This window comes from Mycobacterium sp. Root265, from assembly GCF_001428895.1.
Classification (GTDB): Bacteria; Actinomycetota; Actinomycetes; order Mycobacteriales; family Mycobacteriaceae; genus Mycobacterium.
In genome coordinates, this window is record NZ_LMJA01000028.1 from 272491 (window position 1) to 372637 (window position 100147).

The 100147-nt window shown below is 67.2% G+C and carries 106 protein-coding genes, 4 tRNA genes and 2 riboswitches (1 of these 112 cut by a window edge); of the genes, 53 read left to right on the forward strand and 57 right to left on the reverse strand.

From position 1 onward, the window contains the following. Positions 1–1302, forward strand: partial view of a putative bifunctional diguanylate cyclase/phosphodiesterase gene (locus ASE48_RS20115; RefSeq protein ID WP_082614303.1) — the 3' portion only. The gene continues 1032 nt to the left of window position 1, outside the view; the window shows 1302 of its 2334 coding nt (coding positions 1033–2334); the start codon falls outside the window, past its left edge; the stop codon is at positions 1300–1302. Here ASE48_RS20115 and msrB read toward each other — a convergent pair. From msrB to ASE48_RS20135, 4 genes are read right to left on the reverse strand one after another with little or no spacing between them, the layout of a single operon-like run. Continuing rightward, entirely contained in the window at positions 1250–1672 is a 423-nt protein-coding gene (msrB, locus tag ASE48_RS20120) for a peptide-methionine (R)-S-oxide reductase MsrB (RefSeq protein WP_162264254.1), read from the reverse strand. The two genes, ASE48_RS20115 and msrB, sit on opposite strands and share 53 nt — an antisense overlap. A 2-nt stretch (positions 1673–1674) precedes the next feature. Continuing rightward, complete coding sequence (gene aftC, locus ASE48_RS20125; RefSeq protein WP_057168895.1) at positions 1675–2964, reverse strand: arabinofuranan 3-O-arabinosyltransferase; 1290 nt, start codon at positions 2962–2964, stop codon at positions 1675–1677. A 20-nt stretch (positions 2965–2984) separates the two neighbouring features. After that, a complete protein-coding gene (locus tag ASE48_RS20130; RefSeq protein ID WP_057169020.1) occupies positions 2985–4544 on the reverse strand; it encodes an alpha/beta hydrolase in 1560 nt (519 codons plus the stop codon). 31 nt (positions 4545–4575) lie between these two features. Then, positions 4576–5346: a pyrimidine reductase family protein gene (locus ASE48_RS20135; RefSeq protein WP_057168896.1), complete on the reverse strand. Its 771-nt coding sequence runs from the start codon at positions 5344–5346 to the stop codon at positions 4576–4578. A 35-nt stretch (positions 5347–5381) separates the two neighbouring features. Between ASE48_RS20135 and zapE the strand changes: the two genes are divergently transcribed. Together zapE and ASE48_RS20145 are read left to right on the forward strand one after the other, a co-directional pair. Beyond that, entirely contained in the window at positions 5382–6422 is a 1041-nt protein-coding gene (zapE, locus tag ASE48_RS20140) for a cell division protein ZapE (protein WP_057168897.1), read from the forward strand. Then, the gene (locus ASE48_RS20145) at positions 6423–7178 is read left to right on the forward strand and encodes an alpha/beta fold hydrolase (RefSeq protein WP_057168898.1); all 756 of its coding nucleotides are present in this window, start codon (positions 6423–6425) and stop codon (positions 7176–7178) included. Here the strand turns inward: ASE48_RS20145 and ASE48_RS33490 are convergent. From ASE48_RS33490 to ASE48_RS20175, 6 genes are read right to left on the reverse strand one after another with little or no spacing between them, the layout of a single operon-like run. Then, on the reverse strand, positions 7154–7684 hold the full coding sequence (locus ASE48_RS33490; RefSeq protein WP_057169021.1) for a GNAT family N-acetyltransferase: 531 nt from the start codon (positions 7682–7684) through the stop codon (positions 7154–7156). The genes ASE48_RS20145 and ASE48_RS33490 overlap by 25 nt on opposite strands. After that, positions 7684–8226, reverse strand: a complete 543-nt coding sequence (locus ASE48_RS33495; protein WP_057168899.1) for a hypothetical protein — start codon at positions 8224–8226, stop codon at positions 7684–7686. The genes ASE48_RS33490 and ASE48_RS33495 overlap by 1 nt, the downstream gene beginning before the upstream one ends. A 48-nt stretch (positions 8227–8274) precedes the next feature. After that, positions 8275–8700: a PPOX class F420-dependent oxidoreductase gene (locus tag ASE48_RS20160; RefSeq protein ID WP_057168900.1), complete on the reverse strand. Its 426-nt coding sequence runs from the start codon at positions 8698–8700 to the stop codon at positions 8275–8277. 8 nt (positions 8701–8708) lie between these two features. Further along, a complete protein-coding gene (locus ASE48_RS20165; protein ID WP_057168901.1) occupies positions 8709–9425 on the reverse strand; it encodes a Clp protease N-terminal domain-containing protein in 717 nt (238 codons plus the stop codon). 48 nt (positions 9426–9473) lie between these two features. Beyond that, positions 9474–9950 carry an SRPBCC family protein gene (locus ASE48_RS20170; protein WP_057168902.1) on the reverse strand — a complete coding sequence of 159 codons (477 nt, stop codon included), beginning with the start codon at positions 9948–9950 and terminating at the stop codon, positions 9474–9476. 12 nt (positions 9951–9962) lie between these two features. Further along, positions 9963–10619, reverse strand: a complete 657-nt coding sequence (locus ASE48_RS20175) for a class I SAM-dependent DNA methyltransferase (RefSeq protein ID WP_057168903.1) — start codon at positions 10617–10619, stop codon at positions 9963–9965. Positions 10620–10644: 25 nt separating this feature from the next. Here ASE48_RS20175 and ASE48_RS20180 point away from each other — a divergent pair, with 25 nt between their 5' ends. From ASE48_RS20180 to ASE48_RS20185, 3 genes are all read left to right on the forward strand, one after another. After that, on the forward strand, positions 10645–10830 hold the full coding sequence (locus tag ASE48_RS20180) for a hypothetical protein (protein WP_057168904.1): 186 nt from the start codon (positions 10645–10647) through the stop codon (positions 10828–10830). A 67-nt stretch (positions 10831–10897) separates the two neighbouring features. Continuing rightward, positions 10898–11272, forward strand: a complete 375-nt coding sequence (locus ASE48_RS33005) for a hypothetical protein (protein ID WP_162264248.1) — start codon at positions 10898–10900, stop codon at positions 11270–11272. Between the two features lie 431 nt (positions 11273–11703). Continuing rightward, complete coding sequence (locus tag ASE48_RS20185) at positions 11704–12756, forward strand: 3-deoxy-7-phosphoheptulonate synthase (protein WP_057169022.1); 1053 nt, start codon at positions 11704–11706, stop codon at positions 12754–12756. Between the two features lie 12 nt (positions 12757–12768). On the opposite strand, the gene ASE48_RS20190 is transcribed toward ASE48_RS20185, so the two are convergent. The 3 genes from ASE48_RS20190 to ASE48_RS20200 are packed head-to-tail and all read right to left on the reverse strand — an operon-like array spanning position 12769 to position 15079. Beyond that, positions 12769–13686: an SDR family oxidoreductase gene (locus ASE48_RS20190; RefSeq protein WP_057168905.1), complete on the reverse strand. Its 918-nt coding sequence runs from the start codon at positions 13684–13686 to the stop codon at positions 12769–12771. Then, a complete protein-coding gene (locus tag ASE48_RS20195) occupies positions 13683–14162 on the reverse strand; it encodes a MarR family winged helix-turn-helix transcriptional regulator (protein ID WP_057168906.1) in 480 nt (159 codons plus the stop codon). Before ASE48_RS20195 ends, ASE48_RS20190 begins: the two co-directional genes overlap by 4 nt. An 11-nt stretch (positions 14163–14173) precedes the next feature. Beyond that, positions 14174–15079: an NADP-dependent oxidoreductase gene (locus ASE48_RS20200; RefSeq protein ID WP_057168907.1), complete on the reverse strand. Its 906-nt coding sequence runs from the start codon at positions 15077–15079 to the stop codon at positions 14174–14176. A gap of 150 nt (positions 15080–15229) precedes the next feature. On the opposite strand from ASE48_RS20200, the gene ASE48_RS20205 reads away from it, so the two are divergent. Then, positions 15230–16153: an AEC family transporter gene (locus ASE48_RS20205; RefSeq protein WP_057168908.1), complete on the forward strand. Its 924-nt coding sequence runs from the start codon at positions 15230–15232 to the stop codon at positions 16151–16153. Here the strand turns inward: ASE48_RS20205 and ASE48_RS20210 are convergent. Both ASE48_RS20210 and ASE48_RS20215 read right to left on the reverse strand, forming a co-directional pair. Then, positions 16135–16695, reverse strand: coding sequence for a DUF1697 domain-containing protein (locus ASE48_RS20210; protein ID WP_057168909.1), 561 nt, complete (start codon positions 16693–16695; stop codon positions 16135–16137). The two genes, ASE48_RS20205 and ASE48_RS20210, sit on opposite strands and share 19 nt — an antisense overlap. Continuing rightward, positions 16695–17525, reverse strand: coding sequence for a class I SAM-dependent methyltransferase (locus ASE48_RS20215; protein ID WP_057168910.1), 831 nt, complete (start codon positions 17523–17525; stop codon positions 16695–16697). The genes ASE48_RS20210 and ASE48_RS20215 overlap by 1 nt, the downstream gene beginning before the upstream one ends. A gap of 27 nt (positions 17526–17552) precedes the next feature. Here ASE48_RS20215 and ASE48_RS20220 point away from each other — a divergent pair, with 27 nt between their 5' ends. From ASE48_RS20220 to ASE48_RS20235, 4 genes are read left to right on the forward strand one after another with little or no spacing between them, the layout of a single operon-like run. After that, positions 17553–17984, forward strand: a complete 432-nt coding sequence (locus ASE48_RS20220; RefSeq protein ID WP_057168911.1) for a type II toxin-antitoxin system Rv0910 family toxin — start codon at positions 17553–17555, stop codon at positions 17982–17984. 19 nt (positions 17985–18003) lie between these two features. After that, entirely contained in the window at positions 18004–18903 is a 900-nt protein-coding gene (locus ASE48_RS20225) for an extracellular catalytic domain type 1 short-chain-length polyhydroxyalkanoate depolymerase (protein WP_057168912.1), read from the forward strand. A gap of 57 nt (positions 18904–18960) precedes the next feature. Next, complete coding sequence (locus ASE48_RS20230) at positions 18961–19260, forward strand: hypothetical protein (protein WP_442928741.1); 300 nt, start codon at positions 18961–18963, stop codon at positions 19258–19260. Between the two features lie 18 nt (positions 19261–19278). Continuing rightward, positions 19279–20007, forward strand: a complete 729-nt coding sequence (locus tag ASE48_RS20235) for a hypothetical protein (protein ID WP_057168914.1) — start codon at positions 19279–19281, stop codon at positions 20005–20007. Positions 20008–20228: 221 nt separating this feature from the next. Here the strand turns inward: ASE48_RS20235 and ASE48_RS20240 are convergent. The 5 genes from ASE48_RS20240 to ASE48_RS20260 form a co-directional block, all read right to left on the reverse strand. Next, positions 20229–20303 (reverse strand) — tRNA-Val (locus ASE48_RS20240). Positions 20304–20316: 13 nt separating this feature from the next. After that, positions 20317–20390: transfer RNA gene (locus ASE48_RS20245), tRNA-Cys, on the reverse strand. A gap of 27 nt (positions 20391–20417) precedes the next feature. Next, positions 20418–20490, reverse strand: a tRNA-Gly gene (locus ASE48_RS20250). Between the two features lie 95 nt (positions 20491–20585). Next, a complete protein-coding gene (locus tag ASE48_RS20255) occupies positions 20586–20996 on the reverse strand; it encodes a DUF6636 domain-containing protein (protein WP_057168915.1) in 411 nt (136 codons plus the stop codon). A gap of 44 nt (positions 20997–21040) precedes the next feature. Then, positions 21041–22054 carry an alcohol dehydrogenase catalytic domain-containing protein gene (locus ASE48_RS20260; RefSeq protein WP_057168916.1) on the reverse strand — a complete coding sequence of 338 codons (1014 nt, stop codon included), beginning with the start codon at positions 22052–22054 and terminating at the stop codon, positions 21041–21043. 146 nt (positions 22055–22200) lie between these two features. On the opposite strand from ASE48_RS20260, the gene ASE48_RS20265 reads away from it, so the two are divergent. Together ASE48_RS20265 and ASE48_RS20270 are read left to right on the forward strand one after the other, a co-directional pair. Further along, positions 22201–22272: transfer RNA gene (locus ASE48_RS20265), tRNA-Val, on the forward strand. 61 nt (positions 22273–22333) lie between these two features. Next, entirely contained in the window at positions 22334–22960 is a 627-nt protein-coding gene (locus tag ASE48_RS20270) for a flavin reductase family protein (protein WP_057168917.1), read from the forward strand. Between the two features lie 17 nt (positions 22961–22977). Here the strand turns inward: ASE48_RS20270 and ASE48_RS20275 are convergent, their stop codons facing one another. The 6 genes from ASE48_RS20275 to ASE48_RS20300 all read right to left on the reverse strand — a co-directional run bounded on the left by ASE48_RS20275 (position 22978) and on the right by ASE48_RS20300 (position 28253). Next, positions 22978–23784: an ABC transporter ATP-binding protein gene (locus ASE48_RS20275; RefSeq protein WP_057168918.1), complete on the reverse strand. Its 807-nt coding sequence runs from the start codon at positions 23782–23784 to the stop codon at positions 22978–22980. Then, positions 23781–24830 carry a FecCD family ABC transporter permease gene (locus ASE48_RS20280; RefSeq protein ID WP_235571363.1) on the reverse strand — a complete coding sequence of 350 codons (1050 nt, stop codon included), beginning with the start codon at positions 24828–24830 and terminating at the stop codon, positions 23781–23783. Before ASE48_RS20280 ends, ASE48_RS20275 begins: the two co-directional genes overlap by 4 nt. Beyond that, a complete protein-coding gene (locus tag ASE48_RS20285; RefSeq protein ID WP_235571366.1) occupies positions 24827–25762 on the reverse strand; it encodes a FecCD family ABC transporter permease in 936 nt (311 codons plus the stop codon). The genes ASE48_RS20280 and ASE48_RS20285 overlap by 4 nt, the downstream gene beginning before the upstream one ends. Positions 25763–25844: 82 nt before the next feature. Next, the gene (locus ASE48_RS20290; RefSeq protein WP_200962215.1) at positions 25845–26879 is read right to left on the reverse strand and encodes an ABC transporter substrate-binding protein; all 1035 of its coding nucleotides are present in this window, start codon (positions 26877–26879) and stop codon (positions 25845–25847) included. A 33-nt stretch (positions 26880–26912) separates the two neighbouring features. After that, positions 26913–27107, reverse strand: a riboswitch (cobalamin riboswitch). A 6-nt stretch (positions 27108–27113) separates the two neighbouring features. Further along, complete coding sequence (locus ASE48_RS20295) at positions 27114–27830, reverse strand: superoxide dismutase (RefSeq protein WP_057168920.1); 717 nt, start codon at positions 27828–27830, stop codon at positions 27114–27116. Between the two features lie 54 nt (positions 27831–27884). Continuing rightward, positions 27885–28253, reverse strand: coding sequence for an STAS/SEC14 domain-containing protein (locus ASE48_RS20300; RefSeq protein WP_057168921.1), 369 nt, complete (start codon positions 28251–28253; stop codon positions 27885–27887). Positions 28254–28305: 52 nt separating this feature from the next. Here ASE48_RS20300 and ASE48_RS20305 point away from each other — a divergent pair, with 52 nt between their 5' ends. The 5 genes from ASE48_RS20305 to ASE48_RS20325 all read left to right on the forward strand — a co-directional run bounded on the left by ASE48_RS20305 (position 28306) and on the right by ASE48_RS20325 (position 33165). Then, positions 28306–29256 (forward strand): LLM class flavin-dependent oxidoreductase, encoded by a 951-nt coding sequence (locus ASE48_RS20305; RefSeq protein ID WP_057168922.1) that lies wholly within the window; start codon positions 28306–28308, stop codon positions 29254–29256. 13 nt (positions 29257–29269) lie between these two features. After that, entirely contained in the window at positions 29270–29947 is a 678-nt protein-coding gene (locus tag ASE48_RS20310) for a GAP family protein (protein WP_057168923.1), read from the forward strand. Between the two features lie 76 nt (positions 29948–30023). Further along, positions 30024–30620, forward strand: coding sequence for a GntR family transcriptional regulator (locus tag ASE48_RS20315; protein WP_162264251.1), 597 nt, complete (start codon positions 30024–30026; stop codon positions 30618–30620). A 136-nt stretch (positions 30621–30756) separates the two neighbouring features. Next, positions 30757–32211 carry an MFS transporter gene (locus ASE48_RS20320; RefSeq protein WP_200962217.1) on the forward strand — a complete coding sequence of 485 codons (1455 nt, stop codon included), beginning with the start codon at positions 30757–30759 and terminating at the stop codon, positions 32209–32211. A 33-nt stretch (positions 32212–32244) separates the two neighbouring features. Next, the gene (locus ASE48_RS20325) at positions 32245–33165 is read left to right on the forward strand and encodes an ABC transporter substrate-binding protein (protein ID WP_057168925.1); all 921 of its coding nucleotides are present in this window, start codon (positions 32245–32247) and stop codon (positions 33163–33165) included. On the opposite strand, the gene ASE48_RS20330 is transcribed toward ASE48_RS20325, so the two are convergent. Then, positions 33137–33823, reverse strand: coding sequence for a GntR family transcriptional regulator (locus ASE48_RS20330; protein WP_235571369.1), 687 nt, complete (start codon positions 33821–33823; stop codon positions 33137–33139). The genes ASE48_RS20325 and ASE48_RS20330 overlap by 29 nt on opposite strands. Before the next feature lie 22 nt (positions 33824–33845). Here ASE48_RS20330 and ASE48_RS20335 point away from each other — a divergent pair, with 22 nt between their 5' ends. Further along, the gene (locus ASE48_RS20335; protein WP_057168926.1) at positions 33846–34277 is read left to right on the forward strand and encodes a VOC family protein; all 432 of its coding nucleotides are present in this window, start codon (positions 33846–33848) and stop codon (positions 34275–34277) included. Here the strand turns inward: ASE48_RS20335 and fdxA are convergent. Continuing rightward, a complete protein-coding gene (gene fdxA / locus ASE48_RS20340; RefSeq protein WP_057168927.1) occupies positions 34259–34624 on the reverse strand; it encodes a ferredoxin in 366 nt (121 codons plus the stop codon). The genes ASE48_RS20335 and fdxA overlap by 19 nt on opposite strands. 76 nt (positions 34625–34700) lie before the next feature. Further along, complete coding sequence (locus ASE48_RS20345; RefSeq protein WP_057168928.1) at positions 34701–35945, reverse strand: sulfotransferase family protein; 1245 nt, start codon at positions 35943–35945, stop codon at positions 34701–34703. A 28-nt stretch (positions 35946–35973) separates the two neighbouring features. Here ASE48_RS20345 and ASE48_RS20350 point away from each other — a divergent pair, with 28 nt between their 5' ends. Further along, positions 35974–36549, forward strand: a complete 576-nt coding sequence (locus tag ASE48_RS20350) for a TetR/AcrR family transcriptional regulator (RefSeq protein WP_057168929.1) — start codon at positions 35974–35976, stop codon at positions 36547–36549. After that, positions 36546–37649: a DUF1214 domain-containing protein gene (locus ASE48_RS20355; RefSeq protein ID WP_057168930.1), complete on the forward strand. Its 1104-nt coding sequence runs from the start codon at positions 36546–36548 to the stop codon at positions 37647–37649. Before ASE48_RS20350 ends, ASE48_RS20355 begins: the two co-directional genes overlap by 4 nt. Here ASE48_RS20355 and ASE48_RS20360 read toward each other — a convergent pair. The 3 genes from ASE48_RS20360 to ASE48_RS20370 form a co-directional block, all read right to left on the reverse strand. Further along, on the reverse strand, positions 37621–38997 hold the full coding sequence (locus ASE48_RS20360) for an NtaA/DmoA family FMN-dependent monooxygenase (protein WP_057168931.1): 1377 nt from the start codon (positions 38995–38997) through the stop codon (positions 37621–37623). The genes ASE48_RS20355 and ASE48_RS20360 overlap by 29 nt on opposite strands. Positions 38998–39006: 9 nt before the next feature. Continuing rightward, positions 39007–40140 (reverse strand): LLM class flavin-dependent oxidoreductase, encoded by a 1134-nt coding sequence (locus tag ASE48_RS20365; protein WP_057168932.1) that lies wholly within the window; start codon positions 40138–40140, stop codon positions 39007–39009. Positions 40141–40246: 106 nt separating this feature from the next. Beyond that, complete coding sequence (locus ASE48_RS20370) at positions 40247–40627, reverse strand: MerR family transcriptional regulator (RefSeq protein WP_057168933.1); 381 nt, start codon at positions 40625–40627, stop codon at positions 40247–40249. Positions 40628–40686: 59 nt separating this feature from the next. Between ASE48_RS20370 and ASE48_RS20375 the strand changes: the two genes are divergently transcribed. Continuing rightward, on the forward strand, positions 40687–41553 hold the full coding sequence (locus ASE48_RS20375) for a polysaccharide deacetylase family protein (RefSeq protein ID WP_057168934.1): 867 nt from the start codon (positions 40687–40689) through the stop codon (positions 41551–41553). Continuing rightward, positions 41547–41626: riboswitch (ZMP/ZTP riboswitch) on the forward strand. (Overlaps the previous gene by 7 nt.) A gap of 20 nt (positions 41627–41646) precedes the next feature. Then, positions 41647–42501, forward strand: coding sequence for a bifunctional 5,10-methylenetetrahydrofolate dehydrogenase/5,10-methenyltetrahydrofolate cyclohydrolase (locus ASE48_RS20380; RefSeq protein WP_057168935.1), 855 nt, complete (start codon positions 41647–41649; stop codon positions 42499–42501). Here the strand turns inward: ASE48_RS20380 and ASE48_RS20385 are convergent. The 5 genes from ASE48_RS20385 to ASE48_RS20405 form a co-directional block, all read right to left on the reverse strand. Next, positions 42473–43864 carry an NtaA/DmoA family FMN-dependent monooxygenase gene (locus ASE48_RS20385; RefSeq protein WP_057168936.1) on the reverse strand — a complete coding sequence of 464 codons (1392 nt, stop codon included), beginning with the start codon at positions 43862–43864 and terminating at the stop codon, positions 42473–42475. The genes ASE48_RS20380 and ASE48_RS20385 overlap by 29 nt on opposite strands. Beyond that, a complete protein-coding gene (locus ASE48_RS20390; RefSeq protein WP_057168937.1) occupies positions 43864–44613 on the reverse strand; it encodes an SDR family NAD(P)-dependent oxidoreductase in 750 nt (249 codons plus the stop codon). The genes ASE48_RS20385 and ASE48_RS20390 overlap by 1 nt, the downstream gene beginning before the upstream one ends. Beyond that, the gene (locus ASE48_RS20395; protein ID WP_057168938.1) at positions 44598–45692 is read right to left on the reverse strand and encodes an LLM class flavin-dependent oxidoreductase; all 1095 of its coding nucleotides are present in this window, start codon (positions 45690–45692) and stop codon (positions 44598–44600) included. Before ASE48_RS20395 ends, ASE48_RS20390 begins: the two co-directional genes overlap by 16 nt. Beyond that, a complete protein-coding gene (locus tag ASE48_RS20400; protein WP_268766320.1) occupies positions 45689–47026 on the reverse strand; it encodes an LLM class flavin-dependent oxidoreductase in 1338 nt (445 codons plus the stop codon). Before ASE48_RS20400 ends, ASE48_RS20395 begins: the two co-directional genes overlap by 4 nt. A 118-nt stretch (positions 47027–47144) precedes the next feature. Next, the gene (locus tag ASE48_RS20405; protein WP_057168939.1) at positions 47145–48068 is read right to left on the reverse strand and encodes a LysR family transcriptional regulator; all 924 of its coding nucleotides are present in this window, start codon (positions 48066–48068) and stop codon (positions 47145–47147) included. Positions 48069–48345: 277 nt separating this feature from the next. Between ASE48_RS20405 and ASE48_RS20410 the strand changes: the two genes are divergently transcribed. Together ASE48_RS20410 and ASE48_RS20415 are read left to right on the forward strand one after the other, a co-directional pair. Then, on the forward strand, positions 48346–49287 hold the full coding sequence (locus ASE48_RS20410) for a TauD/TfdA dioxygenase family protein (RefSeq protein WP_057168940.1): 942 nt from the start codon (positions 48346–48348) through the stop codon (positions 49285–49287). Positions 49288–49312: 25 nt separating this feature from the next. After that, positions 49313–50326, forward strand: coding sequence for an aldo/keto reductase (locus ASE48_RS20415; protein ID WP_057168941.1), 1014 nt, complete (start codon positions 49313–49315; stop codon positions 50324–50326). A 72-nt stretch (positions 50327–50398) separates the two neighbouring features. Here the strand turns inward: ASE48_RS20415 and ASE48_RS20420 are convergent, their stop codons facing one another. From ASE48_RS20420 to ASE48_RS20440, 5 genes are read right to left on the reverse strand one after another with little or no spacing between them, the layout of a single operon-like run. Next, entirely contained in the window at positions 50399–51613 is a 1215-nt protein-coding gene (locus ASE48_RS20420; RefSeq protein ID WP_057168942.1) for an acyl-CoA dehydrogenase, read from the reverse strand. 4 nt (positions 51614–51617) lie between these two features. Then, positions 51618–53249 (reverse strand): ABC transporter substrate-binding protein, encoded by a 1632-nt coding sequence (locus ASE48_RS20425; RefSeq protein ID WP_057168943.1) that lies wholly within the window; start codon positions 53247–53249, stop codon positions 51618–51620. Beyond that, a complete protein-coding gene (locus ASE48_RS20430) occupies positions 53246–54850 on the reverse strand; it encodes a dipeptide ABC transporter ATP-binding protein (protein ID WP_057168944.1) in 1605 nt (534 codons plus the stop codon). Before ASE48_RS20430 ends, ASE48_RS20425 begins: the two co-directional genes overlap by 4 nt. 1 nt (position 54851) lies before the next feature. Beyond that, positions 54852–55700: an ABC transporter permease gene (locus ASE48_RS20435; protein ID WP_057168945.1), complete on the reverse strand. Its 849-nt coding sequence runs from the start codon at positions 55698–55700 to the stop codon at positions 54852–54854. After that, entirely contained in the window at positions 55697–56650 is a 954-nt protein-coding gene (locus ASE48_RS20440) for an ABC transporter permease (RefSeq protein ID WP_235571371.1), read from the reverse strand. Before ASE48_RS20440 ends, ASE48_RS20435 begins: the two co-directional genes overlap by 4 nt. 177 nt (positions 56651–56827) lie before the next feature. Between ASE48_RS20440 and ASE48_RS20445 the strand changes: the two genes are divergently transcribed. Together ASE48_RS20445 and ASE48_RS20450 are read left to right on the forward strand one after the other, a co-directional pair. Next, positions 56828–57799 (forward strand): LLM class flavin-dependent oxidoreductase, encoded by a 972-nt coding sequence (locus ASE48_RS20445; protein WP_057168946.1) that lies wholly within the window; start codon positions 56828–56830, stop codon positions 57797–57799. Next, entirely contained in the window at positions 57799–59124 is a 1326-nt protein-coding gene (locus ASE48_RS20450; RefSeq protein ID WP_082614306.1) for an NtaA/DmoA family FMN-dependent monooxygenase, read from the forward strand. The genes ASE48_RS20445 and ASE48_RS20450 overlap by 1 nt, the downstream gene beginning before the upstream one ends. Positions 59125–59130: 6 nt before the next feature. On the opposite strand, the gene ASE48_RS20455 is transcribed toward ASE48_RS20450, so the two are convergent. The 5 genes from ASE48_RS20455 to ASE48_RS20475 form a co-directional block, all read right to left on the reverse strand. Further along, entirely contained in the window at positions 59131–60366 is a 1236-nt protein-coding gene (locus ASE48_RS20455; protein ID WP_057168947.1) for a hypothetical protein, read from the reverse strand. After that, positions 60363–61025, reverse strand: a complete 663-nt coding sequence (locus ASE48_RS20460) for an Abi-alpha family protein (RefSeq protein WP_057168948.1) — start codon at positions 61023–61025, stop codon at positions 60363–60365. Before ASE48_RS20460 ends, ASE48_RS20455 begins: the two co-directional genes overlap by 4 nt. A 141-nt stretch (positions 61026–61166) precedes the next feature. Next, positions 61167–61484: a hypothetical protein gene (locus ASE48_RS20465; RefSeq protein WP_057168949.1), complete on the reverse strand. Its 318-nt coding sequence runs from the start codon at positions 61482–61484 to the stop codon at positions 61167–61169. Positions 61485–61515: 31 nt separating this feature from the next. Next, on the reverse strand, positions 61516–63894 hold the full coding sequence (locus ASE48_RS20470; protein WP_057168950.1) for a phosphoketolase family protein: 2379 nt from the start codon (positions 63892–63894) through the stop codon (positions 61516–61518). A 10-nt stretch (positions 63895–63904) separates the two neighbouring features. Further along, positions 63905–66403 carry a glycogen/starch/alpha-glucan phosphorylase gene (locus ASE48_RS20475; RefSeq protein ID WP_057168951.1) on the reverse strand — a complete coding sequence of 833 codons (2499 nt, stop codon included), beginning with the start codon at positions 66401–66403 and terminating at the stop codon, positions 63905–63907. An 82-nt stretch (positions 66404–66485) separates the two neighbouring features. On the opposite strand from ASE48_RS20475, the gene ASE48_RS20480 reads away from it, so the two are divergent. The 4 genes from ASE48_RS20480 to ASE48_RS20495 all read left to right on the forward strand — a co-directional run bounded on the left by ASE48_RS20480 (position 66486) and on the right by ASE48_RS20495 (position 70341). Further along, positions 66486–67538 (forward strand): phosphotransferase family protein, encoded by a 1053-nt coding sequence (locus tag ASE48_RS20480; protein ID WP_057168952.1) that lies wholly within the window; start codon positions 66486–66488, stop codon positions 67536–67538. Between the two features lie 71 nt (positions 67539–67609). Then, positions 67610–68497, forward strand: coding sequence for an acyl-CoA dehydrogenase family protein (locus ASE48_RS20485; protein ID WP_057168953.1), 888 nt, complete (start codon positions 67610–67612; stop codon positions 68495–68497). Next, positions 68484–69572 (forward strand): acyl-CoA dehydrogenase family protein, encoded by a 1089-nt coding sequence (locus tag ASE48_RS20490; protein ID WP_057168954.1) that lies wholly within the window; start codon positions 68484–68486, stop codon positions 69570–69572. The genes ASE48_RS20485 and ASE48_RS20490 overlap by 14 nt, the downstream gene beginning before the upstream one ends. Position 69573: 1 nt before the next feature. Further along, positions 69574–70341 (forward strand): enoyl-CoA hydratase/isomerase family protein, encoded by a 768-nt coding sequence (locus ASE48_RS20495; RefSeq protein WP_057168955.1) that lies wholly within the window; start codon positions 69574–69576, stop codon positions 70339–70341. 473 nt (positions 70342–70814) lie between these two features. Here the strand turns inward: ASE48_RS20495 and ASE48_RS33705 are convergent, their stop codons facing one another. Beyond that, complete coding sequence (locus ASE48_RS33705) at positions 70815–70940, reverse strand: hypothetical protein (RefSeq protein WP_268766321.1); 126 nt, start codon at positions 70938–70940, stop codon at positions 70815–70817. A gap of 11 nt (positions 70941–70951) precedes the next feature. Here ASE48_RS33705 and ASE48_RS20500 point away from each other — a divergent pair, with 11 nt between their 5' ends. Further along, positions 70952–72469, forward strand: a complete 1518-nt coding sequence (locus ASE48_RS20500) for a sensor domain-containing protein (RefSeq protein WP_057168956.1) — start codon at positions 70952–70954, stop codon at positions 72467–72469. 21 nt (positions 72470–72490) lie between these two features. On the opposite strand, the gene ASE48_RS20505 is transcribed toward ASE48_RS20500, so the two are convergent. Together ASE48_RS20505 and ASE48_RS20510 are read right to left on the reverse strand one after the other, a co-directional pair. Further along, a complete protein-coding gene (locus ASE48_RS20505; RefSeq protein ID WP_082614307.1) occupies positions 72491–72964 on the reverse strand; it encodes a DUF1990 domain-containing protein in 474 nt (157 codons plus the stop codon). Between the two features lie 28 nt (positions 72965–72992). After that, on the reverse strand, positions 72993–73961 hold the full coding sequence (locus ASE48_RS20510; protein ID WP_268766322.1) for a GlxA family transcriptional regulator: 969 nt from the start codon (positions 73959–73961) through the stop codon (positions 72993–72995). A gap of 119 nt (positions 73962–74080) precedes the next feature. Between ASE48_RS20510 and ASE48_RS20515 the strand changes: the two genes are divergently transcribed. From ASE48_RS20515 to pdxT, 12 genes are all read left to right on the forward strand, one after another. Further along, entirely contained in the window at positions 74081–74731 is a 651-nt protein-coding gene (locus ASE48_RS20515; RefSeq protein ID WP_057168958.1) for an HD domain-containing protein, read from the forward strand. Positions 74732–74761: 30 nt separating this feature from the next. Then, a complete protein-coding gene (locus tag ASE48_RS20520; RefSeq protein WP_057168959.1) occupies positions 74762–75382 on the forward strand; it encodes a PaaI family thioesterase in 621 nt (206 codons plus the stop codon). Further along, a complete protein-coding gene (locus ASE48_RS20525; RefSeq protein ID WP_057168960.1) occupies positions 75379–75822 on the forward strand; it encodes a TIGR02611 family protein in 444 nt (147 codons plus the stop codon). Before ASE48_RS20520 ends, ASE48_RS20525 begins: the two co-directional genes overlap by 4 nt. Before the next feature lie 69 nt (positions 75823–75891). After that, positions 75892–77940 (forward strand): threonine--tRNA ligase, encoded by a 2049-nt coding sequence (thrS, locus tag ASE48_RS20530; RefSeq protein ID WP_057168961.1) that lies wholly within the window; start codon positions 75892–75894, stop codon positions 77938–77940. Beyond that, positions 77937–78509 (forward strand): HIT family protein, encoded by a 573-nt coding sequence (locus ASE48_RS20535; RefSeq protein WP_057168962.1) that lies wholly within the window; start codon positions 77937–77939, stop codon positions 78507–78509. The genes thrS and ASE48_RS20535 overlap by 4 nt, the downstream gene beginning before the upstream one ends. Then, entirely contained in the window at positions 78506–79171 is a 666-nt protein-coding gene (gene pgsA, locus ASE48_RS20540) for a phosphatidylinositol phosphate synthase (protein WP_057168963.1), read from the forward strand. The genes ASE48_RS20535 and pgsA overlap by 4 nt, the downstream gene beginning before the upstream one ends. Next, positions 79168–80118 carry a phosphatidylinositol mannoside acyltransferase gene (locus tag ASE48_RS20545; protein WP_057168964.1) on the forward strand — a complete coding sequence of 317 codons (951 nt, stop codon included), beginning with the start codon at positions 79168–79170 and terminating at the stop codon, positions 80116–80118. The genes pgsA and ASE48_RS20545 overlap by 4 nt, the downstream gene beginning before the upstream one ends. A gap of 8 nt (positions 80119–80126) precedes the next feature. After that, complete coding sequence (locus tag ASE48_RS20550; protein ID WP_057168965.1) at positions 80127–81257, forward strand: glycosyltransferase family 4 protein; 1131 nt, start codon at positions 80127–80129, stop codon at positions 81255–81257. After that, positions 81254–82288, forward strand: a complete 1035-nt coding sequence (locus ASE48_RS20555; RefSeq protein WP_057168966.1) for an NUDIX hydrolase — start codon at positions 81254–81256, stop codon at positions 82286–82288. Before ASE48_RS20550 ends, ASE48_RS20555 begins: the two co-directional genes overlap by 4 nt. Positions 82289–82355: 67 nt before the next feature. Further along, on the forward strand, positions 82356–83261 hold the full coding sequence (gene pdxS / locus ASE48_RS20560; protein WP_057169031.1) for a pyridoxal 5'-phosphate synthase lyase subunit PdxS: 906 nt from the start codon (positions 82356–82358) through the stop codon (positions 83259–83261). Positions 83262–83267: 6 nt separating this feature from the next. Then, entirely contained in the window at positions 83268–84116 is an 849-nt protein-coding gene (gene tesB, locus ASE48_RS33500) for an acyl-CoA thioesterase II (protein WP_057168967.1), read from the forward strand. Next, positions 84113–84700: a pyridoxal 5'-phosphate synthase glutaminase subunit PdxT gene (gene pdxT, locus ASE48_RS20570; RefSeq protein ID WP_057168968.1), complete on the forward strand. Its 588-nt coding sequence runs from the start codon at positions 84113–84115 to the stop codon at positions 84698–84700. The genes tesB and pdxT overlap by 4 nt, the downstream gene beginning before the upstream one ends. Here pdxT and ASE48_RS20575 read toward each other — a convergent pair. From ASE48_RS20575 to ASE48_RS20585, 3 genes are all read right to left on the reverse strand, one after another. Continuing rightward, on the reverse strand, positions 84697–86361 hold the full coding sequence (locus tag ASE48_RS20575) for a purine-cytosine permease family protein (RefSeq protein ID WP_057168969.1): 1665 nt from the start codon (positions 86359–86361) through the stop codon (positions 84697–84699). The genes pdxT and ASE48_RS20575 overlap by 4 nt on opposite strands. A 98-nt stretch (positions 86362–86459) precedes the next feature. Next, a complete protein-coding gene (locus ASE48_RS20580) occupies positions 86460–87671 on the reverse strand; it encodes an acyl-CoA dehydrogenase family protein (RefSeq protein WP_057168970.1) in 1212 nt (403 codons plus the stop codon). Between the two features lie 47 nt (positions 87672–87718). Next, on the reverse strand, positions 87719–88273 hold the full coding sequence (locus ASE48_RS20585; protein WP_235571373.1) for a TetR/AcrR family transcriptional regulator: 555 nt from the start codon (positions 88271–88273) through the stop codon (positions 87719–87721). Between the two features lie 151 nt (positions 88274–88424). Between ASE48_RS20585 and ASE48_RS20590 the strand changes: the two genes are divergently transcribed. Both ASE48_RS20590 and ASE48_RS20595 read left to right on the forward strand, forming a co-directional pair. Next, positions 88425–89711: a cytochrome P450 gene (locus tag ASE48_RS20590; protein WP_235571375.1), complete on the forward strand. Its 1287-nt coding sequence runs from the start codon at positions 88425–88427 to the stop codon at positions 89709–89711. 64 nt (positions 89712–89775) lie between these two features. Next, positions 89776–90630: an SDR family NAD(P)-dependent oxidoreductase gene (locus ASE48_RS20595; RefSeq protein WP_057168972.1), complete on the forward strand. Its 855-nt coding sequence runs from the start codon at positions 89776–89778 to the stop codon at positions 90628–90630. A gap of 4 nt (positions 90631–90634) precedes the next feature. Here ASE48_RS20595 and ASE48_RS20600 read toward each other — a convergent pair whose 3' ends face one another. Beyond that, a complete protein-coding gene (locus ASE48_RS20600) occupies positions 90635–91843 on the reverse strand; it encodes an NAD(P)/FAD-dependent oxidoreductase (RefSeq protein ID WP_057168973.1) in 1209 nt (402 codons plus the stop codon). Positions 91844–91918: 75 nt separating this feature from the next. Between ASE48_RS20600 and ASE48_RS20605 the strand changes: the two genes are divergently transcribed. After that, positions 91919–92674, forward strand: a complete 756-nt coding sequence (locus ASE48_RS20605) for a YebC/PmpR family DNA-binding transcriptional regulator (protein WP_057168974.1) — start codon at positions 91919–91921, stop codon at positions 92672–92674. Here the strand turns inward: ASE48_RS20605 and ASE48_RS20610 are convergent, their stop codons facing one another. After that, positions 92675–93322 (reverse strand): SDR family oxidoreductase, encoded by a 648-nt coding sequence (locus tag ASE48_RS20610; RefSeq protein ID WP_057168975.1) that lies wholly within the window; start codon positions 93320–93322, stop codon positions 92675–92677. A 104-nt stretch (positions 93323–93426) separates the two neighbouring features. On the opposite strand from ASE48_RS20610, the gene ruvC reads away from it, so the two are divergent. Genes ruvC through ASE48_RS20635 form a run of 5 tightly spaced genes read left to right on the forward strand, consistent with a single transcriptional unit; the run spans position 93427 to position 96729 of the window. Further along, positions 93427–93984 carry a crossover junction endodeoxyribonuclease RuvC gene (ruvC, locus tag ASE48_RS20615; protein WP_057168976.1) on the forward strand — a complete coding sequence of 186 codons (558 nt, stop codon included), beginning with the start codon at positions 93427–93429 and terminating at the stop codon, positions 93982–93984. Further along, complete coding sequence (gene ruvA, locus ASE48_RS20620) at positions 93981–94571, forward strand: Holliday junction branch migration protein RuvA (protein ID WP_057168977.1); 591 nt, start codon at positions 93981–93983, stop codon at positions 94569–94571. The genes ruvC and ruvA overlap by 4 nt, the downstream gene beginning before the upstream one ends. Further along, entirely contained in the window at positions 94568–95632 is a 1065-nt protein-coding gene (ruvB, locus tag ASE48_RS20625) for a Holliday junction branch migration DNA helicase RuvB (protein WP_057168978.1), read from the forward strand. The genes ruvA and ruvB overlap by 4 nt, the downstream gene beginning before the upstream one ends. A 6-nt stretch (positions 95633–95638) precedes the next feature. Beyond that, positions 95639–96028 carry a DUF1304 domain-containing protein gene (locus ASE48_RS20630; protein WP_057168979.1) on the forward strand — a complete coding sequence of 130 codons (390 nt, stop codon included), beginning with the start codon at positions 95639–95641 and terminating at the stop codon, positions 96026–96028. A 41-nt stretch (positions 96029–96069) separates the two neighbouring features. After that, positions 96070–96729 carry a hypothetical protein gene (locus ASE48_RS20635; RefSeq protein WP_057169033.1) on the forward strand — a complete coding sequence of 220 codons (660 nt, stop codon included), beginning with the start codon at positions 96070–96072 and terminating at the stop codon, positions 96727–96729. 2 nt (positions 96730–96731) lie between these two features. Here ASE48_RS20635 and ASE48_RS20640 read toward each other — a convergent pair whose 3' ends face one another. After that, positions 96732–97802: a GGDEF domain-containing protein gene (locus tag ASE48_RS20640; RefSeq protein WP_057168980.1), complete on the reverse strand. Its 1071-nt coding sequence runs from the start codon at positions 97800–97802 to the stop codon at positions 96732–96734. Between the two features lie 281 nt (positions 97803–98083). Here ASE48_RS20640 and ASE48_RS20645 point away from each other — a divergent pair, with 281 nt between their 5' ends. Next, positions 98084–98908, forward strand: coding sequence for an alpha/beta fold hydrolase (locus ASE48_RS20645; protein ID WP_057168981.1), 825 nt, complete (start codon positions 98084–98086; stop codon positions 98906–98908). Here the strand turns inward: ASE48_RS20645 and ASE48_RS20650 are convergent. Further along, positions 98905–100005 carry a GGDEF domain-containing protein gene (locus ASE48_RS20650; protein ID WP_057168982.1) on the reverse strand — a complete coding sequence of 367 codons (1101 nt, stop codon included), beginning with the start codon at positions 100003–100005 and terminating at the stop codon, positions 98905–98907. The two genes, ASE48_RS20645 and ASE48_RS20650, sit on opposite strands and share 4 nt — an antisense overlap. Between the last annotated feature and the right edge of the window lie 142 nt (positions 100006–100147).

A 100147-nucleotide genomic window follows, 5' to 3' on the forward strand; every position in this document is an offset into this window, starting at 1 on the left:
CATGCGATGGCGCTGCACCGTCGCGACGAGCAGTCGGTGGCGGTGCTGTCCCTGGACCTCGACGACTTCAAGCTCGTCAACGACGGCCTCGGCCATCCCGCAGGTGATCTGCTGCTGGTGCAGGCCGCCGAACGCATCCTGGGCGCCGCCCGGTCCAGCGATACGGTCGCCCGCATCGGCGGCGACGAGTTCGTGGTCCTGATGGAGGGGGACACCGAGGACTCGCATCGCGTTGCCCTGCAGGTGCTGCGCGCCTTCGACGAGCCGTTCGTCATCGACGGTCACGCCCTGTTGTTGTGCCCCAGCGCCGGCCTGGCCGGTGCCTCCGCGGGTGAGCCGGAGATCTCGGCCGACACCCTGCTGAAGCAGGCCGATGTCGCGATGTACACGGCCAAGCGGTCGCGCATCCGCGGGGTGCACGTCTACTCCGCCAGTGACATGCCCGACGATGCCCATCCCGAGGCCGACGATCGCGGGGCCGCGGCGGCCGCGGCACGGAAGAGCACGGTGGCCTTCCAGCTTCTCGGCCAACTCCGGCACGCCATCGCCAATCAGGAACTCACCCTGGCGTATCAGCCCAAGTTCGACCTGCGTGACGAGTCGATCGTCGGGGTGGAGGCGCTGGTGCGCTGGCCGCACCCCGAACGGGGGTTGTTGGGGCCAGACCAGTTCCTGCAACTGGTCCGCGATCACGGGCTGATGCGGCCGATCACCGAACTGGTTCTGTCCCAAGCGCTCAACCAGACCGCGGAATGGCGGGACATGGGTCTGCTGGTGCCGGTGGCGGTCAATGTGTTCGCGCCGTCACTGAGCGATCTGGCCCTACCGGAGACGGTGGAGCGGGCGCTGGAGGAGCGTGGCCTGCCTCATGAGGTGCTGACCGTCGAGATCACCGAGGACCTGCTGCTGGACAACCACGAACGTGCCCGTGCGGTGATCGAGCGTCTGCGCCAGGGCGGGGTGCGCGTCGCGATCGACGATTTCGGCAGCGGCTATTCGGCGCTGTCGTATCTGCGGGAACTGTACGTCGACGAACTCAAACTGGACCGTGGCTTCGTCACCGCAGTCCTCGACGACCGGCGCGCCGCCGCCATCGTGCGCGCCGTCATCGATCTGGCGAACGAACTCGGCCTGACCACGGTGGCCGAGGGCGTGGAAGATCCCGAAACTGCCACGCTGTTACGTGATTACGGCTGCCAGGTGGCGCAGGGCTATCTCTACAGTGCGCCGCTGACGCCGCCGGACATGCTCAGTCTGCTGAAGTTGCGCCGGCCGGTACCAGACGCAGCGATATGGAGTTGATGCAGTAGCGCTGGTCGGTCGGCGTCGGGTAGCCCTCGCCTTCGAACACGTGCCCGAGGTGGCTGTGGCAGTTGGCGCAGATCACCTCGATGCGGGTCATTCCCAGCGAGTCGTCGCGTTTGAGGATCACCGCATCGGAGTTGGCGGGATCGAAGAAAGAGGGCCAGCCGCAGTGGGATTCGAACTTCTCGGTGCTGCGGAACAGCTCGGTGCCGCAGGCCCGGCATTCGTAGACCCCGGCGGTCTTGGTGTCGGTGTACTCGCCGGTGAAGGGCCGTTCGGTGCCGGCGCGGCGCAGCACCGCGTACTCGGCGGGGTTGAGCTTCTCGCGCCACTGGTCGTCGGTCAGCTCGAGCTTGGGACCCGGGATTGTCATGATTCAACGCTAGCGCGCCGACGCTCATCCGTCATCCACGGCGGATCGATACCGGAATCCAGCCGGCCTTCGGCCTTGGCGTCCAGGTAGCGGAAGTACAGCACGCAGAACACCACCACCAGCAGCAGCGACCAGCCGTAGGTGATCTTCATGTATTCCAGGAAGCGTCCGGTGGTCGGCCAGTGCCCGAGCAACCAGCGGTCCATCGTCATGAACCCGTACACCGCCAGCCAGGCCGGCCAGTTGTGCAGCACGGAGTTGCGCAGCACCACCGTCATCAGGAACGGGAACAGCATCGTCGAGTAGTAACCCTGGCCCAGTGAGAGCACCAGGAACGACGCGGTCAGCAGTACCCCCGAGGAGGTCAGCAGCCAGAACAGCGGATCGCGCTCGCGGTAGTACTTGTAGAGCAGGTAGAGGCTGCCGGCGGCCAGCAAGGTGAATCCGATACGCAGCGCCAGGATCAGCCACATCGGCAGGCCGTAATAGATGCCGTTGCCCAGGATCGAGGAGTTGAAGTAGTCGCGGGTCTCCAGGATGTAAGGCACGGTGCGGTGCACGAAGTTCATCGGGTCCGACACCAGCGGCCACGCAGCCGCGTTGAAGATCAGCGGCACGCCGAAAGCGGTGATCAGGGTGTAGAACTGGCGATTCAGTACCGGTAGCAGCAGCAGCGGTAGCAGCGACGGTTTGACCACCAAGGTGAGGCCGATGGCGGCGCCGGCCAGCAGTTCCGCGCGGACTCCGCCCTTGAGCAGTAACTGGAAGAACAGCACCGCGCCCAGCAGCATGCAGCCGTTGATGTTGGTGAACACCAAAGTGTTGGTGACGGATTCGGTGCAGAACATCGCCAGCAGCAGCGCCGGTGCCGCGACCGAACTCAGCGTGTAGTTGAACATCCGCAGCAGCAGATAGGCCGCGAGCAGGAAGGCCACCACGTTGAAGGTGATGTACCAGTAGCGGGCGGCGTCGACGGGCAGGTAGCCGAACGGCGCCAGCAGCAGCGTCCCACCCGGCGGGTACAGGTAGTGCGGGTCCACCTGATGGAAGTTCTCGTTGTAGATGTCCCAGCCCATTTTGAAATTGATCACCGCGCGGTAGACCGGGCCGAAATCATCGGTGATGTAGCCGTTGGTGCCCAGCACGTAGCTGCGGTGGATCACCGACAGGATGGCGATGGGCCACAAGATCGACCGCAGAATCGTTGCGGTGCTGGGCGGTGTGGTGCTGGGGCGAAAGGCGTTCAGCACACCGGAGGGCAGGAACGACACCAGCGCACCGTACACCGCAGTTCGTCGGGGCTTGATCAGGCGGGGCAGAACGTGTCGGTCTCGGGCAGTTTGCCGCTCTCCAGGTATCCGATGACCGGCGGCAGCGCGCACGCCGTGTAGATGCCGGCGCCGTGCCCGATGCCCTGCCAGATCACCCGCTTGCTGGTGGAACCGGCGTTGATGACGGTGGCGGCGACCGCGGCCACCCCTTCGTTGCCGACGATCGGATCGTTCTGGACACCGAGCAGCATGACCGGGATCTTGAGGTCCTTGGGATCCTGCGGTGCGGAGCCGCTGGGCCAGCTCAGGCAGTTGACCATCCGCAGTGCGCCGACGCTGCCGAACTGCGGGTAGAGCCGGTCCCAGGCGACGACGAGCTCGCGGACCCGGTCCGGGGTGGGCCGGTTGAGCGCGTCGCTGCAACCGTTGACGAACTGACCGTCGGTCTGGCGGAGGGTGTCGGCCTGGGTGATCAGGTTGGTCATCGCGTTGGTGTCACCGCCGCGGGCGGAGGCGATCGCACCGGCCAGCGCGTTGGTGGCGCTGACCCGGTCCCCGCGCGGGAAGGCCAGCGCCGTCGTGATGGCGTCCGCCACGGCAGCCTCGGAGGCGCCGTTGGGTCCGTCGCCGTTGCGGGCGGCCGTCAGCAGGGCGTCGACGGCGCCGCGGGGGTCCGGGCCCAGTGGGCAGTTCGTGGCGGCACACTGCGCGGCGAATGCGTCGAGGGCGGCCTGCTGGCCCTTGACCATCTGCTCGGTGGCGGCCTCGGCGCCGATGCCCAGCGGCAGCGGCGAATCCAGCACCAGCCGCGCCACCTTGTCGGGGTGCGACCCGGCGTAGGCCAACGCGACCTGCGCACCGTTACCGATGCCCATCAGCGCGATCGTCGGGACATCCCAGGTGCTGCGCAGCCGTTCGATGTCCTCGGCGGCGTGGGCGTTGTCATAGGCCGAATCGCCGGGGGCGATGGTGTCGGTGCAGGTGGTGGTGGCGGTCTGCACGATGGCGCTCAGGTTGGCCACCGGGTCGTCACCGGGCTCGAACTGGGTCTGGTCGATCATCTCCTGACGGTCGAACAGGTCGCGGCAGTCGATGGCCTTGGACAGTCCCATCCCGCGCCGGTCGACGGCGACGATGGGGTTCTTCTTGAGGATGTCGGAGCCGGCGCGGGATAGCCATACGGGCAGTTGCGATGACGAGGGCAGGTCCGTGCCGGTGGTCATCACCAGCGGGCCGGCGTCGGCGGGGGTGTCCACGGAGGTGGCCCGCACCACGCCGATAGTGATCTTGCCGTTGGCGCCCTTGATCGAATCGAGGTCGGCATCGTAGGTGGCGCAGTCCAGTGTGATGCCCGGCAGCGCGGGCACGGCAGCGTCACTGAACACTCTGGAGGTGCAGTCCTGCCAGGACAGGTCGTTCTTGGGTGCCTCCAGCGCCGGTGGCCCGTCGGCCTCGGCGGTGGTCGTGGGCGCGCCCTGAGGTCCGGCGCCGTCGTCGGTGGCGTAGCGCGGGTTGGCGGCCAGCAGCGGGGCACACGAGGTCAGCAGCACTGCGACCGACGACACGGCGATCGTCGACAGAATCCCCACACGCATGCCGACCACAGTAGCGATCGTCGACGCCGGATCAGTCGCGGCTGTAGCGCGTGTACAGATAGCCCTCGTCGTCGGTCAGCACGTGGCGGCGCTGCAGCCGGGTGATCAGCTCGCGGTGCCCATCGGCGATCCGCTTCGACCCGCCGCCCACCACCGTCGGCGCGATGGTCAGGCACAGCTCGTCGAGCAGGCCGTCGGCGATGAAGGTGCCGAGCAGGCTGGGGCCGCCCTCGGCGAGCACCCGGGTCAACCCGAGGCCGGCCAGGGTGCGCAGTGCGGCGCCGAGGTCGACGCCGGCGGGATCGGCGCCCGAGCAGTCGTACACCTCGGCCAGGCCGGCGAACCGGGCGCGCGCGTCGGCGGCGGTGTCGCGGGAGGTCAACAGCAGTGGGGGCACTTCGGTCTGGGTGAACACCGCCAGGTCGTGGTCGAGGTCAGCGGAGCGGGTGACCATGGCGATGGGCGGCACCTCGCGTTGCCCGCGGGCGTGCCGGCGCTGTCGTTCGGCCACCCCGAGTTGGGCGCCGGAGTAGTTCTCGACGCGCACCGTGCCTGCCCCGACCACCACCACGTCGGCCAGCTCACGCATCAGCCGGAACACGGCCCGGTCCCCGGCGCCCCCGAGCGCACCGGAGCGGCCGTCGGCCGTCGCGGCACCGTCGAGGCTGCTGATGAAATTGGCCCGTACCCAGCAGGAGCTCAGGTTCTCGGGGTAGGCGTAGTACTGCGCCAGCCCGCCGTCCTCGGTGGTGGAAACCGGTCCAAGGGCTGTGAGATCCGTCCCAGCGGTGCTATCCGACATGGGCAACATTGCAGCACGTCGATAGGGTGCCTGACATGCAAAGCACGGGCGGGGTCGCGGGTCTGGTCGAGCGACGGCCGAGCGTCACCCCGGAGCGGCTGGTCGCGCAGCTGGTCCCGCCGCCCACGTTCGCCGATGTCAGCTTCGACACCTACCGGCCCGATCCCAATGAACCGTCGCAGGCCGAGGCGGTCGGGCACTGCCGCAAGTTCTGCGAGCTGGCCAAGGAACGCCGGGCCGGCAAGAAGAAGCTGTTCGGCAAGCGTGAGGTGCTGCCCGGCGTCGGCGTGTACCTCGACGGCGGGTTCGGTGTCGGCAAGACCCACCTGCTGGCCTCCACGTATTACACGATGTCCGAGGGCGACGCCCCGGTGGCGTTCGCGACCTTCGGTGAACTGACCCAGCTGGCCGGCGTGTTCGGCTTCACCGAGTGCATCGACCTGCTCGCCGACTACGCGGTGGTCTGCATCGACGAGTTCGAACTCGATGATCCGGGCAACACCACGCTGATCTCCCGGCTGCTCTCCGCCCTGGTGGAGCGCGGCGTATCGATCGCGGCCACGTCGAACACGCTGCCCGAGCAGCTCGGGGAGGGTCGCTTCGCCGCGCAGGACTTCCTGCGTGAGATCAACACGCTGTCGGCGATCTTCACCACCATCCGCATCGAGGGCCCCGACTATCGGCACCGCGGGCTGCCGCCGGCACCCGAGCCGTTGACCGATGACCAGGTGCGCACCGCGGCAGCGGCGAAACCCGGTGCGACACTGGATGATTTCGACGCGCTGTGTGCGCACCTGGCGACCATGCACCCGTCGCGCTATCACGCGTTGATCGACGATGTCACCGAGGTGTTCATCACCGGGGTGCACCCGATCAACGACCAGAGTGTGGCACTGCGGTTGGTGGCGCTGACGGACCGGTTGTATGACGCCGGTATCCCGATTCTGGCCTCGGGCACCAAGCTGGACACGATTTTCAGCGATGAGATGGTGGCCGGCGGGTTCCGCAAGAAGTATCTGCGCGCCACCTCGCGCATGCTGGCGCTGACTGCCGCCGCGCAGTCTCAATCGAACTGAATGACCGGGCCTGCGGTACTGCTGCTTCCGGGGGCCGGTGCGCGCTGCGACGGGTTCTTCCCCGGTCTGGTGGATTCGCTTGCGGCCGAACCCGGTTGCCGGGTCATCGTGCACGACGTTCCCGAGACACTGGCGCAGGTGCCCGCGCACCTGCATGACCTGATCGCGCGGGAGGGCGCCGGGCCGGTGGTCGTGGTGGGCCAGAGCCTGGGTGGTGCGATGGCGCTGCTGCTCGCGCGTGACCATCCCGACGACGTGGCCGGTCTGGTGCTGCTGGATGTCACGCCGATCAACGATGCCGCGATCTGCCGCCGTGTCGAACGCGCGTTCCGCGCCGTGGCCGTCATCTGCCGAATCCCGGTGATCCACCGCTGGTTTCGGTCGCGGATGATGAAGGGAGCCGCGCGCGAGGCCCACAGGCTGCGGTTGCGGCCGGATTGCGCGGCGGTCCACTCACGGGTCGCCGCCGAAGCCGATCTGATCCGGCTCGGACGGGTGGTGAGCGGGCTGTCGGGACTGTCCGCGCAGTTCGACGAAACCGGGCTGCCGCGTGTGCCCGCCGCCGTCATCACCGCGGATCGCGCGCCCACCGGTGCGACACATGTTGCCCATCAGCGCATCGCGGATGCCCTCGGCGAACCACTGCTCTGCTGGCCGGGTTCCACGCACTCGGTGCACCTCACCCATCCCGACGAGGTGCTCGACGCCGTGCGTGACGTCCTCGGGCGCACTCAGGCCGAGCGGACCATCACGTAATCGCTCTCGACGCTGTCGCCGAGGCGGAAGGTCTTGGTGCCGCTGACCCGGAAATCGGATTTGGCGTAGAAGCGTTGGGCGCGCTGGTTTTCCTGATTGACGCCCAGCCACACGCTGGCCGCGCCCAGTTGTGCGCAGCGCCGCAACGATTCGGCCATCAGCGCCGCGGACACCCCGGCGCCGTGTACGTCGGGCAGCGTGTACATCTTGGAGATTTCCACGGCCGGGAGCAGCGGCACGGCCTGCTGCACGTCGGCGTCTTCGGGCACACCGCGGATCAGCATGGCATAGCCGAGGATTCGGGTGTCGTCGCGGGCGATCAGCACCACGCGGTCCGGGTTGTTCAGGTAATCGGCGAACGCCTCGACCGACAGGTTCGCCGCGATGAACGCGTTGACGTTGTCTTCGGTGACGCCCGGCGGGCAGGCCAACGGAAAGGTGGTGGCGGCGACGGCGGCAAGCTCGGTCAGATCTGCCGGTCCGGGTACCTCGACGTGCACGGCGATCAGGGCAGCGGAGCGCCGGGCTGCCAGATGTTCCACTGGGCCAGGTGCGTTCCGGTCTGCGGGTTGATCATCACCACGTTGGTGACCAGCGCGCGGTAGACGTCCCAGTAGACGCCACCGTTGACGGTGGACCCGGGGGGCGCGTTCAGCAGTGCCTTCTCCAGCGCGTCCGGGGCGTCGGTGTGCTTGGCGGCGTAGGCGTCGGCGTAGGGGGTGACGCCGCTGAACGTGGTGGCGATGGACAACTTGTACGGGTTGGGCGCGGAGATGACGTGCACCGTCACACCGGCCCGCCACGGGCCGCCCTGGGCGCGCCAGCGCGGGGAGCCGTTCCAGCCCCATCCCGGTGGCACCGGCACGGCCAGCACGTCGTGCACCGTCACGTCGGCGACGAAGTCGTCGAACTGCACGCGCAACGTCTCACCCAGGTTGCCGATGGGAGTGACTGCAGCCGCGGCGGGCGGCGCGATGCCGACTGCCACCGCGGCGGTCAGGCTCGTCAGGAGAACCGCGAACCAGGTGCGGACCTTTGCCAATCGCATGCTTGGCATGATGGCACATGCCCGACCGACACTGCGGTGTTCGGCGGTTTAGGCGATCCAGGGTCCCTGACCGCCGATGGATTCGATGCGGATCCGGGTCAGGAAGCCGTCCGGTGCGTCGGCCGGCGGGAAGTACTGGTCGGAGCCGAGCAGGGCGATGGCCAGCTCCTTGAGCAGTTCGGGCGCACCGCCCTCGACGATGCGTGCGGTGCCGGTCACCGACAGGTACTGCCGCTGCTGACCTGGCTGGCTGGGGCCCAGGATGGTCGCGGTGACCCGCGGATCGCGCCGGATGTTGCGCACTTTCTGGTACTTGTCCGACAGGTGCGCGGACACCAGTTCGTCACCGTCGGGAGTGGACTGCAGCGCTACCCAGACCAGTGAGACCTGCGGGCTGCCGTCGGCGTTGAGGGTGACCAGGGTGGTGTCGACCCCTGCACCGATGAGCTCGCGTGCTGCTGCGTTCAGTTCCATGAGCTGTTCTACAGCGACGGGTCCGCTTTCATTCCCGTGATGGAGGCCAGCAGCTCGATGAGCTTGGCGGTCGTGCGGTCCTTGTCGACGCCGAGACCGTGCAGCGGACCTTCGCCGTCCTCGGATTCCAGCAGTGCCAACAGGATGTGCTCGGTGCCGATGTAGTTGTGGCCCAAGCGAAGTGCTTCGCGGAACGTCAATTCCAGCACCTTCTTGGCCGGGCCGCTGAAGGGCACCAGGTCCAGTGTCTGGCCCGTCGCGGGCGGCAGTGTGATCGCCGCGCGGATCTGATCGGGTTCGGCGCCCTGGGCCTGCAGGATCGCGATGGCCAAGGATTCGGTGTCGCCGAGCAGCCCCAGGATCAGGTGTTCGGGGCCGATCTCGATGTTCTCCGCGTCGCGGGCGACGCGTTGGGCGGTGACGACGGCGGTGCGTGCACGCGGGGTGAACCGCGCGAAGCCCTCGTTGGGGTCGATGCCGGCGGCATCGGCCTTGGGGACGAAGCGTTTCTGGGCGGCCTGTTTGGTGACACCCATGCTGGTGCCGATATCGGTCCAGGAGGCGCCGGAGCGGCGGGCCTGGTCGACGAAGTGGCCGATGAGGTGATCGGCGACCTCGCCGAGGTGCTCGGCGGCCAGTACCGCATCGGTGAGTTGCTCGAGGGCGTCGGTGTGAACGGACTTGATGGCGCGGATGAGGGTGTCGAGGCTGACGGAATCGGTCATGCGTCAACCGTAGGTTGACTCTGTGGTTTCGTCAACTACGAGTTGACGTCAGGGTTGCGGGTAGCCGCGCCGCACCGTCCGGTCCAGAATGCCCAGGGTGGCGCGCAGCGCGCTCTCTGGGATGACCGGAAAGATGCCTGCCTCGCGCCACTTGTCGGTGATGTTGGACCAGTCGTAGAACGAGGTGACCAGCGTCCCGTCGCCGGTCGGTTCCAGGCGGTAGCCGTAGACGTGGCCGATCTGCGGTTTGATCTGACCCAGGATCGTCCAGGCGATCAACCGGTCCTGCTCGAACTCGGTGATGTCGACGGTGACGTCATACTTGCCCATCGGAAAGTCGTTGAGCGCTTCACGATCCATGTGCACGACGAACTGATCGCCCACCTGCCGCGCCGGCGCCCCGGTGGCGTCCTGCAACATCCCGGAAGCATCGATGGCGACGTGTCCCTGCGGGTCGGCCAGCACCGCGAAGATGTCGGCGGCCGGTGCCGCGATGGTGCGCTGCACTTCGAAGCGTTCGGTCATGCGGTGTGCTCCTCAACTGGTGGGTGCGGGTTTGCGGGCGATCAGATACCCCTGCGGTGTCGATTCAACACCGTCGCCCTCGGGTTCTCGGACGAGTCGGGCGTGCACGGGCAGGCCGGCGTCGTTCAGCAGCTCTGCGACGGCCTCGGGACGGCGGCGGTGAAAGAGCAGGTCGACGCGTTCGCCGAACGCCTCGGTCAGGTGGCGCGGCCGATCGCCGATCTGGAAGGCCAGCAGCGCCACGCCGCCCGGGATGAGCACCCGGTGGAACTCGGCGAACACCGCGGGCAGTTGATCGTCGGGGATGTGGATCACCGAGTACCAGGCGCACACGCCGCCGGCGCACGCATCGGGCAGGTCGAGGTCGGTCATCGATCCCACGCTGAAGCCGATGTCCGGATGAAGCCTGCGGGCTTGGGCAATCATGTTGGGCGACAGATCGATTCCCGATACCTGTGCACCATTGTCGCGCAGGATCGTGGTGGCCGCGCCGGTGCCGCAGCCGATGTCGATGACCTGCTGGTTCGGCGGCACCATGTCGGTGAAGGCCTTCAGCACGGCGAGGTCCAGGGGTTTGTCGTCCAGGTGGTACTGGAATGCCGCGACGTATCCGGCGGCGGTGCGGTCATAACCGTCGCGGGTGCGGTCCAGGAACGGGGTTTCAGCCATCGACGCTGAGGTTACTGTCGACGGTATGCGTATCGCGGTGTTGGTCATCGGAATAGTCGTCGCCATGTTCGGAACGCTCTTCGCGTTCCAGGGATTCGGGGTGGTCGGCGGCAGTCCGATGAGCGGTACCACCACGTGGTCGGTGCTCGGGCCGATCATCGCGCTGATCGGAGTGGGCATCGCGGGCTACGCCTGGCGTCTCAAGCCCTGACTCATCCCACGGGCTGTCCCACGCTCGGGGGATAGGAGAGCCGGTTCGGCGAGCGTAATCTTCGCGCATGAGTGGGGAATTGGGCGTCGCGATCGGTGTCGTGATGATCGCCGCGGTGACTGTCACGGTGGTTGTCGCGCGCCGGCGGCGACGGGCCCGGCTGCTGGCTGCCGAGACTCCCGAGGTTAAGTACCGGCGTGAGGTTGCCGCATTGCGGCCCAAGCAGACTCGGGAGGACCGCGCACCCGGCGGCCCGGCGGTCGAGCGTTACCACGAGCGCAAGCGCAAGGACGTGCGCAACCGGCGGTCCAAGCGGATGTGGGCTGCTGGATCCGCTGGAGCGGTGGGGATCGGGCCGGACGGTTTTCCCGGCAGCGGCGGTGACGGTGGTGCGGGCTGCGGTGGGGGTTGCGGCGGCGGTTGCGGTGGGGGTGGGAGCTGATGAACGTAGTGCTGGCCCTCCTTGCGCTGGCCGCGTTCGTCGGCGGGGCGGGGGCTTACCTGTGGTGTGAGAGCTCGGCCCGCAAAGATCGTGAACGCCGGGGGCAGGTGTGGCGGCAAGACGGCAGCGGTGGAGGTGGTTTCGGCGACGGAGGTGGTGGATGCGGCGGTGGCGGCTGTGGTGGAGGCGGTGGCTGATGATCCGGGCCCACTTTTGACGTTCGTCGACCGCGGTGTAATCTCACCCTCGTGAACATCCGCGTGCGCGCCGGCTATTGGCGCTTTATCGAGGCTCCGGGCGGAGCCGATAAAGCGCAGCACTAAGCACGCATCCACCCGGAGCCCAGGCAGTGACCACTTTTGGTCGCTGCCTTTCGTCATTCAAGGGCGCCCGGGATGTCACTCAGGTGCCCATACCAGAAAGGCACCATCGTGAACCTGGCGCAGACCGCCACCGCACCCGCAACGTCGGACCGGCGGATACGCAGTTTCAGCGAAATCCCCAGCCCGCATGAGGTGCTCTCCGAGTTCCCGCTGGGCGCCCGCCGTGCCGAACGCGTCGCGCGCGACCGCGACGAGATCGCCGACATCCTGGCCGGCCGCGACGATCGCCTGCTCGTGGTCGTGGGTCCCTGCTCGGTACACGACCCGGAGGCGGCCCTCGACTACGCCAGCCGACTGGTCAAGGTCGCCGACGAACTCGGTGACCGGCTCAAGATCGTGATGCGGGTCTACTTCGAGAAGCCCCGCACCACGATCGGCTGGAAGGGCCTGATCAACGATCCCGGCATGGACAACACCTTCGATGTCACCCGAGGCCTGCGCACCGCACGGCAATTGCTGCTCGACATCATCGACATCGGCCTGCCGGTGGGGTGCGAATTCCTGGAACCCACCAGCCCGCAGTACATCGCGGACGCTGTCGCCTGGGGTGCGATCGGGGCCCGCACCACCGAATCCCAGGTGCACCGCCAGCTGGCGTCGGGACTTTCGATGCCGGTCGGTTTCAAGAACGGCACCGACGGCAACATCCAGGTCGCCGTCGACGGCGTGAAAGCCGCTGCCGCCCAGCATGTCTTCTTCGGCATGGACGATATGGGTCGCGGCGCGCTGGTGAACACCGAGGGCAATGAGGACTGCCACGTCATCCTGCGCGGCGGCACCGCCGGACCCAACTACGACGCGGACTCGGTACGCGACACGGCGGCCAAGCTGACCGCCGCCGGCCTTCCGGGCCGGGTCGTGATCGACTGCAGCCACGCCAATTCCGGTAAGGACCACGTGCGGCAGGCCGGGGTGGCCGCCGAGGTGGCTCAGCTGGTGCGCGACGGATTGCCGGTCAGCGGCGTCATGCTGGAGAGCTTCCTGGTCGCCGGCGCCCAGGCCCCCGAAGCGCGTCCGCTGACCTACGGACAGTCCGTCACCGACAAGTGCATGGACTGGAGCGCAACCGATCTCGTGTTGCGGGAGCTCGCGGCACGTTGACCCCGGGTGCTGTCATCGGTCGGTCGCTGCGGTGAGCCGGCGTCCCAGTCGCTTGGTGGCGTCTTCGGCGGTCGGTGCGGGGCCGAACAATTCGGCCTGTCGGGTGGTGTCGGCGACGTAGTTGCCGGTATCGAACCAGCTGAACATGGCGGCCATGTCCTTGACGATCGGCAGGAAGGGGCTCAGCACCGTGCCGGCGAATCGGGCGACCGGTGCCGGGATCGCACGCACCGCGATGTGGTGATCGGTGGCCTCACCGATCAGTCGGGCGGCCTCCTTGACGGCGACCGGCCGGTCCCAACCGATATCGATCCGATCGCCGTCGACGGTATCGGCGTCGACGGCCGCGGCGAGGTAGTGCGCGAGGTCGGAGATCAGGACAAAGGTCAGCGGTGAATCGGGCTTACCGATCCAGAGGATGCGGCGTTTCTTGATCGGATCTCCGCCCATGGTCGCGATCTGGTCCAGGAAAGCGCCCGGCCGCAGCGCGACGAACGGGACGCCGAGTTCCTCGAGCTTGTCCTCGGCGAGTTTCTTGTGCCAGAAGTGCGGTACGCCGGGGGTCTGGTCGCTGGTGAGGATGCTGGTCAGGACGAAGCGCCGGATTCCGGCGCGGTGTGCGGCCTGGGCGAGGTTGGCGTTGCCGACGGTGTCGATATCGGTGGCACTGTTGCCGCCGCGGGTATAGCCGGCTGCAGTGGTGATGACCGCATCCGCACCTGTCATCGCCGTGACGAGTGACTCGATGTCGAGCATGTCACCGCGGGCGATCTGAACGCCGCGGCTCTCCAGTGCGCTCGCGTCGGTGGTCGGCCGGACGAGAGCTCGTACGCGTTTGCCGCGCTTGAGCAGTTCGTCGACGACCTGGCCGCCGAGGTTGCCGGTGGCGCCGACAACGAGGACAGGCAGTGGTGAAGCATTGGCGGTCATGTGTTTTCGCTTTCCGGAGGGCCCACTGTCGGGGGCCGAGTGTTGATCGAATCGATGATGGTGCGCGCCGCGGCGAGCAGTGTGTTGGTCTGTTCGGGTGTCAGGTTCTGGGTGGTGACGTCTTCGAGCTCGCGCCACATCGCCGCGATGGGCGCGCGCATCGCCTCACCCTTGGCGGTGAGACTATTGATCGACACGCGCCGATCGTCTTTGTCGGGGGTGCGGACGATGAGCCCGCTTTCCTGCATGCGGCGCAGCGCCTTGGACATCGTCGAGTGGTCGACGCCGACGCTGGCGACCAGCTCCGATTGCGTCTGGCCATCCCGGTGATGCAGATGCATGAGGATCAGCTCCTGACCGGGGTGAAGATCCATCCGGCGCAGCAGTGCCGCGGCGTAACCGCGGTGGGCGCGCGCGAGTTCGAAGATTGCGTAACTGACCTGACCCTCGTCGAAGGGCGCGGTGGAGTCGGGCATGAAAGGTCCTCTCAGTCGACGGTGAGCGCCAGTTTGCCCCGGGTGTGGCCGGCGTCGCTGGCGTCCTGGGCGGCCGCGGCCCGCTCGAGCGGGTAGGCCGTGACGGTTGTGATCAGCGTTCCGGCGGCGGCGTCCCGGGCGAGCTGGGACAGGCGTGCCGAAGAACGTTCGGTGGGCCCGCTGGCGAACGTGATACCGAGCTCGTGGGCCCGGAAATCGGCGATGGTGACGATGCGGTCGGTGCTGTCACGCAGTGTGATCGAATCCTCGAGGGAGCCTTTGCCTGCCACGTCGAACACGGCGTCGACCCCTCCCGGTGCCAGTGCCCGCACCCGTTCGACCAGGCCCTCGCCGTAGACGGTGGCGGTGGCGCCGAGCGAGGCGAGATAGTGCTGGTTCGCCGCTCCGGCGGTGGCAATCACGCGTGCACCGCGGGCCAGCGCGAGTTGCACCGCGACCGTCCCGACTGCGCCGGCGGCACCGTGCATCAGCAGAACCTCGCCGTGCTTGATGTCGAGCAGGTCGAGGACGCCGTCGGCGGTGGCGCCCGCGATGGGCAGGGCAACGGCGCGCTCCCAACTGAGGTCGGCCGGTTTGATCGTGACGGTGCTCGCCAGTGCGTACTCGGCGTAGGCGCCGGTATCGGACCAGCCCAGCACGTGGTCACCCACCGACACCTCGTGCACGTCGTCGCCGACGGCGTCGACGACCCCGGCCAACTCAAAGCCGGGAATGGCGGGTAGCGGGGTGGGGAAGGCCGCGCTCATCGCGCCCGAGCGGATCTTTCCGTCCAGCGCGTTCACGCCGGCGGCACGGACCCGTACCCGCAGCTGTCCCGGACCGGGTTGCGGTGCCTTGATGTCGACGAGGTGTAGTTCGGCGGTGGTGCCGAAACGGTCGAACTGGATGGCTTTCATGGTGGCTCCCCTTCGTGTGTGAACCAATTGGTTGGCTAGCCACATAACTTACACCGAAATATGTGGCTAGCCAACTAATGGGCTAGCGACGCGCCGTCGACGGCGTGGCGGATAATTGCCTGATCAAATTCGCGCGGGAAGGGGTGTGCAGTGCTGGCGGTGTTGGAAGCCTTCGCCGTCATCGCCATCATCATTGTCGTCGGTGCCATCGTGGGCCGCCGCAACGTCCTCGGGGACAACGCGCGGATGGTGCTCAACCGGGTGGCCTTCCACGTCGGGGTGCCCGCGCTGCTGCTGCTCTCGCTCGCCGATTCGACACCATCGCAGGTCTTTTCACTGCCGCTGCTGGTCTCGGCGCTCACCACGATGATCATGTTCGGCATCTATTTCGCGATCGCGGTGACGGTGCGGCGCAGCGACCGTGCCGATGCCACCATCGGCGCGTGGGCCGCATCGTGGGTCAACTCCGGCAATCTCGGTATCCCGCTGAGTGCCTACGTCCTGGGTAGCACCACCGAGGTTTCCGCGCTGATCGTGTTCCAGACGGTGTTCCTGGTGCCGTTCGGTGTCGCCATCATCAATTCCGCGGGCCGGGATTCGGGTTCGGTGAAATCTCAGATCAAGGACCTGGTGACGAATCCCATCATCGTCGCCAGTGCCATCGGCACGGTACTCGCGTTCACCGGGATAGAACTGCCGCGGGCCATCCACCAACCGCTGGAACTGCTGGCCGATCTCGCGATCCCCACCGTGCTGCTGGCCTTCGGTATCGCCCTGGTCACCCAGACCGGAGGCAAGGGCAAGGAAGGCCGGGTCGATCTCTGGCTGGCCATCGTGTTCAAGGTCCTGCTGATGCCTGCCCTGGCCTATGTGCTGGCCCGCTGGGCGTTCGGGCTCTCGCCGGAACAGACCGCCATCGCCACCGTGCTGGCCGCCCTGCCCGCCGCGCAGAACCTCAACACCTATGCCTCAGTGTTCGAACGCGGCGAGAAACTGGCGCGCGACGCCACGCTGATCACCACGATCGCGTCCGTGCCGGTGATCGCCTGCATTGCTTACCTGCTGGGGCTCTGAGCGTCCAGCAGCCCGAGCAGTTTCACGGTCGTGGTCCAGCTGCGGATCGTCATCTGCTTGTATTCCGGTGTGCCGACGATCTTGCTCATCTTGCTCTTGGTGCGCTGCGCCCCGAGCCGCGCGAAATAGACCACGCCGGTGCCCGGCCAGGCCTGGTCGACGCCGTCGCGCAGCGCCACGATGCCCATCACCTGCTTGGCGGTCAGCGGAGCCTTGAGGAACACGGCATCGGAGTAGTAAGTGTCCGGGTCGGTGCCGAACCCGTTGGGTGCCTTGTCGATCACGCTCTTGAGTTGGCGATGTGACCGCAGCACCACCACCAGCGGGACCTTGAACGCCTTCTCCAGCGCGGCCTCGATCTCGCTCTCCAGCGTCTTGGCGGGGCGGTCGGTCTCGAACAGCACATTGCCGGACTGGATGTAGGTGCTGACGTTCTCCAGGCCGTGCGCCTCCAGTGCCGCCCGCAGGTCCGTCATCGCGATGATGTTCTTGCCACCGACATTGATGCCGCGCAGCAGGGCGACGTAGCGGGTACGGGCCATCAGCCGAACTCCAGCAGGGTGTAGGCGCCCCGGTACTGCTTGCTCCAATTCCACTGCCAGTAGGCGGGAAACAGCTTGCCGAACAGGAATCCGCGGCCCTTGGGGATGGGCAGATCGTGTACGGCACGGATACCGGGAACCGTGTTGACCAGGTCGGCCAGCTCGGCGGGGGAGAGGCTGAACGGCATCGGCGGCACCCGGTACCGGCGCGAGGAGCGCATACCGTTTTTGCGGGTCAGTTTCTTCACGATCACCGGTGGCAGGTCGAAGATCATCTGGCCACCGGGAAAGCGTTTGGCGCACTCGGCGATCAGGGCCATCGCCTCCTCGGGCTGCAGGTACATCAGCAGTCCCTCGGCGGTGATGAACACACCCTTGTCAGTGTCCACCTGATCCATCCAGCTGTAATCCAGGGCCGACTGTGCCAGGTTGGTGATCCGCTCCGATGCCGGGAGCAGCCGCTGACGCAGCTCGACGATGGGTGCGAAATCAACGGTGATCCAACGGAAGTCGGCCTCGGGCAGGGCGGCGCTCAGACGCCAGAAACTGGTCTGCAGGCCCTCGGCGAGCGCGACGACGGTGGCCGAAGGGTGCGTCGACAGATACGCGGTGGCCGCCCGGTCGATGCCGACGGCGCGCAACGCCATCTCCTGGCCCTTGCGGCCGAACTTGTCGAAGTCGAACTCGATCGCATCAACCAGCTGGATCGCCATCGGATCCTCGATGACGGGCTTGGGGTGGCGGGCCTGGTGCGCGCGGGCGTTGAGCGTCAGCAGAGCGGTCTCGGACACTCCGGTGAGATTGCTGGCGTCGGCTTTGCTGCTGTCCACGACACCGAAGCTACTAGCATTCGGCGCATGGCAAAGCTCGAACTATCCCGCGAACTGTCGCTCGATCCACAGACGGCGTGGGATCACGCGTCGAATCTGAACGAGCTGGGGGACTGGCTGGTGATGCACGAAGGCTGGCGTAGCGAGATTCCCGACGAGCTCACCGTCGGCACCACCCTGATCGGCGTGGCCGGGGCGAAGGGCATGCGTAACCGCGTCACCTGGACGGTGCGCAAGCTGGATGCACCGCACCTGCTGGAGGTCGTGGGCAAGGGCGTCGGCGGCACCAAGTACGGGCTGAAGCTGAGTGTGAAGCCCACTTCGTCGGGAAGTAAGTTCGCGGTGACCCTCGAACTCGGCGGTCCGCCGCTGTTCGGCCCGATCGGATCCGTCGCCGCCCGCACGGTCAAGGGCGATATCGAGCGTTCCATCGAGAAGTTCGAGACGCTCTACACCTGACGCCTCTAAGCTCGCGTGGGTGAGGGGGAAATTCACAGCGACGTTGCTGGTGGTGCTGCTGTGCGTGCTGGGGCCGGTATCGGCGGCGCAGGCGGAACCACCGAACGCTCAGATCGACATCGGGGGCTTGCAGCGCACGTTCTACCTGCATCTGCCGCCGGGGCCACCGAAGGGCCTGGTGGTGAACATGCATGCCGCCGGTCAGAACGGCGGGCAGCACGCGGCGCTGACCCATTACGACTCCGTGGCCGACGCGCACGGCTACGCGGTGGTGTACCCGGACGGTATCGATTTCAGCTGGGCCGACGGACGAGGCGCATCGGTGCCGGACCGCACCGGGGTCGATGACGTGGGATTCATTGTCGCCCTTGTGGATCGGTTGACGGCCGAGTACGGGATCCCGGCCGGCCGGGTGTTCGCCACCGGGCTGTCGGCGGGCGGATTCATGGCCAATCGGCTGGCGTGTCAGCGGGCGGACATGTTCGCCGCGGTCGCTCCCATCGGCGCGACCCTCGGCGATCACGTCGCATGCAACCCGTCGCAGCCGGTGTCGGTGCTGACCTCGCAGGGCACCGTCGATCCGATCGTGCCGTTCAACGGTGGGCCGATGATCGGGCGTGGTGGGCCGAGCACCATCCTGGCGGCCTACGCCGTGGTGGATCGCTGGCGTGAACTCAACGGCTGCGCGCCGGACCCGGTGATCGCGCCGGTGCCCGGATCCGGTGACGGGACGAGCGCCGAACGCGTCAGCTACGAATGCGATGCCGGCACCGAGGTCGTGTTCCTGCGCGTCGACGGCGGTGGGCACACCTGGCCGGGTGCCCCGGAGATCCTGCCGGCGAACCAGGTGGGCCCTGCGACCCGCGCGTTCGATGCCTCGGAGGTTTCGGCGCAGTTCTTCGACGCACACGGCAGGTAGTTCGTCCCCGGTATTTCCGGCAGCCCCTTTCGAACATATGATCGAACAGTGGGTGAGATGCAGAGCATCGGGCACGGCGGCCAGCCTGCGCGGGACGTCTTCCGCCGGGTGGACCCGCCGCGTCCCGTGCTGGTCGATCTGGGCGCCCTTTTCCCACGGCAACCGCACTGCCAGTGGGGGCGCTATCACCCGCTCGGGTTGCAGATGCACAAGGTGGTCGAGGGGCAGTTGACCTGCTGGGGGCTGTGTGAACAGGGGGCCTGGTGGGGTTTGGTGACGTATTCGATCACCTTCGGCGCTTCGGAAAGGCCGGTGACGCATTGGGTTCCGGCCTGGATGCTGACGGTCAAGTCGTAGTTCGTTAGTGTCCGGGCTATGACGCAGCCGCCGGAGAGCGAGGAACCGACCGGCTATATGGCCGAGGCCGGTGCACCCACCGAGCTCTCCGGTGTCGCGGACGCGAACACCCAGGCGGCGCACGCGTGGGCGTTCGACGAGGACCCGGAGCCCGAGCCGCCACGCTTCACACCCGGGCGGATCACCGCATTCGCCGTCGCCGCGGCGGTCGTGGTGATCGCGGCCGCCTCGGGTGTCGTGGTGTGGTTCCTGAGTGATGACCCGGTCGCCGAGCCGGCCCCGCGACCCGATCTCCTCAACGGGATGTACCGCGTCGAATACCACTGGGATGAGGCCACTTACCGCGATGTCGGTGGTAACACCAACTGGGGTGAGGGCGCCGCTGCCGGGCCGGCCCAGGACTGGCTGTCGCTGACGTCGGCCTGCACGGACACCGACTGCATCGCCACCGGCGAGGTGCTGGGCCAGGACCGGGCGCGCATGCCCGGTGCCCGCACGCTGACGTTCAAACTGACCAATGGCACATGGGAGGACATCGCACCCGCGCGGGTGAAGTCCACCTGTACCTACGACGACGGCTCGGTCGCGGGGGAGTCCTGGACGACGGTGACGCTGGGCTTCACCCCGCGCCCGGACGGCTCGTTCACCGGTGCGCTCACCACCGTCGTCGATACCAACGAGTGCGGGGATCAGGGCAACACGGTGGTGACGCCGCTGACGGCCGGGCGGGTGGGGGAGGCGGTGTAAGCGATGTTGGGGCCATGGTGGTGTCTACTGCGGGGACACAAACTAGAGACCACGAAGACGCGCAGGGAACAGCAGTCGGCGCGTAAGTCAGCTACCTGTCTCGACTGTGGGCGTCAGTGGGACACCACGCCAGGGGAGGGTGGCCCCTCGGCAGGGCCGTGATCTGTGGCCCAAGCATGAAAAAGGCCCGGTCGAAACCGGGCCCTCATCTGTACGAACTGTGGTGCGCGATACTGGGATTGAACCAGTGACCTCTTCCGTGTCAGGGAAGCGCTCTCCCGCTGAGCTAATCGCGCCGGGTCGAAACTTTGGAGGTGGAGACGGGAATCGAACCCGTGTGCACGGCTTTGCAGGCCGTTGCCTCACCACTCGGCCACTCCACCATTGGGGTTGATGCCACTGCACCTTCGAGCGGACGACGGGATTCGAACCCGCGACCCCAACCTTGGCAAGGTTGTGCGCTACCAACTGCGCCACGTCCGCGTGCCTCGGATGAGATCGTCACCCGGTGCGGAAAGGAACATTAGTCCAACCATGCGAGTAACTACAAATCACTTGAAACGACACGGCAATCGGATCTAAAACAGCTGGTAAACCTGGCGTGCGATCGCGAAGCCGTGACCAGTGTTGCGGTCGAGACAGGTGATACCGCTCTCCGCGCTGTCACATTTCAGGTCCCCGCGGACGATCGACTGGCCGTAGGCGAGCGGGGTGGAACCGCCCAGCGTGGTGTCCCCGGCGCAGACGAAGGTCGCTGGCTCGTTCGGACCCATCGCGATGCCCTGGCCGTAATCAAACTCACAGTCCGCGGGCCGCGGCGGGGGAGCCCAGTCCCGTTCGGCGATATCGCAGCGGACGTAGTCGACGTCGAGCACGCAGCCGACGTTGCCGCTCGGTGAGACAAAGTCGACGAAACCGTCTTCGGCGGCAGCCGGTGCCGCACACAGCGTCGCGACGGCACCGGCGACGACGAGCACCCGAAGGATCATGGTGCGACCCTAGCGGCGAAACGAGACCTGGTCAGGGCGAATTCTCAGACCGTCAGCACCATCCGGTAGCGGGCCTTGCCGGTGTCCATCGCCGCATACGCCTCGGCGGCCTGAGCCAGCGGCAGCTCCTGGATGCGGGCCCGCACCCCGGACTGCACGGCGAACTTCAAGGTGTCCTCGACGTCGCGCGCGGTGCCCGAGGGGTGACCGGTGATGCTCACGCCGGGCGTGATCAGCTGCAGCGGACTGATGGGCAGCGGATCCGGCGTCACACCGACCACGATCAACTCCCCGCGCGGCAACAACCCGCCCACGGTGTCCGCCATGGCCTGAGAGTTGGCTGCCGTCGCCAGCACCACCGACACCCCGCCGAGCGCCTGCAGCGCCTCACTCACATCGCCGGCCTTGGAGTCGACGTAGTGGTGCGCACCGAGGTCGAGGGCGTCCTGCTTCTTGTCCGCACCGCGGGCGATCGCGATGGTCTCGAAGCCCATCGCGCGGGCGAACTGCACACCGAGGTGTCCGAGACCGCCCACGCCGAGTACCGCGACCCGGTCGCCGGGCTTGGCCCTGGTCTCCCGCAGCCCGTGAAAGACCGTGACACCGGCGCATGCCATCGGGGCGGCCTCGGCGAAGGACAGCTCGTCGGGGATTCGGGCCAGCGCATTGGCCGGGACGGTCACCGACTCGGCGTAGCCGCCGGGGTAGTGCCAGCTCGGGATCTGACCGTTGGCGCAGTGGATGAAGTCACCCTGGTGACACGGCACGCAACGCCCGCAGTGTCCGCCGAACCAGCCGACGGCCACCCGGTCACCGATCGCGTAATCCTGAACACCGTCACCGATCTCGGCGATGGTGCCGGCGATCTCGTGCCCGGGCGTCAGCGGCCAGGTGAGCCCGGGGAAGGCGCCGTTGACGAACGCGTGGTCGGTGCCGCACACACCGCAGGCCTGTACCGCGATGCGGACGTGATCGCGGCCGGGCGAGGTGGTGTCCACCTCGGCGAGTTCCAGCGCTGCGCCGGCTGATGCGACATGAACCGCTTGATGACGTGCCATCTCAATCCTCACTGTCGGGTCGTGTGATTTATGTCTACCCGCGCATGGGTCTTTGGGCAGCCCGGTTTGGGTGAAAACTGGCGCCACCCTGACCAGCCAATTCCAGCTACCCGGTAGGCGCGTGCTAGTCTTCGTCCTCGTTCCCCGGTCTCGTAGCTCAGGGGGAGAGCGTCCGCCTCACACGCGGAAGGTCACTGGTTCGATCCCAGTCGGGACCACAAGCAAGAGCCGCCCTCGGGCGGTTCTTTTGCTTTTTCCAGGCGGACCGGAAGAGGTGTCATGGCAGGCGACGGAGCCCATTTCTATCGGCCGGCTGAGGGCACCGGGCTGCCGCATGATCCGTTCAACGCCATTGTCGGACCGCGGCCGATCGGCTGGATCTCCACCCGCGACGCCGACGGTGTGCGCAACCTGGCGCCCTACAGCTTCTTCAACGGCTTCAACTACCGTCCGCCGATCATCGGCTTCGCCTCGGTCGGCTGGAAGGACAGCGTGGCCAACATCGAGGCCACCGGAGAGTTCGTCTGGAACCTCGCGACCCGGGAACTCGCCACCGCCATGAACGAGACCTCCGCGCCGCTCCCGTCCGGTGAGGACGAATTCGACCGCAGCGGGCTGACCGCCGTCGACTCGACCACCGTCGCCGCGCCGCGCGTGCTGGAGAGCCCGGTCAACTTCGAATGCCAACTCACTCAACTCATTCAGCTCACCGATGTCGAAGGCAAGCCCGTCGACACCTGGATGGTGCTCGGCCAGGTGATGGCCGTGCACATCGATCAGCAGTGGTTGGTCGACGGCGTCTATGACACCGCCGGCCCACGGCCGATCCTGCGGGCCGGTGGGCCGGCGAACTACTCCGAGATCGGACCCGAGAGTGTGTTCACGATGGACCGGCCGACCAGCTGAGCGGTCGGGGCGCCCGGTCAGTGGATCGTTCGGGAGTGGGGCAGTACCAGCGGTGAGCCGGTGACCGGGTCGGTGATGATGGTGGCCTCGACGCCGAAGACCTCCCGCACGATGTCGGCGGTGACGATGTCGTGGGGCAGTCCCTGGGCGATGAGCTCGCCGTCGCGCATCGCGATCAGGTGATGGGCATACCGGGCGGCCATGTTCAGATCGTGCAGAACGAGCACGATGGTGCGCCGTAGCTGTGCGTTGATGTCTGTGAGCAGACCGAGCACATCGAGTTGGTGGGCCAGATCCAGATAGGTCGTCGGCTCGTCGAGCAGCATCACCTCCGGGTCCTGGGCGATCGCCAACGCCATCCAGACCCGTTGGCGCTGACCGCCCGACAACTCGTCGACGGGCGCATCGGCGAGGTGGCTCAGTCCGGTGGCGCTCAGCGCACGGGTGACGGCCTCGTCGTCGGCCGGACTCCACTGCCGGAACCAGCGTTGATGAGGATGGCGTCCGCGCCCGATCAGATCGGCGACGGTGATGCCGTCCGGCGCGGTCGGTTGTTGGGGGAGCAGCCCGACTGTGACGGCGAGCTCACGGGTGGCGATCGCGGCGAGGTCGCGCCCGTCGAGGAGCACCTGCCCGCTGTGTGGGCTCAGCAGACGGGCAAGTCCGCGCAGGAGTGTCGACTTGCCGCAACCGTTCGGGCCGATGATGGCGGTGATCTTGCCCGCGGGCAGTTCGGTACTGACCTCCTCGACAACGGTGTGACCGGCATATCCGAGGCTGAGCCGTTCGGCGGTCAACCTGACCGGCAGGTCCGGGGTACTCATCCGGCGGCTCCGATTCGATTGGCGCGGGCCAGCAGCCACAACAGCACCGGGGCTCCGACGATGGCGGTGAGGATGCCGACCGGCATCGCCATGGGGGCGAACAGAATCCGCGAGGCCAGATCCGCGCCGACGACGAGCAGCGCGCCGATCGCCGCGGACGGCGCCAGCCCGGTGTGCCGTTCGGCCAGCAGGCGCCGGGCGATCTGCGGGGCAACCAGCGCGACGAACCCGATGGGCCCGGCCGCGGCGGTCGCCATCGCGGCGAGCGTCACCGCCACGAGAACCAGTGCCACGCGGTGGACTTGCCGTGTTCCCAGGGTCTTGGCGAGGTCGTCACCGAGTTCCAGTAACTGCAGATGACGGGCCAGCACGGCCACGGCCGGAACGGCGACCAGCAGGGTCACGCCGATCACCGCGACGTGCAGGGTGCTCCGGTTGGCCAGGCTGCCGGTCAACCAGACCGCGGCAGTCATGGCCTCGTGGGTATCGGCGCGGGTGAGCAGATAGGAGATTGCCGACGTGAGCACCGAGGCGACGCCGATGCCGACCAGCACCAGGCGGAACCCGTGCAGGCCGCGTTTGTAGGCGATCAGCAGGATGGCGGCCGCCGTGACGAGCGCACCGATCAGTGCGCCCAGCACGAGTGTCATGCCACTGCCGCCCATCACCGTCAGCACGATCAGCGCGCCAAGGGCCGCACCGGAGTTGATGCCGATGACGTCCGGGCTCACCAGCGGATTGGTGGCGATGCGTTGCAGGATGGCGCCGGACAAAGCGAACGCCGCGCCGACACCGAGGCCGGTGAGCACCCGGGGCAGACGGTCGCCGACGACGATATCGCGTTCGATGGGGGTGCCGCCGCCGGCCAGGATGGCCGGTACATCACCGACCGCGATCGGGAATTCGCCGAGCGTGAGCGATATCGCGGCCACGAAAACCGCTGCGAGCCAGCTGATGACCGCGATGAGACTGCCGGCGCGGCTCATTCTGATCGCAATGCGGCCACCGCCGGAGGCCATGACGACGCCATCCCGAGTACTGGTCACAGTCCGGAGACCTTCCTATTGCGCACCAGGTACAGAAAGACCGGAGCACCGGCCAAGCCGGTGACGATGCCGACCTGGAGTTGCTGCGGGGACACCAGGATTCGGCCGAGTATGTCGGCGAGCAGAAGCAGTGTCGGCGCGAGCACCACCGTCCACGCCATGATCCAGCGGTAGTCCGGACCGGTGATCAATCGCGCGATGTGCGGGACCACCAGCCCGATGAAGCCGATCGGTCCGGCGATCGCGGTGGCGCCGCCCGCCAGCAGGACGACCGCGAGCGCGGCCGCCAGACGTGCCGACCACAGTCTCGTACCCAGGCTGCGCGCCATCTCGTCGCCCAGTGCCAGCACGTTGAGGGTGCGGCTCGTGACGATGGCGGCGCAGATCCCGGCCGCGATGAACGGTGCCACCGCCGTGAGGGATGTGCCGTTGGCGCGGGTCAGCGATCCGACGACCCAGAATCGGAAGTCCTCCAGGGTGGTGGCATCGAAAAGCGTGATCGCGGAGGTGATGGCGCCCACGAACGCGGTGAATGCCGCACCGGCCAACGCCAGCTTGACCGGGGTCGCTCCACCCAGGCCGAGCGACCCGAGCGCGTAGACGAACACCGCTGCGACCGCTGCTCCGGCGAAGGCGAACCAGACGTATCCCGCTGCGGTCGTGACACCAAGGAACGTCATGGCGACAACGACCGCCAGCGCGGCACCGGAATTGATGCCGAGGATCCCCGGCCCGGCCAGCGGGTTGCGGGTGATCCCCTGCATCACGGCACCGGCAATGCCCAGGGCGGCACCGGCAAGGATTCCGGCAACGGTTCGGGGAATCCGGATGTGCCGCACGATGCGGTCCAGATCGGTCTCTGGCGGACCGGATACCGCCGCGATCACGTCGTCGATCGTGACCGCGTAGTTCCCGATCAGGACGGAGGCCACCGCCGCCCCGGCGAATATCGTTGCCGCGACAGCGAGTCCCAGCAGTCGGCTCCAGCCGCCCTGCAGCAGGCCCCGGCGAATGTCAGTTGACCAGGTCGGGATGGAGGATCGAGGCCACCACCTCAACGGCGTGCGCAGCCCGGATGCCGGCAGCCCGATCGGAGAACAGGTAGGGGTGCACCTGACCGTTCTTCACCGCCGCGACACCGGCCAGTGCGGGATTGGCGGCCAGTGTGGCAGCCTCCTGGGCGCCGCTCTCGCGGGTGTAGGAGATGTCGCAGCAGACGCTGGTCAGGATGACATCAGGGTCACGGCGAATCAGCTCCTCGATGTCGACATCGACATGGCGGCGTTGCTGCAGATCGGCGAAAGCATTGACACCACCGGCGTGTTCGAGAATCTGGGTGCCAAAATCGATGCCGCCTGCGACGCGGTATCCGCCGTCTTCGTCGATGAGCATGATGGCCACGGACGGGCGCTCGGCACCGGCGACTGTCTGCTCGACAGCGGCAATCCGCTCCTGCTGTTCGGCGATCGCGGTGTCGGCCCGGTCCTCGGCGTCGAAGATCTTGCCGAGGTCGCGCAGATCCTGGTAGATCGTGTCGACGCGCACCGACGCGGGATCGATGGCCTCATCGGAGAGTCCGTCTGCGCTGGGGCACAGCGGGCTCAGGATCCAGGATTGAATACCCAGCTCTGCCAGGCTGGCTCGGGTTCCGACGCTGGTGTCGCCGCTGCCCTCGGAGAAGAAATTGTTGTAGCCGGAGAGGACGAAGTCGGGCTGTGCGGCGAGCAGGCCGTCACGGCTCGGGAGCTGCGCCGCGTAGGGCACTCCCTGCTGAGCCTCGGCGTACTCGGGCAGTACCTGCGAGTCGAGGAAGGCGGTGCCGACCAGTCGATCACTGATGCCGAGCGCGTGAGCGATCTCGGTGGCGGGCTGATAGGCGGCGTACACGCGCTCGGGCGGCTGGTCGACGGTCACCTCGATACCGCAGTTCTGGATTGTCACCCCCTCGCCGTCCGCCCGGCTGGTCTGCTCGGTGGTGTCGGCCGCACAGCCTGCGGCGAGTATCGCGACAACGGCCGCGGTCAGTGTTCGGGGCAATGCACGGGCCACAGTGAGCCAGCCTCTCCAGATCCTCGTGGATGGGGTACTTCTGTAGCCGTGGCCGGTCTCCTGGCTGACGGGTGCAGGCATCTCGGCCTTCCCAAGAACCGGTGAGGTTCTCAGTGACCCCGCTGCGTTGTGCGCAGAGGAAAGAGATGCTGCATGTCCCGATCACAGTGGCGAGGGCCGCGCCGGTATCGCACCGGCTTCCCGAACACCACGGCTGGTGGCGAGGCTATCAGCTCACCCGGTCTGCGCCTGCGCGTACCGCGAGGAGACGACATCCCAGTCGACTACCTGCCACCAGTCGGAGAGATACTCGCCGCGCCGGTTCTGGTGCTTGAGGTAGTAGGCGTGCTCCCACACGTCGTTGCCCAGCAACGGAGTGCCTTTGACCTCGACGACATCCATCAGCGGGTTGTCCTGATTGGGCGTGGAGGTGACCGCCAACTGCCCACCCTGATCGACGACGAGCCAGGTCCAGCCCGACCCGAAGCGCTTGGTGCCCGCGTCATTGACCGCCGACTTGAGTCCGTCCAGCGATCCGAACTGCCGGTCGATGGCACCCTGCAGTTCCGGGGAGGGGCCGCCCGATTGGGCACGCGGCGTCATCGTCGTCCAGAAGAAGCTGTGGTTCCAGTGTCCGCCGGCGTTGTTGCGCACCGTGGTCGGCAATGTCCCGGCCCGCGCGACGAGGTCTTCGAGCGGAACTCCCTGTAGCGCAGGGTCGGCGGCGACGGCGGAGTTGAGCGCATCGACGTAGGCCTGATGGTGCTTGCCGTGATGGATCGTCATGGTCTCGGTGTCGATCACCGGTTCCAGGGCAGACGGTGCGTACGGCAGGGCGGGCAGCACGAAGGCGGGTTCGGCGTTCGCCGGCGCGGCGAGGTGCGTTGTCGTCACACTCGGTGCGACAAGGGCCGCGGCAGCGGCGAGAGTGATCAGCAGGCGACGTTTCATGTCGTCGGAGTCTCCAGCTGCTTGCGGCGTCAAACATCGCCGCTGAGGGCGTTCTCAACCGGCCGCCCACTCCTTGGCCTTGTCCAGCTCATCCAGGCCGAACACCGCGAGCTCACCGGGCACCATCCAGCCCAGCGCGTGCATGGTGTGGCGAACCCAGTCCTTGTCGGACACCACCGCGATCCGCCTGAACGCCGAATGATGTTGCAGCAGTGTGCCGAACCCCATCTTCAGGTCCGCGGCCAGCCCACCTGGCCCGAAGCCCTCGTAGTCCGGCGCGATCACCTCGACGATGCGGATCTCTTTCGCCGCGCCCAGTGCCTCCATGGTGGGCGCGAACGCGCGGAAATCCTCACCAGTGATCCGCCCCGACGCCCGGATGCCGGTCACCCCGTCGGGCATGTCCGTGAGCACCTCGATCATCAGTGTCCCCTTTCGACAAGGTCCAGGGTCCTCCTCCTGCTATGACATAGGGGTGGAAATGGTGGCCACCGCACCCGCGACCCTCGGCCCGGCCGAGATCGGCGCGTTCGCGGCACGCGCCGAACGCCTCGGCTTCGACACCATCCACGTCTCCGAGACCGTCCACGACCCGTTCATGGTGGCCGCCTTCGCGGTGCAGGCCACCACTGCCATCACCGTGCGCACCAGCATGGTGCTGGCGTTCCCGCGCAGCCCGATGATCACCGCCTACGCGGCCTGGGACCTGGCGCGCGTGTCCGGTGGCAGATTTCAGCTGGGCATCGCCTCCCAGGTGCGCGGCAATATCGTCGGCCGCTTCTCCACCACGTGGTCCGAACCGGTATCGCGCATGGCCGACTACATCCGCGCACTGCGGGCGATCTTCCATGCCTTCCACACCGGTGATCGCCTGAACTACGTTGGCACGCACTACACATTCGACACGCTGCAGCCCTACTTCAACCCCGGGCCGATCGGTCATCCCGCGCCGCAGATCTGGACCGGTGGCGTCAACAAGCGCATGGTCGCCGTGGCCGGCGAGATGGCCGACGGGTACGTCTGTCACCCCACCAACTCGCACCCGACGATCCTGCGGACCCAGACGCTGCCGGCGCTGGCCGGCGGGTCACCGAGGGTGATCGCCAATCCGCAACCGCTGATGGCCGCGACGCACGAGGAGATCCAGGCGCTGCAGGACGCCCGGCGTAGTGAGCTGGCGTTCCTGTACAGCACCCCCGCCTACCGCTGTCAGCTGGAGCGCATCGGCGTCACCGATCTCGGTGCACTCGAACAATTGGTCCCGCACGGCACCTACGAGGAGGTTCCCGAGCTGCTCGGACAGTGGTACGCCGGACTCTGCGACGGGCTGACGATCGCGGTGCCGGCCGGGGATGACGCCGCACTGGCCGACCTGGTGCGGCAATGTCGGGTGATTCCAACCCTGTCCGGTTCGGGCAGTTCGTAGCACGATTGCCCGCGTGTCCGTGTCCCTGTTCGCCCAACTGGTGGCGCCCGCGCTCATCGTGGCGTGGTCGCCATTCAAGGTTGTCCCGGCACTGGCGTTGGTGTTCAACGCGCCGCGCCCACGGGCGACCGGGCTGTCCTTCCTGGCCGGCTCGGTGCTCGGGCAGATCGGCGTGACGGCGCTGTTCGTCCGGGCACCGCACCTGGTCGACCGCATCGAGACGACCCCCTCGTCGACGATCGGCTGGATCCAGATCGGGTTGGGACTGCTGACACTGCTGGCCGCGGCATATTCGTGGACCCGCCGGGACAAGGTGATCCGCGCCCCGCAATGGCTCATCGGGCTGACCCGGGTCACCCCGCTGGCGGCGGCAATCCTCGGCGCGGTGCTGGTGGTGACCAACCTGAAGGTGATGGCGGCGAACGCCGCCGCGGGCTTCCTCATCGGTTCGGCGGCACTGAGTATCGCTGCTCTCGCTGTGGTGCTGGCGCTCTACACCGCGGTGGCCACCTCGACGATCGCCATCCCGGTCGCGGGCTACCTGGTGGCGCCCGCACTCGTCGACCGCTGGCTGGCGACCGCGAAGCGCCACATCTCCAGGCACCAGTCGATGGCAACGACGTTGGCGCTCATCCTGATTGGCGCCGCACTGCTGACCGTGGGTATCGGCACCGTCATCGCGTATCGGTGACGCGCCCGGCGACGTCACGCACGACTGAATCGGCACACGCCATACTGGACCTCTTATGACAGAGCCGGTGTCCCGAGTGGAATCGACGGGTGACTCGATCGCGCACGCGCTGCGTGAGGACATCTTGGCGGGGCGCTTGGCCGGGGGAGGGCGTCTGGTCGAAGAGGCGATCGCGAAGCAGTTCGGGGTATCGCGGGTGCCGGTGCGCGAGGCGCTGACCCGGCTGCAGTCCGAGGGATTCGTGACGATCGTCCGTTACCGCGGTGCGACGGTCTCGGAGACGCTCGTTCAAGACAGCCGGGAGCTCCTGCAGATCCGCCGAGGTCTGGAGATTCTGGCCGCCCAATTGGCGGCCGCCAACCGTGGCGGCGCGGTCGCCGAGGAACTGACCGCCGTCGCAGAAGAAAACCATCATGACGGCCAGCCACACGGGCGGTCGTTTCACGAACTGGTCGCAGCGGCTTCGGGCAACCGCCAGCTCGAAGAGATGCTCGCCAACGTGAACCGGCGTGTTCAGTGGGGTTTGGGGCACAATCCCGACGCGTCGGTTGGTGACCACCGAGTGCTGGCCCTGGCGATCGTGAATGGCTCATCCGTGCAGGCGGGTTACCTGATGGACGAGCACCTGCAGCGCGACGAGCGGTACTTCGCGGACAAGTTCGGCGACGCCTAACCTCCTAGATTGTATTTCAATCAGTCCCATGTTTTCATGGTCGTAACAGAAAATCCCTGTTGGGAAATGGCCATGTAACAGGTTTCGTATACAACTGACTCCATCGTGTTTCGTTCTCTCACACCTGGAGTCCCCAATGTCCTTCCGTCGCACCGCCACCGTCCCCCCTGAGATCACGCACCCCAGCACTGATCCCGCAGTTTCCACCGGTCTCACCGCCGTCCTGGACCGCATCGGCTTCGGCCGAGTCCAGGCCGCGCTGATCCTGTTGTTGATGGCCGGATTGTTCTTCGATTCGCTGGAGCAGAACTCCACCGGTGCGATGGGGCCCCTACTCAAGGAGTCGTTCGGCATCGGCAACGCAGAGCTGACCATGATCAACACCGCCACCGTGCTGGGCGGCCTTGCGGGCCGCATCATCGGCGGCTACATCGCCGACCGCTGGGGCCGGCGGATGGCGCTCAGCCTGAACCTTTTGGTCTACACCCTCGGTGGACTGATCAGCGCCGCCGCAGTCAATTACGAGATGCTGTTGGCCAGCCGCTTCATCGTCGGCATCGGTCTGGGCGGCGAATTCACCGTCGGCCTGGCGATTCTCGCCGAGATCGTCGCCACCCGGCACCGCGGCACGCTGCTGGCGACACTGAACATTTCCTCCGGCGGCATCGGCAACATCGCCTCCTTCGGCTTCTTCTGGCTGGTGCTCGGACCCCTCAACGGCGCCCTTGGCGGCAACGACAGCGCGTGGCGCTGGACCTACGTCATCCTGGCCGTCCCCGCCGTGCTGGTCGTGTTCTTCCGTCGCTACCTGCCCGAGTCGCCGCGGTTCCTGCTGAGCAAGGGCCGCGTCGAAGACGCCAACAAGAGCCTGACGCGGTTGGCCTCCGGCAGCATCAGGGGCCTGCGCAAGCCCGGCCCGACCCAGCAGTTCGTCACCATCTCCGACATCCCCGTCAAGGTGAAGTCGAGCTATGCCGAGGTGTTCAAGGGCGAAAACCTCAAGCGCACCATCGCCATCGGCTCGGCCTCCTGGATGTCCTTCGGAGCACAGGTCACCCTGCTGTTCCTGATGCCGATCCTGCTGGTCTCCCGCGGCTACTCGCTGTCGGACTCGCTGGCCTTCACCATGATCATGAACATCGGATCGCTGTTCGGCGCCTGCGCCGCGTCCTATCTGGCGGGTAAGGCGCCCCGGCGGCTGACGGTCAGTATCGCCGCCGTCCTGGGCTGCATCTCCGCGATCTGCTTCGCCTCCTTCGCCGACACCACCGCGCTGATCCTGGTGCTGGGCATGATCTTCCAGTTCTTCACCATGATGCTCAACACCATGCTCTCGGTGTGGTCACCGGAACTGTTCCCCACCTCGGTGCGCGCCATGGGCACCTCCGTGGTGAACGGCATCGGCAATGTGGCCGGAGCAGTCATGCCGTTCGCCGCACTGTTCTTCTTCGACCGCTGGGGCGTCGCCGGAGTGTTCGCCATGATCGCCATCATGTACGCCCTGCTGGTGGTCGCCGCCCGCTTCGGCCCGGAGACGTTCGGCAAATCCCTCGAGACCGTTACCGAGAAGCCGGTTCTGGTCAACGCCTGAACCCCCCTCAACCAACCAGTAAGGAATCCGAATATGTTGCAGCTCAATATCTCCGCTACCGCTCACGCTCCCAACTACCTGCCTCAGTACTACGCCGACACCCTCGGGTTGTTCAGCGAACGCGGTCTGCAGGTGAACGCGACGGCCAAGGACCCGTGGACCGGGGTGCTCGACGACCTGGACAGTGGAGCGGCCGACGTCGCCCTCGGTGGGCTGTGGGTGCCGGCGATGTACTGGAACACGCCGCGCGAGCTGACGGTGTTCGCTCAGGTGAACCACCAGTTCCCGAAGGCTCTGGTGACCCGCAGCCCGCGAACGGATTTCGGGTGGTCCGAACTGGTTGGCGCGACCGTCTTGGCACCCGGTATCGGCGGTAGCGCACCGTACGCCTTCACCGCCGGGCTGATCAGGGAGGCCGGCGTGGATCCGGCATCCATCACCTTCCTGCGTGATCTGTCCACCCCGATGTTCATCGAACTCTTCGAAGCGGGCCTTGGTGAGGCGATCGTGCTGGACCTCGTCAACGCCGAGGTGTTGCAGGAGCGGGGGACCGGATACATCGCCGAGGAGTACACCCAGACGGGCGGGCTGGGTCCCAACAGCGTGTACTACTGCCGGACCGACCGGTTCGCCGAACTGACCGATCGGTTGGTGGCGTTCACCGCGGCACTGGAGGAGTCGATGCAACTGATGACATCGGTCGACCTCGCAGACTTGCACCCGCTACTGGAGCAGCACTGGCCGACGACCCCAGCGGTGCCCCTGCGGAAGGCGTGCGCGCGGATGCTGGGTTCGCACACCTGGGACACCACCCGCATCGACCCCGCCGCCACCGAGCGGTGGATGCGGATCCTCCTCGACGAGAACATGATCCGTCAGGCGCCTTCGTTCGACGCACTGGTGGAAACCACGATCGTCGACCGGATCAGCTCCGCGGCAAAGGCGCTCCGCTGACGATGTCGAATGCGTGCCTGCGGTGTGCGGCGAACAGTGCGAGCGCGGAATCAGCGTCGCGGGCGCGCAACGCGCTGACAAGATCGCGGTGTTCGTCGCGCACGTGCTGAACGTAGCCCCGATTGTCGACACCGATGCGGCTGAGCAGAAAGAGCTGCACCTGGGAGCGAATGGCGAACCAAGCGTCCTGAAGGCGCCGGTGCCGGGCTGCCGCGTAGACGGCATCGTGAAAGGCGATATCGCAGCTGACCATGTCATGGTCGTCGCTGACCCGTTGCATCTTCTCGGCAGCGCGCTCGATCGCGGTGATGTCCTCATCCGAAGCGCGGGTGATCAGACTCTGCACGGCGAGCTCCTCGAGTGCCCCACGCAGGCTGTCGATCTCGGCGATATCGTCCGGGGACAGCGAGGTGACCGTGGCACCGCGGTGCCATCCTGTGCGCACCAGACCTTCTCGTTCCAGCCGGATCAGGGCTTCGCGGACAGGTCCTCGACTCACGTCGAGAGCCAACGACAGCTCGACTTCGCGGAGCTGAGTGCCTGGTGCATAACTGCCACTGAAAATTGCCTCACGCACCCGATCGGCGACCTCGTCGGCCAGACCCCGCCTGCGGGCGGGGGCCACCATGCTGCGTTCGGGCATCGCGGCGGCATCCATGTCGCAATGTTAACATTCAGACATGGATGGCAACGGAGACACCCGGGCACGCTTTCACCTCGCCATGCCGGTCGACGATCTGGCCGCGGCTCGCCGGTTCTACGGCGAGGTTCTCGGCCTACCGCAGGGCCGAAGCTCCGACACGTGGGTGGATTGGAACTTTCACGGCCACCAGGTGGTGACACATCTGGCCGCCAGCCGAGCGCAGGACGTCCACAACCCGGTCGATGGCCACGACGTCCCGGTGCCGCACTTCGGCCTGATCCTCAGCATCCCGGAGTTTCACACGTTGGCCGACCGCCTGCGCAGCGCGGGCGTCGCGTTCGTCATCGAGCCGTATGTCCGATTTGCCGGAGAGGTCGGCGAGCAGTGGACGATGTTCCTGCTCGATCCTGCGGGAAATGCTCTGGAATTCAAAGCATTTGCCGACGACTCTCAGATCTTCGCGGCGTGACCCGCGACGTTCCGCGCCGGTATCGCCGCCACCAGCGGAGTGTCGGCGCCGACCCGCCCCAGCGCGTGCGCACCGCCCGGTGACCCCAGCGGCGCATCACGTCCCGGCAAGACGGTCAGGAAGAAGTCCGCATTGTCGGCCAGGTGCGCCAGCTCGTCCTCGGGCAGATCGGTCTCGTACTCGATCGCATCGAGCCGGCACGCGATCCGGCACGCGCCGCAGTCGACGCACTCATTCGGATTGATGTACAGCGAACGCGCGCCCTCGTAAATGCAGTCCGCGGGGCATTCCGCCACACACGACTTGTCCATCACGTCAACGCATGCCGAGCCGATCACGTAGGTCATGAGTCGACAGTAGAAAACCGGACTCCAGCCGCACCGGAGTCCAATGGCACCGCCCCAGAGGACTTTGGTCCTTTTTCTAGCTCAGGAACCGCTTCGAGTACCCGGCGAACCGCGCCCGCAGGTCGTCCTCGTCCAGACCGAACATCTGCGCCGACGTCGCGACCCGGCCCAACCTGCCGCGGCGGTGACCATCGAGGTAGCCGGTGATCGAGCTGCGCACCGGCTCGTCGAACGGCTCGCCGGCCAGCGCGAACAACCTTTCGGCGGTGCCGAGTTCGTCGGCCATGAAATCGTCGAACCGGATGTCGACGGAGCGTTCGACCGGGATGGTGTCGCGTTGGCGCACACACTCGGCGAGCAGCTTCTCCAGCCGGTTCACCCAGCCCGCCGCGGTGCGCGCGACGTCCACCCGGTCGCGGTGCATCCGCTCGCTGTAGGTGATCATCGCGATCATCGACAGCGCCACCGGTACCGGATCGCGGTGGGTGAACGCGACGATCACCCCGGGGAAGACGGCGTCGAGCACCGCGAGCTGGCCGAGGTGCTGAGGCGATTTCAGCACCCAGCGCCGGCCGCCGCGCAGGAACTGCAACGCCTGCAGTTGGGTGCGCAGGTACTCATACGAACTCGTCTGATCCCGCGACCAGTAGTACTGGCTCCACCGCGGCACGTCGGCGAGCGTCTCCATGAGCATCGTGGAGAAATCGTTGGCCAACAGCTGAATCTCTTCGTGCACATGCTCGGTGGTCATCTCGTGCATCAGCGCGAAGTGCGGCATCAGGGTGTCCATCACCTGTACCGCCATGTCCATCCGTGTGACGCGCGGGTCGGGTGACAGGCCCGCTTCGCCCGGTGAGGGAAACGGCTCGACGCCCTCCCAATACGGCAGGCTGCGAAAGGTCGGGGGAGCCGCCAGCAGGTTGTGCAGGTGGGTGGTGCCGGTGCGGGGCAGTCCGGCGATGACGACCGGCGGCAACACCTCGACGTCGCGGATCTCGGGGTGGCGCGCCAGTAGGTCGGTCAGCAACAGCCGGTTCTTGAGCCACTGCACCAGTTGTGCGTGAAAGTTCACCACCCCGGGGGCATGCATGTCGATCTCGCGCAGTTCGGCCACATACCGGTCCAGGCGCTCGCGGTAGTCATCGGGACCGAAGTCGGTGAGGCCGGTGTCGGCTTGGGCGCGGGCGTGCAGCACCGCGGAATCCAGCGGGAAGTCCGGCGCGATGGCGGCCATCATGTCCCGGATCTGTTGAGCCTCAACGCTGTACCGCGGCTCGGCCAGGTCGTCGAGGTGGACGATTCCTGCTGTGGTGTCGGTCACAGCGACTTATGTTACTCTGAGTTTCGTAATGACGACAGAGATCGGGCGCCCCCGAAATCCGCAGATCGACGACGCCGTGCTGCGCGCCACGGTGGAGTTGATCGGTGAGACCCCCTATGCCGAACTCACCGTCGGCGCCATCGCGGCGCGCGCCGGCACCAGTAAGCCGGCGATCTACCGTCGCTGGCCCAGCAAGGCCGCGCTCGTCCACGAGGCGGTGTTCCCGCTCGATGCCGGCACCGAACTACCCGACACCGGAACGTTGTTGGGAGACATCCGGGAAATGGTGCGCCGCACGCTGGCGGTGTTCAGCACCCCCGCCGCCCGCGCGGCGCTGCCCGGACTGGTAGGGGAGATGGCCGCCGACCCCGCCCTGCACACCACCCTGCTGGAACGCTTCGGTGACATCATCGTGCGCGGTCTCGGTGAGTACCTGGCGGCCGCCGTGGCCCGCGGCGAGATGCGCGCCGATGTCACCGCCACCGACCTCGCCGAATCCATTGCCGGCATCACCTTTGTGGCACTGCTCGCCCGCGGTGCCGTCCCCGACGATGCGTGGATCGAACGCACCGCCACCCTGATCGTGAGAGGAATCAGTACATGACACACGAATCGACAACGGCCTGGCGGGAATTGCTCGACACCCTGCGTGACCTGGACCGCTCCTTCCTGCAGGGGGACAAGGCCGTGACCGACGACCGCCACATCGGGGACGGATACCGCATGCTGGCCACCACCCTGGGCGTCGCGCTGGACACCTACCTGTTCGCCGACCCGAGCCGCCCCCAGTGGTTGGAGGTCAACTCGCCGTGGCGTCCGGACCGGCGCTGGGGTGGGGACAACACCGACGCCATCTACTTCATGTGCCCGGTCGACCCGCAGCGGCGCTACCGGATCAGCGGCAATCGTGGTGACAGCGTGTACTTCTCGGTGACCGCCTACAACGAACCCGCCCCCGGCGCGTGGTCGGACCGGATTGTCGCGCTGTTCCGTGATGACGACCTGGACTTCGACGCCGAGGGGAACTTCTCCTTCGAGTTCGGCCCACAACCCGACGCCGCCGTGTTGATGACCCGCGACTACCAGGCCGACCCGCACACCGGCACCGCCGTCGCCTGGAACATCGAGGCCCTCGATGCACCCGACGCCTTCCGACACGGCGACGCCGAGACGGCCTCGGCGCTGCGCGCCAGCGCGGCCTGGATGCGCACCATGTTCGCGATCCTGCCGCTGGCCGTCGGCGCGAAGGTCGCCGACAACCACGAACTCGGTCATGAGACAGCCATGGCGGCCAACGATTTCGCAGCGCCCTACCAGGTGCCGGACGCAAACTTCGGGTGGTCGGCGCGCGATGCCTGCTACGGCTACGGCAGCTTCGATCTCGCCGAGGACGAGGCGCTGGTGATCACCCACCGGCCACCGGCCTGCCGGTTCTGGAACCTGGTGGTGTGGAACCAGTTCATGGCGACGCCGGGCGTGCGCGATGCCCGCAGTTCGCTCAACGGCCACACCGCGGTACCCAATGGCGACGGTTCGGTGACCGTGGTGGTGTCCCGGGGCCTCACCGAGCACCCGAATTCGCTGACAACACTGGACTACCCGCGGGGCAACCTGGCCTTCCGCTGGTTCCTGGCCGACGAGGTGCCCGACCGGCCGCAGGTGCGGCTGGTCAAGGTCACCGACGCGCCGACGGTTGTGGAGTGAGATGCGCGGCCGGCGCCAGACCGAGGTGCTCGCGCAGCGTGGTGCCCGCATAGTCGCTACGGAACACCCCGCGCTCCTGTAGCAACGGCACCACCGAATCGACGAACGGATCGAGTCCGGCCGGGGTGACATGCGGGACCAGGATGAATCCATCACTGGCATCGGCCTGCACCAGCTTGTTGATCTCCTCGGCCACCGTCGCCGGTGACCCGATGAAGTTCTGCCGTCCCGTCACCTCGATGATGAGTTCACGAGTGCTGAGGTTTTCGCCCTCGGCTTTGGCGCGCCACTCGTTGGCGACGGCGATCGGATCGCGGTGCATCCGGACGCTGGCCCGGCCCCGGGCGATGGTGTTCTCACCGACCACCGGGTCGACGGACGGCAACGGGCCGTCCGGGTCGTGGTCGGACAAATCCCGGTTCCACAGCTGCTCCAGGAACTTGATTGCGGTCGCCGGGGACACCTGCGCCAACCGCACCTCGTGGGCGATATCGGCGGCCTCGGAATCGGTGTCGCCGAGTACGAACGTCGCCGCGGGCAGGATCAACAGCTGATCGTGACTGCGGCCGTACGCGGCCAGCCGTCCCTTCACATCGGCGTAGAACGCCTGACCCTCGGCAAGGGTGCCGTGCCGGGAGAAGATCGCATCGGCTGAGCGTGCGGCGAACTCGCGGCCGTGATCGGAGTCGCCGGCCTGGAAGATGACCGGGCGGCCCTGCGGGCTGCGCGGAACATTGAACCGGCCGGAGATGTCGAAATGCTCGTCCCGATAAGAGAATCCGCCGGCGTCGGGGTCTGACAGGAATGTGCCGGTGTCCTTGTCGGCGACGATCTCGTCACCGCGCCACGCGTCGAACAGGGTATGCGCGGCGGCCAGGAAACTCTCGGCACGAGCGTAGCGCTGCTCCTCGGCCAGATACCCACCGCGCCGGAAGTTCTCACCGGTGAAGGCATCCCACGAGGTGACGACGTTCCAGGCGGCGCGCCCCCCGGACAGATGATCCAGCGACGCGAACTGACGTGCCACTTCATAGGGTTCATTGAACGTCGAGTTGATGGTTCCGGTCAGCCCGAGCCGTTCGGTGACGGCGGCCAGCGCTGCGAGCACCGTGAAGGTGTCCGGGCGCCCGACCACGTCGAGGTCATAGATCTGCCCGCCCTGTTCGCGCAGGCGCAGGCCTTCGGCCAGGAACAGGAAATCGAACTTGCCCCGCTCGGCGGTCTGGGCGAAATGGGTGAACGAACCGAAGTCGATGTGGCTGCCCGAGTTCGGATCGCTCCAGACGGTGGTGTTGTTGACACCGGGGAAGTGCGCGGCGAGATGAATCTGCTTGAGCGGCTTGGTCATCTGGATGTCCTAGGAGTGTGCGTACCGGTTGGCGGGGCGGGACAGGCCGAACAGGTCACGCAGAGTGGATCCCTGGTAGCCACTGCGGAACACGCCTCGGCGCTGCAGTTCGGGGACCAGCGCGCCGGTGATCTGGCGCAGATCGTGCGGGATGCTGGCCGGCCGCAAGCGGAATCCGTCCGCACCGGCGGTCTGCCACTGCTGCAGCAGGTCGGCCAGCTGCGCGGGGGTGCCGACGAAAACCTCGGCATCGCTGATGTATTCGCGGCCCAGCAGCTCGTCGAGTTGGGCGCGGTGCGCCGCGGCGGCGGTCGGGGTATCGGCCAGGAACACCACCAGGTCCGGCAAGATCCGCAATGGCGGGGCACCGTCTGTGCGCAGCGCGGCGATGGTCTCGATGATGGTGCCGACCTCGTCGGCGCCGTGCGGGGTGATGAACCCGATATCGGCACTGGAGGCGATCAGCTGATAGGCCGGGTCGCCGTGACCGAGCGCGGCGACCAGCGGCTGGCCCTGCGGCGGTCGCTGCGTGATCGACGGGCCCTTGACCGAGAACCAGCGTCCCTCGAAGTCGATGTAGTGCAGCTTGTCCCGATCGATGAACCGGCCGGTGGCGGCATCGCGGATCTCGGCGTCGTCCTCCCAGCTGTCCCACAGCCGGCGCAGCACCTCGACATAGTCGGCGGCCTCGGCCAGCGCGTCGTCGGCCACCTGGCGCCCGAAGTGGCCCGCGGACTCGGGGTTGGCGGAGATCTGTACCCGCACGCCGGCCCGCCCGGTGCTGACGTAGTCGAGCGTGGCGACGGCCTTGGACAGGTGGAACGGTTCGGTGTGGGTGGTGATGGCGGTGGGGATCAGCCCGATGTGGCGGGTCGTCGGCGCCACCCGTGCTGCGATCTGCACGGCGTCGACGCGGCCGCGGACACGGTCGGTGCGGTGATCGGGCCGCCACGGATGATCCGACTGCAGCGCCAGCCCGTCCTCGATGGTGACGAAGTCCAGCATTCCGCGCTCGGCCTCGACCACCAGCTCGGCCCAGTAGGGCGCGGTCAGCAGGTCGGCGGGTTGGGCGTCGGACTGCCGCCACGACGCCGGGTGCCAGCCGGTGCCGTCCAGGGCGACGCCGAGGTGAAGGTGTGCCACAGATCTTCTCGCTTTCGTGCGCGGTCTCAGGCGACAACGGTCTCCGGCGACGGGTCATTCCACGCTCGCGTCGGGGCCAACACCAGTCTGCGCCGCTGGGCTGCGGTTACAAGGGATCCGCGCACCCTGATTCCGGCTGCACGGCGGCGATCACGCCGTCGAGCACCGCCCGGGACCCGGTGAGTTCACGGATGGCGCGGTCGAGCCGTTCGCGTTCGGAGGTCAGCTCGTCGACCAGCCGGCCGGTGGCGTGCGGGGCGGGCCCGCCGTCGTGATCGCGCATACACGGCAGCAGCCCGACGATGGTCCGGCTGGGCAGCCCGGCGGCGAACAGTTCCTGGATGTGGATCACGCGGTCGACCGCCTGCTCGGCGTAATCACGCTGCCCGCCGGGAGTACGCGACGACACCAGCAGACCCTGCTGCTCGTAGTACCGCAGTGAGCGTTCGCTCACTCCGGTGCGCTGTGCCAGTTCACCGATGCGCATCAGCCCGTTATACCGCAGGAGCTTGACCCTGACATCGGTGTCAGCTCCTACCGTGCGGCATGACCTCGCAACCCAACCCCCCGTTCCACTACAGCCCGATCACCGAACGGCCCCCGCTGAGCTGGCCCGGCGGCGCCCGGGTCGCCGTGTACATCGGCCTCAACGTCGAACACTTCCTGCCGGACCGGCCCTCGACCAGCATCTGGCCCGGCACCGCCGACCTGCAGCCCGACGCGCTGAATTACGGGTGGCGTGACTACGGAGCCCGGGTCGGTATCTGGCGGACCATCGAGAGCCTCGACCGGCACGGTGTGCGGCCCAGCGTGCTGCTCAATTCCGCAGTCATCGAACACCATCCGCAGATCATCGCCGCCGGACGGGAACGTGACTGGGTGTGGTTGGCGCATGGTCGGACCAACTCGATCCTGCACAACGGGTTCGGTGTCGACGAAGAACGCCGGCTGCTCACCGAGATCACCGCCGCCATCGCCGAGGCCACCGGCCGCAGACCGCTGGGCTGGATGGGCCCTGGCCTCACCGAGACCCATCACACCCCGGAGTTGTTGGCCAACCTCGGCTATCGGTACGTGCTCGACTGGACCAATGACGACCAGCCCTACCCGCTGACCGAATACGGGATGCTCAGCGTCCCGTATTCGGTGGAGCTCAACGACCTGCTGCTGTTCGGAAAGGGCTTCACCGGTCCGGAATTCGTGCAGATCGTCATCGACCAGTACGAACAACTGTCCGCGGATGCCGCGAACGGGTCGGGGCGGGTACTGGCCTTGGCGCTGCATCCGTTCGTCATCGGGCAGGCCTTCCGGCACAAGTATTTCGATCAGGTGCTTGCCTATCTGGCATCGCGGCCCGATGTCTGGCTGACAACCAGCGATGACATCGCTGCCGCGTTCTTGGGTACTGTGTGAATCGCGACTGGCGAAGGTGGGACACCACCAGGAAGCACACGTCTCGGAAGCATCGACCGCCTGGGTGCTCCTCATCTGCGAGGAGCACGCACCTTGACTGCGAACATCATCGACGGCGTACGCGTCGCCAACGACATCCTGGCCGACACCCGCCGAAAGGCCGTGGAGTTCGAACACGCCGCAGGCCGAAAGGCCTGTCTGGCAACGGTGCTGGTCGGCGATGACCCGGCGTCGCACACCTACGTGCGGATGAAGATCAACCGCTGCCGCACCACCGGCCTGTATTCCCGCAGTCACCATGTCGACGCCACGGCGAGCACCGCCGACGTCGTCGCGTTGGTCGAACACCTTTCGGCGGACGACACCGTCGATGGCATCCTCGTCCAGCACCCGATGCCCGCCCAGATCGATGAACGCGCGGTGTTCGAGGCGATCGCACCCGGCAAGGACGTCGACGGGGTCACCACGGCGTCCTTCGCGGCCATGGCCCTGGGCGGACACGGATTCCGGTCGTGCACCCCGGCCGGCATCATGCACCTCCTCCACGCGTACGGTGTCGATCCGACCGGGCAGCACGCCGTTGTCGTGGGCCGCAGCCCCATCCTGGGCAAGCCCGTCGGAATGCTGTTGCTGGCCCACAACGCCACCGTCACCTACTGCCATTCGCGCACTGTGGACCTGCCCGGTGTCATCGCCCGCGCCGACATCGTGATCGCGGCGGTCGGGAAGCCCGAGCTCATCAGGGGTGACTGGATCGCACCCGGGGCGGTGGTCATCGACGCCGGGTACAACCCGGGCAATGTCGGTGACGTCGAGTACGCGGCGGCCGCCGAGCGCGCCGGGCTGATCACACCGGTGCCCGGCGGCGTCGGCCCGACCACCATCGCCGTCCTCCTGGAGCAGACCGTCGCGGCTGCCCTCAGCTCGCCGCGGCCGGCGACGGGGTGAACCTGCCTCGCCAGTACCGGGCCGGGTGTCGGTCCGGCAGCGCAGCGCCCGCCCCGAAGATCTTGTCGCGCAGCGTTCCCGGCGCGTACTCGGTCTGGGCCAGTCCGCGGCGCCGCAGTTCGGGCAGCACGTGATCGATGAACTCCTCGAAGCTGCCCGGAGTGGTGATGTAGCGGATGTTGACCCCGTCGACCCCGGCGTCCTGCCACCGCTCGAGCGCATCGGCGATCTGTTCTGGCGTGCCGACGATGCGGGTGGACTCCTGTTGCTGGCGGATCAGATCGGCGATCGTCGGGTTGGTGCCCGGGGGAGCGGCGGCGATGAGCGCCTCGATGGTGCTGCGGGTGCCCTGCACCCCGGCGGCCAGATCGCCGATGGGGGTGTGGTGATCCAGCCCGCCCAGGTCGATCCCGATACCGCCGCTGCGATGCGCGATCAGGCCGTCCACACTCAGGTACTCGTCGAGTTCGGCGGCGCGCGCCCTGGCTTCGGCTTCGGTGGACCCGACGACGAAGGACAGGCCCTGCAGGAACTTGATGTCCCCGCGGCGGCGGCCGGCGGCCACCGCCCGGTCGCGGGTGTCGTCGATCACCACCTTGGCGCCCTTGGGCGACGCCGAGTTGAGGAACACGCCCTCGGCGTGCCGTGCAGCGAATGCCCGCCCGGCCGTTGACGTTCCGGCCTGGAAGATCACCGGGGTGCGCTGCGGCGACGGGAAGCTCAGATGCGGGCCCTCCACGTTGTAGCGGGGACCGGCATGGTGGATCTTGTGCACCTTGTCGGGGTCGGCGTGGATACCGCGTTCCCGGTCCCGCAACAGGGCGCCGTCATCCCAGGAACCCTCCCACAGCTTGTACACCACCTCGGTGTACTCCTCGGCCCATTCGTAGCGCTTGTCGTGTTCCTCGCGCTCGGCGAGCCCGAAGTTGCGGGCCGAGTTCTTCAGCGCGCTCGTGACCACATTCCAGCCGATCCGCCCGCGGGAGGCGTGATCGAGAGTGGAGATCTTGCGCGCGAACGAGAACGGATGATCCTGCAGCACCGAACTGGTGATCACCAGGCCCAGATGCTCGGTGGACAGCGCCAGCGCCGATACGATCGCCGACGGATCATGGTTGGGAATCTGCAGGCCTTCCCGCAAATACGTCTCCCAGCCGCCGCGGTAATCGTCGTAGACGCCCACCACATCGGCGAAGAACACCGAGTCGAACTTGCCGCGCTCGAGCAACTTCACCAGATCCACCCACACCTGCAGTTGATCGAATTCCCCGCTGCGGGTTTCGGGACTGCGCCACAAGCCGTAGGACACGTGGGTGGCGGTGTTCATGGTGAACGCGTTGAGGATCAGGCGGGGACGGGCCATCAGTAGTTCACCGTCCCCAGTAGGCCGCCACCGGCCGCGACGGCGTCCCCGGTGATGGCGACGCTGCGCGGCGAGGCGAGGAACGCGATGACATCGGCGACCTCGGCGGCATCGACCACCCGGCCGATGGCGTTGTTCGCGCTCTCCTTCGTCGGGTTCTTGGTCTCGGTTCGGGTCTGGCCGGGATGCACGACGGTGACGTTCACCCCGTGCGGTCCCAGTTCGTCCGCGAGGTTCTTGGTGAGCGCGGCCACGCTGACATTGCGGATACTGCGCACGATGGAATGCGTCTGCCGGTAACCCAGGCCGCTGACGTTGATGATCCGTCCCCAACCTTGCTGCACCTGATGCGGTGCCACCGCGCGAGCGGCGCGCAGATAACCCACCACCTTGACGTTCACATCGGCCCAGAAGTCCTCGTCACTGGTGCCCGCCAGGTCGGGAAAGCCGGCTCCGACAGCCTGATTCGACGCATTGTTGATAAGGATGTCGACACCACCGAGCTCCTCGACTGCCCGCGCGACGAGCGCCTTGACCGACTCGTCGTCACCGGTGTCGGTCACGACGGGGATGGCGCGGCGGCCGCTGCGCTCGGAGACCTGCGCGGCCGCCTTCTCCAAGGTGTCCTTGGTGCGCGCGGCCAGCACCACGTCCACGCCCTCGGCCGCCAGCGCGTGCGCCACGGCCAGCCCGATTCCCTTGCTGCCGCCCGTGATGATGGCGCGCTTGCCGGTCAGTTGTAGGTCCATCGGATCTCCTTGTCAACAGATTCTCGTAACAGCGGGAGCAACTGGTCTCCCACCCGGCCGACCTCGCTCTTGTACGGGGTGTCGGACAGCACGAAATGGCTGACGCCCAGATCGGCGTAACGCTGCAGGGCGTCGGCCACCTCCTGCGCCGACCCGACCAGCCAGGTGGTGCCCGCGCCGCCACCGCCGTAACGGCCGGGCGTGGTGTAGAGACAGGAGTCCAGCACCTCACCGCGCTCGGCGAGATCGAGCAGCCGTTGTTGTCCCACCGCGGGGCCCTGGTTGCGGCCGTGCAGATCGGGTTTGCCGGCGATTTCGGCGATTTTCGCCTCGGCGTCGTGCCACGCCTGCGCTGAGGTGTCCCGCACCAGGGTGGTGACGCGCAGACCGTACTCCAGCGGCGGGTGCTCGCGACCCAGTCTGTCGGACAACGACGTGAGGCGGTCGATGCGTTCGGCGACCCCGTCGAGCGGTTCGCCCCAGAACAGCTGGACATCGGCCTCGCCGGCCGCGACCTGTTCGGCGGCCGCCGAGGCACCACCGAAGTACAGGCGCGGGTGGCGTCCCAGTTCGGCTCCGAACGTTCGCGGCGCGACGGTCGAATGCTCGACACGGAAGAACTCGCCGGTGACGCTGACATCCTCCTCGTGCCACAGGCGGCGCACGATCTGCAGGAACTCCCGGGTGCGGTCATACCGGCGGGACTTGTCGAACTCGCCGTCACCGTAGGCCGCCAGATCATCGGTGCCGCTGACGATGTTGATGAAGAGCCGGCCGCCGCTGAGCTGATCCAGGGTCGCGGCCGCGCTCGCGAAATGAGCCGGATGCCAGTAGCCGGGCCGCACCGCGACCAGCGGGGTGAACGTCGTGGTGCGCGCCGCCACCGCGGTGGCCAGGGTGAAGGTGTCCGGCCGGCCCCACCCGGTACCGATCAGCGCGCCGCCCCACCCGTGCTGCTCGGCGCGCAACGCCAGATCGACCGTGTAGTCCAGGGTGCCCCAGCCGGCGACGGTGTCATCGCCGCGATGCCCGGGTTCCACGGTGTTCGGGATGTACCAGAGGAACTCGCTGCCACTCACAGGTGCGCCGCGGCCAAGAGGTTGGAGTTCGCCGGCCGCTGCAGTCCGTAGTGTCCGCGCAGTGTCGAGGCCGTGTACTCGGTACGGAACAGGCCCCGCGACCGCAGGATCGGCACCACGTGATCGACGAACGCCGCGAGGCCGGAGGGCAGCAGCGGAGGCATGATGTTGAATCCGTCGGCGACCCCGCCGCGGAACCATTCCTCGATGGTGTCGGCCACCTGTTCGGGGGTGCCGGTGAAGGTGCGGTGGCCACGGCCGCCACCGAGCCGCCCGATCAGCTCCCGCACCGTGAGGTGTTCGCGCCGGGCCAGTTCCACGACCAACGTGTACCGGCTCTTGGCGCCCTCGATGGCGTCCTCGGGCAGTAGTTCGGTGGGCAGCGGCTCGTCGAGCGGAAGCTGCTCCAGCGGTATCCGCAACGTGGTGGCCAGCTGCTGGTGCGCATAGGTGGGCACGATCGCCTCATCGAGCTCGCGGTCCTTGGCGGCGGCCTCGGCCTCGGTGCTGCCGATCACCGGGACAATGCCGGGCAGGATCTTGACGGTGTCCGGGTCGCGGCCGTGTGCGGCGGCGCGCGCCTTGAGGTCGGTGTAGAAGGCACGTGCCTCCTGAGGCGTCTGCTGCGCGGTGAACACCGCCTCGGCATGCCTGGCGGCCAACGTCTTTCCGTCCTCCGACGACCCGGCCTGCACCAGCAGGGGATAACCTTGCGGCGAGCGGGGGATGTTCAGCGCCCCCTGCACCGAGAAGAACTCGCCCCGATGCCCGGCGGGATGGATCTTCGACTGATCGCCCCACTGCCCGGTGGCCTTGTCGGCGACCACGGTGTCGTCCTCCCAGCTGTCCCAGAGCTTGCGCGCGACATGGACGAACTCCTCGGCGCGGGCATAGCGGGACGCGTGGTCGGGCAACTCGTCGAGCCCGAAGTTGCGCGCCGCGTCCACCGTCGCGGTGGTGACGATGTTCCAGCCGGCACGCCCGCCACTGACATGATCGAGCGAGGCGAACCGGCGGGCCAGATTGTAGGGGGAGTTGTAGGACGTCGAGGCGGTGGCGATGAGCCCGATCCGGTCGGTGACCGCCACCAACGCGGTCAACAACGTCAACGGCTCCAGCACGCCGAGCGGACGGCGCCCCACATCCCCGTTCAGTTGCGGGCTGTCGGCCAGGAACAGCGAATCGAAGGTGCCGCGTTCGGCGATCCTGGCGAGTTCGGCGTAGTGCGCCACGTCGGTTGCTGCGAACGGGTTGCTCTCCGGCAGCCGCCAGGAGGCCTCGTGGTGCCCGGTACTCATCAGGAACGCGTTCAGATGGAGCTGACGTTCACCCACGAATATGACCTCCTGCCCGCTGTTTACGAATGACTCACAGCAACGTATCGACTCGCCGACCGAAGATCAGCGCACTTTGGCTACGGGAATGCTGAAGCGCGACTGTGCTTGTCGCGCATCAGGACGCGACATCGAGCTGTTCGGCCGGCAGCGCGTCATCGGCGACCGTGTGCAGGGTCTTCAGGATCAGCGCGACATTGGGGTCGCGCTGCCTGCCCTCGCGCACGATGGCGCTGATCGTGCGACCGCCGACCTGCGTCTCCGGAACGATCAACCCCTGCAATGCCGCGGGCACCGACAGTCGGGGCACGATCGCCGAGGCGATCTCCGTCGCCGCGAGATCACAGATGTTCTGGGCGCCGATCAGCCGGTGCTTGACCTGCGGTGTGAAACCAGCGCTCTCACCGGCACGCATCACCGCCACCCCGAGCCCGGAGTTCTGCGGCCCGGTCACCCAGGGCCCGTTGGCCAATGCCGAGAGCCCGTGCTTGCGGATCCGCAGATGCGAGGACTTCGGTGCCAGCAGCACAAGAGGTTCGTACAACAGTGGTTCGGCCGCCAGCCCTCCGAGTGACTCCTCGCCGACGAAGTCGTACCGGCAGGTCAACGCGATATCAACCTCGCCCTGGCGCAGTAGTCGCAGTGCCGCGGTACTGGTCTCCTGCTGAACCTGGATCCGCAGATCGGGTTCCGCGATGCTGAGTTGGCGCATCATCGGTGCGGCGAGCATCGGCAGGCCCATGTTGAATGTCGCGATGGCAACCTGACCGGAGACCCGGTCGCGCGTCTCGGCCACCGCGCTCATGGCCTCGTCGACGGCCACCAGTACCCGGCGCACGTGTTCGGCGAGCACCTGTCCGCTTCGGGTGAGTCCCAGTGTCCTGCCCTCACGGCGGAACAGCACCGCGCCGGCCTCCTCTTCGAGAACGCGAAGCTGTTGCGAGACAGCCGAGCTGGTGATGCTGCGACGCTCGGCGACCGCGGTCACCGAGCCGAGGTCGGCCAGATCGGACAACAACATCATTCGGCGAAGATCGAGCATCAGAACCCCCTGCGGCGGCTGCCGGGACAATATTTCTCGGGCTGGGAGAGGTGTCAGGGACAACAGTTCACGGTGTCCATGATCGCAGCCGAATCGCCCGGTCAGCGCCCGTCGGGGCGGTGCCGGCCGGACGCAGACCTGTGAACTGGGGTTACGCCGCAACCGTTCCTGGAATCAGTGCAAATGTAAGTCTGGGCATCCGGCCTTAAGCCGAGCTGAATGGTTCCGGTAGCCAAACACGCTTGTTCGACACGCGGCCGAACCCGAAAGTTGAGCCATGACAGACCTCGCCGACAATCGCCTCCTCACCGACACCGGACTGGATATCGAACCACTGGCCGGCTACATCGGCGCCGAGATCCGCGGCGTCGACCTGCGGCACCCGCTGGAACCCGCCGTCGTCGACGAGATCCGCAACGCGCTGCACACCTACAAGGTGATCTTCTTCCGCGACCAGGAGATCGGGCACGCCGAGCAGATCGCCTTCGCGCGCGACTTCGGCAAGGTGACGCCGGCCCATCCGCACGAGGAGGATCCGCCGGAGGGGTTCCCGGAGATCCTGCCGATCGACAGCCGCCGCTACGAGCGCACGCTGGGCCGCAAGCGGACGTCGTATGACAACAGCTGGCACACCGATGTCACCGCGCTGATCAACCCGCCGGCCGCCTCGATCCTGCGAGCACACATCCTGCCGCCCTACGGCGGGGACACCGCATGGACGAACCTCGTTGCGGCGTACGAGAATCTGCCCAAGGATCTGCGCGAGTTCGCAGACAAGCTGGACATCAAGCATCAGTTCAACAGCCGCGCGGCGGCGGGCAGCCAACGCGAGCGCAAGGTGCGCGAGGCCAATCTGGTGTCCTACCATCCGGCGGTCCGGGTGCACCCGGTGACCGGTGAGCGGGCGCTGTTCGTCAGCCCCGGCTTCACCAGGGGCGCACGCAAGATCCGCGGCTACTCGCCGACGCAGAGCGAATCGATCCTGAAACTGCTGTGGGAGGAAGCAACCCGCACCGAGTACACCGTTCGTTTCCGCTGGGCTCCGGGAAGCATCGCGTTCTGGGACAATCGAGCCACCGCCCACCTGGCCATCTCGGATGCCGGCCATCTCGACTACGACCGGGTGCTCTACCGGGTGACCCTCGAGGGTGACGTACCCCGAGGCGTCGACGGCCGCGAATCCGAACCGGTGTCCGGCGAGCCGTTCCACGGGTCCTGACCCGATCCACGACAAGGAGAATCGAATGACTACGCTGCCCACCCGCAAGCTCGGCACCGACGGACCGGAAGTCTCCGCGATCGGCCTGGGATTCATGAGCTTTCGCACCTCGGCCGGACCCGCCGACGAAAATCAGGCCACCGAACTCGTCGACGCGGCCATCGATCTCGGGGTGACGTTGTTCGATACCGCCGATGTCTACGGGCCGGAGTTCAGCGAGCAGCTGCTCGGCCGGGCCATCCGCGGACGCCGGGACTCGCTGGTCATCGCCACCAAGTTCGGCAACGCCCTGGATCGCGACACCAACCCGGACGCGCGGGCGCTCGACGGCAGGCCCGAGTACGTCCGCAGCGCCATCGAGGGGTCGTTGCGGCGGTTGGGGATCGACCACGTCGACCTGTACTACCAGCACCGGGTCGATCCGCAGGTTCCCATCGAGGAGACGGTCGGAGCGCTGGCGGAACTCGTCACCGCGGGCAAGATCCGGCACATCGGCCTGTCCGAGCCCGGCCCGCAGACCCTGCGCCGTGCGCACGCCGTGCATCCCATCGCCGCGGTGCAGAACGAATGGTCGATCTTCACACGGGACATCGAGGACGACACCGTTCCGGTGGCCCGTGAACTCGGCATCGGCATCGTGCCGTATTCGCCGCTGGGGCGGGGCTGGCTGACCGGCCGGGTGCGCTCTCGCGAGGACGTCGGCGGTATCCAGCTCAAGCACCCGCGTTTCGGTGCCGACGCCTTCGACCACAACCGCGAACTGGCCGATACCGTGGCGGCCATCGCCGCCGAGATCGGCGTGCAGCCCGGACAGGTCGCGCTGGCCTGGGTGCTGTCCCGCGGTCAGGACGTGGTGCCGATACCGGGTACCCGCCACGTCGAGTACCTGCGCGAGAACGTGGGCGCGGTGTCGGTGGCGCTCGACGAGGCGCAGGTGCGCCGCCTCGATGCGATCGCGGCACAGGTTGCCGGCCACCGGTCCATCCGGCCCGAACATCTGGGCACAGAGGCTCCGTTGGTCGGTGCCACCTCTGCATGACGACGAAAACGCCGGCCCCGACGCAATGTCGGGGCCGGCTTCGTCGTTCAGGTCAGAAGAAAGTCGTTCGGCTCAGAAGAACCCGGTGTTGGGCAGATCGGCGCCGTTCACCGCGATATCGCCGAGTACCCGGGCCTTGTACACGGTCGGGTTGTGCGAGAAAAGCGTGCGCAGATTGCGCCAGTGCCGGTCCAGGTGCGCCGACGATCGCACCGAGGAGGCGCCACCGACATCGAAGAGGCGCGACGCCGCCCGCAGGGCGGGTTCCTCGATGGCCACCTTCACCCGGGCGGCCGCGACTGAGGCTTTGGTCTCCAGCTTCGCGTCGATACCGGTCGCCCGGCCCGCAGCCAGCGCCGGCGCGAGTTCGGCTGCCGCACTGAGTACCAGGGCCTCCGCGGCGTAGCCGACCGCGTCGATCTCGCCGACGATCTCCAGCAGCTGGGGATCTTGGGACGGCGTGTCCGCAGTGGCGAAGGTGTAGGTGCGGTGCCGATCGCGCACCACGCCGGCGGCGTCGGTGGTGACCGCACGCAGAATGCCTGCGGCGATGGCGTGCAGATACAACTGGACCAGCGCGCCGCGTGACCGGTCGACCCCGATGTCGGTACCCAGGTGCACCACCTCGTCGTCCTCGACCACGACATCTTCGAACAGTGTTGTGCCGCTACCGGTGTGGCGCTGCCCGATACCGTCCCAGTCATCGGCGTGCACGACTCCGGCGCGGTCCACCGGGATCACGACACCGATGGGCGTACCGTCCTCGTTCTCGGCGCTGACGCGCAGACGATCCGAGAACTGGGCGCCGGTGCTGTAGAACTTGCGGCCGGTCAACCGTAATCCGTCGGCGGTGCGCACCAGTTTGGTGTCATAGCTCTGCCCGCCCACCCGGGCGCTGCTGAGCTCGGAGTTGGTGCCTCCGATCAGGTTTCCGTCGGCGATGAAGGCCAGCCAGCGGTCCGAGGTACCCCGGTGGGTCACCCGCTGGAGTTCCTCGGTCTGGGCGTAGTGCACGCGCAGGATATGGGCCAGATCGGGGTCGGCCTCGGCCAGCGAGATGACGAAGGAGAAGAACTGGGGCACCGTGAAACCGGCCCCGCCGTACTCGGTGCCTAGGCGCACGGCACCCAGCCGGTGCTCCCGGACCAGCTGCAGCCCGAAGTTCGGCGGCTGGTCGCCACCGTCGGCGAGCCTGTTGCGATAGTCGGCCGCGATCGCGTCGAGCACATCCTGTAGCTCGTTCGCGTGCGGTGCGGCGGACCCGTTCAGTACGGATTCGGTGGTCATCGGATCAGTCCTTTCCCGTGGTGAGCGTGTGCGAATCATCGATCCAGGTGTCGTAGAACCACGGCACCGAGTTGGCGGCGTTCGCGAATCCCTGAACGCGCGGCGCCACCGCGAAGATCTGGGTGTCTTCGAGCAACGGCACCGAGTAGGCGTTGTCGATGACGTAGTTGTTGTACTCCTGCAGCAGCTTCAGCCGTTGCTGCGGATCGGTCGCCGAGATCTGGGCATCCAGCAGCCGGTCGATGGCGGGATCGGCACCGTCGAGCGCGTAGAGGTCACCGCCCTTGCTGCCGTAGTTCTGCCACAGCCTGACGGGGTCGGCTGTCGGCCAGCCGTTGCGCCGCAGCCCCACCGAGTCCTCGATGCTGGCCGTGGGGTAGTTGGCGAAATCGGTCTGGCGGATCACGAGCCGGATCCCGATGCGCTTGAGCTGGCGCTGGATCAACTCGTACATCGGTTTGGCGGTGTGGTCGTAGACGTCGACATAGATCAGTGCCGACAGCTGCTCACCGTTCTTGACGCGGTAGCCCTCGCCGTCGGTCTGGGTCCAGCCCGACGCCTCCAGCCGCCGGACCGCTTCTTTGGGGTCATAACGGACGGCATCGCTGCGGTCGGTGTAGCCCGGGAAATTCTTGGTCACGATGTTCTGGGCCGGCTGCCAGTGCTCGGTGTACAGCGTGCGCAAGATCTCGTTGCGGTCGATGCCGAACCCGATGGCCTTGCGGACGTTGACATCGGCCATGAACGGCGCGCTCTGCCGGACGTCGAGGGTGTTGGCCAGGCCCGGGGTGCGCAACCCGCGCACGTCGAATCCTTCGCGGTCCAGCAGCCGTTCGTCGGGCGGTTGGGCGTAGCGGATGGCGTCGGCCTGCCCGGCCCGCAGCGCCCCGACCCGGACGCTGTCCTCGGTCACCGGGATGACGGTGATGCTGTCCAGATAGGCCTCACCCTGATGCGGCGCGGTGGCCGGGGCCCAGTCGTAGCCCCGCCGCTTGGCGAGCACGATCTGCTTGTCCGGGATCTGGGACTCCGCGTAGAACGGTCCGGAACCGATGAGATTCGTGACGACAGACTGGGTTTCCTTACTGGCATCAATGGTGGCGTCGGCGACCAGGCCCGCGGTGTTCAGCGAGAGCACTGCGATGAACGGCGCATACGGTTCGGGGAGCGTCACCCGCACGGTGCGGCGTTCGTTGTCCGCGGTAACCAAGGCGATCTTGGGGAAGTAGCTGTTGCGGGTGATGCCCTTCTCTTTGTCGCCGTTGGCCTGCCATTGCAGGTTGCGGCGCACCGATTCGGCGTCCAGGGGTTGGCCGTTGCTGTAGGTCACTCCGTCGCGGATGGTGAACTCGTACACCAGATGGGCATTGTCGACCGTCCACTTCTCGGCGATCCACGGCACGTAGTCGAAGGTCTTGGGGTCCTGGTAGACCAGCCGGTCCAGCATCTGGTCCTTCAGCAGGCTGTTCTGCCAGTAACTGACCTGGATCTGCAGCGCGGCCGGCGCTTCGGCGTCCAGATACGTCAGGTGGCCGCCGCGTGCACCGTCACCGGCCTGCGGTGCGGGCTCCCCGGTACTGCACGAGGTGAGCAGGGCGGCAAGCAGAACGACGGCCGTGCGCCGCAGGCCGGTCATGCGGCCCGGGCCGGTGCGCCCGGCACCGCGTCGAGCAGGCGCTGCGTGTACGGCGCGGACGGTGCGGCGAACACCCGCGAGACCGGTCCGGTCTCCACCAGGCGTCCGTGCTCGAGCACGCTGACCTGATCGGCGATCTGACGGACCAGGCTCAGGTCATGCGAGATGAACAGATAGGTCAGGGCGAGCTCGCGTTGCAGCTCGATGAGCAGATCCACCACTTGCGCCTGCACGGTGACGTCGAGCGCGGAGGTGGGTTCGTCGAGTACCAGGATGGGCGGGCTGAGCACCAGCGCCCGGGCCAGCACGACCCGCTGGCGTTGCCCGCCGGAGATCTCGCCCGGCTTGCGCTCGGCGAGTCCCGCAGGCAGCCCGACCCGGTCGAGCGCCTGGGTGACCTCGCGGCGGCGATCCCGCCGGGAGCCGATGCGGTTGATCCGCAACGGTTCTGCGATGGCCTCCTCGATGGTGAACCGAGGGTCCAACGAGGCCAGCGGATTCTGATGCACCATCTGCAGGACGCGGGCCTGTGCGCGCTGCCGGTCCCGGTCCAGCGCGCGATGCGGTTCCCGGACGACGCCGTCGACGCGCACCTGGCCGGCGTCGAAGGCGGTCAGACCGGCGAGCACCCGGGCCGCGGTGGTCTTTCCCGAACCCGATTCACCGACGAGTGCGTGGATGGTGGCGCGCTGGACCTCCAGGGAGACCCCGTCCAGCACCGGGGTGTCGCCGTAGCGTTTCACCAGATCGGTCACCTGCAGTATCGGTTTGCCATCGGGCGCCTCGGTGGCCCGCGCGTACTTGTCGGGGGACAGTGCGGGCGCGTCGGCGATGAGCTGGCGGGTGTACTCGGCCTGCGGGTTGATCAGCACCGTCGTCGTCGGTCCGGCCTCACGGACGTGACCCTCGTGCAGCACGACCACGCTGTCGCTGTGGTGTTCGGCCAGCGCGAGATCGTGGGTGATGAACACGACGCCGAGGCCGCGGTCCCGGCGCAGGTCATCCAACAGATCGAGGATCCGTTGCTGGACAGTGACATCGAGGGCAGAGGTCGGTTCATCGGCGATCAGCAGCGCCGGGTCACCCGCTATCGCGATGGCGATGAGGACGCGTTGCAGCTGGCCGCCCGAAAGCTGATGGGGGTAGTCCTCGGCGCGGCGCGCGGGTTCCTTGATGCCCACGGTGTCGAGCAGCTCGACCGCCCGCCGGCGGGCCGCCTGCCTGCCGGCAAGGCGGTGCACGATCAGCACCTCGGCCACCTGATCGCCGACCTTCTTCAGTGGGTCGAGGGAACCGAGCGGATCCTGCGGCACGAAACCGATGGAGGTGCCGCGCAGTTCGCGCCATTCGCCCGGGGACAGTCCGGTGACCTCGGCACCGGCGATCGAGATGTGGCCCGCGGTGACGCGTCCGTTCTCGGGCAGCAGACCCTGGACGGCGCGGGCGATGGTGGACTTGCCCGACCCGGACTGACCGACCACGGCGACCACCCGGCCCTGCTCGACCTCCAGGGATACGTCCCGGACCACCGGGCGTACACCGGACCGGGTGGTGTACTCGATGTCGAGCCCGGAAACCGACAGCAATATAGGCGAACTCATGTCAACCGACCTTCTTTCGGATGAGTTGGGCGAGCCGGGACAGACTCATCACCGTCAGCACGATGGCCACCGCCGGGAAGTAGACCAGGCCGGGTGCAGAGTTGATGTAGTTGCGGCCCTCGGAGATCAGCAGTCCCCATTCGGGATCCGGCGGCTGCGCGCCGTAACCGAGGAAGCTCAGCGACGCGATGGCCAGGATGGCGGTCCCGAACTGCAGGGCCGCCAGCGACAGCACCGCGGAGTAGGAGTTGGGCAACACGTGACGGAACAGCAACGTCAGGTGGCTGGCGCCGAGGTGTTCGCTGGCCTCGACGAAGGGCAGGTTGCGGGTGGCGAGTACCTCGGAGCGGGCCAGCCGGGCGAACACCGCGATGGAGGAAACCCCTACGGCGATGGCGGCATTCACGGTGCCGAACCCCAGCGCGACGATGATGGTGATGGACAGCAGCAGGGTGGGGATGGACAGCAGCACGTCGATGATCCGGCTGATGATGCTGTCGGTGGCCCGGCCGAAGTACGCCGCGAGCAGGCCGAGGATCGTTCCGGCCAGCAACCCGATGATGACCGCGATGAACGAGCCGGCGATGGTGGCGGCGGTTCCCGCGATGACTCTGCTGAGCAGGTCGCGGCCGATGTAGTCGGTGCCGAACGGGTGCGCCAGGGTGGGCCCGGCCAGCGGCAGCGCCGGGTTCTCCTGCAGCGGGTCGTAGGGCGCGATGGTGCCCGGCGCGATGATCATCGCGGCGACCAGCAGCAGGAACAGGATCGGCGGGACATCCCACACACTCAGGCGCAGCCGCTGCGGAATGCGGGAGGTCTGCGGTGCGGGCAGCGCTTCGACGACGGTCATGCCGGTACCACCTGGCTCTTGGTTGCCGTGCCGATGCGCGGGTCGATCAGCGGATAGAGCACATCGACGATGAGGTTGATCAGGACGAACGTCACCGACACGGTGATGACGACCGCCTGGATGATGGGAGTGTCCTGATTGCGGACCGCGGTCTCGGTGAGGTAGCCGATCCCGGTGCGGTTGAAGATCGTCTCGGTGATGACCGAGCCCGCGAGCAGTTCCCCGACCGTGATCGCCACGATGGTGAGGGTGGGAATCGATCCGTTCTTCAGCAGATGGCCGAAGACGATCCGGTTCTCGCTCAGCCCTTTTGCCCGCAGCACCTCGACGTAGGGTTGTCCTGCGGCATTGCTCAACCCCTGTATCAGGACCTGGGCTATCGGTGCGGCCACCGGCAGGGCCAGCGGTATCGCGGCCAGCAGTGTCGAACTGAACCCCTCGTCGCGGACCGCCGACACCCAGCCGAGACTGAACGAGAAAAGCTGTAGGGCAATGAGGCCGGTGACGAACACCGGGATCGACAAGAACGCCGGCGGAATCGAGCGGGCCACTTCGCGTGCTGCGGGCCACGGTGCGAAGACCGCTGCCAGCGCGATGGCCAGACCGAGCGCGGCGGCGAGCACGAACGCCACCCCGGCCAGCGCGGCCGTGGAGGGCAGGGCGTGGGCCAGCAGCTCGGACACCGGCTGGCCGCTGTTGAGCGAATAGCCGAGATCGCCTGTGAACAAACGCTGTACCGACACACCGAACTGGACGATCGCCGGTTCACTGAGACGGTAGTAGTCCCGCAGGACCTGCGCGTCCTCTTCGGAGATGGGGTTCTCCGGATTGGATATCTGTTGCTCGATCGGGTCGCCTGGAAGCACGTTCAGCACGAAAAACACTGCCGTGTAGGCCAGCACGATCACCACGATCGACTGTGCGATGCGGTGCAGCGTTGTGTTCAACACCCTGAGGAAGTTATGCCGCCCGCAGCCCGGTGACCACCATTCGGCCCTTAAGGAACATTAAGCCGACACTTCACCTGTACTTAACTGTTGTCCGAGCACGCATTGACCCGTCATGCATTTGGAGTTGCCGTGAGCGCAACCGTTGTCTGAACCACGTCGCGACGTAGCGTCGAAGGCATGGCTGTCGCACTATCGGTCGGGGTGGAGGTGGTCGGCGACGGGGTCGCCGACCGCAGGGTGGGAGCCGAAGCGCCGGCCCGCGGAATTGCCGGGCTGGCCCGGCGACTGGAGTCCGCGGGGGTGGGCTACTGGGTGATCGGTGCCGAACGGGGTGAGTCGACCCACGCCGGCACGGTGACCCTGGATCCGTCGCTCGTCGCGACGATCGCGGCCCGGCACAGCACCCGGCTGGGCCTGGTGGTGTCGGCGGCGGGACACCGCGACCATCCCTACAACCTGGCCCGCCGGCTGATATCGGTGGACCACGCGGCCCAGGGCCGGGTCGGCTGGCTGGCACTCGATTTCGATCACAGCATCGCCCTCAACGCCGCCAGCGACACTTGGACGGGCGCCGCCCTCGATGCCACGCACACCGACGACGCGGTACACGCCGTCCGGACGCTCTGGCGGACATGGCCTTTGGAATCCGTGCTCGGCGACACGGCGGCGGGCGTGTTCGCCGACGTGACGCAGATCCGGCGCGCCGACGTGCGCGGTGGATACGCGATCACCGGACCACTGAACGTTCCGGGTTCGGTCCAGGGCGATCTGCCGGTCTGGCGTCAGGCCGCCCGGGGCGGCGCTGTCGCACCGTCGGGGGCGGACCTTGTGGTGGTCGAGGACCGCGAACCAGTACCGGACGGCACCCCGGTCGTGATCAGGGTGCGGGCACTGCACTCGATCGCGGCGACGCTCGACCGGATCGCCGGTATCCCGGCGGCACAGGGTGTGCTGCTGCGGGTGGCTCCGCATGTGTTCGACCATGTGCTGGACCGGGTGTTACCCGCGGCGCGGCGCCGCGGTGTGATCGGTGGCCCGGGGGAGGGCACGCTGCGTCAGCGGCTGCGTCTCCCGGTCCCGGACAGTCCGGATCTGTCCGGGCACGCAGCTGTTTTCGATGCCGTTCCGAACCCGGGCGGCCGATTGTGATGGGGCGCAGACTGATGGGCTTGACCGACAACCTGATCCTCAACGTCAATGTGCTCAATGTCGGGATCCACACCGGTTCCTGGCAACTCAGCAGCGAAGCGCCCACCGCGTTCGCCGATCCGGGCTACTACGTCCGGATGGCCAAGATCGCCGAACGCGGGCTGCTCGACGCACTGTTCCTGGCCGACGGTCCCGCGTTGCGCGAGCATCCCGCGCTGCGGCCGTCGCAGGCGTTGGAACCGAGTGTCATCCTGGCGTCGGTGGCGGCCGAGACCGAGCACCTCGGGCTGATCGGCACGTTGTCGTCGACCTTCAACGATCCGGTGGAACTCGCGCACCGCCTGCTCGGGCTGGATCAGCTGTCGCAGGGCCGGTGCGCCTGGAACGTGGTCACCACCTACTCGCTGCCCGCCGGGGGCAACTTCGGGCTGGCCGACTACCCGGACCGGCCGACCAGGTACCGGCGCGCCGCCGAGTTCGTGGATGTGGTGCGGGCACTGTGGCAGGACGCCGCCGACGCCGGTGCCCGCGGAATCGACCATCAGGGTGAGTTCTTCACCGTGGTCGGTTCGCTGCCGCAAGGGCAGTCGCCGCAGGGATATCCGTTGCTGGTGCAGGCCGGTGGCTCACCGCAGGGTCGCGAACTGGCCGGCCGTGCCGCCGACGCGGTGTTCAGTGCGGAACTCGACCTGGGGGCGGGCGTGGAACACTACCGCCACGTCAAGGATGTCGCGGTGGCCACCGGTCGCCGGCGCAGCGATGTCAAGATCCTGCCGGGATTGATCACCACGATCGGCAGCACCACGGCCGAGGCACAGCGGCGCTACGAGCGGCAGAGCGCACTGTTGCCGGCGGGCCATGACATCGAGCGGTTGTCGCAGGTGCTCGGTGAGGATCTGTCCGGCTACGCCCTGGACGGGCCGGTGCCCGGGCACCTGCTCGGTGAGGTGCGGGATCCGGCGAAGTTCGGTGCCTCGCTGGGGTTCCGGGAGTCGGTGGTCCGGCTGGTCGAGAGCCGGGGTCTGACGCTGCGGGAGGCCATCCGTGAGTTCAGCGGTGCCGGGCACCGCGTCGTGGTCGGCACGCCCGTCGATGTCGCCGACGCCATCGAGCAGTGGTTCCTGGCCGGTGCTGCCGACGGATTCAACCTGATGCCCGACGTGTTCCCGGACGGGCTGGAGATCTTTGTCGACGAGGTGGTGCCGATCCTGCAGGAGCGCGGCCTGTTCCGCACCGAGTACACCGAATCGACCCTGCGGGAACGTTTCACCGGATATCCGCTCCCGACCGGGGCGCCGGCGTCGGCGCGGGCCCGGCCGGCGTGACCGGTCTCAGCCGGCCAGCAGCAGGATGAGCTGGGACTGCAGCTCACCGCACAGGAAGCCGAGGGCGGCGCCCAGCACCACGATGATCCACTCGTCATCCTTGAAGGCCGGCCGAAGCAGGTTCTCGTAGGACAACGAGTCCAACCCGTCCATCTTCTCGACCATGACGTTCTCCAGGTCGAGCCGGCTGGCCGCGTATTCCTCGATGTAGGAGGAGGTTTCCGGGAGCTTCTCGATGATCGAGTTGGCGATCTGGACCTTCATCTCCTGGTACTGCCGGCCGCCGAGCACGTTGACCACCCGGCCCGCGAAGCCCATCTGGCTGTCGATGGTGCGACCGATCTCGGCCTGGATGATGTCGAAGAATTTGTCCGACATCGGGCCGGTCAGCAGGCTCTCCATGATGGCTTTCGGGGTGAAGATCTCGCGGGCCATCAGTGCGGCGTAGCCGCGGATCACTTCCTTGCGGCGGGCCTGGAACACGCCCTGCCATTTGATGCCGAGGAAGATGTTCTTGCGTTCCAGCGGCCGGAAGATCATCTGCAGCGCAACCCAGTCGGTGAGGCCACCGGTGAGCAGACCGAACAGCGGCAGCGCGAGGTGCCAGCCGGTGACACCGAAGACGAGCATTTGCACCACGCCGATGATGAACCCGAAGTAGAGCCCGGATTTGATCAGGAAGGAGAATGCCGGGCGCCCGATGTCCTCGAAAACCGCGTTGAGGGTGGCCTTGTCGCGCACCAGGTTGGTCACCACCATGTGCTTGATGTCGAAGATCTGGTCGACCTGACCGCGGAACTCCTCGAACATGCCGCGTGCCGCCGCAGGGATGCGGCCCTCGACATTGCTGACGATGAGGTCCTTGACCTGATCGGGGGTGGCTCGCCAGACCTGCGGCTGGAACGACATCATCATGGCGTTGACGAGTTCCTCGGCGGCCTCGCGCAGGGGCTCGCCGAGTTCGTTGACGAGCTCGTCCGGATCGATCTTGTCGAACAGTTCTTCGGGTTTCAGGATCCCCGAGGTCAGCGAATCCACCGCGACCGCAGCCATTTTCGGGGCCCGCTTGGGTATCTGGCCCTGCCAGCCGAGATAGGGCTTGATGCCCTTGAATTCGACGGGATAGAACATCATCTTCAGCGCGAGGATCTTGGTGATCCACCCGACGAAGGCCGCACCGAGCGGAATGGTGATGTACACCCACAGGGGATAGGAGAACGCGTTCTCCCATAGGTCGCTCATTTCGCTGCCTCCCACAACTCTTGACCGAGATCGCTGATGCGAACGGTGCGCCGGACCACCCGTGCGGACCGGACACCGCGTCGCGCGGTGGCCAGAGCGACGTTCACCACCGAGTCGGTCAGTAACATTTCGTATTCGTCGTACATGGACGTGGCCTCCGGACCCAGCCGGACCAGGCCGAGGTCGAGCATCCGGGTCAGGTACAGCGGGGTGTACCGCGGCAGGGACACCCCGGCCGAACGCCCCACCGTCGAGGCGTTCTTCAGCGCGTAGGCGGCGCTGCCACCGCTACCGGGTTCGGCGACGTGGATGACGGGGTAGGCCGAGCCGTCGGAGAGGGCGGCCAGGATGCGCGCCTCATCGGGCACCAGTGCCTCCAGCAGATCCAGGTAAAGCGCGTCGCGGCTCTTGTCCGGGCTGGTGTACATCGAGCGGTCCAGCAGGGTGCGGAGCAACTGATTGGGAGTGACGCTCTCCTCGGTGTCCCCGGCGGTCACCGCGGCGGGCGGATCGAGATCGGTGAGGTGCCTGCGCATCACCCGCACCACCGCGCGTTCGGCGTCGGCGAGCAGCGGCAGCACGTCGCCGGCGAGCGGAGCCCGCTTGGCGACGCCGCCGAGGAGGTTCAGCCCCCCGCCGATCAGGCCCTCCAGGTCCACGAAACCCCTCAGTGTCAGAAGCGGTGACAGGCGGCCGGCTCGTTCGCACGGAGCCAGCAACTATGTCTAGCACCATAGTTACCCGTACCTGTGGCCTTGCACCAATCCCGCGAACACCGCTGTGTGTGCGGTATGCGCACGTTAATCGCGGATGGGGTCATCCGTTTGGCGGACACCGGTGCGGTGGGCGAAAGCCGAGCCTGTCGCCGTCGGCAAACGCGTGATCAGTTGCCTGCGGGCGGCTTGTGAGCGGAATGCGAAGTGCAGGACGACCGCAGCGAGTGTTATCAGCGTCCACGCGACGACGGGCACGAGCACCCCGCCGCGCCGGCGTGCGGTGAAGAAGGACGCCGCGACGGTGAGCACGGCGACGACGGGGACGCCGAACTCGGTGAGTGTGAAAGTGGTCTCACCCAGACGTGGGACACACGGACCGAAGCCGCAGCCCGCGGTACCCATGATGTGCGGGCGGACCCATGGAGCGAAGCCTCTAGTCGAGGCGCTCCCAGGTCCAGCCGGTGATGGCGGGATCGTCCTCGCCGTGTTCCCTGGTGTAGCGCCGGGCGGCCAGCCGGGCGTCGACCATTTCCTGGCGCAGGCCCGCGGCGTTGCTGCCCAGCCCGTCCACGCGGTCGATGACGTCGATCACGAGATGGAACCGATCCAGGTCGTTGAGCATCACCATGTCGAACGGCGTGGTGGTGGTGCCGCGCTCCTTGAAGCCGCGGACGTGCAGCTGGCTGTGGTTGGCGTGCCGGTAGGCCAGCCGGTGGATGAGCCACGGATAGCCGTGATAGGCGAAGATGATCGGTTTGTCGGTGGTGAACAGCGCGTCGAATTCGTGGTCGGCCATCCCGTGCGGGTGCTCGGTCTGCGGCTGCAACCGCATGATGTCCACCACGTTGACGACGCGCACCGACAAGCCGGGCAGTCGGCGCCGCAGGATATCGGCTGCGGCAACGGTTTCCAGTGTCGGGATATCGCCGGCGCAGGCCAACACCACATCCGGGGCACCGGTGTCGTGTTCTGAGCCCGCCCACTCCCAGATGCCGGCTCCGCGCGTGCAGTGCGCAATGGCCTCATCCATGCTCAGGTAATTCAGGGCGGGCTGCTTACCGGCGACGATGACATTGATGTACTGGCGGCTGCGCAGGCAGTGATCGGCCACCGACAGCAGGCTGTTGGCATCCGGTGGCAGATATACCCGCACCACCTCGGGGCGCTTGTTGGCGATGTGGTCGATGAAGCCGGGATCCTGGTGCGAGGCGCCGTTGTGGTCCTGGCGCCAGACATGGGACGTCAGAAGATAATTCAGGGACGCGATGGGCCGTCGCCAGTCGAGGGTGTTGGTGGTCGCCAGCCATTTCGCGTGTTGGTTGGCCATGGAATCGACGATGTGTACGAACGCCTCGTAACAGCTGAAGAACCCGTGCCTGCCGGTGAGCAGGTACCCCTCCAGCCAGCCCTGGCACAGATGCTCGGAGAGCACCTCCATCACCCGGCCGTCCGGGGCCAGGTGCTCGTCATCCGCGGATTGCTCGGCCTGCCAAGCCTTGTCGGTGGCCTCGAAGACCGCCGAGAGCCGATTGGAGGCCGTCTCGTCGGGACCCATCAGCCGGAAGTTGTCGATGTTGCGGGCGATCACATCGCGCAGGAAGGTGCCGAGCACCTTGGTGGCCTCGTCGACCGAGGCCGCCGGATTCTCCACCTCGACGGCGTAGTCGGTGATCGGGGGCAGATCCAGCTCGCGCAGCAGCACCCCGCCGTTGGCGTGCGGGTTGGCGCTCATTCGCCGGGTGCCGACGGGCGCCAGCGCGCGCAGATCGGCGCGAAGCGCTCCGGTCTCGTCGAACAGCTCCTGGGGCCGGTAGCTTTCCAGCCATGTGCCGAGTGCATCCAGATGTGCTGCATTGGTGCGGGTCTCGGAGAGTGGTACCTGATGGGATCGCCAGGTGCCCTCCACCTTCTTGCCGTCCACCTCGCGCGGACCGGTCCATCCCTTGGGGGTGCGCAGGATGATCATCGGCCACAGTGGCCGGCCGGTCTGCCCGTCCTCGCGGGCGGCACGCTGGATGGCGGCGATCTGGTCGAACGCGTCATCGAGCGCGGCCGCCAGTTGCCGGTGCACATCGGCCGGTTCGTCGCCGGCGACGGTGATCGGCACGTAGCCGTAGCCACGCATCAGCGATTCCAGCTCGTCCTGCGGGATACGGGCCAGCACGGTCGGGTTGGCGATCTTGTAGCCGTTGAGGTGCAGCACCGGCAGCACCGCGCCGTCGCGCACCGGGTCGAGGAACTTGTTGGAATGCCAGCTCGCGGCCAGCGGGCCGGTCTCGGCTTCCCCGTCACCGACGACGGCGGCGACCACCAGGTCCGGGTTGTCGAACGCGGCGCCGTAGGCGTGCACCAGTGCATAGCCGAGTTCACCGCCCTCATGGATGGAGCCCGGGGTCTCCGGCGCCACATGGCTGGGGATGCCGCCGGGAAAGGAGAACTGGCGGAACAGCTTCTGCAGGCCGGCGGTGTTCTCGCCGATTCCGGTGTACACCTCGGAGTAGGTGCCCTCCAGGTAGGCATTGGCCACCAGGCCCGGGCCGCCGTGACCCGGCCCGGTGACGTAGATGACGTCGGCATCGCGCTGGGTGATCACCCGGTTCAGGTGTGCGTAGAGCAGATTGAGGCCCGGTGTGGTGCCCCAGTGCCCGAGCAGTCTGGGTTTGACGTGCTCGGCGATCAGCGGTTGCCGCAGCAGCGGGTTGTCCAGCAGATAGATCTGGCCGACCGACAGATAGTTGGCTGCCCGCCAGTACGCGTCGAGCAGGGTGACTTCATCGTCGGAGAGCGGTGGGGCTTCAGTCGATGCAGTCATGCCTACAGGTCTACCCGTTATTCGTGGTATGCACCGAAACAGGTCCAACACCCCAGATGTCATCGCAGTACTGCTCGATGGCGCGGTCGGAGGAGAACTTGCCGCTGCGCGCGGCGTTGAGGATGGACATCCGCGACCAGGCGTCGCGATCCTGCCAGGCCGCACTCACCCGGTCCTGGCATTCGATGTAGGACGCATAGTCGGCGAGCACCAGGAACGGGTCGTCGTAGATCAGGTTGTCGACCAGTGGGCGGAACACCTCGCCGTCACCGTGCGAGAAGTGGCCACTGGCGATCAGATCGAGTACCGCACGCAGTTCCGGGTTCGCGGCGACATACTCGGCCGGGCGGTAGCCGCCCCGCTTGAGCGCCTCGACTTCGTCGACGGTGAGTCCGAACAGGAAGAAGTTCTCTTCGCCCGCCTCCTCGCGGATCTCGACATTCGCGCCGTCCAGGGTGCCGATGGTGAGCGCACCGTTCATCATGAACTTCATGTTGCCCGTGCCGGAGGCTTCCTTGCCCGCGGTGGAGATCTGTTCGGACAGGTTGGCCGCGGGGTAGATCAGGTGCGCGTTCTGCACATTGAAGTTCGGCAGGAACACCACCTTCATGTACTGGTTGACCTCGGGGTCGAAGTTGATCATGTCGCCGACCGCGGTGATCAGCTTGATGATGCGTTTGGCCAGGAAATAGCCGGGGGCGGCCTTACCGCCGAAGATGAACGCCCGCGGCGCCATGTCGATACCCGGGTTGTTCTTGATGCGCAGGTACTGCGTCACGATGTTCAGCACGTTGAGATGCTGGCGTTTGTACTCGTGGATCCGTTTGACCTGGATGTCGAACAGCCAGGTCGGGTCGAGCTCCACACCGGTCTCGGCGAGGACGAACTCGGCCAGCCGGGCCTTGTTGGCCCGCTTCACATCTCGCCATTCCTGCCGGAACGCGTCATCCTCGATGAAGGCCTCCAGCCCGCGCAACCGGTCCAGGTGCGTCAGCCACCCGTCACCGATCCGGCGGTCCAGCAATTGGCGCAGACCGGGGTTCGACAGCGCGACGAACCGCCGGGGCGTGACCCCGTTGGTCTTGTTGGAGAAGCGCTCGGGCCACAGCTCGTAGAAGTCCTTGAGCACGCTTTCCTTGAGCAGCTCGGAGTGCAGGGCGGCCACCCCGTTGATGGCGTGGCTGCCGACGGTGGCCAGGTGTGCCATCCGGACGGTCTGGCCGCCCTCCTCACCGATGAGCGACATCCGGCGGACCCGCTCGACGTCACCGGGGAAGTGTGCCCGGACCTCATCGAGGAATCGGCTGTTGATCTCGTAGATGATTTCGAGGTGCCGCGGCAGCGACTCCCGGAACAGCGCCAGCGACCACTTCTCCAGGGCCTCCGGCAGCAGGGTGTGGTTGGTGTACCCGAAGGTGGCCACGGTGATGTCCCAGGCCTCGTTCCACTCCAGCCGCCGCTCGTCGACGAGCAGGCGCATCAGCTCGGCGACACCGATCGAGGGGTGAGTGTCGTTGAGCTGGATGGCGAATCGCTCGGGCAGCTCGTAGATGGACAGGTCGGCCAGGTCATCCACGATGTGCAGGATGTGCTGCAGCGAGCAGGACACGAAGAAGAATTGCTGCAGCAGGCGCAGCCGTTTGCCGGCCTCGGGTTCATCGTTGGGGTACAGCACCTTGGTGACGGTCTCGGCGCTGACCTCCTCCTCGACGGCCTTGTAGTAGTCGCCGGTGTTGAAGGCGTCCAGCGCGAACTCCTGGACCGCCCGCGCGCTCCACAGCGTCAACACATTGCAGGTCTTGACGCCGTAGCCCTGGATCGGGGTGTCATAGGCGACACCCTTGACGACCCGGCCGGGAACCCAGCGGATCCGGCCCACACCGGCGTCGTCGAGGTAGTGCTCGGTGTGGCCCTCCCAGTTCACCAGGTAGCTCACATCTGGTTTGGCGATCTCCCAGGGATTTCCGGCGTCGAGCCAGTTGTCGGTCTTCTCGACCTGCCAGCCCTCGTGAATCTCCTGGTCGAAGATGCCGAACTCATAGCGGATGCCGTAGCCGATGGCCGGCCGCTCCAGGGTGGCCAGCGAGTCCAGGTAGCACGCCGCGAGCCGGCCGAGACCGCCGTTGCCCAGGCCGGGCTCCTCCTCGCAGGCCAGGATCTCCTCGATGTCCTGGCCGAGCTCGGCCAGGGCCGCGCGGGCGGCGTCCTCGATGCCGAGGTTGAGCAGGTTGGCACCCAGCTGCGGTCCCATCAGAAATTCTGCGGACAGATAGCAGGTGATCTTGCTGCCCAGGTCCAGCGAGGTCTGCGTGGAGGCAACCCGGTTGTCCTGCATGCGGTCCCGCACGGCCAGCGCCAGCGCGCGGTAGTAATGCTCGGGCCGCAGCGCGGCGGCGGGCCTGCCGATCGAATAGCGGATGTGGTCGATGATCGCGCGGCGCAGGGCGTCGGAGGACAACCCGGTGCGGGCGCGTTCGGCGGCGGGGGAGGGCGCGACGAGATCGGTCATGGACAGAAGTCTGTCAGGGGTTCGTGCACATCGCGCGCGCAATGAGCGTCGGCCGGGTTAACGGATGTGAGACGCTGCCGAGATGTCCGGTGTACCCGAACTCGTCGATGTCCTGCCCCAGCACCGCTTCGACGAGACGGCCCTGCTGCGATATCTGCGGGCGCACGGTATCGACGGGCCGCTGCAGATCCGGCAGTTCCAGGGTGGCCAGAGCAACCCGACCTTTCATCTGCACAGCCCTGCAGGGGAATTCGTGCTGCGCAAGAAGCCGCCGGGCACCCTGCTGCCGCGTGCACACGATGTCGGCAGGGAGTACCGGGTGATGTCGGCACTGGCCGACAGTGAGGTGCCGGTGCCCCGGATGCGGGCCATGTGCGAGGACGAGTCGGTGCTGGGCACGCCGTTCTTCGTGATGGACCACGTAGCGGGCAGGATCTTTCCCGACCGGGTACTGCGGGACGGCACCCCGGAGGATCGGGCCGCGGTCTACCGCGACCTGGCCCGGGTGCTGGCCCGCCTGCACACGGTGGACTGGCGGGCCGCCGGACTCACCGATTTCGGGCGGCCCGACGGCTACCTCGCCCGCCAGGTTGCGCTGTGGACCCGGCAGTGGGAAGCCGCCAAGGTCGAGGAATGCGCCGAGATGGACCGGCTGGCAGCATGGCTGCCCGCCCACCTGCCCGACGGGGACGAGGCGCGCATCGCGCACGGTGACTACCGGCTGGGCAATGTGCTGCTGCACCCCACCGAGCCGCGCATCGTCGCGGTACTGGACTGGGAGTTGGCGACCATCGGGCACCCGCTGGCCGACCTGGGTTATGCCACGATGACCTACCACCTGCCCGGTGACGCCGACCCATTGATGGGAGTGGCCGGTGAGGATCTGGCCGGCACCGGGATCCCCGGGGAGTCGGAATTCGTGGCCGAATACTGCCGGGAGGCCGGCCGGGACATGCCGGATGATCTGCCCATCTTTGTCGTGTTCTCGATGTTCCGGCTGGCGTCGATCGTGGCCGGGGTGTGGCGGCGCGGGCTGGACGGCAACGCCTCCGACGCACGGGCCGGCACCGATCTGTTCCGGGACCGCTACCGCGGCCTGGCCGAACGAGCGTGGGCGCTGGCCGGCGGGCTGTGACAATCGTCCATGTGATAGTAAAGTTCTGGCCTGATGAGAATCGGATTCTCCAGAAAGGATAGGCTCCTCTCATGGATGTTCGGCTGACCAGTGAGCAGCAACAATTGCGGGACGCGGCCGCAAAACTGGCCGATGATCTCGGTCCGGGAGCTGTCGGCGAATTGGACGACGGCGACCGTGTCGCCCGGCTGGAGAAGACGGTGGCGGCCACCGGCTGGCGCTCGCTGCGCTCCGACGGCGCCTCCGGTGTGGAGGTGGCGTTGGTCGCCGAGGAGTTCGGCCGCGGACTGGTCGATGTGCCGTTTCTCGGGCCGGTACTGGCCGACGACCTGGGGCAGGCCGGGGCCACGATCGTCGTCGGCGGGATCGCGCCCGATGCCCGAGGACTGACCGAGGGTGTGGTGCTCGACGGCGCTGCCGTCGGCACGGTCCCGCTCGGCGAGGCCGCCCCGGGCGTGGATCTGACCCGCTGGCAGGCGGCGGTGGCCGGTGACGTCGCCGCGGCCGGCGCACTTGACGACGAGAAGGTGCAGCGCGCGCAGGCGCTGGCGCAGGTAGTGACCGCGGCCGACATCCTGGGCGCGGCGCGCGGGGCGTTCGACCTGGCCTGCGACTACGCCAAGATGCGCGAGCAGTACGGCAAGGCCATCGGTTCCTACCAGGCCGTGGCACACCTGCTCGCCGAGAGCCTGGTGCTCATCGAGGGCTCGGTGAGCATCCTGCGGTACGCCGCGTGGGCGGTCGACGAGGAGGAGGCCGGCGTCGCGCTGGAAGCCGCCCGCGTCGCCAAGGTGTACTGCGCAAAATCCGCGCACACCATCTGTGAGACGTCGATCCAGGTGCACGGCGGTATCGGCAACACCTGGGAGTGCGCGGCCCATGTCTACCTGCGGCGGGTATTGGTGTCCACCGGGCTGTGGCCGGTGTCGTTGAAGGAGATCTCCGTTGGACTTTCGTGACTCCGAACAGGAACTGGCCTTCCGGGAACGGTTGCGTGCCTGGCTGACCGAGCAGGCACCCAACTTCCCGAAATCCACCGAGGAGTATTGGGCCCGACAGGGGGAGTGGCACCAATCCCTACACGCGGCAGGGTTTTTCGGTGCCACCTGGCCCAAGGAATTCGGCGGCCTTGAACTGCCGCCGGTGTATGACGTCATCGTCGACGAGGAACTGGCCCGTGTCGGTGCCCCGCCGCGGCCCAGCCTGGGCTATCTGGTGACCGGACTCGGACGCCACGCCAACAAGGAGGTGCAGCAGCGCTTCCTGCCCGGCATGATCGACGGCACCGAACGGTGGTGCCAGGGCTTCTCCGAACCGGGCGCCGGCTCCGATCTGGCCTCACTGACCACCACCGCCACCCTCGACGGCGACGAGTACGTGATCAACGGGCACAAGATCTGGACCAGCTACTCCGATGTCGCCGACTGGTGTCTGCTGCTGGCCCGCACCGACAAGGATGTGAAGCGGCACAAGGGTATTTCGGCGTTCCTGGTCAACATGCACCAACCGGGGATCGAGCAGCGCCCGCTGAAGATGATCAACGGTGTGAGCAACGAATTCGGCCAGGTGCTGTTCGACGGAGCGCGGGTGCCTGCCAGTCAGATGGTCGGTAGCCCGGGCGACGGCTGGGCGCTGGCGATGACGGTGGTCGGTCACGAACGCGAGCCGTCCACGCTGGGATACGCGGCCCGCTACGAGAAGACCGTCAACCAGCTTGCCCGCAAGAGCGCTGCGGCCACCAGCGACGAACTCGCCTGGGCCACCGTGCAGGTACAGGTGTTGCGCCAGCACGTGCGGCGCCGGTTGTCCGAGCAACTCGACGGCATCTCGCACGGACCGGAGGGCTCCATCGACAAGCTGCTGATGACCTGGGTCGAACAGTCGGTGGGCCACGCGGTGCTCGCCCAGACCGGCACCACCGATGCCGACCTGTTCAACACCTACCTCTACAGCCGCTCGCAGAGTGTCATGGGCGGCACCTCGCAGATCCAGAAGAACATCATCGCGGGCCGAATCCTCAGAATGGCGGTTTGACATGTACGACATGCCCAAGGAGATCCAGGTCGAGGCCGACGGCCCGCTGCGCATCATCACGCTGAACCGGCCCGAGGAACTCAACGCCGTCAACGACGATCTGCATGTGGGCCTGGCCCGGCTGTGGAGCAGGCTGAGCCTGGACCGGACGGCACGCGCCGCGGTGATCACCGGTGCAGGCAAGGCGTTTTCGGCCGGCGGTGACTTCAACTACATCAAGCAGATCAGCGAGGACGCCGACCTGCGGGCCAAGACGATCGCCGATGGCCGCGAGATCGTGATCGGCATGGCACGCTGCCGGATTCCGGTGATCGCCGCCGTCAACGGACCCGCGGTCGGCCTGGGCTGCAGCGTGGTCGCGCTGAGCGACATCGTCTACATGGCGGAGAAGGCGTTCCTGGCCGACCCGCACGTGCAGGTCGGTCTGGTGGCCGCCGACGGCGGGCCGCTGATCTGGCCCATGCAGATGAGCATCCTGCAGGCCAAGGAGTACGCACTGACCGGGGCGCGCATCCCGGCGGCGAAGGCCGTGGAGTTGGGTCTGGCCAACCACGTGGTCGCCGATCCACTGGCCGAGGCGATTGCGGCGGCGAAGAAGATCCTCGATCTGCCGCAGAAGGCCGTCGAGTCGACCAAGCGCATCCTCAACATTCAGCTCGAGCGCCAGGTGATGATGACCCTCGATTACGCCACCACCGCAGAGGAACTCACCTTCGGCACCGACGAGCTGAAGGCGAACGTGGCGCGGTTGCTGCAGAGCAGCAAGTAGGCCCCACTCGACAAGCGGAGACTCCGTATATTCGGCAGGCTGGTGCTGGACTTCTCGGCGGGCGCCGGGTGACGAACCGGCTGAATCGGTGTCGCCGCGCCACATTCGAGTAGCCGACTACTCAATCCCGGCGTGTACTCACAACGCACGCTGAAGCTCCGGATCGATGATCAGGAGCACGCCATGACACTGACGCCCCGCCCACATGGATGGGTGTCTGCCGGCCTGCCGATTTTGGGTGGCCTGGCACTGGCAGCTGCAGCCTTGGTGACCGCATGTACACACGGAGAGAATGGCAGCCAGATACCCACGGTCTCGATCCCAACACTGACTGTCTCGACATCGTTCACGACGTCTGCCGGCGGTACCGCGAGCAATTCGGCCGGCACCGAATATGTGTCACCGTCAACCACATCCGGTGCGGTCCCGACCACCACCACCGCCCTCGCGGTCCCTGGCCCGCCGGAAACCACCTACGTCGAGCCGTCCACCACGTCGGCGCCGATCCCCACGACGACATCGTTCATCGGCACCCCGACCACCACCACCCCGACCACGACCACGGTGAGCCCCGAACCGGACATCGGCACCGTGCCCACACCTCCTGCCGATGGCTGACAACGCGGATCCGCTTGCGCCGTCGGTACACAAGTGGATCGGCGTCATCGGCCTCGTGATCGCACCCACCACCCTGGTGACAGGCCTGTGCTACTACTTCGGCTACACCGCCACCCGAAAGATGTTCGGCTATCTGGGTATCGACACCGACGCAGTGGGTTTCACCACCAACGATTACGTGGCGAGAAGCACGGGAGTGCTCTTCGTTGCCGCCCTGGTGACGCTGCTGGCCGGCACCGCCGTGCTCGGGTTGTGCGTATACCTCGCGCGTATCGCCGAGTCCGGGCAGCACGCCTCGGCGCTGCGAACCGTGGCGCGGATTCTCGTGGTGGTGGCGGCCGGCACGCTGCTGCGAGGCGTGGTCGGTGTACTCCGTCCGGCGTGGGCCCCGGATGGGCAGGTCTGGCTGACGCCGGTGACCCTCGCAGTCGGAGCGTGCCTGGTGATGATGTCCGGCTGGGTGTGGCGACTCGCGAAGCCGAAGCACGAGCGCGCCGCTGTCACGCTCGCGGACCGCGCGCTTGTCGCACTTTCGGTTGCCGTCCTGGTGCTCGCCTTGTTCTGGTCCACCAACCTCTTCGCCACCAAAGCCGGAGAGGTCGATGGGATCAACGCTGCGGGAAATCTCTGGTCCAGGGAGTCGACCGTCATCCTCGATACGTCCGACCGGCTGTTCCTGCCGAAGGAACTGGTGGTGGCGCACAAGCTCACCGATGCCGCCTCCCCGCAGGGAGAGACATTCCGCTACGAGTGCCTACGCCCGTTCGCGGTCCGCGGTGACTCCTGGGTGCTGATACCGGCCAACTGGCGGCCACAGTTCGGCTACGCCATCATCGTCGACGCCGACGCGACACACCGAATCACGCTGCGCACCATCAAGGATGCACCCGACCGGATCGGCAATGGTGACAACGTCCGTCGGTACTGGCCCTGCCCGGAAGTCGTGCCGACGGCCTCAGGTGTCGCGGTGCAAGCCATGTTGCCCAGCGTTACCGAGACCGGGGAACGGCTCGGGATAGCATGGGATGCGGGCGAAGACTACAAACAGGGGCCGGCGGCCCGCAGTCCCGATTCGTCCCGCTGCGCGGGCGCGGTCGATACGGCGGCCGTGCCGATCCCCGAATCCGAGGGATTCGAGAACCGCTTCGGCCGTAGGCTTGTCGCCCCGGACCAGAAGTCCACCGTCGACGAAAGCGTGCTCGAGTTCCGCTCGCCGAGTGAGGCATGGGACTACCTCGTGGCGACCCGAACGGCGTGGTCGGGATGTGTCGGTTCGGAGCTGGTGCTCGCCGCGCGGGGGCCCGCGCAGCGCTACCGGATCGATGAGGTCGTCGAAACCGACCGGGCAGTCTTCGGCGCGAGCAGCTCGCCGCAGTCCGGACCTCCGTGCTGGCATGGCGTCGCCGCAATTTCGAATATCGTCGTCGATGTGCGGGCGTGTGGAACCGACACGGCCGTCCGGGCCACCACGCTGGTCGACCACCTGCGCGATCGGTTTCCCCGCACATAGCCGCTCGTCCCCGGATCGCGCCTAGACAGCCTTCAGATAGCGGCGGGTGATAACCCGCTGCGCCAGCCGGGTGACCGGCCCGCCGAGCTTGCTCCACCAGGTGGCATGGCGGGCGAACGCCGTCACCTCCGCGTGCACCGTGCCGTCGGCCGGGTCGTAGCGCACCGCGAACAGCTCCTCACCGGTCTCCGGATGCCCGGGCAGGGTGCCGTAGGCGAACCCGCGCCGATCGGTCTCGTCCAGCACGTAGACCACCCGGCAGGGCGCCCGCAGCGGCCAGAAACCGACCGTCACCTCGGCGCCGACGGTGGCGACGTCCGCGTCGGCGGTGACCAGCACGCCGGCGCCCCGCTGCATTCCCCAGTGCAGGACGGCATCGGCAGCGTCCTCGAAGCGGGCCCGGCCGTGCCCGATCACGGCGTGCGCGTGCACGTGCTGATAGCCGTCGGGCAGCGGGCCCCTGGTGGCGCCCACTTCGGGATAGGTCAGGTCCACACCTGCCACTATGGCACCGGCGGGCCGCTCAATCCCGCACCGCGGTGCGAAACCTGTCCCGGTAGGCGCGGGGGCTCACCCCGAGGTGCTGCACGAACACCCGTCGCATCGTCTCCGCGCTGCCGAAGCCGGCGAGATGGGCGGCCTCGGTGACGCTGCGGCCGGCATCCAGCGCTCCGCGGGCGCTGTCGATCCGCACCGTCTCGACATAGCGCGCGGGTGTGGTCGCCAATTCGGACCTGAACAACCGGGTGAGTTGCCGTGTGCTCATGGACGCCAGTGCGGCAAGGCTTTTGACGCTGTGATCAGCGCCCGGGTCGGTGGCGATCGCGGTGACGATGGCGCGCAGCGCCGAATCGGCGGGCGGATCGGATTCCACCAATGCCGAGAACTGGGACTGGCCGCCCGCGCGTTTGAGATAGACCACCAGCGATCGCGCCACCGTGCGTACCAGTTCGGCACCGTGGTCCTCCTCGACCAGGGCCAGCGCCAGGTCGATACCGGCGGTGACGCCGGCCGAGGTGTAGATCTCGCGGTCACGGATGAAGATCGCGTCCGGTTGCACATGGATGTCGGGGAAGGCCGCGGCGAGCAGACGGACATGACGCCAGTGCGTGGTGGCTCGCCTGCCGCTCAACAGCCCGGCTTGGGCCAGGATGAATGCCCCGGTGCAGATGGATGCCATCCGCCGCGTGCGGGGAAGAGCGTCATGGACCGCCCCGACGAGTGCGGGGTCGATGGGCCGGCCGACCAGATCGTCCCCGCCGGCCACCAGCACCGTGTCTGCGGAAGCGATCTCGTCGATCCGGCGGATCACCGCGAAGCGGCTGCCGACCGACGTGGTGACCTCCCGGCCGTCGACAGAGGCGAAGCTCAGCCGGTAAGCGGCGCCGAATCGATTGGATTCGGCGAACACCTCGGCGGGGCCCGCCACATCGAGCAGCTTCATCCCGTCGAACACCACCACGACGACGTCGCGCGGACTGTGTGCGGGCACCCCCACATTGTGTCGCAATCTGTGGGAAAGGTGGCCGATCTGGCACCGCTGCTCACTGGAGTATCGGCACACACTGGTGTCACACGACGGAAAACCCAGGAGAACAAGGAGTTTCGACGATGAGCGCATCTACTGACCAGATGGTGGCCGATATCGTGATCCCGAACACCGAGCTGGTGCACGATGTCACCGAATTCATCCGGGACACCGAGGACGACCTGCTGTTCCATCATTCCCGCCGGGTCTTCCTGTTCGGGATGCTGCATGCCCGCCGTCGCGGACTGCAGCCGGACCCGGAGTTGCTCTACACCGGCGCGATGTTCCACGACGTCGGCCTGACCGGCGGCTACCGGGACTCGACACTGCGTTTCGAGGTCGACGGGGCCAACGCGGCCAGGGAGTTCCTGGTGGCGCGTGGAGTCGACGACACTTCGGCGGGACGGGTGTGGCTGGGTATCGCGCTGCACACCACACCCGGCGTGCCCGAATTCCTGGACCCGGAGGTGGCCCTGGTGACGGCCGGCGTCGAGACCGACGTGCTCGGCATCGGTCTGGACGCGCTGTCGGCCGCCGAGATCGCGGCCGTCACCGCCGCACATCCGCGGCCGGACTTCAAGAACCGCATCCTGCAGGCCTTCGCCGACGGCAATCGGCACCGCCCGTCGAGCACGTTCGGCAATGTCAACGCCGACGTGCTCGCGCGTTACGACAGCGACTTTGTCCGCACCGACTTCGTCGACGTGATCCGCAACAGCGACTGGCCGGAGTAACCGGGGCGGGCGTGCAATAACGTTGCCGGTGTGACGACCGGTGCAGTGCATACAGGCGGTGGGTTCAATCCGCCCGATCCCACCGACCGTGGCGGTCCCGACTACGGGCGCTTCGTCGAGGCGGTGCGCACCCTGCAGGACCATGCCCGGGCCGCCGATGCGCCCGACGCGGTCATCACCGAGGCCGCCGACCTGATCGAGAAGGTGTCGGCGTTGCTGGCGCCGTATGAGGCCGACGAATGGCATTCGCCGTCAGGCCGGCGGATGGACCTGCCCAACCGCGGCAACATCATGTCGGTGCCGGTCGACCTGTACGTCACCGCCGACGGCCGCATCGCCGGCACCGCACAGTTCCGCCGCTACCACCTGGGCCGCAACGGCGCGGTGCACGGCGGCGTGCTCGGTCTGCTGTTCGATTCGCTGCTCGGCTTCACCGCGGCCAAACTGACCAAGAGCATGTACCAGCGCACCGCCCACCTGGGCATCGACTACCGAAAGATCGTGCCGATCGGTAAGGAACTGCAGGTGGACGCCGGCATCGACCGCATCGACGGGCGCAAGATCTTCGTCAGCGGCCGGGTACTCGACGACGGGGTGGTGCTGACCGAGGGGGACGCGCTTTTCGTCCGACTGAAGCCGGGGCAGCCATGAGCGTCGACGAGAAGCACAGCGAGGAGCGCGGGGAGCGCAAGCGCGCCTGGGCCCGCTGGCGCGACAAGATCCGCGACCGTCCCGTCGCGGATCTGACCTACCGGATCACCGTCGGCGTCGTCGGCACGCTGGTGCTGCTGGTCGGCATCATCACCATCCCGTACCCGGGACCGGGCTGGGCCATCGTCTTCCTGGGTCTGGGCATCCTGGCCACCGAGTTCCGGGCCGCGCAGGTGGTGCTGCACCACGCGCGGGTCAGGTACGACGCCGTGATGGCCTGGTTCACCCGCCAGCACATCGCCGTCAAGGTGCTCAGCGCCTTGTTCACCGCGGCCGTCGTCGTCGTCACCCTGTGGCTGTTCGGGGCGATCAGTCTGGCCGCCGGCTGGGTCGGTATCGATTGGCCCTGGCTGAAGAGCCCGATCGGCATCGGGTCCTAGCTTCCGCGTGCAGGGACCCCCGATAGCATGGTCGCGATCACACGACCATTTCGTTTAGGAGATCCACCGATGACCGCCGCCGCCAGTTCCGCCCCCGCAGCCCTCATCCGGGTCGCTGCCGGGACTACCGCAGGGGCGGCGGTGCGCGAGGCGGGTCTGCCGGAGCGGGGCGCCCCGGACGCCATCGTCGTGGTGCGCGACGCCGAGGGCCGGTTGCGTGACCTGAACTGGGTGCCCGACGCCGACGTGGACGTCGAGGCCGTCGCCGCGGACACCGAGGACGGCCGCAGCGTGATCCGGCATTCGTGCGCGCATGTGCTGGCACAGGCGGTGCAGGATCTGTTCCCACAGGCAAAGCTCGGCATCGGCCCGCCGATCGTCGACGGCTTCTACTACGACTTCGACGTGGCGGAGCCGTTCACGCCCGAGGATCTGCAGAAGCTGGAGAAGCGGATGCAGAAGATCATCAAGGACGGCCAGCTGTTCTCCCGCCGCGTCTATGAGTCCAAAGACCAAGCGCGCGTTGAACTTGCCGACGAGCCGTTCAAGCTCGAACTGGTCGACGACAAGTCCGGGGACCCGGACGTGATGGAGGTCGGCGGCGACGAGCTGACCGCATACGACAACCTCAACCCGCGGACCAAGGAGCGGATCTGGGGAGATCTGTGCCGCGGCCCGCACATCCCGACCACCCGATTCATCCCGGCGTTCAAGCTGACCCGCAGCAGCGCCGCATACTGGCGCGGTAACCAGAACAACGCCAGCCTGCAGCGTGTGTACGGCACCGCCTGGGAATCCCAGGAGGCCCTGGACCGTCATCTCGAACTGATCGAGGAGGCCCAGCGCCGCGACCACCGCAAGCTCGGCGTGGAACTGGACCTGTTCAGCTTCCCCGACGAACTCGGTTCGGGTCTGCCGGTGTTCCACCCCAAGGGCGGCATCGTCCGCAAGGAGCTGGAGGACTACTCCCGGCAGAAGCACGAACAGGCCGGCTACCAGTTCGTGAACACCCCGCACATCACCAAGGAGAACCTGTACATCACCTCCGGTCACCTGGAGTGGTACGCGGACGGGATGTTCCCGCCCATGCACATCGATGCCGAGTTCAACGATGACGGCACCGTGCGCAAACCCGGCCAGGACTACTACCTGAAGCCGATGAACTGCCCCATGCACCACCTGATCTACCGGTCGCGGGGACGGTCCTACCGCGAACTTCCGTTGCGGCTCTTCGAGTTCGGATCGGTGTACCGCTATGAGAAGTCCGGGGTGGTGCACGGGCTGACCCGGGTTCGCGGTATGACCCAGGACGACGCGCACATCTACACCACCCGCGAGCAGATGCGCGAGGAACTGACCGGGCTGCTGCAGTTCGTGCTCGACCTGCTCTCCGACTACGGGCTCGACGACTTCTACCTGGAGCTGTCCACTCGGGACCCGGAGAAGTCCGTCGGCTCCGATGACATGTGGGAAGAGGCCACCGACACCCTGCGCGAGGTCGCCGAGGCCTCCGGGCTGGCGCTGGTGCCCGACCCGGGCGGTGCCGCGTTCTACGGACCGAAGATCTCGGTGCAGGTGAAGGACGCGCTGGGCCGGAACTGGCAGATGTCGACGATTCAGCTCGACTTCAACATGCCCGACCGTTTCGAGCTGGAGTACACCGCCGCAGACGGAAGCCGGCAGCGGCCGGTGCTGATCCACCGTGCGCTGTTCGGATCCATCGAGCGTTTCTTCGGTGTGCTCACCGAGCACTATGCGGGTGCGTTCCCGGCCTGGCTGGCTCCGGTGCAGGCGGTCGGTGTTCCGGTCGCCGACGCGCACGTGCCCTACCTGGAAGACCTTGCGGCTCAACTGCGCACCCGCGGTGTCCGGATCGAGGTGGACTCCAGCGATGACCGGATGGCCAAGAAGATCGTCAATCACACCAATCAGCGGGTGCCGTTCATGCTGCTGGCCGGCGATAAGGACATCGAAGCGGGGGCGATCTCCTTCCGGTTCGGAGACCGCAGCCAAGTGAACTCGGTGCCGCGCGAAGCGGCCGTCGAGGCCATCGTGGACTGGATCACCCGGCGCGAGAACGCGACTCCCAACGCCGAGCTGTTCAGGGTGGATCCGTGAGCGACGACGAGGGCATCGTCGACACCGGGGTGGGTGAACCCGACCATCTGCAACGGCTGTGGACGCCGCACAGGATGAGCTACATCGCCGAGTCGCCGATGAAGAAGGGGGCGGGTTCGGCGCAGTCCAAGGAACCGTTCACCGACATCCCGTCGATGTCCGACGAGGACGGTCTGATGGTGGCGCGCGGGGAACTGGTCTACGCCGTGCTGAACCTCTACCCGTACAACCCGGGCCATCTGATGGTGGTGCCCTACCGGCGGGTGTCCGAACTCGAGGATCTCAGCGTCGACGAGACCGCCGAGCTGATGGCGTTCACCCAGAAGGCGATTCGGGTGATGAAGGCGGTGTCGCGGCCGCACGGTTTCAACGTCGGTCTCAACCTGGGCACCTCGGCGGGCGGCTCGCTGGCCGAGCACCTGCACATGCACGTCGTCCCGCGCTGGGGCGGGGACGCCAATTTCATCACCATCATCGGCGGGTCCAAGGTGATCCCGCAGCTGCTCAGTGAGACCCGGCGGCTGCTGGCCACCGAATGGGATCGCCTAGACGGGGCCGCTCAGCAGTGAGCAACTTCTATCTGATGACGCGGGCCGCGTACACCAAGCTGTCGGGCCCGGTGGCCAGGGCGGCGCTACGCACCGGACTGACCCCGGACAGCATCACCATCCTGGGCACCGCCGGTTCGGTGGTGGCCGCCCTCACCCTGTACCCGATCGGGCAGCTGTGGTGGGGATCGGTGGCCGTCTTCTTCTTCGTGCTCGCCGACATGCTCGACGGTGCGATGGCACGTGAACGCGGCGGCGGCACCCGGTTCGGCGCCGTGCTGGACGCGACCTGCGACCGGCTCAGCGACGGCGCGATCTTCGGCGGACTGGTCTGGTGGGCCGCGTTCGGCGCGCACAACACCGCGCTGGTGGTCGCCGGCCTGATCTGCCTGGTGACCTCGCAGGTCATCTCCTATATCAAGGCGCGCGCCGAGGCCAGCGGGCTGCGCGGTGACGGCGGCATCATCGAACGGCCCGAGCGGCTGGTCATCGTGCTGACCGGCGCCGGCCTGTCCGGTCTGTTCGGGTGGCCGGTCCTGCTGGACGTGGCCATGTGGGGGCTGGCCGCAGCCAGCCTGGTGACCCTCGCCCAGCGCCTGCACGCCGTGCGCACCTCGCCGGGCGCCATGGACCCCATGCCTTCGGAGCCGGCGGCACCCTCGTCCGATGGAGACACCGCGTGAGCACGCCGACATCGGGGCTGCCCAAATTCGGCGGCCTCCGGGTTCCGCTGGGCGGGCAGCTGTCCGATCTCGGCTACGCCACGGGCTGGCGGATGGTGCGGGCCATGCCGGAGTTCGCCGCCCGCAACATGTTCGACGCCGGCGCGCTGTACGCGGCGCGCGGCGGGGGACCCGAACAGCTGCGCAAGAACCTGGGCCGGGTGCTGGGCGTGCCCGCCGGACAGGTGCCCGGCGGTCTTGTCCGCGCCTCGCTGGCCTCCTACGGGCGGTACTGGCGCGAGGCGTTCCGGCTGCCGTCGATGAACCACGTGGCAATCGCCGCGCAGGTACAGGACCGGGTCGAGGGCCACCACCATGTCGAGGAGGCGCTCGCCGCCGGCCGCGGCGTGGTACTTGCGTTGCCGCACAGCGGAAACTGGGACATCGCGGGGGTGTGGCTGACGAACACCTACGGGCAGTTCGCCACCGTGGCCGAGCGGCTCAAACCGGAGTCGCTGTACAACCGTTTCGTCGCCTACCGCGAGAGCCTGGGCTTCGAGGTGCTGCCGCTGACCGGGGGAGCACGGCCGCCCACGGAGATCCTCGTCGACCGCCTCAACGACAACGGGCTGGTGTGCCTGATGTCCGATCGCGACCTGACCCGCTCCGGAGTTCCGGTCGATTTCTTCGGTGAGCAGACCCGGTTGCCGTCGGGGCCGGCAAAGCTGGCGCTGCAGACCGGCGCCGCGCTGCTGCCGGTGCACACCTGGTTCGAGGACGACGGGTGGGGCCTGCGGATCCACGCCCCACTGGACACCTCCTCCGGAGATGTCGGCGTCATCACCCAGGCCCTGGCCGACCACTTCGCCGCCGGGATCGCCGAATACCCCGCGGATTGGCACATGCTGCAACCGCAGTGGCTTGCCGACCTGTCGGATGAGCGCCGCGCCCGCCTCGAGGGGAACTAGGAACACCGATGCGCATCGGGATGGTGTGCCCGTACTCGTTCGACGTGCACGGTGGTGTCCAGGCCCATGTGCTGCAACTGGCCGAGGTGTTCCTGGCCGGCGGCCATGACGTCAGCGTGCTGGCCCCGTCGTCGGCCGACGCCGGCACCGACCTGCCCGATTACGTGGTGTCCGGCGGCCGGGCCGTCCCCATTCCCTACAACGGGTCAGTCGCGCGGCTGCGGTTCGGCCCTGCCACCCACCGCAAGGTCAAGAAGTGGCTCATCCAAGGCGATTTCGATGTGCTGCACCTGCACGAGCCGAACGCGCCGAGCGTATCCATGCTGGCGCTGATGATCGCCGAGGGACCCATCGTGGCCACCTTCCACACCTCGACCACGAAATCGTTGACGCTCAGCGTGTTCCAGGGAATGCTGCGCCCGCTGAACGAGAAGATCGTGGGCCGGATCGCGGTGTCCGATCTGGCGCGGCGCTGGCAGATGGAGGCCCTGGGTTCCGACGCCGTCGAAATCCCGAACGGCGTGACGGTATCGGACTTCGCGTCGGCGCCACCGCTGGAGGGCTACCCGCGACCGGGCCGCTCGGTGCTGTTCCTCGGCCGGTTCGACGAGCCACGCAAGGGGATGGCGGTCCTGCTGGGCGCGCTGCCGCGACTGGTCGCGGAGTTCCCCGATGTCGAGGTGCTGGTGGTCGGCCGAGGCGATGAGCAGGAGCTGGCCGAGGAGGCCGGCGAGTACGCGGCGAACCTGCGTTTCCTCGGCGCCGTCGATGACGCCACCAAGGCCTCGGCGCTGCGCAGCGTCGATGTCTACTGCGCGCCCAACACCGGCGGGGAGAGTTTCGGCATCGTGCTGGTGGAGGCCATGGCGGCGGGCACCGCGGTGGTGGCCAGCGATCTGGACGCGTTCCGGCGGGTGCTGAACAACGGCGAAGCCGGCCGGCTGGTGCCGGTCGATGACCCGGATGCGTTGGCCACCAGCCTGATCGAACTGCTCGGAGATGACGAGGCGCGCAAGCGGTATGTCGCCGCGGCATCGGAAGCGGTGCAGCGGTACGACTGGTCGGTGGTGGCCGGTGAGATCATGCGGGTCTACGAGACGGTGAGCGGCATGGGCGCGAAGGTGCAGGTGGCTACATGAGCTGGATCCTGATCGTGCTGCTGGTGCTCATCGGCACCGTGCTGCTGCTGCTCGGCAGCTGGGCCTACCTGACCGCGAACCGGCTGGACCGCCTGCACGTGCGCTACGACCTGTCCTGGCAGGCGCTGGACGGTCTGCTGGCGCGGCGCGCCGTGGTCGCCCGCGCGGTGGCACTGGACGCCTACGGCCGAGCGCCGGAAGGCAAACGGCTGGCCACCCTCGCCGCTGCCGCCGAGCGCGCGCCGCGGGCCATGCGCGAGGCCGCGGAGAACGAATTGTCCGCCGCCCTTGAGTCCGTGGATCCGCTGTCGCTGCCGGTGGCGCTGGTCGCCGAACTCGCCGATGCGGAGGCCCGGGTGCTGCTGGCCCGCCGGTTCCACAACGACGCCGTGCGCGACACCCTGGCCCTGCGGGAGCGCCCGCTGGTGCGCCTGCTGCACCTCGGCGGCACCGCGGCGCCGCCGACATATTTCGAGATCGCCGAGCGGGCCGGTCCGGCTGCGCGTGATTCCGGCCAGTTCAGCAGGCGGGTCTCGGCGCGGGTGATACTCCTCGACGAGGACGGCAAGGTGTTGTTGTTCTGCGGCTCGGACCCGGCCCGCGCCGGTACCGACGCGCGACGCTGGTGGTTCACCGTCGGTGGCGCGGTCGAAGCCGGCGAAGAGCTCGCCGACACCGCGGCGCGCGAGCTGGCCGAGGAGACGGGTCTGGCCCTGTCGCCCGCCGAGCTGGTGGGCCCGGTGTGGCGGCGGGAGGCCGTCATCGATTTCAACGGCTCGATGATGCGTAGCGAGGAGCTCTTCTTCGTGCACCGGACCACCCGCTTCGAACCCGCTACCACGGGTCATACCGCCCTGGAGCGCCGCTACATTCACGGTCACCTCTGGTGCGATGAGACAATGATCCGCGAGTTGGTCGACAAGGGCGAAACCGTGTACCCGCTGCAGCTCGGCGAGCTGCTGGCACAGGCCGGCGAACTTGCCGATGTGCGGGGTGCCGGACCTGGTACGCAGCCTCAGCTGATCCGCTGATACTGCGGATCCAATTGATTTGTCACCACCCTTAGACTGAATCAGTAGCGAAGTGAAGGAGATAGCGATGGAAACCGCACCTGGTTCCGGTAGCCAGACCGGTACCGCGCGGGTGAAGCGCGGGATGGCCGAGATGCTCAAGGGCGGGGTCATCATGGACGTGGTCACCCCGGAGCAGGCGCGCATCGCCGAAGCCGCGGGTGCGGTCGCGGTGATGGCGCTGGAGCGCGTACCCGCCGACATCCGGGCCCAGGGTGGGGTGTCGCGGATGAGCGACCCGGACATGATCGAGGGCATCATCGCCGCGGTCACCATCCCGGTGATGGCCAAGGTGCGGATCGGGCATTTCGTGGAGGCCCAGATCCTGCAGAGCCTCGGGGTGGACTACATCGATGAGTCCGAGGTGCTGACCCCGGCCGATTACGCCAACCACATCGACAAGTGGAAGTTCACTGTGCCGTTCGTGTGCGGGGCGACCAACCTGGGCGAGGCGCTGCGCCGGATCACCGAGGGCGCGGCGATGATCCGTTCCAAGGGTGAGGCCGGCACCGGCGATGTCTCCAATGCGACCACCCACATGCGTGCCATCGGCGGACAGATCCGCCGGCTGGGTTCGCTGTCGGAGGACGAGTTGTTCGTGGCGGCCAAGGAACTGCAGGCCCCCTACGATCTGGTCGTCGAGGTGGCCCGGGCCGGCAAGCTGCCGGTGACGATGTTCACCGCCGGCGGTATCGCCACCCCGGCCGATGCGGCGATGATGATGCAGCTCGGCGCCGAGGGTGTGTTCGTGGGCTCGGGCATCTTCAAGTCCGGTGACCCGGCGGCGCGGGCTGCGGCGATCGTGAAGGCCACCACCTTCTACGACGATCCCGATGTGCTGGCCAAGGTGTCGCGCGGTCTGGGCGAGGCCATGGTCGGTATCAACGTGGAGGACATCGCGCAGCCCCACCGGCTCGCCGAACGCGGCTGGTAAGCGCGTATGTCGATCGAACAGATCCTCGATCTCGAGCAGCTCGAAGTCGACATCTACCGCGGTGGGGTGTTCAGCCCGGAGTCCGGTTTCCTGCAGCGCACCTTCGGCGGCCATGTCGCCGGCCAGTCGTTGGTCTCTGCGGTGCGCACGGTGGACCCCAAGTTCCAGGTGCACTCGCTCCATGGCTACTTCCTGCGGCCCGGCGACGCCCGGGCACCGTCGGTGTATCTGGTGGAGCGCATCCGCGACGGCGGATCGTTCGCCACCCGCAGGGTGAGCGTCGTCCAGCACGGTCAGACCATTTTCAGCATGTCGGCGTCGTTCCAGACCGATCAGAGCGGTATCGAGCATCAGGACGCCATGCCCTCGGCGCCCTCGCCCGATGACATCCCGGGTTTCAAGACCAACTCCAAGGTCTTCGACGATGCGAGCTTCCGTCAGTTCGATGAGTGGGACGTCCGCATCGTCCCGCGCGATCAGGTCAATCGCCTGCCCGGCAAGGCTTCTCAGCAGCAGGTGTGGTTCCGGCACCGCGATCCGCTGCCGGACGACTCGGTGCTGCACATCTGCGCGCTGGCCTACCTCAGCGACCTGACCCTGCTGGGTTCGGCGCAGGTGAATCACCCGGATGAACGTAAGCATCTCAACATCGCGTCGCTGGATCATGCGATGTGGTTCATGCGGCCGTTCCGCGCCGACGAATGGCTGCTCTACGACCAGTCCTCACCGTCGGCCTGTGGCGGGCGCGCGCTGACCCAGGGCAAGCTGTTCAACCAGTACGGCGAGATGGTCGCGGCAGTGATGCAGGAGGGGCTGACCCGCTATCAGCGTGGCTTCACCCCGTCCAGCCAGTGAGCGTGACCGTCGGGGTGCTTGCTCTGCAGGGCGACACCCGCGAGCATCTGGCGGCGCTAACCGAAGCCGGCGCCGAGGCCGTCAAGGTGCGGCGGCTGTCCGAGTTGAAATCCGTTGATGCACTTGTCATCCCGGGCGGTGAGTCGACGGCGATGAGCCACCTGCTGCGCGAGTTCGAGCTGCTGGAGCCGCTGCGCGGATTGCTGCGCGACGGGTTGCCGGCCTACGGCTCGTGTGCGGGGATGATCCTGCTGGCCGGCGAGATCCTGGACGCCGGCGTGCCCGGGCGGGAGGCATTACCGCTCGGTGGAATCGATATGACGGTGCGCCGCAACGCTTTCGGCCGTCAGGTCGACTCGTTCGAAGAGGACCTGAGGTTCACCGGTATCGACGGCCCGGTGCACGCGGTGTTCATCCGGGCCCCGTGGGTGGAACGGGTCGGACCCGAGGTCGAGGTGCTGGCCACGGCGGGCGGCCATCCGGTGGCGGTGCGTCAGGGGCGGATGCTGGCGACGTCGTTCCATCCCGAGATGACCGGCGACCGCCGGGTGCATGCGATGTTCGTCGACATGGTGTCCGCCTAGCTCTGGGCGGGTAGCACGTGGTCGGCGACCTTGTCGGTCGACAGGCAGAGCGAGCAGACGAACGCGTCGTGGGTCTCGCACTTCATCATGTCGGGCCGCTCGTAATCGTGATGGCAGACATGGCATTTGAGGTGCGCGCCGGACGGGTTGCCCAGTTCGTCGTACATCGGCAGGTCGATACCGTCATCGGTGCGGCGCAGGTAGTACTTGCCCTTGGTGGCGACCGCGATGATCGGCGGCAGCACCAGACCGAGCACCATGGCCACCAGCGGTGAGTACGGCCTGATGGCCTCGCCGAGTACGCCGAAGAAGGTCAGCAGTGACACGCCAGCCGCGACGAACAGCGACACGAACCCGACCGGATTGACCGCGTACAGCATGCCGCGCCGGAACTCGGGCTGCATTGGCGACAGCTTCAGCAGGTACTTGTTGAACACGATGTCCGAGGCCACCACCACAACCCAGGCGATACCGCAGTTGGCGTAGAACCCCAGGATGGAGTTCAGGAACGCGAACATGTTGGCTTCCATCAGGATCAGCGCGATCAGCAGGTTGAACGCCAGGAACACCAGCCGGCCGGGGTAGTGCTTGGTGACACGGGTGAACGAGTTCGTCCACGCCAGCGAGCCGGAGTAGGCGTTGGTGACGTTGATCTTGACCTGGCTGATCACCACCAGGACCACCGCCAGCGTCATAGCCAGCCATGGCGGCAGGAAGTTGCGGTAGATCTCCAGGAACTGATGCACCGGTTCGTTGGCGCTGGCCACCGCGCCGTCGAAGACGTTGGCGATCAGGTACACCGCCAGGAACAACCCGACCACCTGTTTGATGGCGCCGAAGATCACCCAGCCGGGCCCGGCCAGGAACATCCACGTCCACCAGCTGCGGCTGTTCTCCGGCGTCCGGGGCGGCATGAAGCGCAGGTAATCGATCTGCTCGGCAATCTGCACGATCAGCGACAGGCACACGCCGGCGGCCAGCAGCGTCATGCCCAGATCGAAGCCGCCGGTGCCGCTCTCACCCTGGAAGGCGAAGAAGTCGCCGACCGATTCAGGATGACTGATGACCAGATAGACGAACGGTGCGACCATCAGCACCAGCCACAGCGGCGTGGTCCAGACCTGCAGTGTGGAAAGGACTTTCATGCCGTAGATGACCAGCGGGAAGATGATGATGGTGGACAGTGCATAGCCCACCCACAGCGGGATGCCGAGGCCGAGCTCCAGACCCTGCGCCATGATGGAGCCCTCGAGTGCGAAGAAGATGAACGTGAACGTCGCGAAGATGACGTTGGTGACCACCGATCCGTAGTAGCCGAAGCCGCTGCCACGGGTGATCAGGTCCAGATCGACGTTGTACCGCGCGGCGTAGTAGGCGAGCGGGAACCCGGTGACCATCACCACGACCGCGAAGATGAGGATTCCCCACAACGCGTTGGTGGTCCCGTAGGCGATGCCGATATTGGCGCCGATCGCGAAATCGGCGAGGTAGGCGATACCGCCCAGGGCTGAGATGCCCACCACCCGGGTGGACCACTTGCGGTAGCTGCGCGGGGCGAAGCGCAGCGTGTAGTCCTCGAGGGTCTCCTTGGTGGCCGTCATGGTGTCAAGGTCGGCCTCGACTACCTCGTTGCGCACCTCATCGCCGAGCTCCTGTGTCATTCGGCAAAATTAGGCCGACCGTGTTTCGGCGATGTCACAGCTGTGTTTGCGTCCCGCGACGGAGTAACCGCCCGAAATTAACTCTGGCGTAAGTATTTTCAGCGCAGCGGCAGGCCGGTGATGGCGCGGCCCATCACCAGCCGCTGAATCTCGCTGGTGCCTTCGAAGATCGTGAAGATCTTGGCGTCGCGGTGCATCCGCTCGACCGGGTAGTCGCGGGTGTAGCCGTTGCCGCCGAGAATCTGGATGGCCTCATCGGTGACGTAGACCGCGGTCTCGCTGGCCACCAGTTTGGCCATCGACCCCTCGGCGTTCTCGAACTGCTTGCCGTTGCGCGCCATCCAGCCGGCCCGGTAGACGAGCAGGCGGGCGGCATCGATGCGGGCCTTCATGTCGGCAAGCTTGAACGCGACACCCTGGAAATCGCCGATCTTGCGGCCGAATTGCTCACGCTCGCAGGCGTAGTCGAGTGCGTACTCATAGGCGGCGCGCGCCACGCCGACGGCCATGGCGCCGACGGTGGGGCGGGTGCGCTCGAAGGTCGCCATGGCGGCCTGTCCGGCGGCCTTCTTACCGTCGCGCACCTTGGCGATCTTGGCGTCGAACTTCTCCTTGCCGCCGACGATCAGGCGCCCGGGGATGCGGACCTCGTCGAGCACGACCTCGGCGGTGTGCGACGCGCGGATCCCGTGCTTGAGGAATTTCTGGCCCTGGCTGAGACCCTTGGTGCCGGGCGGGATGATGAATGACGCCTGGCCGCGGGTGCCGAGTTCGGGGTGCACCGACGCGACCACGACGTGGACGTTGGCGATGCCGCCGTTGGTGGCCCAGGTCTTGGTGCCGTTGAGCACCCACTCGTCGGTGGCCTCGTCGTAGCGGGCTCGGGTGAGGATCGAGCCGACATCGGATCCGGCGTTCGGTTCGGAGGCGCAGAACGCGGCGACCTCGGGCTTCTCGACGGTGCCGAACATCTGCGGAAGGAATTCGCCGATCTGCTCGGGGGTGCCGGAACCGGCGACCGAAGCGGCGGCCAGTCCGGTGCCGAGGATGGACAGCGCGATACCCGCATCGCCCCAGAACAGTTCCTCGAAGACGACGATCATGCCCAGGCCGGAGGGTTCGGCCGTCTGTTCAGCCATCATCTCCAGCGAGTAGAGGCCGATCTTGGCGGCCTCCTGGATGACCGGCCACGGGGTCTCCTCGCGCTCGTCCCACTCGGCCGCGGCGGGGCGCACCACGTCGGCGGCGAATTCGTGAACCCACTTCTGCACGTCGAGCAGGTCTGAGGACAACTCCAGGGAGAACGTCATATCGGCTACCTTACTTTGGAGTAAGTTACCGGGACAGTGAGTGTGGCTCAGTTAACACGGGGCGGGCGAAGACCCAGCGTGCGCCGGCCGGCCGTCACCAGCTGCTCCAGCAGCTCATCCGCGGTCCCGTCGTACTCGACGCCGACGGCGGCCGAGATACCCGACATCACGATGGCGGCCCGCACCTGACCGGCCATCCCCGGTTCGGCGCCGGCCAGTAGTTCCATCTGACGCGCGACGATGGCGCCCCAGTCCTGCCGCGCGCGCAGCAGTTCGCCGACGCTGGGGTCGCCGGTGAGGACCGGGAACAGGGTTCGGTTGGACACCGCAAGGGCGGCGAATCCGCTGAGCATGGCATCGGCTTGCGCCTTTGCGCCGCGGTGACCGCCGGCCTGCTCCACCAGCTGTCGCAGTTGATCGATGACGGGATCGAGCACCGCTTCCAGGAGCTCATCGCGGGTGCGGAAGTGGTGGTAGATCGCCGATTTCGTGAGGCCGAGCTCGTCGGAGATCATCTGCAGCGAGGTGCCGGCGATGCTGTGCCGGCGAAACAGCTCGACGGCGACCTCGATGAGGCGCTGCCGGGTGGCGGGGGCGCTCACACCGGTCCTCGGAATGTAGTGCTGCTAACAATTCGTCGCGGTCCGACCATTCGTACAGTTTACGACTGTACGATTGGTCAGTAACTGACTTTACGTTTGGTCGGTTTTGGTATCGCCGATCCGCGGCCCGCCGCCACCCGAGGAGCGCATCTTGACCATCAGTCCAGCGCAGATCGACGCCATCGATTTCTTCCACGACCCGGCACTGGTCGCCGACCCGTATCCGCTGCTGGCCCGTATGCGGGAAGAGAGTCCGGTGCTGCGCGAACCGACCCAGGGCGTGCTCGTGGTCACCGGCTACGACGAGGTGCTGGCGGTGGTCGGTGATCACGAGTCGTTCTCGTCGTGCACCAGTGTGACCGGTCCGTTCCCGGGCTTTCCGGTATCGCTGGACGGCCTGGACGCGGCCACCGTCCGGGCGCTCATCGACGAGCACCGCCAAGAGCTACCGTTCAGCGACCAACTCCCGTCCTTCGACCCGCCTACCCACACCGCGCACCGGTCGCTGCTGACCCGCCTGATCACCCCCAAGCGCCTGAAGGCCAACGAGGAGTTCATGTGGCGGCTCGCCGATCAGGTGCTGGCGCCCTATCTGGCCCGCGGCGGTGGCGAGTTCATCACCGCAGTCGGTAACCCGGTGGCGCTGCTGGTCATCGCCGATCTGCTCGGCGTGCCCGTCGAGGACCGCGACGAGCTCACCGCGGTACTCACCGGCGACGTCGCCCTGGGCAGCACCGAAGGTGCCGAGATGGCCCACGCCCCACTGGAATATCTGTACACCCGGTTCGCCGACTACATCTCCGACCGTCGTACTGCACCGCGCAGCGATGTCATGACCGAGATGGCGCAGGCGACGTTCCCGGACGGGTCGACACCGGAGGTCATCGACGTGGTGCGGGTGGCGTCCAACCTATTCTCCGCCGGTCAGGAGACCACCGTGCGGTTGCTGTCCTCGGCGATGAAGGTGCTGGCCGAGGACGCCGACCTGCAGGATCGGCTGCGCCGCCAACCCGAATTGATCGGGAACTTCATCGAGGAGGCGCTGCGCTTCGAGAGTCCGATCCGCGGGGATTTCCGGCTGGCCCGCGCCGACACCACGATCGGTGGGGTCGACATTGCGGCCGGCACGACCCTCATGGTCCATTACGGTGCCGCCAACCGGGATCCGCGAGTGTTCGAGAATCCCGACATCTTCGATCTGGACCGGCCGAACTCGCGGCGCCACATCGCATTCGGGCGCGGTATCCACAGTTGCCTGGGCGCACCACTGGCACGCGCCGAGGGGCGCATTCTCATCCAGCGCCTGCTCGAGACTGCCGGCGAGATCCGCCTCGACGAGGCCCACCACGGCACGGCGGACCACCGGAGGTTCGGCTATGTGCCCACCTTCATCCTGCGGGGACTCACCGAACTGCATCTGAAGGTCGTGGGGTCCTGAGGGTCGCCCTCGCCCACGCCGTCGCCGCCTGCCCGGAACGCGCCATCCACATGAAAGAGGAAGCATGTCTGTAGATTTCGCCAGCAAGGACCGCACCGCCTTCGACCTGTCCGGAAAGGTGATCGTCATCGTCGGCGGCGGGCAGATGCCCGGCGACAAGATCGGCAACGGGCGCGCCACCGCCGTGCTGGCCGCCAGGCACGGAGCCGAGGTGGTGGCTGTGGATCTCAACCTCGCGGCCGCGCAGGAGACCGTCGACATGATCGAGGCCGAGGGTGGCACCGCCTACGCCGTGCAGGCCGACGTCGCGGAAAAGGACGACTGCCAACGTATCTTCGACACCGTCATGCAGCGCAGCGGCCGGGTGGACGGGATGGTCTACAGCGTCGCGACCAACCCGCCCTTCGACCGGGAATCGAATTCGATGTCGGTCGAGAACTTCAACAAGGGCATCAACGTCAACATGCTGGGCTGCTTCCACTGCAACCTCTTTGCCGCCCAATGCATGGAGAAGAACGAGGGCACCAGCACCGGCAGCATCGTCAACTTCTCCTCGATCGCGAGCCTGAAGAACGAACTGGGCCTGAACATGGGCATCATGCCGTACGCCTTGGGCAAGTGCGGTCTGAACTACATCACCGAACTGACCGCGGTCGAGTACGCCGAGGCCGGCATTCGGGCCAACACCCTGATGCTGGGCCCGATCGACTCGACCCTGGGGAACCACGACTCGCAGGAACTGTTCGGATTCGATTCCGACGAGGTCGACGCGGCCTACAACGAGGTTGTCAAACTCAAGATGGGCCGCGCGAGCAGCTGGGAAACCGCCTACGCCGCACTGTATCTGCTCGCCGACGAGTCGCGGTTCATGACCGGCCAGCAGATCCGGCTCGATGGGGGAGCAACCCTGGTGCGCTGACCGGTTACCCGGTCGACGGCGGTGTCTGCACCTCGGGGACCGCCGCGGCCAGCAGCGCGGCCCGGTCGGCCCCCAGCGGCGGATAGATCCGCTCAGTGTTGATGACCGTCTTGGTGGCCTTCGCCGCCGCACCGGTACCGATGACCGTGCGGTCCCAGCCCTCGGTGTACACCGCGCCGGCCGGGCCCAGATCGAGCACCGTCACGTACCAGGGGATCCGTAGCGTCAGCAGCGGTGCGCCCACCAGATCGCTGATCACGTTGTAGCCGGCGTAGCGGCCCATCGGCCTGCTGTGCTGACACGACATCACCGAGGTGTGCCCGTCGTCGACCTGCGCGGCCGCCACATCACCGGCGGCGAAGACATCGGGCACGCCCTCGACGCGCAGTCGGCCGTCGACCGGGACACGGCCCAGCCGGTCCAGGCTGACGGGCAACTGCGCGGCCAACGGATTCGCCCGCATCCCGGCACACCAGATGACGGTGGCCGCGGGGATCACCGCGCCCGAGGACAGCGTCACCGTCTCGGCATCCACCGCGATCACCCCGGTACCGGTGACGGCCTCGACCCCGCATCGGGACAGCGCATCCTCGATGACCGGCCGGGCCGAGACACCCATATCGGATCCGACGGCCGGGTTGTGGTCGACGAGCAGCACCCTCGGCGTCACCGCCGGCCCGAAATGCGCGGTCAGCCGGGCGGGCAGTTCGCATGCCGTCTCGATACCGGTCAGCCCGGCCCCCACCACAGCGACGGTGCCCGCACCCGGGGTGTCGGCGGACAGCGTGTCCAGGTGCTCACCCAATCGTGTTGCGCTGTCGAAGGTGTCGACATCGAAGCCGAACTCGCGCAGGCCGGGAATGTCCGGCAACGCCACCTGGCTGCCCGCCGCCAGTACCAGCCGGTCGTAGTTCACGGCGATGGTGCCCTCGGGGGTGAGCGCGGTGACCGTGCGGCCGTCTACGTCGACGGCGGTGGCCGTGCCGAGCACATGCGATACGCCCGTGGGGTCCAGCAGATCGCCCAGCGGCAGCCGGCAGGCACTGAGATCGCGCTCGTAGTTGCGCACCCGGATGTCGTGGTGGGCGGTGGGGGACAGCACGGTGATCCCGATGGACGCCGGCGGCAGTCCCAGCTCGTCGACCCGTCGCGCCGCCCCCAGGGCGGCCCACAAACCGGCGAATCCCGACCCGATGATCAGAACCTTGCGCACCCAAGCAGGGTGTCACGAAAGAGGGTGCCCGTAGACTGGGCAGTCGACGTTTCACCAGAAAGAGGGCGTACCTGCATGAGCGGCCATTCCAAGTGGGCCACCACAAAGCACAAGAAGGCCGTCGTCGACGCCAAGCGCGGCAAGATGTTCGCCAAGCTCATCAAGAACATCGAGGTCGCAGCCCGTACCGGTGGCGGCGACCCGTCGGGTAATCCGACGTTGTATGACGCCATCCAGAAGGCCAAGAAGTCGTCGGTGCCCAACGACAACATCGAGCGCGCCCGCAAGCGCGGCGGCGGTGAAGAGGCCGGCGGCGCCGACTGGCAGAACATCACCTACGAGGGCTACGGCCCCAATGGTGTTGCGGTGCTTATCGAATGTCTCACCGACAACCGCAACCGCGCCGCCGGCGAGGTGCGCGTCGCCATGACCCGCAACGGCGGCAACATGGCCGACCCGGGGTCGGTGTCCTACCTGTTCTCCCGCAAGGGCGTCGTCACCCTCGACAAGAACGGCCTCACCGAGGACGACGTGCTCGCCGCCGTGCTGGAGGCCGGGGCCGAGGAGATCAACGATCTCGGCGAGAGCTTCGAGATCATCTCCGAGCCCACCGACCTGGTGGCCGTGCGTACCGCGCTGCAGGACGCCGGTATCGACTACGACTCCGCGGACTCCGGTTTCCAGCCGTCGGTCAGCGTGCAGGTGGACCTCGAGGGCGCCCGCAAGGTGCTCAAGCTCATCGATGCGCTGGAAGACAGCGACGATGTGCAGGACGTCTACACCAACATCGACATCCCGGACGAGGTCGCCGCCCAGCTCGACGAGGACTAGTTAGAGCGCTTCCCCGATCGGCGTCTCCCCGGCGATGAGCTCGAAGGTCCGGCCCGCCGTCGCGGGGGAGTCCAGCACCGCCAGCAGGACCGCGGCGACATCGGCGCGCGCGATCGTGCCGCGGCCGGTCGACTCGGCGATCTGCACTTTGCCGGTGCCCGGGTCGTCGGTGAGCCCGCCCGGCCGCACGATGGTGGTCTGCAGCGCGCTGCGCGCCCGCACGTTCGCATCGGCCTCGGATTTGGCGCGGATATAGGCCTGGAACACCTCGTCGTACCCGTCGTCGAGGCTGCGGTCGTCGGCCCCTATCGCCGACACCATCACATAGCGGTGCACACCCGCGGACTCGGCGGCATCGGCCAGCAGGATCGCCGCGTCCCGGTCCACCGTCTGCTTACGCGCGACACCGCTGCCCGGACCGGCCCCGGCGGCGAACACCACCGCATCGGCCCCGCGCAGCGCCTCGGCGACCTGCTCCACGGTGCTGTTCTCCAGATCCAGCACCACCGCCTGCGCTCCGACCGCCTCGAGATCGGTGCTGTGCGAGGGGTTCCGGATCAGCCCGACCGGCGCATCACCCCGGGCCGCCAGCAGCCGCTCCAGAATCAACGCGATCTTTCCGTGTCCGCCCGCTATGACTACTCGCATGTCTCCATGGTGGCACGGCAAGAATTGCGCGTGTCCCTCTCCGGATGTGTCGGGCCCGGCGGCTACGCTATCGAACACGTGTTCTGATCGGTGAAGGGGCTGGCGTGCGGGTAATGGGAGTCGATCCCGGGTTGACGCGCTGCGGATTGTCGGTGATCGAGACCGGTCGCGGTCGCCATGTCGTCGCGCTCGACGTCGATGTCGTTCGGACCCCGGCAGGTGAAGCGCTGGAGCGCCGGTTGCTCACCATCAGCGACACCGTCGAATACTGGATGGACACCCATCGCCCCGACGTGATCGCCATCGAGCGGGTGTTCGCCAACCAGAACGCCAACACCGCGATGGGCACTGCTCAGGCCGGCGGGGTCATCGCACTGGCGGCCGCCCGCCGCGATATCGACGTGCACTTCCACACCCCCAGCGAGGTCAAGGCCGCGGTCACCGGCAACGGCCGCGCCGATAAGGCGCAGGTCACCACGATGGTCACCAAAATCCTCGGGCTGCAACAGAAACCGACCCCGGCTGACGCCGCGGACGCGCTGGCGCTGGCCATCTGTCACTGCTGGCGGGCGCCCATGATCGCCCGGATGGCCGAGGCGGAGGCCAAGGCCGCCGAGGCCAAGCGGAAATACGAATCCAAGCTCAAGGCGGCCCGCGCATGATCGCCTCGGTGCGTGGCGAGATCATCGAGATCGCCCTCGATCACGCGGTCGTCGAAGCCGCCGGGGTCGGTTACAAGGTGATGGCCACCCCGTCGACGTTGTCCACGCTGCGGCGCGGAGACGAGGCCCGGCTGATCACCGCGATGATCGTGCGTGAGGACTCGATGACGTTGTACGGCTTCGCCGACGGTGAGTCGCGTGATCTGTTCAGCACACTGCTGGGCGTCTCCGGTGTCGGCCCGAAGATCGCGCTGGCGACCCTGGCCGTGTATGACGCAACCTCGCTGCGCCAGGCGCTCGCCGACGGTGATGTCACCGCGCTGACCAGGGTGCCGGGCATCGGCAAGCGCGGCGCCGAGCGGATGGTGCTGGAACTGCGCGACAAGATCGGCGCGGTCCCCGGCGCCGGCGGATCGGCAGCGGCCATCGGGCACGCGGTGCGGATGCCGGTGGTGGAAGCCCTTGTCGGACTGGGCTTCGCGGTCAAACAGGCCGAGGAGGCCACCGACAAGGTGCTCGCCGACGACCCGGCGGCCACCACCTCGACCGCGCTGCGGGCGGCCCTGTCGATGCTGGGTAAGAAATGAGCAGATTCGACGAGGACGTCGAGGGCGACGAGCACGCGAGCCGGGACGTCTCGGCGGCCCTGACCGTCGGCGAAGGAGATGTCGACGCCAGCCTGCGGCCGCGCACCCTCGGTGAGTTCATCGGGCAGCACCGGGTACGGGAACAGCTCCAGCTGGTGCTCGAAGGCGCCAAGAACCGGGGCGGCACACCGGATCACATCCTGCTGTCCGGACCGCCCGGCCTTGGCAAGACCTCGCTGGCGATGATCATCGCCGCCGAACTCAGTTCGGCGCTACGGGTCACCTCGGGTCCGGCGCTGGAACGTGCCGGCGACCTCGCAGCGATGCTGTCCAACCTGGTCGAGGGCGATGTGCTGTTCATCGACGAGATCCACCGCATCGCGCGGCCCGCCGAGGAGATGCTGTACCTGGCGATGGAGGACTTCCGGGTCGACGTCGTGGTCGGCAAAGGCCCTGGGGCGACATCGATTCCATTGGACGTGGCGCCGTTCACGCTGGTCGGTGCGACCACCCGGTCCGGTGCGCTGACCGGCCCACTGCGGGACCGGTTCGGTTTCACCGCGCACATGGACTTCTACGAACCGGCCGATCTGGAACGGGTGCTGCACCGCTCGGCCGGGATCCTCGGCATCGAGCTGGGCGCCACCGCCGGCTCCGAGATCGCGCGGCGTTCCCGCGGCACCCCGCGGATCGCCAACCGGCTGCTGCGCCGGGTCCGTGATTACGCCGAGGTTCGCGCCGACGGCATCATCACCCGCGATATCGCCAAGGCGGCACTTGAGGTCTACGACGTCGACGAACTGGGCCTGGACCGGCTGGACCGCGCGGTGCTCTCGGCCCTGACCCGCAGCTTCGGCGGCGGACCGGTCGGGGTGTCCACCCTGGCGGTCGCGGTGGGGGAGGAAGCCACCACCGTCGAAGAGGTGTGCGAACCCTTCCTGGTGCGTGCCGGGATGATCGCCCGTACCCCGCGCGGCCGGGTCGCGACCCCGCTGGCGTGGACACACCTGGGCCTGCAACCGCCGGTCACCGGATTCGGGCAGACCGGACTGTTTGAATAGTCTCCCATGATCACCGCCGGTCTCGTCATCGCCAGCCTCGCCGCGCTGCTGCACGTGTACATCTTCGTGATGGAGTCGCTGACCTGGACGTCGCCGCGCACCCGGGCGACCTTCGGGCTGAGTGCCCAGGAGGCCGAGGCGACCAAGGAAATGGCCTTCAATCAGGGCTTCTACAACCTGTTCCTGGCCATCGTGTCCGGGGTCGGCATCGGCGCCGTACTGACCGGGCACGGCGCGGTAGGGACCGCGCTGGTCCTGGCCGGGGTGGGATCGATGCTGGCGGCCGCGCTGGTGCTGCTGCTGTCCTCACCGGACAAGGCCCGCGCCGCCGTCACCCAGGGTGTGTTCCCGTTGATCTCGGTGCTGCTGATCGCGATCAACCTGGTTACCGCTTGATCATGGTGGGTAATCCCCTCGGCATGACCGAGGAGGCCACCATGTCCGACACACGCGTAAAACCTGCCCGTGGCAGCAGACTGGCGATATCGCGCAGCCGCGGAGCCCTCAGTGGATTCCTGCTGATACTTCTCGGCCTGTGGGGTGCGCTCATCCCGTTCGTCGGGCCGTACTTCGACTTCGCCTTCACACCCGATTCGCCGTGGACGTGGACCCTCGGCCGGGGCTGGCTGGAGGTGCTTCCCGGCGTGGTGGCGGTGATCGGCGGTCTGCTCCTGCTGGTGTCACGCAACCGTGCCACCGCGATGCTGGGCGGATGGCTGGCCGTCGCCGCCGGGGCGTGGTTCGTGGTGGGGCGTGCGCTGGCCGCGCCGCTCGCGCTCGGCAACGTGGGTAGCCCGGTGGCCGTCACCGAGTCCAAGCGGGTGGTGCTGGAGCTCGCGTACTTCTCCGGTCTCGGCGCCCTGGTGGTCTTCCTCGGCGCGGTCGCGGTCGGCCGGTTGTCGGTGCGCAGCGTCCGTGATGTGGAGATCCGCGATGTCGACACTGTCAGGCCGGTCGATACCACGGGATCGCAGCCGGTGGTGATGCCCGATCAGAAGACGGAGGTCATTGGACCCACCGCCGAGGCGCGTCGCCGGAAGGGTTGGCGGGGCATGTTCCGCAGCGGCGACCGCAACAACGAGCTGGCGCACCGCTAGATCTACTGCCGCACGACATCGGACGCGTGGCGCACCTGATTGCCACCGGCACGCTTGGCGGTGTACATCGCCCGATCCGCCACGCCGAGCAGTTCGTCCAGCGCCTCCCGGGACGCCGGGAGGCGCTGGACGGATGCGGTGCCGACGCTGGCGGTCACGCCATCGGGCAGCGCACCGATCGCGGCACACACTCGATCGGCGAGCTGATGGATATGCCGGTCACCGGTGGTGGAGGCGATGCAGAACTCTTCCCCGCCGATACGGGCCACGACTGCGTCGCCGCCGGCGGCCTTGCGCAGCACAGCGGCCACCGCCTTGAGTACCTCGTCGCCGGCGGCGTGCCCCAAGGTGTCGTTGACCTGTTTGAAGCAGTCCAGATCCACCATCACCAGTCCGAGCACCCCGCGGCCGCGGACGAAGCGGCCGGCGCGGTGTCCCACCGCCCGGTAGAAACCACGTCGGTTGTGCAGGCCGGTGAGGACGTCGACGTCCGAGTTCACCGCGTCGGCGCCCAGAAGCTGGACCAGAATCTGGCCCATCATCGGCACGGTGAGCATGCTGGCCAATATCAGCAGGAGCTGGCTGATCGCCATTGCGGTGTCACCGACCATGGCGGCCCGCACTCCGCAGATCACCGCGGTCCCGACCCCCACACCGAGTACCAGCGCCAGAAACCGGCTGTTCTGGGTGAAGGCCACGAGGCCGCCGATCGCCGCGAAGATGGCGCAGGCCAGCAGTCCGCGTTGCGGGTCCAGGATGATCAGGCTCGCCGCCGAGACGCACACCGCCGACAGCACGGCAAAGATCCGGGACACCCGTCGCGATGGCCAGCGGATCAGCCAGGCGATCGTCATGCTCCAGCACAGCGCGGTCGCTGAGAACGCGATGAGGTAGGTCGGCCATCCGGAGGGCACCTCCGGGCTCCACAGCAGCAGCAACGGCACGAATCCGAGTGCGGTGACCGTCGTGGCCATGATCAGTTGAAGGGGCCAGCGAAGCTGCTGGGACTCCAAGTACACCGAAAGCCACTCGTAGCGGTCCGGTTGCCGCCACCACCGGCGAATCGTGTTCATCGCGTCAGTTCGTTTGAAAGATCGAGGTCAGTTGTGTCCGGTATCACTGTACGGCGTTCAAGCGGGTGCTCAGCACATCAGTGTGCCGTTAGCTGTGGGACTGCTCAGGATCGAGTTCGTCGAGCAGTTGCTGCATCGTGCGGCACATCTGGCTGAAGTGCTGTTCGCCGACGGCGCCTGCCCAGCGTTGCTCGAGATCGACGACGCTCTCTTGACGGAGCTGTGGGCGGGCAGCATATTACGGTTACCGAAGTTCCGGTTTCCGAAGTACATGGGGAGTCATGGCCGTCCAGCGAGTCGCAACCGAGGTAGGCGCCCTGCACGTCGAGACGCTGGGTGCCGGGCCGCCGGTGGTGTTGTGGCACAGCCTGTTCCTGGATTCGCGATCGTGGTGCGGGATCGCCGAGGAACTGGCGGGCACCCGCTCCGTGGTGGTGATCGACGGTCCCTCGCACGGCGCGAGCGAACCCATCGGGCGGGATTTCAGCTTCGCCGAATGTGTTGCCGCGGCGGAGTCGGTGCTGGACGCGCTCGGCGTCGCCGAACCCGTCGACTGGGTGGGCAACGCCTGGGGTGGGCATGTGGGCATCCAGCTCGCCGTGCACCGGCCCGAGCGGCTGCGCTCCCTCACCACGATCGGGACGCCCGCCCATGCGCTGCGCGCGGTCGAACGCTGGACCAAGGTCTGGCCGCTCGTGCAGCTCTACCGCTTCACCGGACCCAATGCGCTGCTGCTCAAGCCGCTCGCCGATGCGCTGGTGGGACAGGAATCCTTTGCTGCTGCACCAACTCTCGCCGACGAGGTGATGAGTGCGTTCACCGGCGCGGACCGGCCGTCGATGTTCCGCGCGATGCGGTCGATGATGCTGAATCGTCCCGATATGGCTGCCGACCTGACCCGGATCGCCGCCCCGGTGTTGATGGTGGCGGGCCGAGACGACATCACGGGCTGGCGGCCGGCCGACGCCCAGTCCGTCGCCGACGGTATGGCCGATGCCACCGTGGTGGACGTCCGGGGAAGCGGGCACTCCTCCCCACTGCTGGTCGACCGGGAAACCGTCATCGGGGCCGTGCAACAGTTCTGGAGCGGTGCGCGGGCGCGCTAGAGCGCATCGAATTCGTGATTGTTGCGCTGCACCCGGTTTCCGCCGGCGCGTTTGGCGCTGTACATCGCGTCATCGGCCGCCTCGACGAGGCGATTGATCAACAGGGTGATCTCCTGATCGTCGAGCTCGCCGATCTTCGCCAGTGCCGAACCGATGCTGACCGTGATCGCGTCCGGCAGAGCGGCGATCTCCAGGCGGATCCGCTCGGCCAGCGCCGTGGTCGCGGTGTCGTCGAGATGCCCGCACACCAGGAACTCTTCACCGCCGAAGCGGGCCGCGATGATGTCGTCCCCGGCAGCCTGTGCGCGCAGGATCTCGGTGACCGTGATCAGCAGCCTGTCGCCTGCGGCGTGCCCGCGGGTGTCGTTGATGCGTTTGAAACCGTCCAGATCGACCAGGATCACCCCGACGGTGCCGCCGTATACCGCGGCGCGGCCCACCAATTCATGTGCGGCGCGGTGGAATCCGCGCCGGTTCAGAATATTGGTCAGCGAGTCCACATCGGATTCCGCGGCGTCACTGCCCAGCAGCCGCACCAGCACCTGGATCGAACCCGGCACCGCCAGCACACCGACGAGGATGACCACGAACTTGCTCACTCCGGAGGCGGGGTCCCCGGCCAGCGCGACGCGGACCGCGTTGATCCCGGTGGTGGTCACTGCCACGCCGATGACCGTCACCAGATACGGGCTGGTGTGGAAGAACGCGATGTAGCCGGCCATCGCCGCGAAACACGAGCAGCCGAGCAGGCCGACCGCGGGGTCGCGATCCAGCAGGCAGGCCGCGGCGATGCACAGCGTCGCGGTGACGGCGAACGCCTTGGACTGCTCACACGTGGGCCAGCTTCGCGCCCACAGCACCGCCATGGCGGCCGTGATGAGAGCGACGGCGAACGACAGCACGGTGGGTAGACCGTCGGCGGGCCCGCCCGGGCTCCAGTGCATCAGCAGCGGTGCGACCATCAGCAGCACGATGACGGCCACCATCATGGCCTGCGTGAAGCCGCGCAGCCGCTGCGCGTCGAGGTAACTGGACAACCAGTCGAAGTGGTCGGGCTGGCGCCACCACGCGCGCAGCACGGCCCGGTACTCGGTCATTCGACCGGACACTACCGATCCGTGGCCGTTGACCCGGTGAAACGGGCTAGTGTCCTGAGTCATTAATTACGATCTAGTTGTTAATCTGGGTTGTGCCGACCCCTCATGCTGCTGAGATTGTGTTGTCTGCCGCCGAGCGTGC

Excerpts from the sequence above, each read along its gene's own strand:
- ASE48_RS20475 (WP_057168951.1), bottom strand. The coding sequence starts at position 66,403 with ATGACCGATCTCGTCGCGCCCTCCCCCGCCGCCGAACGCGCCCGCACC.
- ASE48_RS20465 (WP_057168949.1), bottom strand. The coding sequence starts at position 61,484 with ATGGGTACCGCGGGCTGCGGCTTCGGTCCGTGTGTCCCACGTCTGGGT.
- ASE48_RS20220 (WP_057168911.1), top strand. The coding sequence starts at position 17,553 with ATGGCAAAGCTCGAACTATCCCGCGAACTGTCGCTCGATCCACAGACG.
- ASE48_RS20500 (WP_057168956.1), top strand. The coding sequence starts at position 70,952 with ATGGCTGACAACGCGGATCCGCTTGCGCCGTCGGTACACAAGTGGATC.
- ASE48_RS20145 (WP_057168898.1), top strand. The coding sequence starts at position 6,423 with ATGACCGGGCCTGCGGTACTGCTGCTTCCGGGGGCCGGTGCGCGCTGC.
- ASE48_RS20640 (WP_057168980.1), bottom strand. The coding sequence starts at position 97,802 with ATGAACACGATTCGCCGGTGGTGGCGGCAACCGGACCGCTACGAGTGG.
- ASE48_RS20235 (WP_057168914.1), top strand. The coding sequence starts at position 19,279 with ATGACGCAGCCGCCGGAGAGCGAGGAACCGACCGGCTATATGGCCGAG.
- ASE48_RS20165 (WP_057168901.1), bottom strand. The coding sequence starts at position 9,425 with ATGACCGATTCCGTCAGCCTCGACACCCTCATCCGCGCCATCAAGTCC.
- ASE48_RS20180 (WP_057168904.1), top strand. The coding sequence starts at position 10,645 with ATGCGTATCGCGGTGTTGGTCATCGGAATAGTCGTCGCCATGTTCGGA.
- ASE48_RS20375 (WP_057168934.1), top strand. The coding sequence starts at position 40,687 with ATGACCTCGCAACCCAACCCCCCGTTCCACTACAGCCCGATCACCGAA.
- ASE48_RS20425 (WP_057168943.1), bottom strand. The coding sequence starts at position 53,249 with ATGACCGGCCTGCGGCGCACGGCCGTCGTTCTGCTTGCCGCCCTGCTC.
- ASE48_RS20525 (WP_057168960.1), top strand. The coding sequence starts at position 75,379 with ATGAGCGTCGACGAGAAGCACAGCGAGGAGCGCGGGGAGCGCAAGCGC.
- ASE48_RS20420 (WP_057168942.1), bottom strand. The coding sequence starts at position 51,613 with ATGACCACCGAATCCGTACTGAACGGGTCCGCCGCACCGCACGCGAAC.
- ASE48_RS20580 (WP_057168970.1), bottom strand. The coding sequence starts at position 87,671 with ATGACGTTCTCCCTGGAGTTGTCCTCAGACCTGCTCGACGTGCAGAAG.
- thrS (WP_057168961.1), top strand. The coding sequence starts at position 75,892 with ATGACCGCCGCCGCCAGTTCCGCCCCCGCAGCCCTCATCCGGGTCGCT.
- ASE48_RS20320 (WP_200962217.1), top strand. The coding sequence starts at position 30,757 with ATGTCCTTCCGTCGCACCGCCACCGTCCCCCCTGAGATCACGCACCCC.
- ASE48_RS20470 (WP_057168950.1), bottom strand. The coding sequence starts at position 63,894 with ATGACTGCATCGACTGAAGCCCCACCGCTCTCCGACGATGAAGTCACC.
- ASE48_RS20635 (WP_057169033.1), top strand. The coding sequence starts at position 96,070 with ATGTCCGACACACGCGTAAAACCTGCCCGTGGCAGCAGACTGGCGATA.
- ASE48_RS20445 (WP_057168946.1), top strand. The coding sequence starts at position 56,828 with ATGGCTGTCGCACTATCGGTCGGGGTGGAGGTGGTCGGCGACGGGGTC.
- ASE48_RS20330 (WP_235571369.1), bottom strand. The coding sequence starts at position 33,823 with ATGGATGCCGCCGCGATGCCCGAACGCAGCATGGTGGCCCCCGCCCGC.
- ASE48_RS20555 (WP_057168966.1), top strand. The coding sequence starts at position 81,254 with ATGAGCTGGATCCTGATCGTGCTGCTGGTGCTCATCGGCACCGTGCTG.
- pdxS (WP_057169031.1), top strand. The coding sequence starts at position 82,356 with ATGGAAACCGCACCTGGTTCCGGTAGCCAGACCGGTACCGCGCGGGTG.
- ASE48_RS20135 (WP_057168896.1), bottom strand. The coding sequence starts at position 5,346 with ATGTCGGATAGCACCGCTGGGACGGATCTCACAGCCCTTGGACCGGTT.
- ASE48_RS20485 (WP_057168953.1), top strand. The coding sequence starts at position 67,610 with ATGGATGTTCGGCTGACCAGTGAGCAGCAACAATTGCGGGACGCGGCC.
- ASE48_RS20650 (WP_057168982.1), bottom strand. The coding sequence starts at position 100,005 with ATGACCGAGTACCGGGCCGTGCTGCGCGCGTGGTGGCGCCAGCCCGAC.
- ASE48_RS33005 (WP_162264248.1), top strand. The coding sequence starts at position 10,898 with ATGAGTGGGGAATTGGGCGTCGCGATCGGTGTCGTGATGATCGCCGCG.
- ASE48_RS20480 (WP_057168952.1), top strand. The coding sequence starts at position 66,486 with ATGTCCGGTGTACCCGAACTCGTCGATGTCCTGCCCCAGCACCGCTTC.
- ASE48_RS20325 (WP_057168925.1), top strand. The coding sequence starts at position 32,245 with ATGTTGCAGCTCAATATCTCCGCTACCGCTCACGCTCCCAACTACCTG.
- ASE48_RS20610 (WP_057168975.1), bottom strand. The coding sequence starts at position 93,322 with ATGCGAGTAGTCATAGCGGGCGGACACGGAAAGATCGCGTTGATTCTG.
- ASE48_RS20355 (WP_057168930.1), top strand. The coding sequence starts at position 36,546 with ATGACACACGAATCGACAACGGCCTGGCGGGAATTGCTCGACACCCTG.
- ASE48_RS20270 (WP_057168917.1), top strand. The coding sequence starts at position 22,334 with ATGGCAGGCGACGGAGCCCATTTCTATCGGCCGGCTGAGGGCACCGGG.
- ASE48_RS20390 (WP_057168937.1), bottom strand. The coding sequence starts at position 44,613 with ATGGACCTACAACTGACCGGCAAGCGCGCCATCATCACGGGCGGCAGC.
- ASE48_RS20195 (WP_057168906.1), bottom strand. The coding sequence starts at position 14,162 with ATGCCCGACTCCACCGCGCCCTTCGACGAGGGTCAGGTCAGTTACGCA.
- ASE48_RS20430 (WP_057168944.1), bottom strand. The coding sequence starts at position 54,850 with ATGAGTTCGCCTATATTGCTGTCGGTTTCCGGGCTCGACATCGAGTAC.
- ASE48_RS20595 (WP_057168972.1), top strand. The coding sequence starts at position 89,776 with ATGTCTGTAGATTTCGCCAGCAAGGACCGCACCGCCTTCGACCTGTCC.
- ASE48_RS20300 (WP_057168921.1), bottom strand. The coding sequence starts at position 28,253 with ATGATCGAGGTGCTCACGGACATGCCCGACGGGGTGACCGGCATCCGG.
- ASE48_RS20435 (WP_057168945.1), bottom strand. The coding sequence starts at position 55,700 with ATGACCGTCGTCGAAGCGCTGCCCGCACCGCAGACCTCCCGCATTCCG.
- ruvB (WP_057168978.1), top strand. The coding sequence starts at position 94,568 with ATGAGCAGATTCGACGAGGACGTCGAGGGCGACGAGCACGCGAGCCGG.
- fdxA (WP_057168927.1), bottom strand. The coding sequence starts at position 34,624 with ATGACCTACGTGATCGGCTCGGCATGCGTTGACGTGATGGACAAGTCG.
- ASE48_RS20550 (WP_057168965.1), top strand. The coding sequence starts at position 80,127 with ATGCGCATCGGGATGGTGTGCCCGTACTCGTTCGACGTGCACGGTGGT.
- ASE48_RS20455 (WP_057168947.1), bottom strand. The coding sequence starts at position 60,366 with ATGAGCGACCTATGGGAGAACGCGTTCTCCTATCCCCTGTGGGTGTAC.
- ASE48_RS20170 (WP_057168902.1), bottom strand. The coding sequence starts at position 9,950 with ATGACCGAACGCTTCGAAGTGCAGCGCACCATCGCGGCACCGGCCGCC.
- ASE48_RS20450 (WP_082614306.1), top strand. The coding sequence starts at position 57,799 with ATGGGGCGCAGACTGATGGGCTTGACCGACAACCTGATCCTCAACGTC.
- ASE48_RS20405 (WP_057168939.1), bottom strand. The coding sequence starts at position 48,068 with ATGCTCGATCTTCGCCGAATGATGTTGTTGTCCGATCTGGCCGACCTC.
- ASE48_RS20385 (WP_057168936.1), bottom strand. The coding sequence starts at position 43,864 with ATGGCCCGTCCCCGCCTGATCCTCAACGCGTTCACCATGAACACCGCC.
- ASE48_RS33495 (WP_057168899.1), bottom strand. The coding sequence starts at position 8,226 with ATGCGATTGGCAAAGGTCCGCACCTGGTTCGCGGTTCTCCTGACGAGC.
- ASE48_RS20370 (WP_057168933.1), bottom strand. The coding sequence starts at position 40,627 with ATGCGCATCGGTGAACTGGCACAGCGCACCGGAGTGAGCGAACGCTCA.
- ASE48_RS20160 (WP_057168900.1), bottom strand. The coding sequence starts at position 8,700 with ATGGAACTGAACGCAGCAGCACGCGAGCTCATCGGTGCAGGGGTCGAC.
- ASE48_RS20350 (WP_057168929.1), top strand. The coding sequence starts at position 35,974 with ATGACGACAGAGATCGGGCGCCCCCGAAATCCGCAGATCGACGACGCC.
- tesB (WP_057168967.1), top strand. The coding sequence starts at position 83,268 with ATGTCGATCGAACAGATCCTCGATCTCGAGCAGCTCGAAGTCGACATC.
- ASE48_RS20360 (WP_057168931.1), bottom strand. The coding sequence starts at position 38,997 with ATGACCAAGCCGCTCAAGCAGATTCATCTCGCCGCGCACTTCCCCGGT.
- ASE48_RS20605 (WP_057168974.1), top strand. The coding sequence starts at position 91,919 with ATGAGCGGCCATTCCAAGTGGGCCACCACAAAGCACAAGAAGGCCGTC.
- ASE48_RS20175 (WP_057168903.1), bottom strand. The coding sequence starts at position 10,619 with ATGGCTGAAACCCCGTTCCTGGACCGCACCCGCGACGGTTATGACCGC.
- ruvA (WP_057168977.1), top strand. The coding sequence starts at position 93,981 with ATGATCGCCTCGGTGCGTGGCGAGATCATCGAGATCGCCCTCGATCAC.
- ASE48_RS20575 (WP_057168969.1), bottom strand. The coding sequence starts at position 86,361 with ATGACACAGGAGCTCGGCGATGAGGTGCGCAACGAGGTAGTCGAGGCC.
- zapE (WP_057168897.1), top strand. The coding sequence starts at position 5,382 with ATGCAAAGCACGGGCGGGGTCGCGGGTCTGGTCGAGCGACGGCCGAGC.
- ASE48_RS20495 (WP_057168955.1), top strand. The coding sequence starts at position 69,574 with ATGTACGACATGCCCAAGGAGATCCAGGTCGAGGCCGACGGCCCGCTG.
- ASE48_RS20255 (WP_057168915.1), bottom strand. The coding sequence starts at position 20,996 with ATGATCCTTCGGGTGCTCGTCGTCGCCGGTGCCGTCGCGACGCTGTGT.
- ASE48_RS20275 (WP_057168918.1), bottom strand. The coding sequence starts at position 23,784 with ATGAGTACCCCGGACCTGCCGGTCAGGTTGACCGCCGAACGGCTCAGC.
- ASE48_RS20335 (WP_057168926.1), top strand. The coding sequence starts at position 33,846 with ATGGATGGCAACGGAGACACCCGGGCACGCTTTCACCTCGCCATGCCG.
- ASE48_RS20295 (WP_057168920.1), bottom strand. The coding sequence starts at position 27,830 with ATGAAACGTCGCCTGCTGATCACTCTCGCCGCTGCCGCGGCCCTTGTC.
- ASE48_RS20645 (WP_057168981.1), top strand. The coding sequence starts at position 98,084 with ATGGCCGTCCAGCGAGTCGCAACCGAGGTAGGCGCCCTGCACGTCGAG.
- ASE48_RS20190 (WP_057168905.1), bottom strand. The coding sequence starts at position 13,686 with ATGACCGCCAATGCTTCACCACTGCCTGTCCTCGTTGTCGGCGCCACC.
- ASE48_RS20130 (WP_057169020.1), bottom strand. The coding sequence starts at position 4,544 with ATGCGTGTGGGGATTCTGTCGACGATCGCCGTGTCGTCGGTCGCAGTG.
- ASE48_RS20210 (WP_057168909.1), bottom strand. The coding sequence starts at position 16,695 with ATGGCCCGTACCCGCTACGTCGCCCTGCTGCGCGGCATCAATGTCGGT.
- ASE48_RS20260 (WP_057168916.1), bottom strand. The coding sequence starts at position 22,054 with ATGGCACGTCATCAAGCGGTTCATGTCGCATCAGCCGGCGCAGCGCTG.
- ASE48_RS20630 (WP_057168979.1), top strand. The coding sequence starts at position 95,639 with ATGATCACCGCCGGTCTCGTCATCGCCAGCCTCGCCGCGCTGCTGCAC.
- ASE48_RS20200 (WP_057168907.1), bottom strand. The coding sequence starts at position 15,079 with ATGAAAGCCATCCAGTTCGACCGTTTCGGCACCACCGCCGAACTACAC.
- ASE48_RS20230 (WP_442928741.1), top strand. The coding sequence starts at position 18,961 with ATGCAGAGCATCGGGCACGGCGGCCAGCCTGCGCGGGACGTCTTCCGC.
- ASE48_RS20515 (WP_057168958.1), top strand. The coding sequence starts at position 74,081 with ATGAGCGCATCTACTGACCAGATGGTGGCCGATATCGTGATCCCGAAC.
- ASE48_RS20410 (WP_057168940.1), top strand. The coding sequence starts at position 48,346 with ATGACAGACCTCGCCGACAATCGCCTCCTCACCGACACCGGACTGGAT.
- ASE48_RS20415 (WP_057168941.1), top strand. The coding sequence starts at position 49,313 with ATGACTACGCTGCCCACCCGCAAGCTCGGCACCGACGGACCGGAAGTC.